The sequence below is a fragment of the Mesorhizobium sp. WSM4845 genome (genome assembly GCF_055811455.1).
Genome location: NZ_JBVVQA010000020.1, coordinates 1 through 115,343 on the forward strand (window position 1 = coordinate 1; position 115,343 = coordinate 115,343).

Below are 115,343 nucleotides of genomic sequence, written 5' to 3' on the forward strand. Positions count from 1 at the left end.
CCGGCTGCGCGATTATTTCAACGATGAACTGTTTACGATGAGCGGCCGCGAACGTGTTCTAACCCCACGTGCGGAAACACTCGCCCCCGCTGTTCGCGGCGCACTCTTGCACATCCAGTGCTCGATTATTTCTTGGGATCCGTTTAATCCGGCTCAATCCGATCGCCGCTTCCGGATCATAGTTTCCGATTTCGCCACACTCGTGTTTTTTGAAAAGGTCGTGGAGCGTGTTGCACGCGAAGCACCCGCCGTCAGCTTCGAATTGCTGCCGCTCGACGACGATCTCGATGAGCTTCTCCGGCGCGGTGACGTCGATTTTCTGATTCTTCCGGAATTGTTCATGTCGAGCGCGCATCCAAGAGCGGCGCTGTTCGACGAGACATTCGTGTGCGTAGGCTGCCCCACGAACAAGCAGCTGCCACAGCAGCTTACATTCGAGAGGTACGTGTCGATGAAGCACATTGCGTTCAGGGTCGGCCGTGCGCACATGCCATCCATCGAGGAACGGTTTTTGCTTGAACATGGTCTCAAGAGACGTGTCGAGATTATCGTGCAGGCCTTTAGCATTATCCCGCCGATGGTCTCAGGCACAGATCGTATAGCGACCATGCCCTTCCGGCTGGTTCAGCATTTCAAAAAGACTTTCCCTCTGCGGATCGTCGAACTTCCCCTGCCACTACCCACGTTCACTGAGGCCGTCCAATGGCCCACCCTTCACAACAGTGATCCGGCAAGCACCTGGATGCGGCAGATAATGTTGGAGGAGGCATCCCGCATGTGAAGCCGCGGGCGCTCCTAGTCTAGATTTACTCAGCGCCTCATAGGGTGCGAACCGGCGTGCAAAATTGGGTCTGACTCAAATTCGATGATTTTGCATGACAGTGTGGTGCTGATTTTCCGACGCTGGTAGCCGGCAACACCAAAAACATGAAGTGGAAGAAGTACTTCTACCGCAGGCTGTGCGAGTCTGAAGGTCTACCCCTATGCCGCGCCCAATTGCCGGGAATGCAATGATTTCAAAAGCTGCTTCGGCCCGGAGGCATGGAAAGCCGCCTTACACGGATCAAGCACGGGATCGCGGTCGACGGCGAGGCGATCCGCTTCGGTCCGGCGCTCTTAGCTTCTCTCGTCGGCACCATCATTCAAAACGCCGCCGCTGGTCGAAATCGACCGGACAACAACGTGCGCGGAGACGATGGCTGCAACCGCCAAAAAATCGTGAGCAGGATCGCACCGCGCGGCTGATGCGATTGCATCTTTCGCCGTGCTGCACTGGCCTGTGTCAGGTGCTCTAGGGTTCGCAAATCGGTCCGAGCAAGAACACTGTCAGGGCAGCGAGGAACGAGGCAACGGCGCTGTAGGCAAAGGCACTAGCAACGCCGGTATTGTCCACCAGCAGTCCGCCGAAAATCGCGCCGGTGGCGATGGCACTTGGAACGTTGCGGCCATCAGCCCACCGGCGTTTTCGGCCTGCTCGGGAGCGGCGCGCAGCACCATGCATTTTCTGCAGTCCCACCGGCACCGCGCCGAAGGCAAGCCCCATACGGTACCGCAACCGCCGAGGCCCAGGCCGATGCTCCCAACGTCAGCAGCGAGACAGCGGCCATCGCTATGAGCAGGGGCGGCAGGGCCGCGACTGCCTTGAGGCTGTGCTCGGCCAATATCCGCCGGCCAAATTGCCGAAGAAGCCGCCGATGACAATGGCGAGCAACACGAGCGAGATCGTCTCGATGTTGAGCGCGGGAACATTCTCAAGGAAGTCGCGGATATAGATGGAGCCGGCGAAGTGCCCGGAAGCGACCAGCAGGACGACCAAAATCGCGACTTTGATCATCGGATTCTTGGCCACATCCAGCAGACTGCGGAAGCTGGCCGCTCCAATCGGAGGCAGCCTCGGAAAAGCCGTGAGTTGCACTACCAGTGTAACGCGCCGAAGACTGCAGCGATCATGAAGGCGCTTTGCCACCCCCAGACGTCGCCGACATAGGCGCCGATTGGACCGACGGTACGCCGGTGAGGATAATCGACATGGCGCGCCGCAGGAGGTGACCTGGGACGAGCCGCATCGCCAACGCTGCCGACATCGACCAGAAGCCTCCGAGCGCTATTACGAGCACGACGCGGGCGGTCAGAAGAACCGGCAGTGACCCCGCGACGGCACCAGGACCGTGCGCTGGCAATTGTGCCCTTCGGCATCGGGTTGCTGCAACCGATCTCGCACTTATGGGTCCTGCAAGGAGCGTGCTCGAGAATGTGGACCTCTACTCCGACTTGCTGACACTGACGGAGGGTGTCGGGGTCAACGTGGTCGGCCACATGCCCGGCGCCATGGCGGAGTGGTTCGGTGCTGAGCAAAGTCGCGGACGGCAAGGCGGACGCTCCCAGGGATTAACGCGGCTGGCGCAGGCAATGCGGGATTCCGTTGGCAGAAGGAGCTCAAACAGCTAATTCGCTCAAGCTTGCCACCACCGCAGCAGACGAATGGCATGCCGGTCGGCAGGGCCGTGCAGGCCCTGGTGTTCGAACCCTCCATTCACATCGCTAAGCAAAAGCATTCGCGTGCTTGCCAGCTCAACAGCACAGTCTCGGCGCTTTATCGGCCATGACGATCAGATTCGTTCGTCAGATCAGGGCAGCTTCAAGGGCCGTAACCGCACACACCCGCATTATCCGGCTCCCTCAGCGATGCTGCCGGCGATTGCAGCGCTAGAGCGCGGTAACTCAAGTTCGTTACAGCCCGCCGCTCAGCCCTCGAATTGACTTGCACCTGTCTTGGTCAACAGCAACCCATCGCACCAAACGTGGTCTACGCATCCCCACTCACAGGCGGCAGCCGCATCCGGAAAAAAACCACGTCCATTGAGATTTGCACTCGTGTTGCAGAGCAGCGAAATGCCCGTGAGTTTCTCATATTCTATCAGAAGTTCTGCAATTGGGTGTTCAGAAGTTCTCGAAACTGTCTGAAGTCGCGCAGTCCCGTCGAGATGGACGACCGCCGGGATTTTTTCTTTCCACTCCGAACGGGTTCGGTGATCGAACAGCATGTAAGGATCCGGCGTGCCGGGGTCAAACATGTCAGGTGCACGATCCTCCAAGCATATTGGCGCTACCGGTCGGAAGTGCTCTCGAACTTTGATTTTGTTGAGATGGTCCTTCATTTCCGGCGAAGTTGCGGCCGCCAGGATGCTTCTGGCTCCCAAAGCACGTGGACCAAGCTCTGCGCGACCTGCAAGGAACACCACAGGCTTGTTGTCGGCGAGCACGCTGGCAAGTTCTTTCAGGCTGCAAGCAGCAGATTGCCAACCAGGCGGAACCTTGCCATGGCTCACATTTGGCCCGCTGTAAACTGACCAGTCGAGATGCACGAAACCCTTGTCGGCGGCCAGCGCGCAGCAAGCGGCACCGATCGCCGATCCGCTGTCGTTTGGAAACGGAGGCACCCAGACTGCGTCGAACAAACCGCTCGCCCGAAGAGCGCTGTTCCATTTGATGTTCAGCCCGCATCCGCCGGCTATGCACAGGTTTCTGGTTTTGGGGACTGAGTACCCACGCAGCGCCCTTGTCATCCCCTGGACGAGAAGACGCTCCACGAAGGCATGGAACGAAGCAAGTATGTCCTCGGGCGTTTCGGGGATTAACCGCGACGCGCTTGCATCGAAGAAGTCGTGCACAGCCGTGAGTAACGCGTCTTCGCTGTGGCTGTTGTTCCCGTAGCCAAAAGCAAGGTCCGTATCCCAGGCAAAATGGTCGTCGTAAAGCTCCTGAAACACATTCACGATGTGTTCATGGACCACTCCGAGCGCAATATAGGCCATCAACTTGCCGGCGATACCGAGATTCCAGCCAGTCCGCAGTTCTTGCCTGTAAGGACCGAAATGTTGGCCCGCGGCCGCATAGGCATGGCCTATCATCGGAAACAGGCACCCAACAAATCGGACTCCACTTGGCTCGACGTAGTAAAGCCGCGGAAAGATGCAGCCGTCCCATACCAGACAAAATGCCGGTTCCTCTGCTTTGGCGAATGAGCTGGTGCAGTATGCGGAAGCTACGTGCCCAACAACATGCGGGTAGCTTTCATAAGAACATACCCCATTGTCGAGCATGAGACCGGAACCTTGATAGGCTGTCAGAGGATTTTCGGCGTACCGCTCCACATATGGCGCGCCGTTGAGAGTGATAGGGGAGCCGTTACTCAGAACTTGGAATTCTGACTGGATTTCACCGTCCCATCCGTCAATAACGAACCGGTCGATATCGCGCGGAGCAAGCCCGTTTTCCGCCAAAACGGCGGCGACCGTCTCAAGCCGCTCGATATGTTGGTATCGTGGGTTATTGTCGAGCTTCTCCTGCTCGATGCAAAAGACTAATCTGCCGTCTTCCACGACAGCGATTCCCCCGTCGTGCGTCAGTTTGATACCGCAAATACGCATAGTAGATCCTTGTCGAGGTGACCGTAGAGCAACCGCAGAAAACGACTGGAAAACATGGTCGTGGGTTTTGATGTCGCGCTATGCAGGATCATAAGAAACCGGTAAATTAGATTGTTTGGATGTGAGGCATCCGCGCGATGAATGATAAGGACTGCCGCGTGATCTAGAACAAAATGGCTGACACGCAAAAATCACCAGAATTGCGAGGCAGCGCTGTGCGGCACAGTGAGAAGGGCTGCCCACCGCAAGCCGTTGGGCAAGGATGTCCATGGTCACACGTCACCAGCGCCCCGGGAGGTGCCGCGCTCCCTCGGCACCGAGCGCGCGTGCTGAGCACGAAGGTGGTCGCGCTAGAAGAGAGCCTTCCCTGATCAAGCTACTCTTTAGGTCTCAATCGACAAGATTTTCGATGGCGAGGGCAGCGCCCAAAGGGCCTATTCGGCTTTTTGAATCGCGCCGTCATGTTGGAGGAACAACCTCCGACAACCGATGGATCCCGCCTGCAGATCAGCAGCGGAACAGAGCGGCTAAGCGCGTGTGAGGTTAGCGCTGTCTCGGCTCACAGATGCAGTGTCGGCTCGGCAAAGAAGACGAGCTGGGCCCTATTGACGGATGATCGCCTTGGGGGGCGGAGAGATGACCGGCTTGCACAGATTTGAGAGGGCGGTCGTTGTTCAGGTTGGCCGCCACAGTTCTGAGCGTATCGCATTCGATGTCAACCAGGCGGCCGCTATCCTGATCCGTGCCCTTCATCATCGGACCGAGAAACGGAGGGTAGCGATGGACGCTTGTCTGCAAGTATTGCGTGGTGAGGCCCATCCACCAGCTGCCCGAAGGGCTTTTGTGGCAGCCGCGCTTGAAGCAAAGATCCTGCGCAGCGATTGAATGCTGTTAGCGCATCAAGGCTTTGATGCTTCGAGTGGAAGTCGTCTGGCCTGCACACTCTTCCGGAGAAATGTAGGCGTTGGCGGCCCCGGACGCCTACCTCCCTCGCCGATAAGACGTTCTGCCAATTCGAACACGTTGACGAGGACGTGATTGGCGTCGAGGCCTGTTGATCCATCGGTGATCAGTACGCCGCGCGCATTGTTCCCGATCGGATTATGGAGAACATCTCGGCTAGTCATCGAAAGGGTCGGTGCGTACATTTTTCCCTCGGCAATATGAAGTCGCGCGGCTTACGATCCGACACCTGATCCTAGACGGTCCAAGACGCCGGCGAGCTGGCCCTTCGCCGCAGCGGAAAGCGGCTTGATTGGCCGTGGGGGCTCGGCGGAACAGATTTCGAGGAGCTCGGCGATTGCGTAGACGACGCGAAGGCTCGAGAACGTCTTGAAAAGCTCCCACACCGGGGCCAGGGTGGCGTCGATCCGGTGTGCTTCTGCGTGGTCGCCGTGCTGAGCGGCTCTGACCATCCTCAGGCAGGGGTCGGGCAAGATGCCACCGAGGACGCTGTACCATGTATCGGCGCCGGCGATCAGGGCCTCGGTGGCGTTCCAGTCGCCGCTGTAGCCGATCGAGAATCCTTTCGGCACAATTTTTTTCTGCTGCGCAAGTTGGCCTTTGATAACATCGCCCCGGTCGGCTGAGTTTTTAATAGCGAGGATCTCAGGCAGCTGTCCCAGACGCTCGATGAGCGCTGGCGTGAAGCGAAAATGCGTGTTTGCAGGATTGTCGTAGATCACGATCGGCAGGCCGCTTTCGCGCGCCACTGTCGAAAAATGCTCGAAAACCTCGTCGTCAGTGAGCGGGGTGTAGGAAACAGCCGCGAGCAACCCCGCGGCTGCGCCAAGGGCCTTGGCATCGCTTGCATAGTGTACCGCTTCATCGGTGCGCAAAGCGCCCACGCCCACAACGAGCGGGACTCGTCCACGCGTCGCGTCCAACGCCTGGCAAATCGCCCGGCGGCGTTCCGCGCGCGACAGATACATGTAGGTGCCGGTGCTACCGAGCAGGCCGATGGAATCCACCTTTGCTGCGCAAAGCCGCGCTATCAGCTTTCGAAGCGCTAGGACATCGACGCCGCCGTCACTGTCGCTTGGCGTTATTGGGAAGGCCGAAAGGCCGCTCAGGAAAGCCATGCTGAAGCTCCCGTTGTTACATTGGGTGAAGCGTTGGGCATCAGACCCCGTCCAGCGCCTGCTCTAGATCCGCGATCAAATCGGCGGCGTCTTCGAGCCCTACCGACAGACGCATGAGGTCGTCGCCGACTCCGTCAGGCAAATGCGCGTCCTTGCGGATTGACTTGCGCGAGCGGGTCAGGCTTTCCGGATGATAGATGAGACTGTCAGCGTCGCCGAGGCTGACCGCCCTGATGATCAGCTTGAGCCGGTCCATCATACGGCGCGCGCCCTCGAACCCCGTTTGGAGGCCGAGAGCCAACATGCCCGAGCCTTGCGACATCTGTCTGCGCGCGATCTCATGGTCGGGATGAGAGCCGAGAAATGGATAGCTAACCCAAGCCACAGCCGGGTGCGCCTCGAGCGCCTGAGCGACCGCAAGCCCAGAGACACTGTGACGCTCCATACGCAACGTGAGTGTCTTCAACCCGCGCAAAATCAGGAACGCCGACATGGGCGAGAGCGCTGCCCCGGTGAGATAGCGCAGGCCAGTTTCGCGCAGCAGGTGCAGTGTTTTCGCATCGCCCAGTATCACACCGCCCAGAGCATCGCCATGGCCATTGATGTACTTGGTCAGCGAATGGATCACGATGTCGGCTCCGAGTTCCAGCGGACGCTGGAGGGCGGGCGAGGCGAAGGTGCTGTCGACGGCGACCTTCACGCCGCGAGAATGGGCGTGTTCGGCAATGGCAGCGATGTCGAGGATACGGCTCAGCGGGTTGATTGGCGTCTCGAAGAACACGAGCCGGGTCCTGTCAGTGATGGCGCCATTGAGATTGCTCGGATTCGACAGGTCGACGGCAACGACCTTGATGCCAAACTGCGGCAGCCCCTGCTCGACCATGGCGAGCGTATTCGAATAGAGTGTCTTGTGGACAATGAGTTCGTCACCTTGCGAAAGCAGCGAAAGGATCAGCGTGCCGAAGGCGGCGATCCCCGAGGCGAGTACCAGCCCAGCTTCGGCTCCTTCGAGATTGGCGAGCCGCTTTTCAAGGATCTCGGTGGTCGGGTTGTATTCGCGTGCGTAGAGCCTTCCGCCAAGCGCTGCGACGGCTTCGTTTGCTGCCACGCTTTCAAATCCATAGGTCGATGTAAGAAACACCGGCGTCTGAACGGAATTGGAAAAGCCGGCCGGATCGTAGCCATGATGGATGGCCCGGGTGGCGAATGCGAGACCGACGTCGTTCCGGGACGGCGTTGATGTTGCCTCGGCTTCAAGCTGATCTTCGGCGCTGGTCATCGGCTTTAGCCCTCTTGATTTCGGGGACAATGCCGTCACACTAACTCAGATGGAACGTCCAGTTGGCGATGAAAGAAATGGTCCAGCCTTCTCCTGAAGCGTCGACAGCTCGCTCGCAAGGTCTCGGCGCGCGCCAGATCTGCGAAGCTCTTCGCGAGCAGATCCTAGGTGGGATCTATGAAACGGGCAGCCAGCTGCCGTCGTCACGCGGCCTCGCAAATGAACTCGGTGTGTCGCGAACCACGGTCACCGTGGCGTATGATCAGCTGGTCGCCGAAGGTTTCATCGAGGTCATTCCAGGCGCAAGACCTCGCGTAGCATCTTCGCTAGTCCGAAGTAAAGAGACCAGCGCGGTGCCGAAACGGACTGGCCCGATCCACCTTTCCTGTTACGGCGAGCGACTGCGCGCCAGTCCGCCACGGCGCGATTACCTCCCCAACCGCCTCAAGGTCGATTTCCGTTATGGCGACCTCGCCCCATCTGATTTCCCGGCGCTGACGTGGAAGCGTGCGATGAACGCGGCGATGTCACAAAGCCCCGGAAGGCTGGCCTATCACGATCCACGCGGCTCGCATCGCTTGCGCCAGGCGCTGCAGGGATATTTGTGGCGTGCCCGAGCGCTTAGCTGCCAGGTCGAGCAGATCCTCGTCGTCAGCGGATCACAGCAGTGCCTCGATATGTGCGCGCGCCTGCTGCTCGATCCTTCTGACAGCTTCGTGATCGAGGATCCCTGCTATAGAATGGCGCGCCAAGTCTTTGCCAGCACAGGAGCCACGCCCGTCGCTGTCGCCGTCGATAGCGAGGGCATGAAGACCGAGCTGCTGCAGGAGATCCCAGCGCGGCTGGCCTATGTCACCCCGTCGCACCAGTTCCCGCTCGGCGCCGTCTTGTCGATTTCGCGGCGGTATCAGCTCCTCGAATGGGCTCGGCGCAATGACGCCTATATTATCGAGGACGATTACGATGGCGAGTACCGGTACGACATTCGACCGGTGCCCCCGCTGCATAAGCTGGAAGACCGCAGTTCCGTAATCTATGTTGGCACGATCTCCAAGACACTGTCGCCGATGCTGCGCATCGGCTACCTGGTGGTTCCGGCCGAGTTGCAAGACGTCTTTGCGATGGCCAAGCAGCTTCTCGACAGGCATTCTCCGGTCGCGGAACAGGAGGCCCTGGCCTCACTCATCGAGAGCGGTGGTTATGAAAGCCATGTGCGCCGCGTCCGCCGTCTTAACGGCGAGCGGCGAGAGGCACTGCTTGCTGTCCTTCGGCGCGCGTTCGCAGACAGCATTGCCATCGAGGGGGCCGATGCAGGGCTGCATGTCGTCGTCTGGTTCAAGGATCTTTCTCGGTCGCTGGAGGACGTCCTGGTTGAAGAGGCGCGGCGGGTCGGGGTTGGCATCCATCCGATTTCATCGCTGTACATCCGAGATGAAGCCCGCGCTGACCGGATTGGACTGGTGATGGGCTATTCCGCCCTGAGCATTCGGCAGATCGAGAATGGCGTTCGGCTCCTTACTGGAGCTATCCAACGGGTAAGAAGCTTTGCCGAAGATTCGGCAAGATGCTCAACACCCGCCCTGACAGCGAGCGGGCCTGGCTCGTGACCCCAGAGTTGCGCCGGCATTGATCGCAGACTGAATCAGCAAGACCTGCCGGGACTGGCTCTGTCGGCCAGTCCGGGTCCCGGGCAGGACTCTGACCCTGGGACCTGGGGAAAGGAATTCTTGAGGAGACTCTCAAATCCGGTGGAAGCAAAGCGCCGTCGCGGCCGGCTTAAAGGAGGAAGCGTTGTTGGATTTTCCGCTGATCGACGAAGAAATAGCAGAGATCGGCACCTGACTTTCGCGCAATCAGCATTCTTGTTGATGCAGACGACAGTGCGCGAGGCGTCATGGCTCGGGACGTGTTGGGAGAGGCTTGCGATTTCGCCCGAGCGGGGGACCCGCCTGGGGAGAAGCGCACTTGGCCAATTGGGCGGAGGCATACGTCCGGTTCGGCGCGAAACCATACCGGACGGCGTGCTCGGCGCAGGCATTGAAAAACGGGTGGAGAAGGATGGCCGCATCCCACCAATAAATCCTGTCGTTGACCTCTACAATGCAATGAGCCTGCGTTCCTCAATACCCATTGGCGGCGAAAATTTCGATGCATATGTCGGCAAACCGCGGCTGGCGATTGCCGTAGGAACGGAGTCCTTCCACACTGTTTTGAATTGGGAAGCGGTCGTCGAAAGCGCTTCCAAAGGGGAGGTCATCTGGCGCGACGATTTGGGAGCTACATGTCGCCGCTGGAATTGGCGGCGGGGCACGCGCACCCGGTTGGAGGCGGTGGGCGGCCGCCATGTGGTTTATTTTGGAAAGCTTGGCAGCGATGCCGGTAGAGGCGCTCGAGCAGGCGGCTAAGATGCTCGTGAGCGGTCTGAGAGAGCTGACACCAGGGCGTGCCCAGCGTAGCCACGTTCCAAAGATTGCGCACCTCTTCGGGTTGCTGCTTTGATCAATCTCGACGTCAGACGCTCCCGGGCGAGCTTCAATCCTGGCACTCCGAGCCAGCATAACATCTCGTCGCGAAAGCCGGATTGCTTCGGATCGAAGCGGTTGCGAGACATCTGCCATGTTTGGGGAGACTCGCTCTCCGCCGAGGGGGATGCGGATGACGATTCATTTCCGCCTACCTCATCGACGTGTGTGACGACCAAGGCAGTTGTGCCCGATCCGCCGTTGGCCGCGTACGCCTGCCGTGCGGCAGTGCTCGAACGCCGAAATGACCTTGAGCTGCCGAGGCTGAGCTGGCCTGCATGCGCGACCTGAAAGGCAGGCCGGGCAGCACGGAGCATATCGGCGATCTCGCTCGAGTCGCCGCACGCCCACCCGTCGGGCGAGCTCTCCGCCTCCTCGAAAAGGCTAAGTTCTCGAGCTGACTGGCCTGCAGCATATCTGCGGGTCGACCCCCAGCAGGACCCGGGTAACTCCGACTTCGGCGCCGGCCTCCAGGCGTGGCGAAGCTGTGACGCAGCGTGTGCCGGCCGGGCCCCTTTACGGGGTTGGCGCTTTTGCAGTCTCGGCGACAATCCGATGGATCTGCAGCGTCGGGTAATCGCGTGCTCTCCCCGGGAACAGCCAGCCACCGCAGCGACGCCCTGCTGCCGCCCGACCTACATGCGTAGCGCAGTCGGCTAAGCCGGCCGGCCGACAGCATGGCATCACGGCACCGTGCGCCGTGCCACGCTCGATCGGCAGCAGCATGCGCTCGTTGTGACCGTGGGCCATAATGCACTGGCCGCTCCTCCTCCCTTGAACGAGCCGCACGAGATGCGCCATCTCCGGGTAGGTGTCTTCAACAGCACCCTATCAGGGCCGCCAGAAAGGCTTCCCCTGATTCTATCTTTATCGCCCGGCAACTCGATCGGTAGCGGTACGCTGGCGACGGCGGAGCCACGGACGGTTGGGCGAAGCCAAGAGATGTCGGGGGCGCAGAAGCCGGAGGCCTCATTGTTGGACCGCCAAATTGTTAGCCCGATGATCCCCGCCATGCCACTTCACCAACTGGACGGCTTCAATTGCAACGAACTGGCTGTTTCCAGAGGGCCAGATTGCAAGTATCTGACCTGCAACGCACACAGGAGTTCCCCCGATGTACACCCCCTCCAGCCTTCCGAGATGATGATATCGATTTCGCAGCTAGCCACATCAGTTTGGCTCCGGATCGGTTCAGCATCTTTCCGGGTTGGCGCCTACTCTGCGGAAGCAGCTGGATAGCCTCGATCGATCTTCGGTCATTTCGCCTAGCAGATCAATGTTCTCAAGAGGCGCGGTAGTATGCGTTGCGTGAAAGTCGGCTCACAATGAAGCACAATCGTGTGAATAAAGAGCGGGTCAGTTCGATTGACTCGCCTCCATATGCCGATCATCTCGGGCTCGTAAATCAACAAACGGCAGAAGCCAGTCAGCCGAGAATGGCGGCCGCCTTCATGAAGGAAAGCCACTGCGTGCGCCAGGCGCCACTTCGGTTTGCACTCGACCACATGGCGACGCCCGGGCTTGACGTCAGGACGTTCTTCGCGCTCGCCCGCGATCTCGGTCTGACCGACGTGCAAATCCGGAATAATCCCTGCAGTAAGGCTGTTGTGCGCGGCAAGCCGCCGGCGGATGTTCGGTCTGCCGCTGCCGAAGCGGGCGTCACGATCATCTCAGTCAACGCCCTACAGCGGTTCAACGAATGGACTCCCGCCCGCAAGGCCGAGGCCAGCAAGCTCGCCGATTATGCGGCCGCCTGTGGCGCCCAGGCGCTTATGCTGGTGCCGGTGAACGACGGTTCGTGGTCCGCCAATGGCGAGCGCAATGGCAATCTCCGCGTCGCCTTGAAGGCGCTCAAGCCGATACTTCAGTCGCGGGGTCTGATTGGGCTCATCGAACCGCTTGGCTTCCAGACCTCCTCGCTTCGGTCGAAGAACGAAGCGGCTAACGCTATTGCCTGGGTTGATGGCCAGTCCGTCTTCCGGCTTGTGCACGATACATTCCACCACACACTCGCCGGCGAGACGTCCTTCTTCTGCGATCTGACCGGTCTCGTGCACATTTCAGGCATAAACGATCCAACCTTGTGGGTTCACCCGGATCGCCTCCTGGGAGGTTCCGACAATTGCAGCCAGATCCGGGCGCTACTTGATGGCGGCTATACGGGTCCCTTTTCTCTTGAGCTCGTCGAGGAAGTCCACGCATTGAATGACTCTGCAGGCGCATTTGCCGCCAGCATCGATCTCATCCGACACGGGCTACTGGCGCGAGTGCCGGTCTAAGGCGCGTAGGGAAATTGAGCGGAGAAGTCATTCGAGATCGCTCCTGTGTCCCGCTTATGCAGATGCTTGCCGGATCACCATTGTCAAGATTGGCCATTGGACCGCCTTGGGCGGCCGCGGCAGTTCGATGGGCCCGCAAGGCGAAGGTTGGATCTGATGCTGAGGGCGGCGGACTATCGGAATTTTCGGACGAAGAGCAACTGACGGCGGACAAAGGGCGAGTGCGCGAAGCCAACCGCAGGTGGTCCTGAGGTGATCTTTTTCTAGGACCGCGGTCGCGCCGCTGCTGCTTCACCTCGGCGGCCTCTCCGGGATCACCGACGACCGCTTCCTCCGACCAGAAGTGCCGATGCCAGACCCGTAGCTATGCGCTCTCGGATAGCGCGTGGGACAAGAATTCTGGCGCTCCGATCTGCGATTCAGCGTTATTAAAACCCCAGCTTCCTCTTCAGTTCCGCGTTCTCTTTGCGCAGGCGTTCCGCGAGCAGGCTCTTCAGTCGTTTGTTTTCTTCCTCAAGCGTGACGAGGTCCTTCAGATCGTCACCAACCGATGCAGGCAGCGCAGCTTTCTTCCATTGGTAGTAGGTCTGTTCCGAAATGCCGGCCTGCTTTACGGCGCTCTTCAGGGTGGCGCCGCCGCTGATAGACTTCTGTATCAGGGCGAGCATCTGGGCGCGCTCCTCTTCAGAGTAGATCTTACGTCCGGTCCGCACGGTCGCTGCTGGTGCTTCCTCCGCCTGAGACGCCGCATTGGGCGCTTTCTTCCGAGCAGGCGGCCTAGGCTCAGCCTTCGCTCTCGGCGACCGTTGGGCTTTCTTCTTTTGAGGTCCCTCTACCTTGGCTGCCGGTTGCGTTGCAGTTGTTACTGATTCTGCGTCCAGGGGATTTGCCATGAGATACTCCGCTCGCGGTTTGTGCATGTGTTCAGCATCAAGCGCTACAACACTTGAGTCAACAGGGCGACCATTTGGCAACTCCATCTCCTCGAGTTCCCTTGTTGTCTCGGCCATTGCTGCGGTAAGATCGACATCGCTCCAGATCGAACGACTCCGTTTTTGAGAACTGCGCTTCTGTCTGATCTCCACCGTGAATGCTCGGGGCTGACGCCTCATAGGTCTTTCCTTGTTGAACACGAATTATGCAGGAAGTCGCGGCAGACGACGAATGAAGGTCTGGCCGCTTCTTCTGTAGCCGAGCTATATGCATCGGACCACCCGAGCAAGCCCTGCTGGCGACGCACACCCCGGAACAGACCAGTTCCTATGAGCCCCTAAGAGCAAGTAGGCAATGCCATCTCGGGACCGAGGAGGTGGTGGATTCCCGCAGCATGCAAAAGCTGTGTTTTCGATGGTAGAGCGACGGCTGGCATACGACTGAAAGGAACTGCTCAAGAGCTGCGATCCAGTCTGCGCTGGCAGTGCAGGACGGCATACCTCCGAAGGACGGTGCTACCGAGCGCTAGCCCGCTGATTACCGACATCGGTTGGCGCCGAAGAACGGACAGCTGCGCAGAATTGGCGAGCGGGGAGAGGCGAGGGCACGAGCCGAGTCGAACTCGCATCGAGCGTCGTCCGGCAGCGGCAGAGCATGACAGGAAGTACGGAGCCTGACCGAAGCTACTCGTCGCCGCAGTCGTTGCTGGGGCGACCCTTCTTCCACGAGTACCGCGGCGGCGGAACGTCGTCCCGGTACTGACCGAGTGGATTTTGCGGAGCCACGCAGCGGCGTCGTGCGCAATCGGGAAAGCCAATACGGGCTTGCCCCGGGCAGGACGTTTTCGTGGCCCGCGGAGTGCATAAAGTCGCCGAGCCTTACAGGGCCGCTATACCTCTTGGGAGCGAGTTTGCCACGCTCACGATATGTCCGGAAAAGTTGTTTCCCCTTTCACGCCGAGCTTCAAGCCGCTTCACTTGTGTTCGCCTCCTCCTGAAGGCCGGCCAACCCGCTTTTCGCGTTCGATCGATGGCGCGTTCTCAAGACCGATCATGGCCTTGATGTCGACGGTCAGGTTTGGGAATGCTGAAGGACGATCGCCTGGTTGCCTCTCCGGCAGCCAGGCGATCACGGGGGGGCTTCGCTGAGCCATCAGCAAGCATTGCTGCAAAACGGCGCCAAAACTGCCCCCGACCGGCCTCGGCGTCGCCCGACCATTAGTGAGCGGGCCGACTCTGGGCAACGCACCGCTCCTGTTCGGAACACCGCATGAAGCGAAAGAGCCATTTTGGTGGGCCCGTTATGCTTCGTCCAGCAAACGATCGGCGCACGCGAGCAGCTTGTGAGGGATGCAGCCGAATTCAGCGCTGCTCCCACAACTGGCGAAGCTCCTTTGTAAGAGCTTCACGCTTAGCTTCATCTAACGTGATTGAATTGAGGAGATCCCCCAGCACGGCTTCGGCCTCGATCTGAATGAGCAGAGCGTACACTTCATTTGAAATGCGCACACCGTCCCGAGTGGAGTGGACCGCGCGGGCATTTATGAAAGGAATGTCGGCCATGGCGATAGATCACATCATTTCAGATGTTTTCCGGCAGATAGATGTCAAACGGCAGAAATGTCTGCCCCGGCGTCTCCGCCGTGCCGGTCTTGATGGCGCGATCCATCAGCAGCATCAGCTCCTGGCAAAGTCGGCGCAGTGGCGTGGCGACCGCCATCGTGATGATGTCATCAGCGAGGGCCTCCCGTGACTCCGGCGTGATTTCATTCACGATCACCACGAGATCCTGACCTTTGCCCTCTTCCCGGAGCGCTGAGATAGCGCCCTCCATGCCACCGCCGGCCATGTAGAAGCCGACGAGCTCAGGTTCCCGCTGCATAAGGTCCAGCAGCGCCTCGTAAGTGATCTGTCGTTTCTCAAGGTTCACGAGCGTATCGAGCACCTCGAATGCTGGCTCGTTCTCACGGAAAAAAGAACGAAAGCCGCTTTCCCGCAGCTCGTGACCCTGGAAACGGTGGCTGCCGACAAACACCGCCACCTTGCCAGGCCGTTTAGCGGCCTTGGAGAACATCCAAGCTGCCGTCCGCCCGACCCTGCGGTTGTTGAGACCGATGTAACCCTCGCGCACGCCAGCGGCGAAGTCAGAAAGGAGCGAGAAGACCGGGATGCCTTTCGCCTTGAGCTCCTCGACTGCTGCCGTGATCTTCGGGTGATCTGGCGCCACCATGGCGATCGCGTGGCATCGGCTACCAAGATCCTTAAGCAGTGCCGTCAGATCCCCAGGCAAATGTGACGGCGCGAATTCGATGAGCGGAATGCCGTGGAAGCAGTGGGCCGAACTGACCGACGCTTCGACCTCGCGCGCGAACTCCTGGTAGAAATGCTGGGCCGGTTTCCTCAAGATGAAGCCCAGCCGGTAGCGGGGCAGGTCCTTTCCCATGCGCTGTTTGATAAGTCCCGCAGCATGATAGCCGATCGCGTGGGCCGCGTGGTGGACGCGACGCGCGGTCTCCTCCCGCACCGGAAGGCGAGCGTTCAGGACCCGATCGACCGTTGCCACGCTCACCCCCGCTTCGCGGGCGAGATCGGCAATTGTAGGGCGCTTTGCCGTCGCTCCGATTTTGATCGGCTGGCGCTCCGTCATCCGGTGCATGCCGACGACGGATTGGGGCGGCAAAGTGATTTTGGCATCCACCCCGATCGACGGCCTATACATTGATCAGCGCTCCAGGCGCACCCGGGCGCGTCTCGGTCCGCGGTCCGTTTCCATAGGGCGTCCATATTTCTTGTCCTCACCGCATTTGATGCTTCTGATCTGTGGCACGCGAAGCGCTGTTTAGACCCAGCGAGCCGATTGTTTGGTGGCTGATGAGCCGGCGACTTGGCTGGTCGCGCTGCAGCAATCTTGCTGGCGCGGGCGGCCGGTTTAATCTCTCGGCAAGCTCCCGTAGAAGGCAGCTTTCATGCGCGTTTCGTCCAGCTCGCCTTCCCAGCGGGCGACAACCAGCGAGGCCACCGCATTGCCGATTACGTTCGTCAGCGCTCGGCATTCGGACATGAAGCGGTCCACGCCAAGGATGAGTGCCATCCCAGCAACGGGAACGCTTGGTATTACGGAGAGCGTAGCAGCCAAGGTGATAAAGCCGGCCCCTGTTATACCTGCGGCACCTTTCGAGGAAAGCATCGCGACAAGCAATAGGAAGATCTGATCGGGAATCGACAAGTGCGTGTTCGTCGCCTGGGCGATGAAGAGGGCGGCGAGCGTCATGTAGATATTGGTGCCGTCCAGATTGAAGGAATATCCAGTCGGGATGACGAGACCCACGACGGAACGCTTCGCGCCGGCGTTCTCCATCTTCGCGATGAGCGAGGGCAGCGCGGCCTCCGAGGAGGACGTTGCCAGGACCAGCAGCAGCTCTTCCTTGATGTAGCGCACGAGAGAAAAGATCGAGAAGCCGTTGTATCGGCAGACCGCGCCAAGAATCCCGAATACGAAGAGGAAGGCGGTGAAATAGAACGTCGCGACCAGCATCGCGAGGTTGGCCACCGAACCGATGCCATATTTGCCAATGGTGAAGGCCATGGCGCCGAAAGCGCCGACGGGCGCGGCCCTCATCAGAATGCCGACCAGCTTGAACACCGGCGCGAGGAGCGCCTGAAGCAAAGAAAGCACAGGCTTGCCCGTGTCGCCGACCATCGCCAGAGCGATGCCGAACAGCACCGAGAAGAACAGGACCTGCATGATGTCGCCTTCGGCGAAGGCACTAACGATCGTCGAGGGAATGATGTTCATCAGGAAGCCGGTCACCGACTGCTCGTGGACCTTGGCGGCATAGCCCTTCACGGCCTGGGCATCGAGCGACGCCGGATCGATGTTCAGGCCGGCACCCGGCTGAACGACATTTGCGACAATGAGACCAACAATCAATGCGAGGCTCGAGAAGGTGAGGAAATAGATCATTGCCTTGCCGGCGACCCGGCCGACCTTCTTGAGGTCATTCATGCCGGCAATGCCGGTCGTCACAGTTAGGAAGATCACCGGCGCAATAATCATCTTGACGAGCTTGATGAAGGCATCGCCGAGCGGCTTCAGGCTCTCGCCGACGTCCGGGTAGAAATGGCCAACTGCGACACCGAGGGCGATGGCGGTAAGCACCTGAATGTAGAGCTGGGCGTAGAAGGCCTTGCGGGGCGCAGGACCCGCGCTTCGGATTGGTGGAGCCAACAGCTTTTCTCTCCCTGACCGGATCGGGGCGGGCCTCCTCCCTCCCGCGCTTCTCCCATCGCGGCGCTCCGGTCACGCGCTGCTGGCATGTCGAACAGCAAGGGGCGTGCCAAGTGGAGACCCGCGCCCGAATACGCGTATTCCTCCGCTCGGTGAGGCAGACTCAGTAGGGTGGGCTGTGCGGGTTTCCGCACTGTTTCCGTCATCTCTGGCGAAATCCCGCACTAACGCCCAGCTTTGCACCCATTGCTTTAGCCCGACAGCCACCAGCCGGTAACTCTGGCATCCGCTGTGTCCGCTCGCTTCTTTGTCGCATTTGCGACCCGGCCGGGCACGGAAGTGGAGGATTCCCTACACGAGCTGGCTCTTACCGCGCTCCCTCTGCAGCCGTGGCGTCCCGACGGGTCGTCGAAAAGACCGAATGATTCACCGGACCTGGCGCGCATCGGTGCGACTCAGAAGATGCTTCATAGCGCGAACACTTAAGCCGCTCGACGACACTTCGGGCCGTAGTGTCCGACGCAGCCGCCCTAACGCCGACAGCATCCCGGAGGCGTCGACCTCCGTACGCTCACCGCGCCGGGCATCCGTGAACACGCCGGGGTAACTCTGCCGTTCGAGATCGATCCGTCGGCAAATCTCAGTTGATGGAATTCTATCATGTCCTCCTGCTTTCCTTTCAGAAATGCGAGGAAAGCTCGGTTGACTAGCCATCCTCATTCCCGCTCTGTAGGGCAACGTGTGGTTGCGCTCCGGAAGCCTGAACCGCGCCTCAGTTCAGTAAGGATAGCCAAGCCATGCATCAAGCCTTGCCTCCGGCGTCTTTCGGGCTTGCCCCTCGTCAGGGCCTGACCGACGCCCAAAACCGTGACCCACACTTGATCTTATGCAAGGCAGTATGTCGCCTGCGGAACTCTGGCGTCCTCCCGCCGACACATCACGACTACCCGCATCAACGTCTCAAGCGTTCCGGTAAGCGGCTCCCACCCGCAAGCAAGTGCGCCAATCATGCTGCGGCTCGCCGTGCGAAGACATTCTTGTTGGTGCCGGCCATCGGTGGCTCGGGCCCTGATGCCATCTGATGATGCGTTTACGCGGGGGGACATCGCAGATCCAGATGGCGCGGCGTTGCTGTCGCGGCCCAAGATCGAGGATGACATGTCAGATCAGGACAATGGTCGCCAATCTGAAGACAGTGCTGAGCAGACTTCGTCAAGCTGCACATCATTGCACGACACCAAAAGGGATGACTCGGAACCCGCCATTCTGCCGTCGCGCGCGAGCGCGCTTGCCGGCATCTACGAAATTTCGAAAGCGCTCACCGCCCCCTCCGGGCTCGAGGTCAGACTGGCCAACGTTGTAGACCTGCTGCGATCGTTTCTGCAGATGAGGCACGGCATCATCTCTCTTTTCGACGGTGATGGCGAACTGGAAATCATCGCAGGCGCCGGCCGGACCGAGAGCTGCAGTGAGCGCTGCCGGACGTACGTTCCGCGGAATGCAATCGACCAGGTTTTGGCGACGGACAAGCCCCTGGCCACCGAGAACATCGCGGTTCATCCGGCTTTCACCGCCGCCGACATGGACGTGCTCGCGGCTTCCGACGACATACCAGTGTCCTTCATCGGCGTTCCCATTCGCGTCGATGCAAATGTCGTGGGCACGCTGACCATCGACCACGTACTGCGCCATGGCTCAAGAGTTTGGCTCGATTACAGCCTCTGTCTGCTCCCGCTAATCGCCAACCTGGTAGGGCAGGCAGTGAAGTCGCATCGCTCTTTCGAGGGCGACCGCGAGCAACCAATGGCAAAGCAGGACTCCCTGCCAAAGCAGAAGCGCCTAGCCCCGCAGCGTAACACTCACGTGGAGGGGATGATTGGCGACAGTTTGGCGTTGCGCGGTCTGCTTGAGAAGGTCGCGCTCGTAGCCAAGGCCAAGATTGCGGTTCTGTTGCGAGGCGAATCCGGTACCGGGAAGGAGCTGGTCGCCAAGGCTATCCACGAGTTGTCCCCGCGCGCCAAGCGGCCCTTCATCAAGCTCAATTGCGCGGCGCTACCCGAGACTGTGCTGGAATCCGAATTGTTCGGCCATGAGAAGGGTGCATTCACAAGCGCGTTCAACTCGCGCAAGGGGCGCTTTGAGCTGGCCGACAAGGGGACATTGTTCCTAGACGAGATCGGCGAGATTTCGGCCTCGTTCCAGGCAAAGCTCTTGCGCGTGCTGCAGGAGCAGGAATTTGAGCGGGTCGGGGGCAACCAGACCATTAAAGTCGACGTCCGCATCATTGCCGCCACGAACAAGAACCTGGAAGAGGCAGTTGCCAGAAACGAGTTCCGTGCCGACCTCTACTACCGCATCAGTGTTGTTCCCTTGCTGGTGCCGGCGCTTCGCGAAAGGCGCAGCGATATTCCGCTCCTCGCAGCTGAGTTTCTCAAGAATTTCAACGATGAGAATGGCCTTATGTTGACCTTCGATCCGAGCGCGATCGAAGTACTGATAAACTGTGACTTTCCCGGCAACATTCGCGAATTGGAAAACTGCGTGTATCGGACCGCAGTTCTGGCGGCGGGGCCATCAATCGGGAAAGATGACTTTGCATGCTGCCAAGACAAATGCTTCGCCGAGGCGCTGCATAATTGCAGACTTGGCAAAGTCGCGCTGCAACCCTCGCCGATCGGGCCGCTGCCGCTGAGTCCGGCCATACCGCCGGCTGCTGCCGGTAGATCTGCCGCCGTCGCACCGCCGTCGGACACCGTAGGGCAGCCGCCGCTGGACCCAGCCGGGGTAGTCCACTCTGCGAGAATGGCCGATGCCGAACGTGTCATCCAGGCGATGGAGAGATGTGGCTGGGTCCAGGCAAAGGCGGCACGCCTGCTCGGACTGACGCCGCGCCAAATCGGCTACGTGTTGAGGAAATACGGCATCGAGATCAAACGTCTTTGAACAAATCACCGAGCCGAGTAGCTGGGACAATCAAGTATTCGTGCCTTGGCGCCCTTGAGGAGTGATGCGGGGCTCCTGCAATTCCGATCCGATCGCACAGACCGCGCTGCCCCCGCGGTCGTCGCCCCACCGTGCACCCGGGTCTCACGGCAGCGCTATCGTCGGTGGTCCAGGCCCTGTCTTGATCACCAGCTCGTGCCGGACGCACTGAGACTGAAACGGAGAAAAATTGATGTCTGATGCAAAACTGCAAACTGTGCTTTCTTCCCTTTCGCAAGTAGCGGGACAGTTAGATGTTCTGCTGTCCGACAAACCGGCGCCGGATCCTTGTTGCGTCAAGCTAAACACGAACGAGAACCCGTTTCCGTTGCCGAAAGCCATAATGCAAAGTGCGATGGCGGCTCTTGAACGGCAATATTTATATCCAGAAGACGACAACGTCAGCTTGCGGCAAGCAGCGTCGGAAGCCTACGGCGTCTCGAAGGATCAGGTGATCGCCGGAAACGGATCGTCTGAACTGCTCGGGCTTATCTACAGAGCTTTCCTGGTTCCAGGAGACAGAATGGCGATGATGTCGCCGGGGTTTTCGTTCAACCGCAAACTTGCCCGTTTGCAGGGCGCTCAATTTCTCGAAATCGGATGGTGCGCAGATCATTCCTTGCCCGTCGAAGACTTGCTTTTGGGACCGGCAAAAGATGCCAAGTTCATTCTGCTGGCCAACCCAAACAATCCGACCGGAACGTTTGTTCCAGTGGCCGATGTTGAACGCCTGGTATCGCAATCAGACCGTCTGATTGTCTTGGATGAGGCCTATGTCGATTTTGCACCGGACAATGGTCTGCATCTCCTCGATCGCTATCCAAACCTCCTGATCTTGAGAACATTCTCGAAAAGCTATGCCACCGCCGGCATTCGCGTCGGTTTTGGACTTGGCCACCCCGAAGTCATTGGCAGGCTGCGGGATCTCCAGAACGTCTTCAACATGAATGTGATCGGTCAGGCGGTTGGCATCAGTGTGCTTGGGCACCGCGCCGCCTATGCCGAGAACCACAAGCACATCAAGCATGAAAGACAGCGGGTGACGGTGGCACTGTCGAAAATCGGATTTTCCGTAATACCTTCTCACGCAAATTTCCTGCTAGCGCGTGTGCCACCGGGGCAGGAAGGCTCATGGTGGCAAGCAGCCTTGGAAAGGCAAAAGATACTCGTCGCCTTCTTTCCGGATGCAGGGCTGGAAAATTACATCCGCATCAGCATCGGTACGAAAACCGAGATGGATGAATTCCTTGACGCCGCCAGAGAGATAGCAGGAAGGGCGGAGGAAACGATCCCGCTGTGCCGGCGGTCAGCGGCTGCTGCCTTAACCAGTGGATAGTTCCCCGGCCATTAAGCGCACCGATAATTTGAATTTGCTTGCATCATTGCGAGCCACGAACTGTTGCAAAGAGTTGGAGAAAATCGCGTGAAGAATGCCTTCCCACAGGGCCTGACCTTCGGCATATTCGACCACCTGGACGAGGACGGCTGCGAGATTGCCCGGCAATACGCCGATCGCCTGAGTTTGGCAGAGGCCTGCGATCACCTTGGTTTCTACGCGTATCATCTGGCAGAGCACCACTGCACTCCGCACGGGAGGGGCCCATCGCCGAATCTGTTCTTATCTAGCGTCGTCCAGCGCACCCGGCATCTTCGCGTCGGCCCGATGGTAATGCTCCTTGCCCTTTATCATCCGCTGCGTGCGTTCGAGGAGATCTGCATGCTGGACCAATTGAGTGGTGGCAGGGTCGAACTGGGTATAGGGCGCGGCTCTCTCCCAGTCGAACTGGGTTACTTCGGGATTGCTGCGGAGGCGGCGCCAGGTCACTATGCGGAAGCCAGCGAAATCCTTATCAAGGCGATGAAGGGCGACACGCTGTCCTATCGCGGCCGCCATTTTGAGCTGAATGACGTCCCTTTGACGCTGAGATCTTATCAGCGCCCCCATCCACCGACATGGATCGCCACCAATAGACCCGAGTCGGCCAGCTGGGCCGCTTCAAGTGGCGCCAATATCGCGTGCCTTGGACCTGCCTCTTCTGTTCGCAGAATTACAGATGCATTCCGAGCCTGCCGGGAGCGCAGTGCCGACGCGGACGAGCGAGGGCCATTTCTTGGAATGCTCCGCATGGTCGTGATCGCGCGATCGGAAACAGATGCATATGCGCTCGCGGCACCCGCTTACGAACGATGGCTCAAGAGCTTCAGGTTCCTCTACGACCTCAATGCGCTCCAGACGCCCCCAAATCTGCCGCTGAGCTTGGATGCAGCAATCGAAAGCGAATTGTGCGTGGTGGGAACGGCATCTTCCGCGCGACAAGCTCTTCTTGATCAGCTCGAAGAGGCCGGTGCTAATTATCTACTTTGCCAACTAGCATTTGGGAATCTGTCCTTAGACGCTTCGCTATACACCGCAAGGACGATCCAATCTGAAATCATGGCTCAAGTTACCTGACGTGGAATGCGCGCTCCGCCTTCGGAGTTGAATTTCTCCGGCGCATCATCACTTTCCCGATCCCGCGCATGATGCCGATATAGTGCTTGCTGTGTGAGTGGAGGGGCGCGCACGCTTGTGGAGGCCCTAGATACTTGGAGCGACCGGCCTGCCGATTAAGAAATCGCCCCGATTTCGTTTCGCGAGAGAGGCGAACTTGTGCGTACCAGGGCAAAACGTCGGCTGTGAACAATCTTGATCGCTAAGCGGCAAGCTGCTTCGGCCGGTTCAGGAACGCGGCGATCAAGAGCCACAAAAACGCCTTCAGCCACCTGAGCAGGAGGGAGAAGTTGTAACCGGCTGCGGCCAGGATGGCGTTGATCGCATCGCCTTGGGTGTGAGCGAGGTAATTGCGGCCCATTCTGTGTTCGTTCTTGATGTGGCCGATCACCGGCTCGACGGCCGATCGCCGCCGCATCTGGCGCTTGATGGCCGGTGTCACGCGGCGCTTTTGACCAGCGGTGAAGACCCTGAACTTATGACTTTGCGGCGCATTGTGGCCGCGGTAGCCGGCATCTGCGAGGATGCGCTGCGTTTCGGATCCGATGATCCGTTGCATGTCCGGGATGATCGTTGCCAGGGTATGGCCGTCATAGGGGTTGCCGGGGAGCGCCATGGCGTGCAGGGCGAACTGGCCGCCCTTTGAACGCTTCAGCGTCGTCGCCACGGACACCTTCACCCCGAACTCGTAGGGCGCGTGCGCCTTGCCCTTGCCGATGCATTCCACCTCGTGCGCATGCAGGCTGTAGATCTTGCGGCCGCGCTGGCGCTGACGCTGTTCGAGAACGGTGGAGGCCTGGTAGAGCGACCATTTGAAAAGCGCGTCCAGCTCCGCGTCGCCGGCGATCTGACGGGAGATGTCGCGGACGGTGCGCCCCAGATACGTCCTGAGCCTGCGCAGCGCCTTGTTGGCCCGCTTGAATTGCTTGGCGTGGGCGTAGCGCTGATACATGATCAGCGCCTGTTTGCCGACCCGGACATAGGACTGACGCAGGTCGAGCCGCGTCTTCTTCGCCAGCCGCACCAGCCGCTCGCGGGCGCGATGGATGAGCTTGGCGTCGGTCGGGAACATCACGTTCTTGGGTTGAACCGTCGTGTCGACAATGACCCGGCGCGTATCCTGCGGCTTCATCGCCCCAGTCTTGACCGCAATGCTGAGGCTTTCCTGCAGCAGCACCATGATCCGCTCCTCGCCCATGCGGCTGCGCCAGCGCGTCATCGAGGAGCGGTCGAACGGCAGGTCGTGGCGGAAGAACTCCTCGCCGCACAGATACTGGAAATACGGGTTCTCGATCCAGCGTGCGCACAGCGCCTCGTCTGACAGGTTGAAGGTGTGCTTGAGGACGGCGAGCCCCGCCATCAGACGGGTCGGCAGCGGCGGCATGCCGGGACCGTCCGAATAGACCGCACCGAAGCGCGCCTCCAGCACCGGCCAGTCGATGGTGCGGGCCAGCCGCACCAACTCATGGTTCATGTTGAGGATCTGATCAAGGCGAGCGCGGAACAGATCCTGTTCTCCAGTCTCGCGCCGCTCGCGTGGTCTGCCCATCGCCTGGCTCCCGATTCACTGCGATGAAAGCAGTGAATCACGCTTCGCCAGGCGGCGAAATCGCAAACTGGAATTGCAAGAAAACTATCCACAAACTGGCCGTTACCTGCAATTCGGAAGCCTGAAAAGTAGACTATTCCTATGCGATATCAGCGGCTTCCGTATTCTTCACGGCCGACCAAAACCCCGGTTTCTGAGGCATAGAGAGGATTACTATAGCTCATTATTTAAGGCACTATGAGTTATAGAAAGGTACGCTATAACTCATGGTATGGAATTGGGAGCAGGCTGACTGGCCGCATTTTACCTACGATAAGGAAGAATTGGAACCGCTGGAAAGCGAATTCCTGCTCCGATCGGGTGAGTTCCTGGGTGTCTTTCGGCACGTCGGTTCTGACGATCGCGACCAGATACGCATCGATCTTATCAGTGAAGAGGCCTTGAAGACATCCGCGATTGAAGGGGAATACCTCAACCGCGAGAGTCTGCAATCATCCCTGCGCCAGCAACTTGGGCGGGGCAGCGAGAACAGGCGCATTCCGCCTGCCGAGCGCGGCATCGCGGAAATGATGGCCGACGTGTATTTACATTTTGGCCATGCCCTCTCGCATCGCACTCTCTACGCTTGGCACAAGATGGTGATGTCGGGGGAACGGCGTATTGAGACCATTGGCAAATACCGCCAGCATGCCAACGTCATGCAGATCGTTTCCAATCGGCTGGATAAGCCCAAAGTGCATTTCGAGGCACCTCCCTCAGCGCGGGTCAAAGCCGAAATGGATGGTTTCACCGCTTGGTTCAACGATACCGCGCCTAAAGGTAAGACGCCGCTCCCGGCGTTGACGCGAGCCGGTATCGCGCACTTTTATTTCGAGAGCATCCACCCATTTGAGGATGGCAACGGCCGCCTTGGCCGTGCCCTCTGCGAAAAGGCGCTTGCTCAAAGCCTGGGTGAACCAAGTCTCATCGCTTTGGCATACACGATCGAACGCCACCGCAAGGCCTACTACGACAACCTGCAGGCCAGCAATAAGAGCAACGCGGTAACAAATTGGCTGCTCTACTTTGCCAACACGATCCTTGAAGCGCAACGCGTAACGCTGGTCCGCGTCGAATTCTCCGTAGCTAAAGCCAAGTTTTACGAACGCTACCGAAACCAGTTCAACGAGCGGCAGGAAAAGGTCATCGCCCGAATGTTCCGCGAAGGCATCGACGGGTTCAAAGGAGGGCTCAGCGCCGAGAATTATATCGCCATCACTCAAGCATCGCGCGCGACGGCGACAAGAGATCTGCAAGACCTCGTTTCCAAGGGCGCGATGACAAGAACTGGCGAACGGCGACACACGCGTTACGCCCTGAACATTCTGGATGACCGCAGGTAAACCGCAGCACGGATTTATTGCCACCTTACTCGCGCAGCGACACGTGCGAAGTTTTGAGCAAAAAGGTCTATGAATTCAGGATCGCGCTGGGCAAAGCCTGGGCACCAAGTCCGACTTAAACGGGTCCGTTTGCATTTCGCTGAGATTTCAGGGCAACGGTTGCGGTCCCAGCGTGTTTTGTCTTCAAGTGTCGGCAATGTTCATGGCCGAAGCGATACGGCCAACGCATCGGCGGTGCCGCTCCGCCTTTCTCAAAATCACCTTCGGTCTGGCCCACCTGGTTTGTTACATGGGTAAAGCAAATCACGTCCTTGCGACGCGCCGATGCAAAGGAATAGAGGGCGGCTGCTACAATTGCCGAAGTGCAAGCCGGACTTCAGCTGGGTGGCTTAGCCGTGGTCAAAACCATCACCTCGCCGTGCGGTCGCGCCTCATGACCTGGAGGATGGAGGAAAGGCCGGCTCACGAATGATTAGATCGTTCGAGATCGGGTCCAGTCAGTGCCGAGCGTGTTCGCACTGGCTGTGATCGGCCAGCACCTCAATCACCCGGCATTCGCCGACCTTCCCGTGCCGGCAGCCTTCGACCATGAGTTGAAGTTCGGCCTTCAATGCCGTGAGGCTGCGTATCCGCTGAACGACGTCGGCCAGCCGCGCCTGGGCTATGGTGTCGGCCGTGGCGCAGGGCTGGCTGGGATTATCCTGCAACGTCAGCAGGGTGCGGATGGCTTCGATGCCGAACCCCAACTCGCGTGAATGGCGAATAAACGCCAGCCGGCGCAAATCGCTGGTTTCATAGTGCCGTCGATTGCCCTCGCTGCGGTTCGGCACGGGCAGCAGGCCGATCTGCTCATAGTAGCGGATGGTCGGCACTTTCACGCCGCTCTGTCGTGCTGCTTCGCCAATCGGGACACTGCGCATGATTTTTCGCTTGCTCCTCTAGTCGCTAGAGAATGTAGCGTGCCGCTGGAATGGTTCAAGGAGTGAGACGATGGCTGCAACCGCCGCACAAACTCGTTATCGCGTTGAAGGCATGGATTGTGCCGGCTGCGCGACGAAAATCGATAGCGCGGTGCGCCGCATGCTTGGAGTCCGGGATGTGAACGTCTCGGTCACTGCCGCCACCATGACCGTCAGGCACACTGCCGAAAGCGACCTCGCCGCGATCGAAAAGAAGGTGACGGGCCTCGGCTATTCTGTGGCTCTGAGCGAAGCCGGACAGATTGCCAAGTCGGTCGGGCACGGCACCAAAGGCGGCCATGACCACGCTGGCCGCGACCATGCCGGCACAGCCAAAGATGACCACGACGATGTGGAGGGCTTGCATGGCCACGACCACACGCCGGCCACGGGTCCGTGGTGGAACAGCGCCAAAGGCCGGCTGAGTATCGCCAACGGCGCTGCGTTGGCCGCAGCTTTTGCGATTCACTATGTCTGGCCGGCCACCGGCGTCTGGCTTTTCATTGTCGCCATGCTGATCGGACTGGTGCCGATTGCACGGCGAGCTGTGATGGCCGCGCTCGCCGGCATTCCCTTCACCATCGAAATGCTGATGACCATCGCGGCGATCGGCGCCGTCATCATCGGTGCCGGCGAGGAAGCCGCCACCGTGGTCTTCCTGTTCCTCGTCGGTGAGTTGCTGGAAGGCGTGGCCGCCGGCAAGGCGCGCTCCAGCATCCAGGCGCTGACCACGCTGGTGCCCAAGACGGCATTCCTGGAGGAGAATGGCGCCGCGCGCGAAGTTCCGGCCGAAGCCCTTGGGGTTGGCGCCGTCATTCTGGTGCGGCCGGGCGATCGCATTCCAGCCGACGGCAAGATCATCGAGGGCGAAAGCGCCATCGATGAATCGCCGGTGTCGGGGGAAAGCGTGCCGGTGCGCAAGGGCGTCGACGCGGACTTATTCGCCGGCACCATCAATGGCGACGGCGTGTTGCGCATCACCGTCACGGCTGCGGCGTCCGACAACACCATCGCCCGCATCGTCAAGCTGGTCGAGGAGGCCCAGGAAAGCAAGGCGCCGACGGAACGCTTCATCGACCATTTCTCACGCTGGTATACGCCCGCCGTCGTCGCCGTGGGGGCTCTGGTGGCCGTCGTCCCGCCGCTGGCCTTCGGCGACGACTGGAACGAATGGATCTACAAAGGCCTGGCGCTGCTGCTCATCGGCTGCCCCTGCGCCCTCGTCATATCGGTGCCGGCGGCAATCGCCGCCTCGCTCTCGGCCGGCGCCAGGCGTGGTCTTTTGATGAAAGGCGGCGCGGTGCTGGAAGGCTTGGGCAAGATCACCGCCGTGGCTTTGGACAAGACCGGGACGCTGACTCAAGGCAAGCCCGTGGTGACGGATGTCGTAGCCATCGAGATCAGCGAAAAAGAGCTGCTGTCGCTGGCCGCTGCACTCGAAACCGGATCGAGCCATCCGCTTGCCCTGGCTATCCTGCGAAAGGCCAAGGCCGATCGCGTGCCGGTGCCGCCGGCGGCGGAGGCCAAGGCGCTCGGCGGCAAGGGCGTCGTCGGTCGCATTGGCGGTAAGAACGTCTTCCTGGGCTCGCCGATCGCTGGAGGCGAGAAGGTCGCGCTGCCGGCCGAGCAGGCGGTCTGCATCGCCGAACTCAACGACCAGGGCAAGTCGGTGTCGGTGCTGCTGATCAACGACGTGCTGGCCGGTTTCATCGCCATGCGCGACGAGCCTCGGCCGGACGCGCAGGCCGGCCTCAAGGCGCTGACCGATGTCGGCATCAGGACTGTCATGCTGACTGGCGACAACCAGCGCACGGCGGCGGCAATCGGCAAGCAACTCGGTATCGAGGTGCGCTCGGAACTGCTGCCCCAAGACAAGCAACGCATTGTCGGCGAGTTGAAAGGGCAGGGGCTGACGGTCGCCAAGGTCGGCGACGGCATCAACGATGCGCCGGCGCTCGCCGCGGCCGACATCGGCATTGCCATGGGCGGCGGCACCGATGTCGCCTTGGAGACGGCAGATGCGGCGGTGCTGCATGGCCGCGTCGGCGATGTCGCGGCGATGATAAAACTGTCTCAGGCGACCATGGCCAACATCAAGCAGAACATCACCATGGCGTTGGGGCTGAAGGCGGTGTTCCTGGTGACGACCGTAGTCGGCATCACCGGCCTGTGGCCCGCCATTCTCGCCGACACAGGCGCGACGGTGCTGGTGACAGCCAACGCCATGCGGCTGTTGCGCTGGAAAGGTTGGGTGTAGATTGCGGCCTTCTATGTCGTTTGGGACGGCTCGATGAGCAACAACCATTCGCATCGAAGCGGCGCGTATTATTCGCCCGCGCCGTTTATCGGGGCATTTCTGGCGATTGCCCTTTTGGGTGAGCCCCTGACTGCCCGGCTGGTGCTGCCGGCGTGCTGATGGGGGTAGGTCTCTTGCTGCATCTCGCCGCGAGCCGTACCGGCGCTTCATGGCCATCCCCGGCTTCCGCTCGCGCGACGTCGCGGCCTACTTCGGGCTGACTTCGTGGCGCTGGCTGTCGGGCACTTCGATTGACGTTCAAGGCCGGACATCGAAGGCCGGCGACGTGGACGAGCTGCGCCCGCTCTACGAGGCGGAGTCCGGTTTGATGACGCGCTTCAAGGGCAAGGACAAGGTCAAGAGGTGAGGCCGAGAGATCGCAAAACGCTTTGCGGTGGCGCGCTGGCGGTGATCATGAACGCGATGTGGAGCGACGGTACGTTCTACGTCGGCGATCGGACGGCGGGCGAGCCCGACGCCGCGCAACGCGCGTATCAAGGACCGCAAGCTGCTGGGCGCACATGATGAGCAGTGCGGCGGCAGCTGAAACGCATGGCGCCGGCACGCTGACGGACGCCGTCTGAACCAGGAGATCCGCTCCGGCGGATGAGGACCGATTGCCTGCGAAAAACGCAGCGGGAAGGATGTCGACCGACGCCAGCTTCAGCGAGTGCTCAAAGCGCTAGAACCCCGCGACGTTCTGTATGCCGTCGTCGGTGATCGGGTGGCGCGGGATTCCATCGACATGCTGCACATCGTCTGGACGGTCTCATCAACTGGCGCAGAACTCCATCTGCTGGACGAGCCCTTTGTCGACACCACATCCGAGATGTCGGATCTCATCGTCTTTCTGTGGGGATGGGCGACCAAATGCCTGAGCGTACGATCCTGGAAAACACCTGGAATGGCCGCGCTCGTTCTATGCCAGAGGCGTTCAAGTTCGGCCGGAAGCCGAAGCTCTCTCAGCAGCAGAGGCGGGAAGCACTGGCGAGTTTGGCAGCCGGGGAGGCGATGCGTTCAGGCGCGCGGCGCTATAACGTCAGCAAGAGTACGATTTCCAGACTGCAGTCACAGACCCTCGGATAGAGTGCTGAACAAACTGGACCGTCGGCAGGACGACGGTGCGAGGATTTGGATTGCGTCTGAGGGATTCTCGCGTATCCTGCCTGTGCGCATCTGAGCATAAGGTGGCGCCTGGCGCATTCATCAGCCACCTCTTGAAGAACCAGCGTCGGTCTGGCGACCGAAAATGCTGAGGTAAGAGACCGCTATTCCCATAAGGAAACATTGTCATGGATTCCGATGCCGTTATTGCGTCCCTGCCTGTCACCGGGACCGACGGTACCGTGCTTATCGATACCGCTCACGCCGCTTTTGAAAGGATTATCGAGCGGATGGAACCGGCCAATGAGGATCTGACTCGAAGCTATTGGGATGCCGAGAGTTATATCGACAATGAAATCACCTCATCCATGCTGCCGATCTCACTGGATTACGCCGCGTACCTCGTTGATGTATTTCTGATGCCTCATGTCGCTCAACTGGCAGGCGCCGAGGTTGCCAAGTCACGAACTTGAACCTTTCCAGTGGCAACTGGGTTTACCTGCTGCCTGGGGGACTTCGCGATCAATGCCGTGACCATGGCCGCCTCCTCTTCAAGGGTGGCGGTTAGGCGGTTGATCTGAGAAGCCGTTGCGGCGAGTTCGGGGCCGTAGCCAGTGACGAGATGCTCCCGGTTCTGGCTGAGGGACCGTGGTCGTCTTCGCGCGAAGACGCAGCCCTGCTTCGAGGGCCGCCTGCTCCAAGCTCGATCTACCTTAAAGGATAGCTCCGATGCGGTCAGGAAATGCTTTTCAACGGTGAGGATGACACTCGCGTCCTTGGTCAACTTGCACTGCGCGTGATCTCCGGACCAAGCTTCAGGTCAATCGAGTAGCGCTTGGGGCTGATCGTCTCTTTCGCCTGCTCGAAAAGGGCGAGAGATTCTGCTGTCAGCTTGCCGGTACCCCAGAATTCGAATCGCAGGGGCAGGCTCTGCCAGTCGGGATGTTTCCGGGCGGCCGCGTAGCATGTGGGCACGCTGGAGCCACCGCTTGAACAGATCGTCCGGAATATAGGCGTAAGGGTTGTACCTTTGCACTCGATCATGCAGCTGGACGGAAATGAGGTGGGACCTGACACGCGACTAAGCGCCTCGGACCTGGCCGCGATGGACGATGCGGCGCTAATCGAGACGTTGCGGAGTGATCAGGATCGGCGGGAAGGGCTGCTCGATTCTTGGCGGCAGTTTGCGGCGGCGCAGCCGAAACGCGCGGTTAACTCGGTCAAATTTGCGGTCGCTGAAGATCCCGGCCCGGCCGATATCTGGGGGCCCGGCTGGTATGGGGTGCGCGATGCCGAAGGTGAAGGCTCCGGGGCAACCATCGACGAGACGATAGGCGCTGTTCACGCAGCTGCCGGACGAGCTGTTCGCGAAGGACGAATTATTACGCGGCGCCGCCGACCTGCTTGAGGCGAGGAGCCGCGTGCTGGCGGGAAGCGACGAACCGGCCGTCTTGTGGGCGTTGTTCGACCGCGCGCTGCCAGCAGCGAGCAAGGAGACGCTCGACCACGAGCAGGACTACGTTCGTCACGTCCGGCGCTTCGCAGCCTTCCTCCGACGCTCTCCCGATACTGCGACGCCGAGGACATCCGTCGCTTTCAGTTGTATCAGCATGAGAACGGCGTCGGGCCTGCGACCATCAACGGCGCGGTCTCAGCGTTGCGGTTCCTGTTCCTGGTGACGCTGAAGCGGCGGGATCTGGCACGTGTGCTGGTGATCATGCGCTATCCACACAAGGTGCCGGACGTGCTGAGCGTCGAGGAAGCGGCGCGGCTGCTCGAGGCAGCACCTAGTATCAAGTACAAGGCCGCGCTCGGTGTCGCCTATCGCGCGGGCCTGCGCTATCGGAGGTCGCGCACCTCAAGATCGATGATATCGACAGCACACGCATGCTGATCCGGCTCGAACAGGACAAAGGACGCAAGGATCGCAACCCCATGCTTTCGCCGCAACTCTTGGAACCGCTGCGGCTGTGGTGGCGCCAGAAGCGAGACACTGGCGAACTACGCACCCGAGTGGCGCCTATTCTCTTCCCGAGCGCTTAATGATTATTCTTTGGCCGGACTGCGGGCCGAGCGGGTCGGATGCATGAGGTAGGTTGGCGTCATAGTAGAAATGCCGACGGCGATTAAGGCAGAGATTAATCGCCGGCCTTTTCTATGCAATCGGCGAAGAGCCCTGGTTGCCGTTCAGCCAGGTCGAAATATCCCTCCAGCAGTTGCCCAGGTGTCGTCCTCAGAGACTCGCGCGCAACGGCGACTCTCTCCAGCAGTGGAACGAGGGGTGATCCCACCAAGGATTTGATTGTTCGGCCATCAAGCGCCAACCGAACATGAGTGGGAACTAAAGCGAACAGAATCAGCGTGTGAACCTGTCGGACAAACATGGCCCTGGCGAACGCTTCCAAAGCATCGGATCTGTCGAATTCCCGCAGTGAGTGGTGGTTGGGATGCAAATTGTCCCAACGGTGCCACCACCGGCTTTCCCGCGGAAATCCTGCTGTGGCGAATGTCCCCAGCGGGTTAGCCTCGGTCTTGCGACGTGATGGATAGGCCACCGCTTCGGGAGCGCGTGTGCGCCTGGCCCCAACCGTTTTCGCGCGGATAAAAAGCCGCGACGTTTCCGCGTATATCTCATCGCCTCGAGCATCAAACTCCCGGCGGTGTCCGCCCCATTTCAAATACTCGGACAGGCGATATCCGGCGACTTTGTCGTCGACGATAACTTCGTCGGCTTCAGGGACAAAAAGGCGCGATACCGCTTCGTCGGCGCTTGCGCAGCACGCGTGGTAGCCGGGATAATCTGCAAGAAAAGATTTTGTCGTTCGAGCGATGCCTTCGATCAGATCTTGCGGCGCCGATCGTGCCGAAGCCGCCATAGAGGCGATGAAACCCCTATCGTAGATAGTGTCGGCGTCGGCTTGAAGGATCAAGAGCTCATTATTAGGAATACTAAGTTCATCGGCGAAGGTCTCCGCCATCGACACTCCCAGGTGACGGGGCGGTACGTAACCGCGCTCGAGCGTCTGCCCCAACAGCACTGTTCCCAGACTGGCATTCTTGATGGCCTCCATCACGTCGAGAGTGCCGTCAGTCGAGCCGTTGTCGACCAGGATCAACACTGTATCGGAAGGGGTGGCACCCCTGCTGAAACCGAGCGAAATGCAGGTCTCAAGAAGCGAGGCCTTTTCATTTAGGCAGGGAACAACGACGGCTGTGTACACGGAAGCCTCGTGAAGGAAGGAAGTTGGCCAAGCGCTGTTGGAACCGGTGCGATCGCCGTAGCACCTGCGTTGCCATGCGGAGCGACGCCCGACAATGCGCGGAACAGGGGACATGGCTGATGAGGGCGCGGCCTGCCGTGTATTGCGAGACCGATGTCAACGAGAAATTCCCCACGTGACGCCGCATGGAGATTTGCTCCGACCAATCGTCCAGGTGCATTTCGCCGACACGCCGCGCTATGCGGGCACAGCACTGCGGATAGCCAAGCCATTGTCCCAGCCAGACCGTGTGATCACCGGCGGTCTGGTCAATGGCAAGAAGCCGCCGAACGAGCACAGAACGTTTTGAGAAGACGACAAAATTGTCCCGATCGCGGCAAAAATAGAGCCCTCTGAGCCTCGCCCATCGTCCGATCTCAGCATCGCGGACCTCGCCCTGCACTTCGGTCCGAAAGGCGGGTCGCACATTCAGCGTCACTTGGCACAGATCCACCATCGATGACGGCTTTAGCCACTTTGGCCGTACCATCACGCCGCGCGTCGCCAAACCATAAGAAGCTGCGTCGCCCCTGGTCGCGCGTCTTCTTTGAATCCTGCTTCCTCCGCTGCCCGTCGCGAGGCAAGATTTGACTTGCGCATGTGGGCATAGATCACGTCGTATCGGCTCGCCTCGCATGCCTTGCGGTAAGCAATTCTACCGATGCGGCGACCCTGACTTGGTTTATTGAGATAGATCTGAATAGACGCGTGGCGGCCCACCGGAGGCGCATCGATCACATTGATGAAGACAACGCCTGCCCGTTTGCCATTAGTTTCAATTTTCCAGGCCTCACCGCCGGGCCCGCCGCCACGTTCAGTTGTCCCTTTGGTGGGCGTTAGGACGACAAGATCAGGTTGAACAAACTCGAGGCTCGGTTTTGCCCGCACGGCTTTGGGTTTCGGCGTTGGCCTCTTGGGGCTGCGGCGAGACGCAGCTGTTGGGGAAGGCTTAGCGCTCATAGATGCGCTCCAACGCGGGCACGATCCGATCTGTGGCCTCTCGCCAGTATTCGGCCGGGAAAAACCCTGGTGAATAAGCGACCACGATATCGACAAGCTGGAAGCCAAGACCGGACCGGTTAAGGGCCGCGGTCATGTCGTCGATCTTTCCCAAGATATGGTCCAAAGGCGGATCGAAGGGCTTCTCACTGCTCTGCCAATCCGTATCCCCGTCATAGCGATTGTTAAAGAAGTCCAAATCGATATGAAGGACCGTTGGCCGGGCTGGCAGGTCTTCGAGCCAATCATCGATGTCGGGGGTCGAACGATACAGTCCAGGCCCGGTCTGCCTTGAAGTTGGCGTCAGCTGCACTGCGGGCCGGAATTGGCTTGGGTCCAGCAAATCGTCCGCCTGTCTGGTCAGTCCAATTGCGAAATCCTGGGTCTTGGTGACCTTTGGCGGCTGACACAGGTGCCGCACCTCAGCCTTCGGAAAACCGTGCAGAAAAGGCGTTAGGAAACTGCCCATCCCGATGGCTCCGCTTTCTATGGCCGCGCGCACAGACACGGGATTGCCAAGATCGCAAAACTCCCCGGTGATGGGGTCTTTCCACCTCCCGTTTTCCTCGAATAAGCGAGGGCTCGCCAGATCCCGGTGGTCGTCGACGTGTAGGATCAGCACATGCTCGTCTGGGCGGACGCCGGCGGCATGCACCCATTCACTCCAGCTTTGAAGGGTCCAGGAATCGTATAAAACGCTCAGCACGTGTCGCTTGCGGGCGCGGGCTAAGGCCATCGTCGGTAGGGTGACGTTGTCACTCCACCATGCCAACCCCTCTTGCAGCCGTGGATCGACATGCCTTTCGAGACCATCCGGCCAGGATAGGTTCAAATGCCATCCTGCCGCTCCCAGAACGGCATCTGCATCCTTGTCACAGAAATAGTCGCGAAGAACCGCGTGTCGGCTGGACTTGGATGCCGGCAGGCGATCGACCGGGAGCATCAATGTTCTCACGCCGCTTCGAGCACCGACCCCGAGGCTTTCTTGAGGACCTCGGTCAAAGAGCGGCCTGTCTGGGTAAGCGGGCAGCTCAAAAGCGTCGCAAAGGCCTCTGCAAGATGCTCGTCGGTGTCCCTGACCTGGTTGACCGCGCGATTGTGGAGGCGCGATGGCCCATTGTGCCGCACGAACTGCCAAAATCGGCGCAGTTCGACGAACACAAAGACTGCATGCAGCAGTCCGGAAGGTGGCCGCAAATCTTCCCGCCAGGGGGACACCACGCGCATGTCGGTCGGTTCGACGGTGGGCGAGATGCGTTCGAGCAGGTAGAGCTTCTGGTGGCGATGCTCGTGGATCAAGGAATCGGCCAGATCATAGGGATCAATCAACCGGTCGCCTTGCCATACAGACACATAAAGTGCTCCAGGTACGGTGTTGTCGCTGAAAGACACGATCTTCTCAGGGTGGGCCAAGGGGTCGCGAACGAATTGGACGGCGCGGCAGGCCATGCGTATCTCGTTTGCCAAAGCTGGGCGCCACGTTTCGACAATCCGCAACGCCTCCTCGACGACCGACCGTGCCTGCGTAGCAAAAGCCTCTGTTTCGAAATAGATAGCATCGCCGAACGGTTTGCGCAGCCAGGGATCCTCGCTGGCCACGGCCAAGGACGTCATGTCGCCTTCAAACCGGCCTAGCAAGTCGTCAAGATAAGCTGGGTCGGCCGACAACGGTTGTCCGTCGACCGTATGCACCAGCCGTCCCAAATTCTGCGAGGCAAGCGTCCTTTGCCAGGCAACCGCTCCTGGCTGCTGGCAAAGCTCGGCCATTCGCTCCGGCTCGGATTCGCCGAGATCGGCGACCTTTTGAAATTCTTCGGCAGGCAAAAAGCTGGCGGCTTCCAGAAACTCACTTCTCAGAGCATTGCGCGATGCTTCGCACAGGAATGTCATCTCCGCAGCGCCAAGCTCCGCCGCTTCGTAGTGTTCAAACCGGAAGACGTCCGGTAGCGTCTCGGCCGGTCGCGCGCCGCCCTCCAACAGACCTTGGAGTCGCCCCTTGATATGGGCGACGAGAGCGGTCATTTCCCCGCAATAGACGGTTGGGTTGTCGAAGCCGTTCGCGCCGTAGCGGTGCGGTAGCGAGCCGCCACCGCAAATGTCGACGATCGCACATTCTTGACAAGTCACGCTGAGACCCGGCTTGCTGAGCAACTGTCTGTGCACCGCCAAATGATCGGATGAAGCAATTGATGAAATCTCAGTGTCGGCAACAGTCCCGCCGATTTTCGTCGCACCGTCCTTTGTGACCTTCAACACATCCAGGTCGTGGTAACTGCCATCGGTCTCGATGCCGATGAGGCTTACGTCGCCAAGGCCAAAAGCGTCGGTAGTGGACGGCAGACCCGCGACCGCGTCAAGCAGCGCCTCGAACGTTCGCACGGACAGGTGCGGGTAGTGATCAAGCCAGACATCAAAGGCATGGCAAAGCCAGGCTTCATACAAATCAGGTCGTTCGCCGCGGCCAGCTGGCTGACGCAAATGGTGTGCATCCGGCAACAGAAAATCCAGCTTGGGAACCGCATGCGAGGCGAAAAACGCGAGCAGGTCTTCCGCGGGCGTTGTGGGATCAACGACGGCGATGACGCCTGCAAAGATCTTTGGATGGCTTTTGAGACGCACCAGCGCATCTTGGACACGCTCGAAACTTGAACGGCCCCTCTTTGAATTCCGGTGCTTGTCATTGGCGTATTTGGGCCCGTCCAGACTGATCGAAATGCTGATATCGGCGGCCTCAAACGCCTCAAGTGCCGCTTCGGTCAATAAGAGGCCGTTCGTCTGCAGTCCGATATCGACCGTCGATGCAGTCGCGGCGCGAATCTGGCCCGCGAAGGCTACGAGTGTCTCGAGGCCGGCAAGCAAAGGCTCGCCGCCGTGGAAGATGACCGTGCAATGCTTTATCGATTCTTCAGCCAAGTAAGACGCCAGCCTTTCTACAAAAGCGCCACGATCACCTGCCGAAAGCAATTTTGGCATCGAGCGCCAAGATTGGTCGGCATGGTGATAGACGTAGCAATAGTCGCAGTCGAGGTTGCAGCGCGAGGCGACCTTGACCAGGAACGACGTAATCCGGGGAGGTGCCTCGCTAACTGTCATGACCGGCTGTGGCGGTGATGCATCCTGTCATAGCTTGTGATGACGTCGCTTGGTTCGGCCTGGGACAAGACGCGTCCCTGCAGTCGCTGCAGGGCGGGGTTGGCCAGACGGCCCTTCAAAAGCGCCGTGCGCACGTCACGATTCGGCACGGCTGAAGGGGTGGTTGCCTGTTGCTGGTTTGGATTTGGCATTTGTAGCTCCAGTTTTTGACGACCCGATTATAGCATGCGGAAGCGCAGACGCTACTAGATTTCAATTTGGCTGCTGAGGCCAAGTGGCTCGAGTGCGGACGCCAATAAATGTATTAAAATAGATCATCTAAATAAAAAGTTGAATAATGTTAGCGATTTAGCGGTGCAGGATGACGATAATCGTCGTTATGACGCGAGTCATATGTCTTATGCTGTAAATATACTTAAAAATGTTTACATGTCCTTTATTCTACAGAAGATATACATATCTTATTCGGATTCATAGAACATAAATCTTTCTTATCATGCGGCGATCTTACCTGACTCGCATGAGTTTTTTCCGAAGCATTAGAGACATCGTCGAAATTTTTTGTACAACTCCTGTGTGTTCAATATTGGCGGTCAACCTAGGTATACCCAGGATGGATTCGGTGTCTGCACCACTCGACGGTCCCGTTCCTGTGAGCGTCAGAGAGCTGAGTATTCAGCTTAAGATCGCAAAATCGGGCTGCGAGTGGGGAGACGGGCAACGCTGCACGGGAGCGGTCTTTTTGATAGGCGCCGGATGTTCGCGATCTGCGGGCATACCAATGGCCAGCGAAATAGCGAAGGATTTGACGCGCGAGTTGGCAAAACTTCAGAGGGCGCCTGAAACGGAGACGCTGGACCCGGCACGCGCACTGATCTGGCTCGATGAGCGGGAATATCTTACGGATATAGCGAGGCTGTTACCCAACTTTGATGTGGGAGACCCCGATTGGGGACGGCTATATGGCTATCTGTTCGAGCAATTTTTTCGATCAGATAACAAACAGCGTGCAATCATCAAAGCAGCGATCGATCGCAGTGATGGCAAGGTGAATTGGGCCCACATTTGCCTTGGTGAGTTGGTACGTTGCCACTATGCCCACACGGTCCTGACCACCAACTTTGATCAGCTCGTGCTCCAGGGTATTATCTTGGCGGGGATGATACCTGTTGTGGCTGATGGTCTGTCGGCGCTGAGCCGGGTTGCCTCACTCCCAGACCATCCCCAGGTCGTCCACCTGCACGGATCGATGTATACCTATGAGCTTAGAAATAGTGTGGGGGATACGTTCGCCACTCAGGACGCCCTGTCCATGCAGGGTACAATGTTTGGCCTGAAAGACGCTGAGCTGTTGGTTGTGGTTGGTTATTCAGGCAGCGAGGAGGGGGGTGTTGTCACCCTCCTGGAACGAGCCTGTGCAGCGATACCCAATCTGATGGTGTTTTGGGTCCTGTTTGAGGATTCAATTGACTCCTTGAATCCCCGCGTCAGGAAAATGTTGGCAGGCCGAAACAAGTTCGCGATTCTGAATCAGGACGCTGACAAGTTCTTTGCACAGCTGGTCCGTGGTCTCGGATTTGGCGCACCTGGTTGGATGACCGACCCACTAGCTGTGCTCGACAGCCGAAAAAAACTTATCGCGGATCCGACAGATCCGGTCATAGCACGTCTCAAACGCGACTTCGGCCTTGGGATCGGACGTCTGCGCAGTTCGTCAGCACCAAGCGCTGAGGACATGATCCTCGAACAGGCAACGATTGACAGCCTCGGCGGACGGGACACTAGCGTTGTACTGGGTGTGACAGAAGCCATGGCATCGAGCGACCCCGATGCTGCCAGATTACGTGCGATCAGTCTTGGCCGCCTAGGCAGCACCGCAAAGGCATCTGACCTGCTGGCAGCGAGTGTGAAGGCCTGGGCGGCATTCTTTGAAGCTGGCGGCGCCGATGACGGCAAGGCACGTACAATTTTGGCACAAACCCTCTTTGATCTTGCAGAAGCGCCTGGGAACCAAAATGGTGTCCAGTCGAAAGAAGCCTTCCGCCGAGCCATGGAAACATTTCGCGCTGCGACGGAGGAGATCAATCCAACGCTTTCGCGATCGGACTGGATCGAATCTGCCTTGGGGTTTGCAGAGTCGGTTGCTGAGCAGGGAGACGAAGGTGCCGCGGTGAATGACCTCACCGCTGCTATCGAAATTCTGGACAGGGCCCTCACGGTTTTGACCGGAGGCTCGCAATCGCGTCGAAAATTGGCGGCCGAAGAGAGGCTGGGGATTCTGCTGTGCATGCGCGCCAGGCAAAGCAAGTCAGAGGTCGATTATCACAGAGCGATAGATATCCTTGAGGACGTTTCGCAGCGGGCAGTCGCTCCTGAATCGTGGTCCGCAGGCATCGTGAGGAATCTGGCCGTGGCTTTCCGTGGGTTGGCCGAATTGATTCAACACGACGCGCCGGACGAGGCGAGAGCCAGTTACCATCGTGCCGCAGATCTATATCAGGAGTCTGCCAGACTTTATCTCGGTGGCCTTCGGGATATAGACGAAAGCGAGGCACTTCAGGCTGCTATGTGGGCTTACGAAGAGGCGGAGAAACTCTACTTAGTTCTCAAAGACGCCGATGCCGCGATGCTGATTGAAGGAGAATTGCGTCGCATCCGCGCCGAGCTCGAAAAATAACCGCGTCAGGTCAGCAGTGCCGACTGTCCTATGATTAAACGGGAAAAGTCGATTATCCTTCATAACCGCGCTTGGTGCGCTGACCTTCAACAATGGTCCACGCGTCGCAACCGGTCGCTTCGAACAGCGGTATGCGCTGATTGTTGCCGCTCTTGTTCCGTGGGTCTTTACGGTCCCGGATGAGAAGCATCCGCGTGCGGACTTCCAAATCGGACCAACGTGCCTTGCAGATTTCCACCTGTCGCATCGCAGTTGCTACGGCGAAACGAATGATCTGGCTAACCGGTGCCATCTGATGAGGGTTTGCACCGAAGTGAGCGACCAGTCTAGAGCTCACCCGGGGCGGGCCTGTCGCGCTGATGGCGTTTACCAACGAGACCAAGCCTCTTTAGGTCGACACGCGCTAGATCAACCGGTTCTACCTTGACGGGCACGCAATGCGCCGCAGCGGCTGAGCCAGAATGAGTTTTACAAAGCCAATGTCGATACCGAGGGTCATCGGTCCAGCACCTTGGGCGGCCCGCTCGCGGCCAAAACGAATGAGCCGTTCGCGATCGAGGGCCACGATGTTGCACTTCCCCAGATACTCTGGAGCATATCGAGGGCTGCGGCCTTGGAGCGGCGATGGGACTTGCCTACATCGTATATGTCGTCGATATGAAGGTCGATGGGTTCGCCGAAGGTTTTCAGGCGCGCTATACGGGACTTGGTCGGCGTCTCACCGCGATTGTCTGGCGCTCAGTTTCGGTTGCCCAGCGCAGTGCGTCGTCCCGGCGTCATCGAGGCCGACGTCTACCTAAACTTCAATTGCGTAATCCTTGACGTGGCAAAGGTGAGAATTGGCAAAGGAACGGCAATGGGCCCTGCCGTGCAGATCTATACAGCCGATCATCAACATGATCCCGAGCAGCGACAATCTGGGATGCAGTTCGGGCGTCCTGTTCGGATGGGCAGTCGTGCCTGGATCGGTGATGGAACTGAGGACAATGCAGGCGGTTCGAGGCTAAACCTGGAGCTCCACGTTGCCTGGTGAACTGTGCCGATTGGGCATCGATGCCCATTTCGCAAAGGCCGGAAAGGGGTTCCGCAAAATTCCCGGACAGTGCTTCGTCTCGGGCAGTCTGGCGGCGACGGTCGCGGATGGTTGCTTTCGCCGTTTTGAGACCGGTTTAGGGGCGCGGCCTTTTGCTCTCCGCATTCTGTCGCACTGTAGCACGATCCGGTGTACGGTGCGTTTGCACGATCCGTTCGAGAATGGCGTCCGCGACGGTGAAGGTGCGATGAGGTCGTGCCATCTGGCCACCGGAACCTGGGCGGTGCGGCGATTTCGTTCCTCGACGATTTCGAACAGATGCGAGCGCTGTTGCTCGGTAAGGGTTCCGAAGCCATCGAGGACGAGCAGTTGCGAGCGGGTGATCCTGATCGAAGGCGGGGGAAGCGTCCACCGGGATGGGCGAGCGCAATCCTCGAACAGGGCGGCACGCGCACATAGAGCACCGAAACGATCGAGCCCTGCTGCTTGCCGGCCGAAGGCGCCGGCCAGCCACGACTTGCCGGTTCCGGTCTGGCGGGCGATGATCAGGTTCCCATGGCCGTCCGGGATTTAGCGCAATCGCTATCGGCGCTTTCGCCGGTGCCCCTGGACGGTCAGATACGGCTCGCAAGGAGCATCAGGTACGAGAGGCGGCTTGTCCGGTCGGATCGGCTTCCTCTTCGGGAATGTCGTCGAATGACGAGTAGTTCAGATTGTAGAGTTTGGAATAGAGCCCACCCATAGCCATCAGTTTGTCGTGGTTGCCGGTGTCAACAACCTGGCCATTCTGAAGTACGATGATGCGATCGGCATCACGGATTGTGGCGAGCCGGTGAGCGATGACAAGGCCAGTGCGGCCTTCCAGGAGTTTTCTCAGAGCCTTCTGGATCAGCATTTCAGTGTAGCTGTCGATGTTGGCGGTGGCCTCGTCAAGAACAAGGATTTTGGCGTCGGCAACGAGAGCGCGGGCGAAACTGACAAGCTGGCGCTGGCCGAGAGAAAGGTTGCCGCCGCGTTCGCCGAGTTGAGTTTCATACCCGTCAGCAAGGCTCATGATGAAGTCGTGGGCGCCGACCACCTTGGCGGCCTCGATCACTTTGTCCCGCGTGGCTTCCGTCTTGTGGTAGCGGATGTTCTCGAAGATCGTCCCGGTGAACAGAAATGGCTCCTGCAGCACCATGGCGATCTGGAGCCCGAGCGATTCCTGGGTAAGATCGCGCACATCATGTCCCCCGACCAGGACTTGACCTTGCTGAACATCATAGAAGCGGTGGACGAGGGCCATCGCGCTCGATTTACCAGAGCCGGTCGGCCCGACCAAGGCGACCGTCTCGCCGGGATTGACCCGGAAGGAGACTTTTTTCAGGACCGGATGGTTGGGCTCGTAGCCGAACGTGACGTTCCTGAACTCGACCGAGCCGTCCATTTCGGGCGAAAGGATCCTGGCATCCGGTTTGTCCTGGATCTCGATCCTGACGTCGAGCACATCGGTCAGGCGCTTGCCGGAGGCCATTGCGCGCTGCATCACGGAATATTGCAGAGTAAGTGAGCGAATTGGGTCAAAGAAGCGTTGGATGTAGAATATATAGGCAACCAATACGCCCACATCGACGCGGTCATTCATGATCATGGAGCCGCCGACCACAATGACGACAGCCATGGCGAGGCCGGTTAGGCCATCGACGATCGGGACCATGACCTGCGCATACCTGGCAGCGGTCAGGTGAGTCGTGAGGTCGGCATGTGCCTTGTCGTCATACAATACGAAGTTGACGTACTGGCGGTCCATGGACTGGACGGTTCGGACGCCTTGAATCGCTTCGGCCAATGCGCCGTTGACGACTGAATTGGTCTCTTGTGCAGCCATGAAGGCCTCGCGGGCACGCGGCAGCCACACGATGCGGATAATCAACAGGGCCGGCAAGACCGAGAGCGTCAGAAAGCCGAGGCTGAAGTTGACCGACAGCATTACGAAGATGATGCCGAAGAGAAGTGCAATGTCGCCTACGGAGTAGATCGAGTTTTCGAGAAATTCGTGGATAGAGTTGACGTCGCCCTGAAGGCGGGACATCAGGCGTCCTACCTCGGTCTTGTCCATGAAGGAGAGCGATACCTTCTGCAGATGGGCAAACATGGCGCGTCGGATGTCGAAGAGGACGTTCTCGGCCATTTTCCCTACCACGGTTTCTTGCGCGTAGGCGGCGCCGAAATTAACCAGAATGGCAAGCGCAAACGCGACGGCAGCCTCAAGCAGGGCGGAGGCATCAGCGCCTGCCGGAGATATGGCGTGGTCGATCGCGTAGCGGATGATCAGCGGGATGAGAAGCTGCGTGCCAGTGAAAATCAGCAATGCGGCAAGCGAGACGACCGCCATGGCTCGGTAGGGACGAACGAAGGCCCATATGCGGCGAATGATGTTCTTGTCGAAAGCCCGGCCAAAGATCTCCTCCTCGATGCGATGGGACCCGACGACCGCGCGCGGAGGGCGTCTACCGCTATCATTCGGTTCGATTTCGAGTTCGTTGGCGTGCCGCTTGGCCATCAGGGCGCGCCTCCAAACGTGGTCGCAATGTCATCTCCCGGGCGCAACTGAAGATCATAAAGGGCCTTATAGCGTCCTCGCTTGGCCAAAAGCTCTTGATGGGTGCCGCGTTCCACGATCTCGCCGTTGTCGACAAACAGAATCCGGTCGGCGTGCTTGAGTGAACTCAGCCGGTGGGCGATGATGATCGTCACTCTATCCTTGGCGAAACGCCGTATCGCCGCGCGGATGCGCTGCTCTGTGGCGGCGTCGATCGCGGCCGTTGAGTCGTCGAAAACGACGATTGATGGGCGCAACATCATCGTGCGAGCTATGGTGAGACGCTGACGCTGGCCGCCAGAGAGAGAGGCGCCGCGTTCGCCGACGACTGTCTTGTAGCCAGCGGGGAGGCCAAGAATGTAATTGTGCAACTGGGCGGATTCGCTAGCGCGCTCGATCGGCTGTTCCTTCGCCCAGGGGTCGCCATAAGCGATGTTGTTCTCGATTGTGGTTGTGAACAGGAATGCATCCTGCTGTACGACCGCGACCGCCTTGCGAAGCGATGCGAGGGTGACCCCGCGGATGTCCTGCCCGTCAAGCATTATGGTGCCACCAGTGACGTCGTAAAAGCGGGGGATCAGGTGAGCCATTGTCGACTTGCCAGAACCCGGCGGACCCACGATCGCGATCGTCTCGCCCCTACGGGCGCAGAAGGTAATATTCTTTAGAATGACGCGGTTTCCGGTGCCGGGATATGCAAACGAGACATTGTCGAAGCGCAGAGTTCCTTCACCGATCTCGAGCGGTCTTGCACCGGAAGCATCCCCGATCGTGATGTCCTGGTCGAGCAGACTGAAGAGGCGCGAACCGCAAGTGTAAGCGCGGGCAAAGCCGTTGACCATGAGTCCGATCTGGCGGACGGGCATTTGCAGGATCGTCATGAACGTCAGGAACGTCGTGAGCGTTCCAACGCTGATCTGGCCGGCGATGAGTTTGTCGCAACCGACCCAGAGGACCAACCCCATGGCGACAAAGAAGGCGAGGGTCATTGCCGACGTGTTGGGCACGTACACGTCAACCTGCTCGTGCGCGAGTTCGAGCGCGCTTTTCGAGGCGATGTCGAACTTCGCCATCTCATGAGCCTGTGCCGAAAACGCCCGGACCACGCGGATGCCCGCGAGATTTTCCTCCATCACGCGGCCCAGGACGGAAAGCCGCTCCTGCAGGTCGAGCCAGATGGCGCGTAGCTTAAGCTGGGTGACCGACGATCGCCAGGCTACGAAAGGCACGAAGCTCAGCGCGATCAAACCGAGCACCGGGTCGGTTGAGATCATCATGCAGGCGCCTATCCCGATCAGCATGGTGAGCAGAAAGAACCTAACCAGGGCGGTGGAAAAATACATCCGCACGCCGTCGAGATCGAGGATGCCGAGGGTGATCAGGTCGCCTGAATGCACCCGGTCGTGAAAGGAAAAGCTCAGGCGCTGGACCTTGTCGTAACAAGCAAGCCGCAGTTCGTACGCGACGTGGTGCCCGACGGCTTCGGCAAAGTAGTTTTGCGCCATCGTAAAGAGGCCGCGTAGCGTACTCGCGCCGAGCAGCAGGAGAGCAGGAGTCCAGAGGGCTTGTTCTGCAGCCGTCACCGTGACACCGCCCCCGATGGCTACCTGGGTCTGGTCGACAGCCCGGCCGAGAAGCTGGGGAATGAGCAACTGCAGGATTACGGCTACCATCGTCGAACCGATAGCTAACGCGACCTGCCACGGGTGCCTCAAATTCATGCGCGTAATGCGCAGTAGCGTGCTCAAGCCCCGGCCCCACCCGGCCGCTTTTACATGCGCGGACGATTTTAGAGAGGTCGTGCCAACAGCATCACTGCCCACCGAGTGCCCCCGATTGAATTTTGCGCCTTCGGAAGCGAGCCGGTCGACTCACATCAAAGACGTTAAGTTGATCCTGGCCACCATCGGCTCAAGATGCTGATCCGGCGAGTTGCGCCACGGCTTCGCTCGCTGGCATGTCGATCACCGTGATTCCGCTTGCCGCAAGGAAACGGGCTTCGTTTCTGGTCAGCGTTTGCCCGTCCATTATCGCGTAACGGGGGCCTTCTGAGCGCTTCATGATCTGCCTGGCGTAAGTGCGCAGCATCTGATCATTGAAGCGGCAGCCGACGAAAAAAAACCCCCGGTCGACGCGTCGTTCCTTGACCACATCAGGGATAGGCGTCTGGATATCGATTTCAGTCAGGGCTTCGACATAGTCGGAATCGGCGATGAGGAAATTTGCGGCCGGCCTAATACTGCCATGTGGCGCATAGAGAACCGTCTTTGTCGCTGCTCCAGCCTCGAGTTCCCTTCCCGACAAGTCGTAAGTTCTGGTCCAAATGTCGCCAACTTCGTTCGCCCGCGTGACGCCTTGTATCTCGACGACGTCGGTTCGGCCGATCTCTGCCAGCGCCGCGCGCATGGCGCCTTCGTACCAGCTGTCGATGATGAGGGAGAGCGGGAGTTTTGCGAGCCAGGCGTGGAGGATGCTCGGCGCCGCCGGCCCGGCAAATATATCAGTCATCCAAGCTTGAAGTGTGCGGCGATGCCGGCGCTGTTCGATGAACTGCGCGACCGACCACATATTGGTGCGGATCTTTGAGGGGGCTGGCGCCCGCGTGTTGAGTGCCTCGGCAACGGCTTCGGGGGTACACGGTACAGACGGCTCAGCAGAGCTGAGCCGGAGGAGACCCGGACCGAGATACGGGATCACCTGATCGGAGACTAACGCTCGTCTGGCCAGCTCAAGCAGCTTTCGGGCAAAACTGTCCCGGACCACGACTAGGTGGCCCGAGGTCGGGATCGTGTTCATGCTCGTTTCCTCTTGACGCCTCTCATTGACGGGCGGCATCAATCCCCGTCGGAAAGCTTCCTTGCCTCGACGGTGATCGGCAGACGCGTATGCGGCGGAAGATCGGGAAGGAGGAGCCGCCAGCCGTTCCTGAGCGTTACGATCCCGCCCCACAGGTCCTGGTTCTCGAACTTGATAATCGGCTCCTCGAGATCCTTTTTGGGGACATACGCCGACAACCCGGCCTCGGTCCTGCGGATCATTACCTTCATGCGGCCGTTCCTTTATTGGCGTTTTCTTCGGCACTGCAGGGAGCGTCGGCGTTGTCGAGGCTCGTCAATTCACGCGCTCGCATGCCGACGACCGTCCCACGGTCGATCCATTCGACCGCGTAGATGAAGAACTGCTGTAGAAACGTGCCAATGTCGCGCACATAACCCTCTTCGCCCTTGCGCACGAGATTTTCGCCGATCTCCCTGCCAGGATAGGTGCCGTCATTCTTAATGTGGCGAGTGGCACGGACCCGCTCTCCCGGCTGAAATTGGGGAGGTCTGCGGATTTCCACCTCCTGTTCGCGTGCGAGCCGCATGGCGGTTCCTTGGTTCTCTGAGGCTAGTGTCATTGATGAGGCGCGCAGGCATTCCCCGGGGCAGCCAGTTGTGTGGGTACCCAGTGGACTCAGGCAGGAACGCAGGTCTTCGGCACAGGACACACCGAAGCACATTGCTGCGTGTCGAAAGCTCCCTCGCATTCGGTGCACTTCTGCAGCTCGACCACGTAGCTCTCGCCTTTGAACTTGATCGCACCCGACGGGCATTCGAATTCGCAGGCGCCGCATTGTGTGCATTGGGATGCGATAATCTTGAAAGCCATTTTGATTCCTGATTCGAGTAAATGAGATAGGTTCAGGCCGTCGCGGCGAGTGCCTGGACGCCGGACTCGGCGGCGTAAATCGAGCTGATTGCCGTTTCGATGTAGTCATGGCCGTAAGCGTCGGTTGCTCGGATACCGGCGGCCGCGAGCTGATCCTTGGGGCAATCTCCAATTTTGACGCAAAGCACTATGTCTACGCCTTCAAGCGCAGCGATGACCCCGTCGAGAGTGGCCTTCTCGCCCCAACCCCCGAGGCAATACTGCTCAACCTTGCGGTGCCCGATAAAGTTGATCCCTATCGGCGACGCTTCATACACCTGGAATTCCTTGGCATGGCCGAAGTGTTCGTTGACGCGGCCGCCGCCCTTAGTCGCCACCGCAACGAGGAGGGACTTGCCGGAGCTCGTTGTCTTGACCATTCCGATCGCTTCGCTCCTGGCTGCCAGGCGATCACGGCGCTCGTCCGTGACCAGCTCCCGATAGGCTTCGCGCTTGCCGGCATCGTAGGTGAGCTCGCCAGGAATCTGGTCGAGTGTGAATTCCTGGCCACGATCCTCGCCCAGCAGGCCGACGGCATCTGCCCGGCACTGCCGGCAGTGGCGCATCAACTTGGCGCCGCCTTCAAGACGATCCTGAAGAGCCTTCATTTCCATTGCATTTGGGCCGCGCTGCCCGGTCAGTCCGTAGTGCGTTCCGTGCGCGGGGTCCGAAATCAGGGGCATGACGTTGTGCAGGAACGCGCCGCGCTGCTTGACCCACTTATTCACCTCAATCAGGTGCTGGTCGTTCACTCCAGGGATCATCACCGAATTGATTTTGGTGAGGATGCCGCGCGCGCTCAGCATCTCTAACCCCAGCATCTGCCGCTCGTGCAGAATTCTGGCGGCTTGGATGCCGACGTAGCGGCGATGGTCGTGAAAGATCCAGGGATAGATCTTTGCGCCGACTTCCGGATCGACCATGTTGATCGTGATCGTCACGTGATCGACATTCATGTCGGCAAGCTCGTCGACGTGGTCCGGCAGCGCGAGCCCGTTCGTAGAGACGCAGAGCTTGACGTCGGGGACTTCCCTGACGACGCGTTCGAACGTTGCCTTCGTCTTCTCCCAGTCGTAGCAGGCGTCGCCCGGTCCGGCGATGCCAAGCACGGAAAGCTGCGGCACTTCGTTGGCGACCGCGATAACCTTGCGTACCGCCTGATCGGGCGTCAGCTTTTCCGACACAACCCCGGGCCGGCTTTCGTTGGCGCAGTCGTATTTGCGATTGCAGTAGTTGCACTGGACATTGCAGGCGGGCGCCACCGCGACGTGCATGCGCGCAAAATAGTGATGCGCCTCTTCTGAAAAGCACGGGTGATCCTTGATCTTGTCCCAGATGGCCGGATCCACATCGTCCGGCCTTGTCGACGACCCGCAGGAGGAAGATGCGCAGCCACCCGACTTCGCGCTCACCAGCAACTGGTCGGAGAACCTCGCGCCGGTCAGGCTCTCAACTGAAATCACCGGTGCGGCCATTGAAGGGCTCCGTTACGGGTTAACGTCGCGGTTCGAAGCGCAAGAGCAATGCCAACTGAAAAGGTGGCGCTAGTTCACGAATTGGCTTTGCGCGTCGGATATCATGGAGTTGCTCCGACATAGCTTTGTCGGACTTCTAACAGGACTATGTTAGAAGGTGAGGAAGACGACCCGGCCGGACATCAGTTCAAGATAGAAATCCCGCGTCGACCGCTCGGCCGTGATCGCCCTCGGCACAACTCCCGACCGGTCTTCCGACGAGGATGTCGGTCTCGGCGACGGCGAGCTCGTCCGCGGTGAAGTTGCCACTGCTCATTTGGGTCTGCATGGTTCCGATTCAGGAGAGTGGGGTGACTCCTTTCTGCGATCGGCAAGACGTCGGCAAGGGCGGGTGATGAAGGCGTGTGACAGCATCACACACTCGCGCAGCTTTGGCCCGGGCCCGACACATTTCACGTAGCCGGCGCAGTGTTCTCGTTCTCCACGTCATGAGAACGCTAGAATTTCTTCACCTCGATCCCGTGTCGGCGCAAAGCATATCCGACCTGTCGCGGCGTAACGCCGAGGACACGGGCGGCCTTGGCCTGAACCCAGCCGACCTTCTCCATCGCGCCGATCAGCCGGTCGCGTTCCGTCAGGCGCGGGCCTATTGCAGGGAGAGCGGGATCGTTTGCAGGGTCGGCAGTATGGGGTCGCACGCTATCCTGCGGGGCGCCGAAGCGCCCGGCCGGCATCGGCAATCCGGCGGGCATTATATTGCTTCGAAAGCGCTGGTTGCCGGTATTGCCGCTGTGCGAATGATCAGCTCTTTTCCAGAGGAGCCAAGATAGGCATTGGTTATTGTTGCAGGCAAAATCTGATGGAGCGATTGTCCTTGAACGCGCTAGCGTGGCCGTCCTTTGCACGCAGTTCTCCAATTCGCGGACATTACCAGGGAAGTAGCATTGCGAGATAAACTCGAGCGCCGACGGCGCGAAGGCGAGTTCGAGATGGTTGTCCTTGTTGAATCGTTCGAGGAAGGCGTTCGCAAGGCGAGGGATATCCCCCGGTCGCTCTCGGAGCGGAGGCAGGATGATTGGCACCACATTGATGCGATAATAAAGGTCGGCCCTGAACTCCCCGCTTACGACAGCCGACTCGAGATCCCTGTTGGTGGCGCATATAAGTCGCACGTCGACCTGCAGCGTCTTGGTGCCGCCAACACGCTCCAGTTCGCCTTCCTGCAAGACACGTAACAGCTTGGCTTGGAATGCAGGTGAAATCTCGCCGATTTCGTCGAGCAGCAGCGTCCCCCCGTTTGCCAATTCAAAACGGCCTGCGCGCTGGGAAATTGCCCCTGTGAAGGCGCCTTTCTCATGTCCGAACAGCTCCGACTCCAGAACGCTTTCCGACAGTGCGGCGCAGTTCAACTTGACGAAAGACTTCCTCCGCCGGCGCGAGAGCCTATGTATGGCTTGCGCGAAAAACTCCTTGCCGGTGCCGCTCTCGCCCCTCAGAAGCACGGTGGAATTCGTCCTTGCTACAATGGAGACGGTTTCGAGCACCTGCTTGAGTGCGGGGCTCTCCCCGATGATCCCATCCATCTTGGCGGGTGCATGCGGGACGGGGTCGGTCCGGTCCTCATCGGACGAATTCTCCGCTGTCCAGCTCTCATCGACGCGCCGCTCACGATCCCTAGTCAAGCCGCGATGGAGGCGAATAGTGCGGCCTACGAGGTTGGCCACCATCGTCAGGAAGCAGATGTCCTCATCGTAGCGGGACCCGTTTGCGCTGTCTCTTACAATCGACAACGTCCCAAGGATCCTGTCCTCAGCCTTAACCGGGACGCCGATAAAGGCCATTGGGAGGGAACTGACACCAGGACGTGTTTGAAGCTCGGCCTGAAACAACTCGGACGTGCTGAGATCCGCGATGACGAGCCGCGTGCCCGTAGCGACGATTTGATCTATTGCCGCCTTTGGTATGATGGGGTGAGTGCCTGATGGGCCGCTGCCGGCACTCACGGCGATCTCCGGCTCACCTTCAGAGTCCAGGACAAAGATTGCTCCATGACGCATTTGCACAAACGACGGGAGAGTGTTTGCGACATTGGCCAGCGTAACCTCCAGCCGGGCGGGAGCCGTCAGCGCCTTCGACACCTCGTAGATTCCTCTGAGCCAGTCATCTGCTTCGAACATCCCATTACTGGCGGGTTTGCGGAAGGTGTCTCGAGATCCTACTCCGTTGACCCGATCATCCGGCCGTATGTGAGCCATGGAAACACCTCAGCGGTTGTGGTCCAGGGTGCTCCTCCCAAGCGCCATTTCATCAGTTCAGGAAGTTCACTCGCTCCGCAGTTTGGCGAGATGGTGCCGGCAAGATTGCGCTTTGTCGCGAGTTCGGGAGTACACAGGTGCACACCCGCCGAAACGGTGCCAAAGCCGATCATCCGAACTTGAAGAGGACGCCGAAGCCACCACGCGGATAATTCCATTCGATCTCGCCGCTGGCCTCGCACAAAACGCGGCAGGTGCCGCACTCCATGCAGCCATCGGCGGTGATGTCAACTTGACCTTTGTCGTTCAACTCATAGCATTTCGCTGGACAGACGCGTGTCAGCGCGAGCAGATTCGCGCTTGGTTGCTTGTGCGGTCGCACCTTTATATGCGGACGGCCGGAGTCCACCAGATAGCGGTTCTGGTAAAGCTTGTCTTCGACACGTAATTCTGTCCCTGGGTTCGTCATGTCGTCAGTGCCTCATCGCCACGCCAATGCCAGCCGGATCGCGTCGCTGACCAGCCCCAACCGCGAGCGCGCCTTGATAAAGGCTGCCGTGGTCGCCTTTTCCTTTTCGATCTTTGGCGTGCCGTCGACACGCATGAAATTTTGCGCGGCTTGCGACATCAACCGCGGGTAGGTCGTGAAGAAATTGCAGGCGTTAGTGTGGAGTAAAGCTGGCATGTCTTTGTATTTCCGCAGGTCTTTGACTACGAAGGATTCATCCAGCATCGTCTTGTAAAGGGCGAGGTTCCGTTTGGTCATTGGATCGTTGCGTCTCTTCACCTGGATGATAGCCTCAGCCGCAATGCGACCGGAGGTCATGGCGAGGTTCGAACCCTCGCGGTGAACGGCGTTGTTTAATTGCGCGGCATCGCCGACAATGACCCAACCGTCGCCAAAGAGCTGCGGAATAGCCTTGTAGCCACCTTCGGGAATGAGATGCGCCGCGTATTCTTTCACCTCCGAACCGGCGATCAGCGGCCGGATCGAAGGATGGTTTTTTAGCGCGTCGAGAAGGGCGTATGGGCTCTCCATCTTCGCGGCGAAATCCGAGACGAGGCAGCCGATGCCCAGTGAGATCGATTCCTTGTTGGTGTAGAGGAACCCGAGCCCGGCCATGCCGCGGGATATCGTGCCGACTGCCTCGATCACGCAGCCTTCACTCCCTTTGACCCCGAACCGCTGCTCAATGACCTCTTCGGGCAGGAAATGCATCTCCTTTACTGCGAGCGCCACCGCTTCCGGCTTCAGCATCTTGCGAAGACCGCCCCGCGTGCCAAGCAGCCCGCAGACACCTTCTGCAAGAACAACTACGTCCGCGTAGATCGCTCCGCCGGCCCGATCCGTGCGGACGCCGATCACCTTGCCCTTGGCGTCACGGACGAGTTCCGTCACCGTCGTCTCGCACAGAACCGTCGCGCCGGCCTCGCGCACCCTGCGCGAAAACCATTTATCGAACTGGGCACGAATGATCGTGTAGCGGTTGGGCTTCACCTCGTTGAAGTCGTCTGACCGATAGTGAATCCCGGTGTGGGAGGTGTCGTCCATCACCCAGAGCCGCTGTTCAACCAGATGCCGCTCGAGCGGTGCATCATCCCGGAAATCCGGGACGATCTTCTCCAGCATGTTCGCGTACATGATGGCGCCCTGGACGTTCTTGGAGCCCGGATATTCACCTCGCTCCAACTGGAGTACCTTCAAGCCGTCGCTTGCCATGGTGTAAGCAGCTGCGTTCCCGGACATGCCGGCCCCGATGACAATGGCGTCGAACTCTTCGTTGATCATTGCCATCTCCCTTAGCTCGCAAGCTTGTCGCGACTGTGCGGTGACAGCCGCCGGGTGAAGGCCTCGGTCAGCGCGGGCAGGAAACGGACCGCATCGGTGACGATCCCGAGGTGAGCGAAATCGAAAATCGGCGCGTTCGGGTCGGTGTTGATGGCCACGATGAGATCGGCTCCCTCAACTCCAACGCGGTGCTGGATGGCGCCGGAAATACCAGCCGCTATGTAAAGCTTCGGCCGGATTGTCTTGCCTGTTTGGCCGATCTGCCGATCGGCCGACATCCAGCCCTTTTGGACCAGCGGCCGCGAACAGCCGAATTCGGCGCCTATCACTCGCGCGAGACTCTTCACAAGCTGCAGGTTCTCCGCTCCGCCGAGACCGAGCCCTCCCGCAACCACCACATCCGCATAGGCGAGATTGGCGTTGCCCGACTGGCTGTCCGGAAGGAATCCAAGCACCTTGGTGACGATTTCATCCTCGGCTAGCGACAGCTTGTGCGGGATGACACGCCCGATCGCTCTGTCGGCCCGCTGGGGCATGGGCATGACCCTCGGTCGCACCGTCGCCATCTGCGGCCTGAAATTGAGCGTGTAGATCGTGCATAGCAACGAACCGCCAAAAGTCGGGCGAGTCGCGGCGAGCGAACCGTCAGCATCCACGTCAAGTTCGGTGCAGTCGGCCGTTAGCCCTGTCAGCAAGGTGGTTGCGACGGAACCGGCGAGATCCCTGCCGAGCGTGGTTGCACCGAGAAGCAGGATCTCGGGTTTGTAAGTAGCAACCAGATCTGTCATCGCCTTGGTGAAAGGCTCATTCCGATAGTCGGCGAGCACCGGCGCCTCAACGAAGTAGACGAGGTCGGCGCCATAGGCGAAGGCCTCGGCGACTGCGTTCTGCGTGGCTTCTCCCGGGGGTCCGAGCACAGCGCCCGCGAGCTGGACGCCAAGTTTGTCCGCCAGCTTGCGGCCCTCGCCAAGCAGTTCGAAAGATACCGGGTGGACCTGGCCACGTTCGAGCTCGATGAAAACCCAGACGTGCCGATAGTCCCTGAAACGCTCAGGAAGCTCCTTCTTCATCCCGGCACGGCCGGGGGGCTGGCGAGGGGTGTCTGAGTTCGTGCTCGACATATGGTCTGCTCCTTGCCGTCACGCGCCCTCGAAGGCGAGTTCCGGTTCCAGCGCCGGCTGGCGGGTGAAGATTGCACCAATCAGTTCGTCTGCGGTATCGCGCAGCGTCTTTTCGGCGGTCTCAATTTGCTCCGCCTTTTCCGAACGGGCGCTAGGGGCAAAAACGCGTTTGACGACCGTCGGCGAGCCACGCAAGCCGCATTTGGTGAGATCTTCAATGCCGGCCTCGGCCGCACTCCATTTCACAATCTGGCTGCGCGCGGCGCAAAGCGCATCTTCGATCGATCCCCGGCGCATCTCGTTTGTGCCTTCCAGCATGGTGATGAGGCAAGGCAGCCTGCTCTTCAGCTTCTGGGTGCCGCCCTCGCAACGGCGCTCGACCGTGATCTCGCCTGCAGCAAGATCAATGGAGGCGATTTTCGCGACATAGGTGAGTTGAAGGAGATCGAGACGCTTGGCGATGCCGGGCCCGACTTGGGCGGTGTCGCCGTCGATCGTCTGTTTGCCCGTGAAGACCACGTCCGGTGTGCCGAACGTCTCGCCGATCTTCGCGATTGCCTGGGAAAGAGCAAAGGAGGTGGCCAGTGTGTCAGAACCGGCAAAATAGCGGTCGGTCAAAAGCACCGCGCGATCGGCGCCGTAGCCGAGCGCTTTGCGCAGGGAGTCCTCGGCCATAGGTGGACCCATAGTGAGCACGGTGACCTCCCCGCCATAAGCGTCGCGCAGCCTGAGTGCTTCTTCGAGGGCGAACAAGTCGTAAGGGTTGATGATGGTCGGCACACCTTGGCGCATAATGGTGTTCGTCACCGGATGGACTCGTATCTGTGCCGAGTCCGGCACCTGCTTGATGCTGACGACGATATGCATTGGCGTTCTCTACGCTGTTATCCCGATGCGGGCTGGCGGTGCGAGTTCTTGTTTGCATCATTCGTGCCAAGTGTTTGGCGGGCGTCGGTGCCTTGTAAATTCCATTCGTCATTTCTGAAGCCCGCCGGTTTTGACGTCCAAATTGTCGGCTTGTCGACATTGTCGGTGTCGCAACCAGGCAGCGCTATTCGCCGAACCGCTTCAGGACCGAGTCGAACGGAACGAATGTGCGGCCTGGCGTGTGAGGTTTGTCCGGATCGTGGTCTTTGAGCACCTTGAAAACCCGGTGCATGAGCGGCGAGGAAATCGCGAACTCCTCGTAGGCGCGTTGCAGCATGGCGCGCACGCGCGCGGCAATCACCTGGTCGGGCAGACCGGAGAAATCTTCCTCGACAAGGTATTGGCCCACACGCTTGAGGATATGCAGCCTTGAGACATTGAGCACCTTCGGATCATACGTGACCCCAAGGACAGCGAAGAACTCCTCGGCGGATGAGAGGCCTTTCAGGCGCGTGAGGATGTTGGTGACGTCAATGGGACTGCTGTCAGCGGAACAATTCATTGCATTCTCCTTGTCGGAAACGGTGGTTTGGTGCGTTCCTCGCACATTCGACATGCAGCCCCGAAAGCCGCGGTTGATGAACGAATGCGGCTCAGCCAGCGCGGCAATCGCCTCGTCGACACAACTGGCCTCGTTGCCTGGCGCTCGGCCCGACCGAGGTCTGGCGCGAGCACCAGTGACAAGAGGAGCCGGATTGCGCGCCTTGAGAGCCGCAGATGCCGCTCTCGACCGACGCATTGAGATCCTGTGAGGTCATCCAGCACCATGCCGTGAGCCGCACCGGGAAACTCCGTACGACCACGGCGCAAATTGCGTCGATCTCATCAGTTCCCATGACCGCGTGCCCGATCTCGATCCCAGGCAAGCCGGCTGCCGCAAGCAGGCGGTCGCAAGTTTTGCGCCACCGTCGAGGCAATGCCGGGTGCCTGCTCGCGCTCGCGCAGGGTGGCATCCTTGAGAAGACCTGGCTGCTCACAAATTAATTTGGAACGCATTGGAGATCCTCGGCGCTGCGTCCATTCGACCCGGAACTGTGGGCGTGGCGCAGCGTCTCCACGATCGAAGGCAAGACCTCGAGCACCCGGTCCACGTCTTCTTGTCCGTTGTCACGCGCGAAAGAGAAGCGGACCGCCCCATGTGGCATTTTCATTGCCTTCAGCACATGGCTTGGCTCCGAACGGCCCGATGTGCAGGCGGACCCCGAGGAACAGACGACACCCTCGCGGTCTAGGAGATGCAGGATTCCATGGCCGCCCTCAATATGCTCGAAGGCGATGTTTGCGGTGTTCGGCAAACGCTCCAGGGGATCGCCATTGACGAAGCTGTTTGGGACACGTTGGAGGAGCCCGTTCTCGAGCCGGTCGCGGAGCCATCTTATCCGGGTGGTCTCGTCATCCATGAATTTCAAGGCAAGTTCGGCGGCCATGCCGAGCCCGACTATGCCGGGCGTGTTTTCGGTGCCCGCGCGGCGATCGCTTTCTTGGTGACCCCCCTTGATCAGGGAAAGGAACGGCACGCCGCGCTTGACGAAAAGTGCGCCGGCCCCTTTTGGCCCATGAAATTTATGGCTGGAGAGCGACAGCATGTCGATAGCGGTTGATTTCAGGTCGATCGGCAGCTTGCCAACGGCCTGCACGGCATCGGTGTGGAAAAGGGCGCCGACTTCCTTGGCCAATTCGGCGAGCTTAGCGACGGGGAAGATCGTACCAGTCTCATTGTTGGCCCACATAATTGAGACGACCGCCACGTTTGGGGTAAGCGCAGCCCGGTAAGCGTCGACGTTCAGCCGGCCATGGCGGTCCACCGGGATCCTGTGCACCTTAGCGCGGCGCGTCTCCTCAAGATGAGCGCACAGGCTCAGCACAGCCGGATGTTCCACAGCGGACGTCACGATCTCAGTTCGGTCAGGCATCACCTTGAGCGCCGAAAGAATGGCCGCATTGTCACTTTCCGTTCCACCGGAGGTGAAGGTTATCTCATCGTCGAAGGCCGTGCCGATCAGCGCCTGCAACTGACGCCGCGCCTTTGCCAATGCAGCGCCGGCAAAGGCGCCAAAACGGTGCGCCGACGAAGGGTTGCCGAATTGATCGGTAAGGAACGGCAACATCGCTTCAACGACCGCGGAATCGACCCGGGTCGTTGCGTTGTTGTCGAGATAGACAACTGTCATGGGTGGTCTCCAATCGAGCGGAATGACGTTAAGCGCGACCTGCTCTCATCGAGCCTGCGCCGTTGAGAGTGCGACGATCCAGAGTCAGCGCAAGTCCTCCACAGGTTGACGCAGGCCCGGGACCAGGGCCACCGCCAAGCTCACCAAAGGCGCCCTCTCTCTTTCTTCGACTATCAGCCGAATGACTTGCCGCAGGAGCACTTTTCTCGCGCGTTAGGATTGTCGAAAACAAAGCCGGAGGATTCGAGCTCCGTGACGAAGTCGACGGCCATGCCGGCGACATGCGGTTGCGAGTCGGCGTCCACAAACACTTTGATCCCATCTGTCTCGACAATGGCGTCGCCCTCGCGCGGGACGCTCTCCAGGCCCAATGAGTATTTGAAGCCGGAGCAGCCGCCGGCCTCAACCATGATGCGAAAGCCGTCTGCGGGCTCGCTAGCGGTGGACAGAGCGGTCTTGACTGCGGCAACGGCCTTGTCGGTGAGCGTGATCATGGCTCGCTTCTCCTCGATGCGGACGAATTGCGGATTACCGTGCATGGACCGTGCCAATGGGAAAAGCCGTTTTCGAACAGCGTGACATCCCCAACACGCCCACGGCTCCGCCTTCGGAATTGCCGCGTAAGCGTCGAGCATCGACGCGTATTGTCGGATTTGTCGGTTCCGCCACACTTGGATAGGCCCTAGTTCCTCCTCGAACTGCATGCAGGCGAGGTTTCCGGGATGCTTCCAGGAATTGGTACGCCTTTTGAGACTCCTCTTGGCGAGGGCTAAGGCTCTTGACCGACAATGTGCGCAAAGCAGGGGTATGAGACATGCACCAGCACGAGAAACCTTCGCCAGAGACAGTCCGGCGAGCACGCGAAGACTGTCCCACCATCCGCGGCCGCGATCTCGCCGGCAAACTGGGCATTTCGGAAGCGGAACTCTACGCGGCACATTGCGGTTTTGGCGCGCTGCGCATCGAGCCCCGCGTCAATGATGTGCTTACCGGCCTCGAGGCCGTCGGCGAGGTGATGGCGCTGACCCGCAATAACAGTGCCATGCATGAAAAGATAGGCATCTACGACAAGGTGTTCACCGGCAACCATCGCGCCATGGTGCTCGGCAATGACATTGATTTGCGCATCTTCCCGAAGGTGTGGACGCATGGCTTTGCCGTGGAGACACGCGAAGCCGAGGAAATTCGCCGCGGGCTGCTGTTCTTCGACGCGGCAGGCGAGGCAGTGCACAAGGTGCATCTGAGACCGTCCTCAAACCTCCATGCATATCGAAAACTGATAGACGAGCTCCAATCCTCCAACCAGGAGCCGATCATGTCGCTTGAAACGAGGTCGGCCGAAAACGACGCGAAGATTCCGGACCAAGCCGCTACGGTCGATGACCTACGCGAGCACTGGAGTCAGCTGACCGACGTGCACCAGTTCTTCGGCATGCTGAAGGCGCTCAACCTCAGCCGCCGCCAGGCGGTGCGCATGGTCGGGGAGGACTACGCCTGGCTGCTCGACCATGCTGCGCTTGGCTCCATGTTTCGTTATGCGGCCGAAGACGAGATGCCCATCATGTGCTTCGTCGGCAATCGTGGCTGCATCCAGATCCATTCCGGCCCAATCAAGACGGTCAAGCAGATCGGGCCTTGGATCAATGTGCTCGACAAGACCTTCCGCCTGCATCTCAGAACCCACCACATCCGCGAGGTTTGGGCTGTCCGCAAGCCGACCAGGGACGGCCACCTCACATCACTTGAAGCTTATGGCGCCGACGGCAAGATGATCATCCAGTTCTTCGGGATGCGGGAGGAAGGCGAATCCGAGCGCGACGACTGGCGGTCACTGGCCGAGAACCTGCCGCGCATTCCCCGTTCAACCGCTGCTTGAGGCAACGCCGATGCATATTGATTTCCGTTCTCGCGCGGTGTGCGGGCCGTTACTTTGGACTTTGTGACCATCGCTCTGTCCGCGGAGGCCAACCAGGGCCGGGCATGACGCCTGACGCGTTCGCGATAGAGATCATCGCTCCTATGTGCGCAGGTACCTGAGGGGAAGCTTGTTAAAATTCGCTGATACGTAGCCGGATAGACAACGTTCGGCGGCAAGGCAGTTCCTCATCGAAACTGCGCCCTTCCGCGTAGTATTTTCACTGGTGGACCTATTTTCAGCAAATGCTGAAAACCGGCATCCTAATGAAATTCTGTAGACGGCCTTTCACCAAATATGCTACATCCAACGTATGCTGAAACCGCGATATTTCGATGAACGAGGTAGAAGAGCAGGCCGAGCGGGCCTTGACGAAGTTGCTCGGGTCTGTTCCCCCGATCAAGGTCGACCGGCATGAAGCTTCGCCTTCCGGCCGAGATCTTGGGATCGATATTATTGCACACATTCAGGCGTTCGGCCTGAGACGCACATTGCTGGCTGAGGTCAAATCAATAGGGCAGCCCCGTCAGGCTCGCGACGCTATTTTCCAGCTACAGCATTCAGCCGCGCGGCTTAACGAAAAGCAAGCCGTTCTGATTTTTATCGCCCCATTCCTAACGCCGCAGACGCGGGACATCTGCACCGAAGCCGGCATTAATTTTCTGGATTTCGAGGGAAATTGCCGCCTGGCTTTTGACGGGATCTTTGTCGAACGCATCGTGCCAACAAAGCCCGCTACGGAACGGCGTGAAGTCAAATCGATCTTCAAGCCCAAGTCGGCCCAGGTGCTACGAACAATGTTACGCGATCCCCGGCGTTTTTGGCGCGTAGCGGACCTTGCGGAAAGCGCTCAGGTCAGTCTTGGCCATGTAAGCAATGTACGGGCTGCGCTGATCGCGCGGGAATGGGCACACATCAGCGAGGACGGTGTGTCCTTGGCCGATCCGGATGCTTTGCTCGATGCCTGGCGAGACGCTTATGAACCACCGGGGGGACGGCGCCTGGGATTTTATACGACTCTGCATGGCAAAGCCTTCGATGAAGCAGTCCAAAGCAGGCTCGAATTCGATTCACCGCAGGGCCAGATCGCGCTCGCGTCATTCTCGGCTGCGCAGTGGATGGCGCCATATGTCCGTATCAGCTCCCATTTTTTCTATGCCAGCCCGGCTGGCGCAAACCACCTTCAGACTAGATTGAATCTCACCTCTGCCGCGCGCGGTGAGAACGTCTTTGTGACGGTTCTCAAGGATCCCGGCCCTCTAGTCGATGCGATCGAACCTTTGCCTGGCATTTACACCACCAGCCCCGTACAAACGTATCTCGACCTCTGGGTCGCGGGAGAGCGTGGCAGGGAAGCTGCCGAACATCTACGAAAAGAAAAACTCAGATGGCACGAATAGCCGCTCCAGAGGCCCAGTCAGCCGCACAATATGATAACCGCACTACGCAGGCGGTCAAATCCGTGTTGCTCGAAATTGGCCAGATTCTGGGAAGCTTCAAAGGCAAGTTCGCCGTCATCGGTGGCGCGGTACCGTGGCTTTTGCTCGAGAACGAGGAGATGCCCCACGTGGGTACGCTCGACGTCGATCTGGGGCTCGATGCCGAGGCGCTGGGCGACGGCGAGTACGCCAAACTGGTCGAGTCCCTCATCGAGAACGGTTACAAGCAAAGCGAGGACCTTCGTGCCTTTCAACTCGTTCGCAGCGTACCTGCCAAGGATGGCGGCGAAGCCATCAACGTGGTGGTAGATTTCCTGCGACCGATCGACGCCAAGATTGTGAAAAACAGGCCGCCGATCATCGAGAAATTCGCTGTGCAGCGCGCCGACGGCGCAGAGCTTGCTCTTCGATTCTATGAGTACGTCGCAATCGATGGCGACATGCCGGCGGGCGGCACAAACCAGGTCAATATTGCTGTTGCATCGATTCCGGCCCTGCTGGCGATGAAAGGTTTTGCGATTCAGAACCGACTCAAGCGCAAAGATGCCTATGCATATACTACTGCGTTCGAAATTACCCCGGAGGCATCGACGCCTTGGCCAAAGACTGCGCTTCTCTCTTGGAGGAAAAGGAAGGGGCGACAGGCTTCGGCTACATAGCTGGGAAATTCGAGAACGCAGATAGCTTCGGTCCGACCAGCGTGCGCCAATTCGTTGAAGAGACCGCTCTGCTCGGCGATCGAACCGCAGACCAATGGCAGCAGGACGCATTTGGTCAGGTTGACGCCCTACTTCGCGCGCTCAAACTGCGTACCTAATCAATACCAGGCCGGTCACTCACAATCACCCCGCATCGCTGCAAGGATCGCACGAGCGTCCAGCGCGGAACGCCGATCGCCCTCGCGAGGCTGAACCCGGTCTCGCCAGCATCTCGCGTGCCCGCACCAGGTCGGCCTCCGACATCAGCGGGGGACGGCCGATTCGTTTTCCCCGTGCTCTGGCAGCCGCAATCCCCTCGCGCGTTCGCTTCGATAGCGTGTCACGTCGAACTGGGCGAGCCCGCTCATGATAATGTAGATCAGCGTCCCGTGAGGTGTGGGTGTGTCGAGATGCGGATGGCGATGTGAAAATGAGCGCCCCGATCGCGCAATAGGTCTAGCGCGTTACTCGCGTCCTTCGCCGAGCGGTAAGCCCGGTCCAGATCCCACACCACCAACATATCCCCTGGCTGCAGGATGGCGATGACGTTTTCGTAGTCAGGGCGGCGCTTTGCTCACCGCCGACACAGTTTCGATATGAAGTTCATCTGAGATGGCCTTCAGACCGTCGATCTGGCGATCTGGCCCTCCCGCGCCGCGCTCTCAGCCTCCTCTGCCTGCGCCGCTTCAGCTGAGGCGGGGTAAGGCCACCCAGCACCCAATGCAGCGTGTTATCCTTCTGAGGATGAACGAACTGGTTAGACGACTGCCGCATCTGAACCACTGACGATAGGTCCGTCCTGAGCGTGAAGGCTTGCTGACAGTCGTCTTTAGCGACAGGCAGGGCTGCGGTGACGGAAGAGGTCGCTCATCGGTGAGGCGGATCATCGGGCCGCGCAGGAACGCTCCGAACGCCAGGTGTCGGCCGGATCGGCCAAAGCGTGGAGCAGCGCTGGGAGATCCTGTGTCTCCTGACGGCGCATTAGGACCTTGCCTGCCTGCGATGCCACGGGAAGCCGCTAGTCCTCCAACGCCTGCTCGTAGCGCCAGAGTTCCGAGCCATTTGGAGCAAGCAAGGCGATATCTCCCGGTCGCAAGGGCCGTATCGCCGCGCCCTCGCACGTCCACGGCCCTGACAAGTCGCCGGCAGAGTCAGCGACCCTCTGGGCCAGTTCGCGGAGCCTGGCCGCCGACATCGCCTGCACGTCCAAGGTCAGCTTGCACGTGCGCCTTCGTTGTTCGAACGGCTGCTTCCGGCCAACCAAGTCCCTGCAATTCGGTGCCTGGCAAAAGCTCGCACATCGCAGTGCGTGCCACACTGCTACTGCACAGGCTACAAAATGGGTTGTCTTCGCGGCACGGCCGATCGCGGCCCTGATATCCGGCTCGCCAGCCGCTCGACGGCGAAGCAATCGTCTCGCGCCAGTGATCGGGATAGGGAGGCTTCTTCCATGTGCGCGCAGGTTCACGATGTCGTCGGTCCTCGAGCCTCCCTCGGATTGGTCTCAGCAATCCGACGTATCGAGCAAGTGTCGATGACGACGCAAAGCCGCTCGCTCGCTACGGCGCTTGTGGAGGGCGCGCGGCGAGCGGCTTTTCTGCCGCGGAGCTGCTCTGGGGTGGAAGTTGACCTCGATCGATACTTGGCCTCGATCCACTAGGCTCCCCGTTCGATCTTCGTGCGCCATCCTGTCGTGTCTGGAACGGACAAGAATGTCTGAGGCCTGCCAAATGGTAGCCTCATACGGACCGCCGCAACGCAGAATGAGCGGGGCGCCAGTGGTGCGCTTGCTCGGCACGCAACTTGCTCGATTTTATCATCGGAGGCGTGTCGGCGGTGCGTCGCGGAGCCCAGCGGTGACGAACAGCCTTGCGATCTCAGCCGAGCGCGTAAACGCCTGAACGCAGGAGAACCAAATGGCGACCAACCCGGTTCCAGATCATGTCCCGCCGGAAATGGTGGGCGACTTCAGCCTCTTTTCGTCACCAGGTATGTCTCCGGCGCCCAACGGCGACCCGCACGCAGCAGTCGCTTGCGTGCATGCCGGACCGCGAATCTTTTATTCCCCCTGGAACACGCGTACGGGGCAGGGTGCTTGGGTCATCACTCGCGCCGCAGATCAGCGCCGGGTGCTGCAGGAGACCGAAAACTTTTCCAGTCATCGCAACGTCTTCGCATCTGCACTGGGCGAAGACTGGCCGACGATCCCGCTCGAACTCGATCCCCCTTCCCATGCAGTCTTTCGCTCATTGCTCAATCCGCTCTTTTCGCCGAAGCGTGTAACGGAACTGGAGCCCGCCATCCGCGAGCGAGCGATAGCGCTTATCACGAGGATCGCCTCGTCGGGAACAAGCTGCGATGTGATGAAGGATTTCGCCTTTCCTTTCGCGGTCAGCATCTTCCTTCGCTTCATCGGACTGCCGGAGCACCGTCTTGAGACGTTTGTTGCCTGGGCGAAAGATCTGCTCCACGGCGATGATGTCAGACGGCCGGCGGCGGCTCGGACGATTGTAGCGTTCATAGACGAGCTGGCGGCGATGCGCCGCAAAAAGCCTGTCGACGATTTCATGAGCTTCATTGTGCAGGCGCAGGTCGAGGGCCGCGGGCTGACAGACCAGGAGGTCCGTGGCATTGGCGTGCTCGTTTTGGTGGCGGGGCTCGACACGGTCGCTACAGCCATAGGCTTTGACTTGGCCTATCTAGCGCGAAACCTGGAAGATCAGGAGTCGCTCCGAAAAGAACCGGACCGGATCGTGCGCGCAGCCGAAGAACTGCTGCGCGCCTTTCCGACCGTCCATTTGATTCGCGTCGCACGGAAAGATATCGACTTCGAAGGCGCGCCGATCCGCAAGGGGGACTTTGTTTCCTGTGCCACCATGATTGCAAATCGTGACCCGGCGGAATTCGAATCTCCCAACACGGTCGATCTGACTCGAGAAGGCATCCGCCACGCCTCCTTTGGCTATGGTCCCCACCGTTGCCTTGGCTCACATCTCGCCCGGCGGGAAATTGTCATTGGCCTGGAGGAGTGGCTGGCGCGCCTGCCGCCCTTTCGGATCAAGGAGGGAACAGCACCTATCACCCATGGCGGCCAACTGTTCGGGATTGAAAATCTGATCCTGGAGTGGGGCTAAACCTAGCCCGGCCTGAAGCCGGGGCACAGACGTTGGAGGTCGCCTTGCGCATCATCGTTCACCAAGCCAGATGTCAGGGTCATGCGCAATGCGCGGCGCGAGCGCCGGCAGTCTTCAAGTTGGATGAGGCGGGTTACATCCTCCCCGGTAACATCGAGGTTGCGGACGGGGAGCAAGTGCTTGCGTCGGATGGGGTGCGATCCTGCCCCGAACTTGCGCTGGAAATCGACGATCCACCCGCTGCGCGAATCGTTTCGGAGGCCACCCTCAAACCGAAGACAGAGGTCCCGGAACACGTCAGAACCGCCGAATTTGCGACAGACCAGACGGGCCAAGCAAAAATTGTCGAACTGCTCGACCGCGAGGCGATCCGCGACTGCATCTATCGGTATTGCCGCGGGACAGACCGCGCCGATGAGGCGGTGCTGCGCAGCGCGTACTGGCCCGACGCGCATGACAGCCACGGGGCGTATCGCGGCTCGGCCGAGGGCTTCATTCGGTATGCGCTCGATGTCTTCAAGACCGGACCGCGCAACATCCATCAGATCACGAACATCCTGATCGAATTCATCAACGCGGCGGAGGCCACGGTCGAGAGCTATTTCACCGCGCTGCAACGCGGACCCGACAAAGACGGAGAAGTGCGTCAGATCTTTCTATGCGGGCGCTACTGCGATCTGTTTCAAAAGCGGGAAGGGGAGTGGCGGATTGCCGAACGGACCGTTGTCTATGACTGGCTGGAGGAGCAGATCCCATCCTTGGTCCTGGAGGCAGAACGCTTCGGCACGCGACAGCCGATTGGAGCACCGTATCCGGACGATCCGGTCTATGCGCTCGGGAAGCGTCGCATTGCTTCCCATGACAATGCCTTCACAACCTCGGAACCGCATCAGTATGACTACGGACTGTGAAACTTCCAACGCCACCGCGACACCTGCAAGGCAAAGATGGGCCGGCAGGAACCCCGGCGTGAGAGCGGCAACGCTCTGGTCTGAAACCGTGAGCGCACCGAAGACGCCGGTGGTATCGATTTGCTGGAGCTTGGCAGAGCCCATCGATCCTGAACCGGTCCAATCGCGTTACGGACCCAGTTGAGAGATTTCGACCAGGGACAATGCTGCCAGACCGAACTGGGGGAGACCGGATTATCCCCCATCAACAACGCTATGGGTCATGATCTAGCGCGGTGACTTCGAAGGGCCAGCTCGAGGCCCGGTCATGCGGTCGACCCGCGGCCCCGCGCCGGCGCATGCCCGTAGTCGGACCATGTGCTCTCGGCAGGGCCGCGGCATCGCGAAAACAAACCAGGAGAACGGGACCATGTCCGCCCAGAAAGACGCATGTGTCGGCGCCGGCCAATGCCCCACCATCGAGCCGGAGAGGGGGTTCGACGAGCATGTTCTTGCCTGCGTTCTCTCGTGTGCGCTCAAGGAGGTCGAGGCTGGCGAAGCGACTGCGACGGAGTCGACAGGCCTTTCCTTCGCCGAGCTGCGCCAGGTCCTGCCCCGGGGTTTGTCCGCAACCGCACTGGCAGCATTAGCCTTGGAAGACGTCAGCGATCCTGAGCCGGGCATGGAGGAAGAACTTCTGCGCGGCCTGCTGCTGGCGCATGCCCGGCCGAGCGACCCGGCGAGCGCGCGCTTCGCCAAGATCGTCGCCCGGCGTGCCATGCGCGATGACCATCTGTGGCAGGATCTTGGTCTTCTCAATCGCGCCGAGCTCAACCGCCTGCTTGCCACGCATTTTCCGAAGCTCGCGGCCGGCAACACCCGAAACATGAAATGGAAGAAGTACTTTTACCGCAAACTCTGTGAGGCCGAAGGGTTTTCGCTATGTACTGCGCCCAATTGCCGGGAATGCAGCGATTTCGACAGTTGCTTCGGCCCGGAGGAGGACGAACGCGAAGAACGCATCACATTCGATTTAGGGGCCACTCTTGGTCACGAGGCCTTGAGGCCTTGATCGCCGTCGCGCCACAAGCGCTTTTCCCGACGCCGCTGTATGGAGGAGGGGATGTTCATCGCCTCGCGATATTTGGCGACCGTGCGGCGAGCGAGATCTATGCCGCATTCCTTGAGCCGGTCAGCGATGTCGTCGTCAGAGAGCATGTTATCAAGCGATTCTTCGGCGACCATCGCTCTGATCCGATGGCGGACAGCTTCAGCCGAGTGCGCGTCACCTCCTTCGCAGGAGGCGATCGCGACAGTGAAGAAATATTTGAGCTCGAACACACCGCGTGGGGTAACCATGTACTTGTTCGACGTCACCCGGCTGACTGTCGACTCGTGCATGTTGATCGCCTCAGCGACCGTCCTGAGATTGAGCGGCCGCAGGTGGGCGACGCCATATTCCAGAAAGGCATCCTGCTGGCGCACGATTTCCGTGGCGACCTTAAGGATCGTCTTGGCGCGCTGATCGAGGCTGCGGATCAACCAGTTCGCGTTTTGCAAGCATTCATTGAGAAATGTCATGTCCTTCGATTTCTTGGCGGCTCGGCAGGAAACCTCCGCTACATAGCTTTGGTTGATCAGCACCTTGGGCAGCGTGTTCGGATCAAGTTCGATCTGCCATCCACCTCCGGGCGAGCGCAGGACCCATACGTCCGGTATGACGCACTCCGGCGTTCCAGACTGGAATGTGTTTCCAGGCTTGGGATCAAGCGCGCGGATTTCCTGCAGCATGTCGAGAAGATCTTCTTCATCGACGCCGCAGCGCTGCTTCAATGTCTGAAAATCGCGTCGCGCAAGCAGCTCAAGGTTGGCAACCAAAACCGCCATCGCCGGGTCGAAGCGGTTTTTCTCGCGCAACTGTATCTCGAGACATTCGCTGAGCGATCGTGCGAAGATTCCCGAAGGATCGAGGCGCTGCAAGATGCCCAGCACCCGTTCCACTTGAGCCAGCCCGACGTCCAGGGTCTCAGCCAGATCCGAAGGACTCACCCGAAGATAGCCAGTGTCATCCAGATGACCGGCGAGCTGATGAGCTATCAGCCGCTCGTGCGGTGTGAAGGCGGTTAGGGAGATCTGACGAGCGACATGGTCGTGCAACGTTTCGGCTAGGGCGACAAACTCCTCGTATGCAGGACGTTCGCCCGGCGTGGCGTTTGTCGCGTTCGGCTGGGATTTCCCTTGCCTGGGCAGGTCCGGGGACCCTGCCCAGGTCGGTCCTTCAACCTCGCCGGACAGCCCTTCGTCTTTTGGAGCATGCTCCAGAAGCGGATTTTTCTCGAGCTCCTGGTCCACGAACTGATGCAGTTCGGCATGCGTCAGTTGCAGCAGGCGAATCGACTCGATGAGTTGAGGCGATGCTGCAAGAGACTGTTTCTGAAGAAGGCTGAAGGACGATTTCATGGTCGGTTCGGTATTCCTGTCAAAGAAGCTCTTGGCCGTGGCTAATTGGATCTCTCACAGGTCGACGCTGCAAAGCCGCGTCACGTTTGAACGACCTCAAGGCCCGCGGGCTTCAGAGCTTCGCCCTTTGTGTCGCACAGTGTCGTCTAAAACGCAGTTGCATGGGCGATCTGCACCAGGTCACGCAGCGTCTTTCAACGATTGGAGGACGTTCTGCGGGGATGAGACGCCATAGGGGTCGGTCTCGCAGTTATCGGAGAAACCTTCCTCCTCGAACCACTGCTCCACCACGCCATTGTTGAGCAGAGCCGCGTAGCGCCAGGAGCGCATTCCGAAGCCCAGATTGTCCTTGGCAACCAGCATGCCCATTTTGCGCGTGAACTCGCCAGACCCATCCGGAATCAGTTCGACCTTCTGCAGCCCCAAGGACTTTCCCCATGCATTCATGACAAAGGCATCGTTCACCGAGAGGCAGTAGACCGCGTCGACTCCTTGTTTCTTGAAATCCTCGTAGAGATCTTCGAAATTGGGCAGTTGGTAGGTCGAGCATGTCGGGGTGAAAGCGCCAGGCAGCGAGAACAGGATGACACGCTTGCCGGCAAAGTAGTCGTCGGATGTTTTTTCTTCCCAACGGTACGGATTTGGCCCCTGGACTGAATCATCGCGAACACGCGTGAGAAACGTGACGAATGGGACCTTCTTTCGACCGGTCATCAACTTGCTCCTTTTGAAGAAACTGGCGCACTGGATTTTACTGAGGCTATCGGATTGCCGCGCTGGGGTGCTGCCGGGGCGCGAGACGATGCCTACGCGGCTTCCCACTCTTTCCCCCGTCGGGCGTATGGGAAACGGCCCGGCTCCAGATGCTTGGATCTCCAAACCGGGCGATGCGCAGTCTTCAGCGAGGACAACCAATGCCGCCCTTGCCGATCGGTTTGAGCTTCGCGTGCCAGCCATGGTTCGGTATCCGTTTTCATCGTGTTCGATGGACTCTGAGCATGAGGAGCAAGAGGCATGCCATTGCAATTGAAGCTGCTCTGCACCAACGCTTCGCTCTCGGGACGACGTCTTTCGCCAAGCCGGATGCGTGCCATAGCCGTCACGTGTGTAGCCCGGATATTTACGCGCCGGCCTGCAAACGACGCACAACACAGCGCAAGCCCATGCCGAGGGCACCGCAGCGAGGGCAAAGTGCGCCCCAGGGTGTTTTTGTGTGCGCAGAGGCATGACTGACGCGGACACACGCCTGTGGCAGCAATCCATGGCGGCCACTGTTCGGCAATCGGGTCAGAGTCGATGAAAATCGAATTCGGCTCGGCAACGATGATGACATGCTCGGCGTCCCAACGGTGTCGCCGGGCGCGGCCCTCAAACCTTCTGTGTCGGAAACCGGACTAGAATTGTCGCAAGGCGACCGAAAGGTCGCCAAGCCGCCGCTGGTTAGCGGGAAGGGGCGGAACGCAAACGGAGCGCCAACCGGGCACGCAAATTGCGAGGATCTTGTCGGTGGGACCTCGAGCGAGAGCCTCGGCTGCGCCTGTGGCTCGGCATTTGCCGATGATTGGCGGGTCTCGCTGGCTCGCGCCGAAGTGTGCTGCACGTACGCCTCCTGACTTTCAAACGGTCATTGAAGAGCAGATTACGCCCTATCTCCACAGCTCGTCGACGCCTCCCGTGGGGCGAGTTCATGAAGCTGTCGGCCATGGTAATTGCGACGGTGAAGCCGTTGCGCTGACATCTTGCAATATCAGGACGTCGATATAGGTGCGGCCCTTTCAGGCGTCCCCCGCCAAGTCACCTTGGGGATTCCCCTTGAGCACCACGCTTCCATCTCGGCGTAGCCCATACCGTCTCAGGTGGGACCGGCCCCGGTGAGCCGATGGCCTCAATTGCGGCCAGGTGTGCTTGCCTCGGTCGCACCGAGGCGCAAGCGCTTCCCCTGCTCTTCAGGTCCAGGAGGCGCCGAAACCCGATCCGCTGCAGTTCGGCGAATCTTGAAGGACGGTGGCTAGGGCCAGCCGTTCATAAAACGGCTGAAGCTGGCCGCGATCACTGAGGCCCCCGCAGCGTGCTGGTCGGATAGTCCGTGTTCAGTGATCTCTCGGACCACTCATCCGTGCAAAACGTCGGCTTCGTGACACTTGGGCCGGTTGTCGAGTCCGCGCCACAGGCTAGGCGACCCAGGTCCGTGATTCCGGGCAGGCTATAGGCTCGATCCGCCATTGGCACGAGCTTTGCGCCCGGGGCGAGAGGACGGCAGCAGCCGACAGGCACTCATATCGCGGGTCCCGCGATGGACACAACCAACGAAGGAACCCACCATGGCACTGCCGCACCGCATCTTGGAGAGCGGGTCACGAGATGGGTGGCCTGCGGCTCGGCTGATCGGCATCGACCTTGCTCGCGGCTTGGCCGTCTTCGGCATGTATGCCGTCCATGTCGGTCCCGGCAGGGGCGACGGACTGGCCGGGCGTATGATGGAATTGCCCTTTGGGCGCTCGTCCGTCCTGTTTGCCGTATTAACGGGTTTTTCGCTCATCCTGATTGCCGGCCGCAACCCGCCGAAATCGGCGCTAGCCGGTAGACAGGCCATTGCCAAGGTTGCAATTCGCGGCCTTATCCTGCTCGCCCTTGGCGAAATCCTCACCTATGTCCACGCGCCCGTCTCGGTCATTCTGGCATACTACGGCGTCTGCTTCCTGTTGGTCCTGCCGCTATGTCGGCTCAGCGCACAGCGGCTCGGGTTGCTCGCGGCGGTGACAGCATTGGTTCTCCCGCAGGTGCGTTTCCTCCTTCTCAAAATGTTTGGCTCCGGGAGCTCAGACCCTGAGGTGTTCACCCTCCTGGTCAGCGGCACCTATCCCGCCTTGACCTGGGTTCCTTTGCTGATCGCAGGCATGGCCATTGCGCGCTTTGACCATCGCACGCGCGCAATGCATTTGCGCCTTGGTGTAGCCGGCGTCGCGCTGGCCGTGTTGGGCTTTGGAGGATCCTGGCTCGCGCTGCATTTGATGCCTGGGGTAAGCGCAGAGCTGGCCAATTTGCAAGAACTTGAGCTGACTCCTCAGCCCTGGTGGTGGCTGGACTTGGACGATCTCACAACGAGTTGGCTATGGATTGCCTCGCCTCATAGCGAGACGACGTTCTGGATTTTTGGCAGCGCCGGTTGCGCAATGATCGTCGTGGCGGCTTGCTCGCTTGCCATCGATGCGCTCCCGTTCGTGCGAAAGCTGGTCTCGCCAATAATCGCGGTCGGCTCGATGCCTTTGACGGCCTATCTTCTGCATATTCTGGGAATATATATGCTCGGAAGACCTCACTCGCTGTCCGCGCTGTTTGGCTTCATCGTGGCTGTAAGCGCTTTCGCGGTGCTTTGGCTGCGCTTATTCCAGCGAGGACCGATGGAAGCGCTTATGGGTTGGATCGCAGATCGAGCGACGCGACGTCCGCTGAGCACCACGTCGCCCCGACTTTCGGATCGACAGTGACACTCGCCAAAGAAAGCGAACCTGACCGATGGGCCGACATAGCTGATAACAGAATATCGCGGCTGCTCGGTACCATCATGGGGGCAATCGCCAAGCCTTGCAACCATTGCCCCGCGCGCGGTTTTGACGAAACGAAATTCGAGTATGCTGGCGCTTGTGCGCGATGTGTTTGATGCATCTCCGCAAAGTCCCTAATTTCGGACCGAAGGACCCCTGTCGATTTCCACGGAGGTTGCTCCAGCGAATAGGCCCGTTCCGGCGCTGGAGCGAACTCGCATTGCGATCAGGCGGCACCATGCGCGCAAGTGCTTGCCAAAGCTGTCGCTGTCGGTTGACCATACCGTGTCGCTGGCTTGGTAGAGCTTGCTGATTGGACCACCGATGACCGTACATCGCATTCGCTTGCCGTAGACAGCAAGCTGGTCAGGTCGCTCTCAAAGAGAGGATTAACGAGCTGACAGTGAGTTTGACGCTTCGTAAGTTCGTTTGGCGAGCGACATTCTGCGTGCGCCTTCTCTTTGGCCGGCACTCGCGCAGCCTATCGTGGGTTGGAATTGACATTCGGATCATGCAGGCGTGCTGCCGGGAATGCCGTCCTCTCAGCGACTGTTGCGCACGATGAGGTGGCGCGCACAAGTCGACCTACGGGCCGGCCCGGCGTTTCGCGCGGAGTTCCAAATCGAGACCGGGACGGTCGGCGCCTCAAGAACGGTGCCCGGTCGCCCCGCTGCCAAGCGCGACCGCGCTCGCACCGCTGCCAAGCGCGACCGCGCTCGCCCGGGCTGCGTAACCTGACCAACTGCGCCCGGGCGAACGCTGATGCACTTCCCGGAGTCGCGAACGGTTAAGGCCGGCGCCCGGCACTGGTCAAGGCCCTGTCGGCAGTAGCCGCGATCCATGCGGCTTAGGCGAGACCAGGCCTGACCGACAAAGTGGTCGTGGGAAGGATCGCGCCACGCGGCTGGTACGGCTGCATCGCAGGCGCTGAGCTGAAGGTCTCGCCCGTCAGAGGTTAGGTTGCGCGTTTCGGGCCGAACAGGAACACTGTGAGGGCGGCAAGCAACGTGGCAACCGCGCTGTAGGCGAACACACTGGCGACGCCGGCATTATTCACAAGCACTCCGCCGAAGATCGCGCCGGCTGCGATGGCAATTTGGAACGTTGAGGTCATCAGCACACCGGCGCTTTCGGCCTGCTCGGGAACGGCGCGCAGCACCATCCAAGTCTGTACCCCCACCGGCACCGCACCGAAGCCAAAGCTCCATACAGCAACCGCAATGGCCGAGGCGAAGGCCGATGCTCCAGGCATCAGCAACGAGACAGCGGCTATCGCCATGAGCAGGGGCGGCAGCGCCGCGACAGCCTTGAGGCTGTGTTTGGCCAGGAATGCGCCGGCAAAATTGCCGAAGAATCCGCATACTCCCGAAACGAGCAACAGCAGCGAGATCGTCTCGATATGGAGCGCTGGAATCTTCTCGAGATAAGCCCGGACATAGGTGAAGCTGGCGAAGTGCCCAGAAGCGACCAGCAGCACCACCAAAAGTGCGACCTTGATGGTTGGCTTCTTGACCACATTCAGCAGACCGCGGAATCCAGCCATTTCAACCGGCGGCAACGTCGGAAGGGTTACGAGTTGCACCAGCAATGTAACGGCATTGACGGCAGCGGCGATCATGAAGGTGGCTCGCCATCCCCAGATGTCGCCGACATAGGCGCCGATTGGAGGTGCGCAAACGATAGCGACCGAAACGCCGGTGAGGATGATTGACAGGGCGCGCGGCACGAGGTGATTTGGAACCAGCCGCACCGCCAGCGATGCCGAAATCGACCAGAAGCCCCCAAGTGCAACGCCGAGCACGACGCGTGCCGCCAGGAAAACCGGCAGCGACCAGGCGACACCCGCCAGAAGGTTGGACAGGATCTGAAGCAGCATCATCGCCCACAGGACGACTCTGCGGTCGAGGCGCTTTGTTATGAAGGCGATCGTCGGCGCCGAAATCGCCGCGGCAATGGCAGTCGCTGTCATCGTCTGTCCAGCCGCACCCTCTGTGATATGCAGATCATGGGCGAGCGGCGTCAGCACGCTGGCAGGCAAAAGCTCTGCCGCCACAAGCCCGAAGGTCCCCAGGCCAAGCGATATGACCGCGCCCCATGCGGGACGAGACCGTCGATCCGGCTTTTCTGGGCCGTGCAGAAAAGTCTCCATGAAGCCTGTCGCGGATTCGGTCATGAATAAGCTCGCCACCTTGGGTGCAACTGCAACATGGGTTGGCTGCATTGACCCGCATTCATGCCAGGAGCACGCCGTTGCCGGCGGCGTCGCACGAAGGGAATGTTCATCGCTGCCCGACATGTTTTGACAGCGCCGCGTGCAATATCAGTGCCGGTTTGTCCCAGACGGACCAGGATGTGATCGTCGGCAGGCGTCGCATCAGTCATGTTCCATGCCGACTTCGCGGGCCAGTCTCGAACCAGCCATGCGCAACCAGCTACCGAGCACGGACGTCCGATGTCCCGCAGCGGGGCACGCAGCCGGTCGCTTTGCCGCCGCCTGTATGCAGCCAAAAGTCGGCTCTAGCTCGAAGGCCCAGCTTCCTCCCTAGCTGTCTCGAAGCTGACGCCTTTTGTCGGGCATTGTCGGGTCCGCTACAGGGCTTGTTCCGACAATCACTTGTTTGGCAGCAAATACTTGTGGGAGCTCAGGCTACCTCGCGGGATATAAACGAAAAAATCCCTGTTGGTTATAAGCCAGTCTACTTGGCACGAGTCTTGAGACCCTTTCGGTGTGAGGCGGCAAAAGCTGCCCATCGGCATTCAAATTGCGGCCAGCCGCGACGGATGGAACGAAGGAAGGAAATCTATAATGTCAGGTCTGCGTCAGATCGCCTTTTACGGAAAGGGCGGCATCGGCAAGTCCACCACCTCCCAAAACACGCTCGCCGCCCTGGTCGACCTCGGGCAGAGAATCCTCATCGTCGGCTGCGACCCCAAGGCCGACTCCACCCGCCTGATCCTGAACTCGAAGGCTCAGGATACTGTGCTGCATCTGGCGGCACAGGAAGGTTCGGTGGAAGATCTCGAGCTGCAGGACGTGCTCAAGATTGGCTACAGAGGCATCAAGTGCGTGGAGTCCGGCGGCCCGGAGCCGGGTGTTGGCTGCGCCGGCCGAGGCGTCATCACATCGATCAACTTCCTCGAGGAAAACGGCGCCTATGACGATGTCGACTATGTCTCCTACGACGTGCTCGGCGACGTGGTTTGCGGCGGTTTCGCGATGCCGATCCGCGAAGGCAAGGCGCAGGAAATCTACATCGTCATGTCCGGGGAGATGATGGCGCTCTATGCCGCCAACAACATCGCCAAGGGCATCCTGAAATATGCCCATTCGGGGGGCGTGCGGCTCGGAGGCCTGATCTGCAACGAACGTCAAACCGACCGTGAGCTCGACCTCGCTGAAGCCCTGGCTTCCAGGCTCAATTCCAAGCTCATCCACTTCGTGCCGCGCGACAACATCGTCCAGCACGCCGAGCTCAGGAAGATGTCAGTTATCCAGTATGCGCCGGATTCCAAGCAGGCCGGAGAGTACCGCGCGCTGGCCGAGAAGATCCATGCCAATTCTGGCCAGGGCACCATCCCGACGCCGATCACCATGGAGGAGCTCGAGGACATGCTGCTCGACTTCGGCATCATGAAAACCGACGAGCAGATGCTTGCCGAGCTTCAGGCCAAGGAAGCGGCCAAGACGGCCGCCCAGTAACGACCGATATTGGTCGCCTCTCGAGTTGGGGCGCTTTGCAAAGAACGGGCGCCTCATCGGTGGGGCGTCATCAGACACCTTGAAAGGGGTCCCATGAGCCTGGAATACGAGAATGATGGTGCTCTCCATGCGAAGCTTATCGAGGAGGTGCTATCGCAATATCCCGACAAAGCGGCGAAGCGCCGCAAAAAACACCTCAGCGTCGCAAAGAGCGGGGATGAGGCTGGCGGGGAAAGTGAGATCCTTTCCGAATGCGACGTCAAATCGAACATCAAGTCCATCCCCGGGGTGATGACAATACGCGGCTGCGCCTATGCCGGCTCAAAGGGCGTGGTCTGGGGCCCCGTCAAGGATATGGTCCATATCTCGCACGGCCCCGTCGGTTGCGGCCAATATTCCTGGTCACAGCGACGCAATTACTATGTGGGCACAACGGGCATCGACACGTTCGGGACAATGCAGTTCACCTCCGATTTCCAGGAGAAAGACATTGTCTTCGGGGGTGACAAGAAACTGGAACAGATCATCGACGAGATCGAGCGACTGTTTCCGCTGAACAACGGCATCACGGTGCAGTCCGAATGCCCGATCGGTCTCATTGGCGATGACACCGAGGCAGTTTCTCGTAAGAAGGCCAAGGAATACGAAAAGACTATCGTGCCGGTGCGCTGCGAGGGTTTCCGCGGCGTCTCGCAATCACTCGGCCACCACATCGCCAATGACTCGATCCGCGACTGGGTCTTCGACAAGAAGGACATCGAGTTCGAGGCCGCAGCTTACGACATCAATGTGATCGGCGACTACAATATTGGCGGCGACGCCTGGGCCTCGCGCATCTTGCTTGAGGAGATAGGATTGCGCGTGGTCGGCAACTGGTCGGGCGACGCAACACTCGCCGAGATTGAACGCGCGCCAAAGGCCAAGCTCAATCTCATCCACTGCTATCGCTCGATGAACTACATCTGCCGGCATATGGAGGAAAAGTATGGCGTCGCCTGGATGGAGTACAATTTCTTCGGACCGTCCCAGATCGAGACCTCCCTGCGCAACATAGCCAAGCATTTCGGGCCGGAAATCGAGGAGAAAACCGAGACGGTGATCGCCAAGTACAGACCTCTTGTTGACGCCGTAATCTCCAAGTACCGGCCGCGTCTCGAAGGCAATACCGTCATGCTCTACGTCGGCGGCCTGCGGCCCCGCCACGTCATCACAGCTTACGAGGACCTCGGCATGGTCATCGTCGGCACCGGCTACGAGTTCGGCCATAACGATGACTATCAGCGCACCGGTCATTACGTAAAGAACGGAACGCTGATCTACGATGACGTTACCGGCTACGAGTTGGAGAAATTCATCGAGGGAGTTCGCCCCAACCTCGTGGGCTCCGGCATCAAGGAAAAATACCCGGTGCAGAAGATGGGCATTCCGTTCCGTCAGATGCACTCCTGGGACTATTCGGGACCTTATCACGGCTATGACGGCTTTGCCATTTTCGCACGCGACGTGGATCTTGCCATCAACAATCCGGTCTGGGATCTCTACCAGGCCCCTTGGAAAGAAAGCCCGCCCAGTGGGCGGGCGATAGCTGCCGAATAGACGCCCTGTCCTGGCCTAGTCTCCCCAGAGAGACCACGAACCCCGCGGGCTTGTGAGCCCCGGGAAACCGGAAACGTCTCGACCTATCTGAGCTGCCGAATGGCGCGGCCAGATTACAAAGAGGAATACCAATGCCGCAGTCGGCCGAAAAGATTCTCGACCACGCTCCTCTGTTCCGCGAGCCGGAATACAGGCAGATGCTCGCCGAGAAGAAGCTGAATTTCGAATGTCCGCACCCGGATCAGATCGTTACCGATCATGGCGAATTCACCAAGACCTGGGAATACCGCGAAAAGAACCTCGCCCGAGAAGCGCTTGTGATAAATCCCGCCAAGGCTTGTCAGCCCCTCGGCGCGGTATTCGCGGCCGCGGGCTTCGAGCGGACCATGTCCTTCGTCCATGGCAGCCAGGGCTGCGTAGCCTATTACCGCTCGCACCTGTCGCGCCATTTCAAGGAGCCTGCTTCGGCGGTTTCCTCCTCGATGACCGAGGACGCGGCAGTATTCGGCGGCCTGAAGAACCTGGTCGACGGGCTCGCCAACACCTACCAGCTTTACGACCCGAAGATGATCGCAGTTTCGACGACCTGTATGGCGGAGGTCATTGGCGACGACTTGCACAGTTTCATCGAGAACGCCAAAGACGAAAATTCGGTCCCGCGCGACTTTGACGTGCCCTTTGCCCACACGCCCGCCTTCGTCGGTAGCCATGTCGACGGCTATGATGGCATGCTGAAGGGCATTCTGGAGCACTTCTGGAAAGGCCAGGAGCGCACGGAAGCCAAGGGAACCGTCAACGTCATTCCGGGCTTCGACGGCTTCTGCGTTGGCAACAACCGGGAACTCAAACGCCTGCTCGATGTGATGGGTGTGTCCTACACCTTCATCCAGGACGCGTCTGACCAGTTCGACACCCCATCGGACGGGGAATACCGGATGTATGACGGCGGCACGAAGATCGAAGAGGTGAAGGGGGCACTCGACGCCGAGGCGACGGTTTCACTGCAGTACTACAACACCCGAAAAACCCTCGACTACTGCGGGCAAGTCGGGCAGGCCACGGCTTCATTCCATTATCCGCTCGGCGTCCAGGCGACTGACGAATTCCTGATGAAGATCTCGGCGCTTTCCGGGAAGGAAATCCCCGAGGCAATCCGGCTGGAGCGCGGCCGACTGATTGATGCCATGGCGGACAGCCAGTCCTGGCTGCACGGCAAGAAATACGCGATCTACGGCGACCCGGACTTCGTGTACGCCATGGCCCGCTTCGTCATGGAAACGGGCGGCGAGCCGACACATTGCCTCGCCACCAACGGCACCTCGGCGTGGGAAGCCGAGTTGAAGGAACTGCTTGCATCCTCGCCCTTCGGCAAGGACGCTCAGGTCTGGGCGGGCAAAGACCTTTGGGCTATGCGGTCGCTGCTCTTCACCGAGCCAGTGGACCTGCTGATCGGCAATTCCTATGGCAAGTATCTGGAGCGCGACACCGGCACGCCGCTGGTCCGGCTGACGTTTCCGATCTTCGACCGACACCACCACCATCGCTTTGCTCTCATGGGCTACCAAGGCGGGTTACGCGTGCTGACGACGATCCTCGACAAGATCTTCGACAAGCTCGATCGCGAGACGAGCCAGACGGGCGTGACGGACTATTCCTATGACCTCACCCGCTAGAAGACACGGCCGGCTTTTCGCCCAGGCGGTTCATTGCCGAATGGGCTTTGGGGACTGACGCAATGGCATCGCTCAGTGCCAAGATCCAGGACGTTTTCGAAGAGCCCGCCTGCGACAAGAACCGCGGCAAGGATGCCAAGGCGCGCAAGGAGGGCTGCGCAAGGCCGCTGACGCCGGGAGCGGCAGCGGGCGGTTGCGCCTTTGACGGGGCCAAGATCGTCCTGCAGCCGATCACTGACGTTGCGCACCTGGTCCATGCGCCGCTCGCCTGCGAGGGCAATTCCTGGGACAACCGCGGTGCAGCTTCGTCTGGGCCAACCTTGTGGCGCACAAGCTTCACGACCGACCTTACCGAACTCGATGTGGTGATGGGGCAGGGCGAGCGGAAGCTCTTCAAGGCGATCCGCGAAATCAAGGAAGCGTATGCGCCGCCGGCAGTCTTTGTCTATTCGACCTGCGTGACGGCGCTCATCGGCGATGATATCGAGGCAGTCTGCAAACGCGCCGCCGAAAAATTCGGCTTGGCCGTGGTCCCGGTCAATGCCCCGGGCCTAGCCGGCTCCAAGAACCTCGGCAACAAGCTCGCCGCCGAGGCGTTGCTCGACCATGTCATCGGCACGGTGGAACCCGACGACGCCGGGCCGTACGACATCAACATCCTTGGTGAATTCAACCTTTCCGGCGAATTCTGGCTGATAAAGCCGCTCCTCGATCGGCTCGGGATCCGGGTTCGCGCCTGCATTCCGGGCGACGCTCGCTATCTCGACATTGCCTCTGCGCACCGCGCCCGGGCGGCTATGGTGGTGTGCTCGACGGCCCTCATCAACCTAGCCCGCAAGATGGACGAGCGCTGGGACATCCCTTTCTTCGAAGGCTCCTTCTACGGGATTTCAGACACTTCGGAAGCACTTCGCAAAATTGCTAAGCTGCTGGTGAGGAAGGGCGCCGATCCGGAGATCCTCGACCGCACAGAGACGCTGATCGCTGAGCAGGAGGCGATTGCATGGGAGAAGCTCGAGGCCTACCGGCGGGGGCTGCAAGGCAAGCGCGTGCTGCTCAACACGGGTGGTGTGAAGTCCTGGTCGGTCGTCCATGCGCTGATGGAGATCGGCATGGAGATCGTGGGCACCTCGGTCAAGAAATCCACGGTCAAAGACAAGGAGCGCATCAAACAGATCCTAAAGGACGACAACCACATGTTCGAGCAGATGGCAGCGCGCGACCTTTACGCCATGCTCTCAGAAGGCAAGGCCGATATCATGCTATCGGGCGGGCGCACGCAATTCGTCGCGCTCAAGGCCAAGACGCCCTGGCTCGACATCAACCAGGAGCGCCAACACCCATACGCCGGTTATGACGGCATGGTGGAACTCGTTCGCCAGATCGACCTCGCCATTCACAACCCGATCTGGTCCCAGGTGCGGGAGCGGGCCCCGTGGGATTGCCAGCCTGGTGTGAAGGACGAACAGGCGAGCACGAAGAACGAGACGGCGACAGTGCTCGCTTCCCAGGAATTCGCCGGCACGACGCCGACGATTTCGGCGAGTGTCGAGGAAATCCGATGACCCGAATCCTTGCCCAGACCAAATCAGCCTCGGTCAATCCACTGAAATCGTCACAGCCGCTGGGTGCCGCCTTGGCCTTTCTAGGGATCGACGGCGCAGTGCCGCTGTTCCACGGCACCCAGGGCTGCACCAGCTTCGCGCTCGTGCTGTTCGTGCGGCATTTCAAGGAAACGATTCCCCTACAGACCACCGCAATGGATGAAGTGACAACCATCCTCGGCGGGTCAGACAATCTGGAAGAGGCGATCCTCAACCTCAAGACTCGCACGAAGCCAAAGCTGATCGGGGTCTGCACGACGGCGCTGGTGGAAACCCGTGGCGAAGATTCCGCAGGCGACATCGCCGACATCAGGCTGAAACGGGCGGAAGAACTCGCGGGTACTGAGATCGTGCTGGCCAACACGCCGGATTTCAGCGGCGCCCTCGAAGAGGGCTGGGCCAAGGCTGTCACCGCGATGATCGAAGGCATTACGCGGCCTGGCGAGCGGGCGCGCCAGTCAAAGAAGATCGCAATCCTGCCCGGCTGGAACCTCACTGTGGCTGACATCGAGCATTTGCGCGAGATGGTTGAAAGCTTTGGTCTGCAGCCGGTGATTTTGCCGGACCTCTCAGGCTCGCTCGACGGTACTGTACCAGACCACTGGGTTCCGACCACCTATGGCGGGACGAGCGTCGAGGACATCCGTGAGCTCGGCGCGGCCGAGCACTGCATCGCCATCGGCGAGCATATGCGCCGGCCGGCCGAGGTGCTGCACAAGGTGACCGGTGTCCCTTACGTGCTGTTCGAGTCACTGACCGGATTGAAGCGCGCCGATCAGTTCGTTTCCCTGCTGTCCACGATTTCTGGCGAGCCTGTGCCGGCCAGTGTGCGCCGCCGGCGGGCGCAATTGCAGGATGCGCTGCTCGACGGACATTTCCATTTCGGAGGCAAGAAAATTGCGATCGCTGCTGAACCAGACCAACTCTACCAATACGCAACCTTCTTCGTGGACATGGGCTCCGAAATCGCGGCGGCGGTCACGACGACCGATATGTCGGAAATTCTGGAAAAGGTACCGGCGGAGTCGATTCAGAACGGCGATCTCGGCGATTTGGAAACGCTTGCCGGCGGCGCTGATCTTCTGGTCACCCATTCACACGGACGCCAGGCGTCGCAGCGCCTTGGCATTCCGCTCATGCGCGTCGGCTTCCCCGTCTTCGACCGGCTCGGCAGCCAGCACACGCTCTCAATCCTCTATCAAGGGACCCGTGATCTGGTTTTCGAGGTTGCCAACATGTTCCAAGCCGACCGGCATGCGCCGACGCCTGAGGAACTTGATCCATTCCGCAAGCGGGAAACGCCAGGTGGGCCCCGTTCGTCGCCTCTCACTCGTCACTGACGAGGTTCAAGGTCCGATGCGTGAACGACAAGCAGGCGCTTTGCGCGTGGCAATCGCAACCCAGGACATGAAGGAGCTCAATGCACATTTCGGGTCCGCCAAGCGCTTTGTCATCTACGATGTGACGCGCGAGGAATGGAACCTCCTGGAAGCCCTTGCCTTCGACGACGTCTCCGACGAAAGGGGGAAACATCGGACCGAGGGGGATGACCGCATCGCACCGAAGGTGGAAGCGCTGAAGGGCTGCCACCTCCTGTTTTGTCTGGCGATCGGCGGACCTTCGGCAGCCAAGCTTGTCTCGGCAAAAATCCATCCAATCAAGGTGCCGCAGCCACAACCCATCCAAGAGGTGCTGTTGCGCACGCAGACGATGCTGAGGACATGTCCTCCGCCCTGGCTGCGCAAGGTGCTGGCCGAAGCTGGTGTCGCCGGAGAGAAACCGTCCTTCGAGGACGAGGACTGAAACGAGGAAGAGCGAAATGTTTGAAGTCGCGGTTAGCCCTGCTGTCAACGAGGACGAGGCGGCCCTTGCCAGCCCGTTCGTCAAATGCCTCGTGCGGTTGATCCGTGCTCAAGATTCCCATGGGTCATGGGACGGCAAAGCGGACGCCGAGTTGCTGGCCGACTTCATCGTCAGCAAAGAACAGCGCCGTACGATACCAATAATCGGCGATCCCGATCCGGACGTGCTGTGGAGGCTCGACAAGTTTTACACTGCCGTCGCCCTTGCGATCGAAGAGCGCTCCGGCCTGATGGCATCGCCGATGATCGAAATGAGCCATGAGGACTTCGGGCGCGTGCTTTTCACCGCCGGGCGTCTGGTCGTTCTGTCCAAGACCCTGCGCGACGTGCATCGGTTCGGCTTCGAGACCCTCCGCAAGCTCGCCGAGGCCGGCACGAAACTGGTCGGCGACGCAATCGCAGCCATCGAAACCTATCCCGAGGTAGCACGCGCGTGATGGAAGCAGGCGTCGCTGGCCACCTTACGCCGCCGACCCGGTCCGGGCCGATGGGGCTCTTGGGATAGTGCCGATGAAGCCGCTGGTGCTGATCTGTTCGGACGATGCGGAGTTCTATCTGATGTATAGCCACGTTCTGGAGGCGGACGGCTTCGCCAGTGAGCCGGCAGGCTGCGTGAAGGATGCATTTGCATTGGCCGACCAGCGGGACTTCAAGGCTGTGGTGCTGGACTGCGGGCCAGCGAGCATAACCGGGTCTGCAATCTGCGCCCGGCTCAAGGGGGAGCCGCGGACCGCCGACCTGCCCATCATCGCCCTGATCGCGCCGGGCGCGGCGAACCAGCACCTCGATCTCCTGAAGGCTGGCATTGACGAGAGCTTTGTGCGGCCGATCGCCCCGGCCAAGCTGCTCGACTGTCTACGCGCGAGGCTGGCGCTGACCAAGCGGGGTGTAAATGGTCTTGAAAATGGCGGTTGGCTCTCCTGTGGCGGCCTCGAGATAAAGCTCGACGCCCACCGGGTTCGCGGTAACGGCCACGACATCCACCTCGGACCCATCGAGTTCAACGTGCTGCGGCTTATGATTGAAGCTCCCGGGAAGGTCTTCAGCCGGGACGAACTTATCGGCGCGGCCTGGCCGCCCAACATCCATGTCGGTGCACGCACCGTCGATGTGCATATCAGTCGCATCAGAAAAGCCCTGAAAACGGCTTCGCCCGGCAGCGTCATTCGCACCGTCAGGTCGGCTGGCTATTCGCTCGAGAAGCCGGACGACTGAATTAAGTGGTGGGTGTGGTGCCACTCCCCTCCCGCGCGCGGTGAGCCGGTCCTGCGGCCTGAAACGCCCTAAACGAATACTCAGGAGAAGCAGGCAAATGGCTTTTAAAAGCGTACTCTGTGCGACCGGCGCTGACAATTCCGATCAGGACGTCAGAACTGCCGCCGGCTTGTGTGCCGAAGTCGGCGCGCACCTTTCCGTACTGATCATACCGCCTCCGATGCTCCTTATGTCGTGTCCGTCGATCGGAGATGGTGTCCCCGAGTGGCCTGGAGGACGTGGACAGGCAATTGCCAGATTGAACGATCGGTTTCGGCAAATCGATCGATTTACACAGGACGTGGCCAGAATGGAAAAACGCTCCAAAGATATCCAGAAACTGCTGAGAGCTATGTCGCTCGCCTATGACGTTGACACTAACTATTGCGGTCCGGCAAGCCTCGGCGAAGTGGCACGACAGCGGGCGCTCTGCGCCGACCTCACGATCATCGGACCGTGTCTCCTCAATGACGAGAATCTCGGACCTCCCGTTGTCAACGGCTGCTTGTTCGATACGGGAAGGCCGGTGCTCGTTGTGCCGAAGGGCGCTGAGGCGACCCTGTGGCCACGGCGCGTCCTGGTCGGTTGGGATTCGCGAGTCGAGGCGTCCCGTGCGGTTCGGGAAGCGCTGGGTGTCTTATGCGCTGCTGAGCAAGTTCGTGTCGCCCTGGTCGATCCGAAGCCGAACTATAGCGGGAACGGCGCGGAGCCTGGAGCCGACATCGCCGCCTATCTCACTCGGCACGGTGCTCGGGTGTCGGTTGACCTACTGCCAAGTGCCGGCAAACCGGCGGCCACGGTGCTTGCGCAGCACGCAATCGAGACGTCTGCCGACATGATAGTCATGGGCGCTTATGGCAGCCGTCGGCTGCGTGAGCGGCTCTTTGGCGGCGTGACCAGATGGATCTTTGAGAAGCCGACATTGCCGCTGTTTTTGGCTCGCTGACTGGTTGCGGAACCGCACCGATGCTGTTCGAAGCTCTACGGTGATGCGTGGATTCATACCGTAGATGCGCTCCATCGAAACAATCGAGTTTACGGAGAGTAACGAACATGAAAAAGCTTTGCTCAGGAGGCGACGCCCACCGGAAATCTCTCCGGTCATGCGCAAGGCGGAAGTTGGAACGGAGTCCTCCCAATTCTGATGCCCAGGGTACACCACGCAATTTAATCGCTCGCTTTCCTGGCGCAATCCTGCGGACACGAGCCTGACGATTGTACTCGCGAACGCGAGACGCTTTCCGTCCTTTGTCGAGGCTGCCTTCAGGCGTGTCGAGAGGGAGATCGTCTGGAAGGGGAGGCGTTGACGAGGTAGGCCGCGAACGCAGGAGTAAACAGGCGCTGATCCGGATAGAAGCGGCTATTTCGGTCCAGGGCTGAGGTGGGCCTGCCGTTTGGCGGGGCCTGCTAAGGCGGCCACCAAGCACGGTTGGAAGCCAAAGACGACTTTTGATGAGCTCGTCTAATGGTCGAGATCGATTGTCACGCTTCGGAATCACGCTCGTTTAAAGGGAAAGATAATGATCTCGCTGGAGGGCAAACGCGTCTGGTCTCCGGCCACGGCCGGCATGGTTGGGGTGCGCAGTGGTGCGCCGCTGTCCGGCGCGCCCGAGGCAAAGGCCCTACGTGGCCACCTCGCCGGATAGCCGGACACTACGCTGGCGTCGTCAACGGAGTTCGGGCCAAAACCGTCTCTGTAGAACCCCACCGTATGAAAGGTGAAGGTATCTCGTTCGATATCGACGAGAACGATGATGTGCGGCTTCCACCCGAACCTCGGGTCGAAGCCGTTCATCCGATCCTGGAGCCGTGAGTCAACGCCCGCGGTCAGATAATCCTTGCTGCTTCCAGCGTAGAGAACATCTGCGCCGGATCCGCAGAGCTTGTCATTGTCCCTCCCGAAAATGCGCGGTTCGCCGCGGCCATTGTCACCGGAGAGTTCGTCCCATGCCTTCTCGCCGCAGGATCCGTGATCGCTTTCCCAGGTCAAAGATTGGTCGTCGCCTCCGCAATCGGCGATCCGGTCGATGCCATTAGAACCCAAGCTAACATCATGACGCTCATTGCCGAAGGTTTCGGAAGCTGGTTGACCGCTAAGAAACCGTTTCAGCTGTAGGATGAATTTTTTGATCTCAATTCTCCCAGATGCAGCCCACCACGCGACGAAGCGCCTCCATATATCGCTCGTCGAGATCGCTCTAATCGATTGCCATTATGCTCTCATTTGCACGATGAATGTTCCCACGTGCATTTCGCCTTTCCGCCGAGCTGTGCGCATGGCACTGCGGCGGCCCCACTGGGTGGCCAATCATCTGAACATTCGAGATGCCAAACCGCCGACCGTGGGGTGGTCACGTATCTCGGCCACATCGTCGAGCAGGGCACCACAGACCAGATATTGTCGCCGCCCTACCACCCCTATACCGATGCACTTTTATCGGCCATCCCGATCGCCGACACCTGTGTCGTCTAGAAACACATTGTGCTCGAAAGCGACATTTTCCTCGGCGATGGATCCGCCGAGCGGCTGCCCCTTCCAGACGCGCTGTCCGCGCAAGCATCTGGTTCCCAGAGAAATTTGTGAGCGCGAGGTTCCGTCCATCCGAAAGCTGCCCGGTAGCCATAATATCAAGTGCCCACCTACCGGACGACGCGGTCTTCGCAGTGATGGAGCCGGTCATCAAACTTAAGCTTTAGCCCGAAGAGGAGGCGGGGGTGAGAGAGGCGGGATCGGGATAGGATCAATTCGCGGTCGTGTGTGCGCCAGCTGCTGTGCGGCCGTGTCGACGTCTCTAAGGTGGACACGCTTGTCGTTGGCGGCGGCCAAGGGGGAGTGGCTATGAGCGAGCACCTGAGCAAGTGCGGGGTGCCTCATCTAATTCTTGAACGCGGCCGGATTGCCGAACGCTGGGCGCTTGGAGCTTGGAGCTTGGAGCTTGGAGCTTGGAGCGGTGGGACCTCCCTCGTTGCCAATGGCCGGGCCTGGCATGACCGGTTCCCGGACATGGAGTTTCCGGGGACCGGTCCCGATGACTTTGCGTCCAAAGGAGGAGGTCGCCGACTATTTTGTCGCTTATGCAAAGCAAATCAATGCGCGATCCGCTGCGGCGTGGAGGTCAAGCTCGGGCAAAGAAATGTCAGGCGGCCCGGATTCCGCGTCGAGACGCCGGACGGCGTGATCGAAGCCAACAGCATCACCGCCGCGACCGGACCTTTCCAGATCCCCGTCACGATCGCCCGCCGCGGGCCTATTGCGGGCGCGCCTTCTAATGGTGGCTGGGCGCCCTCGGCAAGTGGGACGCCGAGACCCCGAGACCCGGCACCGGACACGTCACGGTTGCGGTGAGCGGCGCGCGCGGCGGCGAGACGATCGACTCCGGTCGTCTGGCCGCGCAGGGGCTTACGCTCCTCGGTACGACAAGCAAGTACCAGGACGGCGTGATGAGCTTCGCGCCCGACCTGGCGAACAACATTGCCCGCGGCGACGCAAGCTTGATGTCGCTGCTGGATGAAGCCGACGCCTATGTCGCTCGCCACCGTCTCGACCTCTCGGAAGAGCCCGCGGACCGTCGCATCGACTAGGATCCGGAATGCGTGACCAATCCGATCCGCGAGCTCGACCTGGCCGAGGCCGGGATAGCGGCGATCGTCTGGGCGACAGGTTTGCTGTCGACTACAGCTGGCTGAAGGTCGACGCCTTCGACGAGAAGGGCCGGCCAAGGCACCACCGTGGCGTCTCGAGCGAGCCCGGCTCAATTTCCTGGGTTTACCTTGGCAGTCGCAAAGAGGGTCCAGCTTCTTCTGGGGCGTCTGACATGATGCCAAACACGTGGCCGACTGTATTTCGACGCAGTGAAAACTATCTGGCCTACCATGCTGCCGCGAAGGGCCAGCCCGTGGATGCCAGACCTGACCCTGCCCGGCCTGCGGTGTGGAAGGGTTACTGCCGCGAGCATCCATCTGCCCGCATCGTCGGTTATCCGACAATGTCCGGTTCCGGACGAGCTGGAATTCGAGAACTCATTGCTTGGGCAGACTTCTTTTCCGGCACGCTTCATGCATGGGAGTTTTCGAACGCATTTGTGAGATGTCATCCCATGCTAGCCCCTCGAAGAACGAGCCGCGCCCGTTTGAAAAAGCCAAATCCTGTGGTGGAGGCGGCCGCTAGAAGCCGCCGTAACATCCGGAAAAGCTGCGCGACAGCATCACACGCGTCCTTCTCGCCCTTGGCGTGGGTTTGGCGCCCGCTGTCGATGTCGCCGACCTTGAGCCCAACGAGGACAGGCTTTTGCCTTCCTCGCAGTCGCGACCGCGCACGGCAAGGCCATTGTCCTGGTGAGCGACGATGGCAGCCGGCATTTCGCCCAGCAACCGGGCGCGCATCTTCGAGCCATTCTTCACCACGCGCCGCGATTCAGGCGGCACCGGAATGGGCCCCGGCATCGTGCTGGCACTGCTGAAAGCGCATGATGGCACGATTCGCCTGGTTGACTCCGAGCGCGGCACGCGCTTCGAGATCATCCTGCCGGCTGCATGATCGACACGGGCGGTTCTAACCGGAAAGGCGAAAAGAAAGTGCGCTACGACATCGTCATCATCGGCGGAGCCATCGTCGGCTCCTCGATCGCCTATTATCTGCGCGAGGAAGGGTTTTCGGGCTCGATCGCGCTGGTCGAGCGCGACCCGCAGTTCGCCCATGCGGCGACGACGCTGTCCTGCGCTTCGATCCGCCTGCAGTTTTCGATTCCCGAAAACATCCGCCTGTCGCAGTTCACGCTGAAACTGTTCCGGCGGCTTACGGAAGAATTCGGGGCCGACGCCGATATCGGCTTTCGCGAAGGCGGCTATCTCATCCTTGCCGGCGAGAACGGGCTGCCGATCCTCAAGGCCAACCACCAGACGCAGATGGCCGAGGGCGCCGACATCGTGCTTGAGGATGCGGAGGCGCTCGTCCGCCGGTTTCCGTGGCTGTCGGCCGAGGGCATCACCGCCGGCGCCTATGGCCGCACGGGCGAGGGCTGGTTCGACGCGCATGCCATGCTGATGCTGTTCCGCAAGGCGCTGCGCGAGAAAAAGATCGATTTCATCTCCGCCGATGTGATCGGCATCGAGCGGCAGGGCGACCGTGTCACCAGCGTCGGCCTCGACAATGGCGAGCGGCTCGACGCCGGCATCGTTGTCAACGCCGCCGGGCCGAATGCCGGTAAGGTTTCTGCAATGGCCGGACTGGCGCTGCCGGTGGAGCCGCGCAAGCGCAATGTCTTCATCTTCGAGGCGCGCGAGAAACATGACGACATGCCGATGCTGGTCGATCCCTCAGGAATCTATGTCCGACCCGAAGGCTCGGTCTACATCACCGGCGGGGCCGAACCCGAAGAGGGCGACGGCCCCGCCGACCCCAACGATTTCGAGCCCGACTGGCCGCTGTTCGAAGAGGTGATCTGGCCGGTGCTGGCGACCCGCATTCCCGCCTTCGAGGCGATCAAGCCGACGCGCGCCTGGGCCGGCCACTACGACTACAACACGCTCGACCAGAACGCGGTGATCGGCCCGCATCCGCAGGTCGGGAATTTCCTCTTCGCCAACGGTTTTTCCGGCCACGGCCTGCAGCAGGCGCCGGCGGTCGGCAAGGCGCTGGCCGAGCTGATCGTGCATGGCGGTTATCGCACGGTGGACTGCTCGGCGTTCGGGTACAGCCGTGTCGCCGAAGGGCGGGCGTTCAGGGAATTGAATGTGATCTAACGCTGGCGGGACAGCCCCCTTTGTCCTGCCGGCCATCTCTCCCGGGGGGAGATGGCAGCTTCACTGGCGGCTCCAAACTTCTAGCCTTGGAGATTGGCGAAAGCAGCGATGACGGCCAATCTCCCCCCTTGCGGCCAGGGCTATCGCACTTGAGTCATGAGTAGAGATAAGCATCGTTCCAGCCTGCACGCATCATTTTGCCGCGCATGGTGTCCTTTTTGCTGTCGGCTCGAAAGGTATTGAGGCAGAAGCGCCGAAGCAGAGCGAGGTTTTCGGGGCCGTTATCCTTTCTGGTCCGGTAGTCGTCCTCGCGGAAGATCATGTCGAGCTGCCAGCGCAGGCCATTCTCGACAGCCCCAATGACGGCGCACGACGGCGAGCAGGTCGTTGGCGGACATCGGCGAGAGCACATAGAGGCAGCGCTCTTCCTGCCGTTTGCGGTCGATCACACGCGTGCGCTTGACTTCGCCGATGGCCGCGAGGCCGGCAAAGCCGTGCTTGCGGCCAAGTCCTGGCGCACGCACGACACGCGCCGTCCGCCGCTCCAGGTGTCCGTGGCTCACCTCCTCGGTAACGGCCAGCGCCGCCTGGGGCGTTGGCCGTCCTGTGTCAGCCGCTTTCCACCTGCTCCTCGTTGCTGACATCCATGCCAACCCCGAGCGCACGTTTGCCCATCGGATCGATCTCGGACGCGGCCTTTTGCGCCGGGCTGTGATCACGATCCGCAATGGCCACTCTCGCCCCCTCGCGAGCGAATATGAGCGCAATCTCTTTGCCGATGCCGCTCGCGGCTCCGGTGATCATCGCCACCTTGTCGAGAACCCGGCCAACCCCGCTAACGTGCTTGTAAGATGAAATTTCATTCTGCGAACACATGGGTTCTTCCTTTCCGATAGTGAGGCTCGGCTGCCGCGAGGTAGTCGTGGACGACCTCCCCGAGCGCGAGCGTGAGATCGGCGACGATGTGAACCGCCGAAACGACTTCCAGCACCGGCAGTTCGGCGACTGGGGCCAGGGCGTGGGACCAAAGGTTCAGGGCTGCCGGACCAGTCCACCCACCTCTGAGCTCGACGTCCTCCAAGTGATATTCCACGAGCTCACAGATGCGCGGCGTGCCGTCGACATGCGGAATGATTTTGAGGAGGAAGTTCGGTTCGCCCAGCGAGGCCTTTACGCTCGCGAGGTCCCCGGCTCAGTGCTTGTAGCCCATGGTACCAGTCGCGACGCGGACCGGGCCGTAGTCGAGCGTGCCCACCAGAGTGTCGGTTTCGGTCCGAAGAGTCGGACTTGCGAGCTTCTTGGGAAAGCCCCACAGCTCGCGCCCGCCGGCAATCGGCGGATGGTCGTTGAGAAACATGCAATGGGTGTAGCTGCCCTTGCGTCCGCGGAACGTGACCGGGATGACTTGCCCGCTTTCCGTATAGTCGCCGAAGCCGGTCGAGTCCGGCATGCGAATGAACTCGAATTTCACGAGAGCTTCGCGCACCCGAAGCGGCTCCGGCACGAGGTCGCGCAGTTTCTGCGGATCGATGCGATAGGTGATGATCAGATACTCCCGATTTCGGAAGCGATATGGGCCGGCCGGGTAGGCCGGGCTGGTCAGGGGCATAGCGAAAGCTCTCCCACGGACGGTATCTTGGTGCATGTTTGAAATTCCTTTGTGCTGGATCAAGTGGGCTTAGATCGGTCTGCACGATGGCGGCGAGGCTCTCTGAGGTGCTGTCGTAGCCTCGTAAGGGATGCATGGCGTAATCGCGCGTAGCCATTTTGCGCCGGGCAATTGCATTGGGGCGCGATCATTGGCGATGGTCGGACGCGGTTCCATGGCTAAGGTTGTGGTCGAGACGCAAGATTCGAGGTAAAGTGATTTTGTTCCTCATTTGAAGGCGCTGCTTTCCGTCTGCCCTCGTGATAGGAGGAGGTGGAGTGGCGGCCAGCTCCGATTTCTCCTTATGACGGGGTTTGCGGATCGATGCGCATGCGCCATGCCAAATGAGAAATCGTTCGAGGCCCCGCAGGACAGACGGCCTCGGCGAGCCAGTCGAGAGAGAAGGTCTTCGCCTCACGCGGATCAGATACGAATTCCCGAGCACTGCGGTGATGTAGCAGGAAGGCCTGCGACGCCACCAAACCTCTGTCGCGAAAATATGGAGGTGACGCGGTATCCGCCGTCTAGCGAAACAGCATACGCAGCATCCGGCAGCACGCACTCGACGGCCGGGCCTCACGCCGGCTTCAGGAGAAAAGATCAGCTATGAGCCGGCGGGCAATCGCTGCACGCGGCGGTCAGGTCGTGTAGATCTTCCGCGCACACAGCCGGCGCCGAAATGATGCTAGATGATGAGCCGGCTCCAACATTACCGCAGGGGAGACAGCCAAGTCTGTCCTCAAGCGTCTGACGATGAGTGATCCAGTCCATAAGCTGACAGCGACAAAAAAACATGTCTGGTCCAAACACCGGCCGCCTTGGGCGAGAGGTTCTCGAAGCCTACTCATGCAGTTGCTGCGGCTAAGCGCGCTGGCACGGCCTTTGCTGGAGATACGGCAATATTGAGTGGGGGCTGACCGCATGAGAACGCGCGAGACGATTGATGGTCTGCTACGCCATCTCGGCGGCGCGCCCGCTCAACGGTCACGGCTACACCTTTGGCAATGGCTGACGCGCGACATTGCGGTTGCGCCGCCCTGCCGCGCCGATGTGCCCAAAGTTTGTTCATAGTTCGCTCGGCAGATTGAGGAAGCCGGCCGTTGACTGCTGCCCAGGCGGAGATGGCTGGGTTCATTCGAAACGTCTTGACCGTCGGTATCATGAGCCAAAGACACCATGCTGGACGTTATGAATGGCCAGACGAGTGGGAGTCATAACAAATGATTTTACCGGAACTGCGCTCTGCTATCCCAGCCGGCAGAGTTTTGGAGATAACGACGACCACAGGATGCATCGTGGGATGTTCATATTGTCCGCAGGACAAGTTCGCTGACCGGCAAAGAAAAGTATCTGATACGAAGCATCTTAGTCTTGGAGATTTCAAGCGCTGTCTGGCGCGCGTACCAACCTCCGTCGACATTAGTTTTGCCGGGTATTCTGAGCCATGGCTCAATCCGGATTGCACCGAAATGGTCGAGCACGCTTCCGCCAAAGGCCACGGCATCAGGATTTTCACGACGCTTGTGGGAATGAAGGGGCGGGATCTACAACGCTTGCAGGCGCTGCGGTTGGGGGTATTCGTGGTTCATGTTTTTGATGATGGCGCCCACATGAATAGCCGCCTTGTCGGAGACAAGTATCGCGATTTGGTTGGTCAACTCGTCGACGCCGACATCCCATCAATTCGATTCGTAGTTTTGGGCGAGCCCCATCCCGATGTCGCCGACATTATCCCTGCCGAAGCCCTAGTTCGCGCGCGACCGGTGAGCAGCAGGGGTGGAAGCGTAAATCCCAAGATTGTAGAACCACGGCAGCCAGTCGTCGGAGCGCTGATATGCGTGGACGAACGACAGTATCGGAATGTTCTCCTTCCAAACGGCGAGGTTACTCTCTGCTCCATGGATTTTGAGCGGCGTCACGTACTGGGCAACCTTCTATGCGACGAATACGGCGATCTCTTTAAAAGCCCAGTTTTTTGCGAAATAGTCGATCGCATGAACGGGGCGGATGGTTTTCTGCTCTGTAGGATGTGTGAATTTGCCGATCCAATCGACCGGGTCCTGACTGGGTGCCGGCCGACCGCCTGAGAGAGGCGGGCCGGCGAATGCTGCTTTGGACTGCAAATGCCCGGCAAAATCATTGCGTTTTCGCGCCACGCGAGCGTGATCCCGTACGCGCGGGAGTCGGCCTCGATCATTTACGAGGCGAGCTCATCGAAAGTAGTCGTCGGCTCCAATCGAGCTTGATGGCCGCCTTGGAGGCATCACCGATCAGCAGGTCAACCTCGATTGGCACGAAAGAACGTTTGTCTATTTGGATCAGCGCCTGGTTATTCCCGCGTTCGCTCCTTCCCGACCCGCCTGAAGGCAGCCTCGACAAAGCTGCGGACCGAATGCGTCTCGCTGGTCGCGAGCACCGTCAGGCTCGTGGTGCTGCAGGATGGGGCACACGGCCTCGACATAGCTGTGTGACCATCTTTAGCTGGATTCTGCGTCTCAAAATCCGGATCTCGCCTCCATCTTCCGCAAGACGGGAGAGACCTCCTGGGCCCCCGGCTTCTGAAGGCGTCTTTTCAGATTCCCGCCGCGAGAAGTGGCAAGAGCGTTTTTCCGCGCCACAGTCCATGAACCTGGGTTGCTGGCCGTCCTAAGAGAAAATTCCGATGCGGAGCTGCCCTATTAACTACCGGCTCTGCCAAGAGGACGGCGACGCGGCAAATCGGCCGCCGGCGCAAGGTTTTCCCCTCATTGTCGGATACCCGACAGGATCACAAACCCGCTAGCTGTTACTTTCATGAAAGTTCCTTCTGGCACGTTTGATGCAGAGGATCTTCCGAACACATCAGCGGATGCCCTCCTATGAGCAGGCCTAGGGAAAAATGCTGTCGCCGCATTTCGAGGCCGCCCTGGCTGATCCCCAAGTCGGTCAAAGGTCGGCGCATCATGGTGGAGGCGGGCGACTTCGCCGATTAAAACACGGAATAAGGTTGGAAAGCAGCTCGCCGACCGAGACGCGATCATCGAAGCGGCGGAGATATGTCGATACCGCCCACGCCCACAAGTCGGGGACATGAGTGTCGATCTCATCACTTGGCCGGTATCCATGGGCTTCATACCCGACCATACGAAAGCGGGGACAAAATCTTACCAAATCCAGTGGCACCGAAGTCTAGAATGCCCGCGTGGGGACTGAAGCCGATGGCCAGAGCCGATATACCTCGCGAACATCGCCTAATTGGGAAGCACCTAGAGGAGCAAAACAAGTGGAGCTCTCTTGCATTGGAGTGGGAGCGGGGCTGTCTAATTTGAGCCTTGCGTGCCAGATGCACGAGCAAATTGGGCAAGGGGCACTGTTCTTGGATCGGCAAGTCGACTTCCGCTGGCACCCAGGCAGCGCATTCGATTCCTCGGAGCTCCAGGTCAGCCACTTCAAGGATTTGGTCACGCTGGTAAACCCGCGATCAGCCTACACTTTCGTGAACTACCTGCATGAGAACGGGCGTCTGTACCACTTCCTGAATGCACAGTTCGAAGCCGTGCTCAGAGCTGAGTTCGAGCAATACCTGAACTGGGCCTTCTACAGGAACCCGCTTGTCCGCGGCGGCGAGACGGTGCGCGAAATCCGCTTTGACGGCGAGTTTCGGGTGCACACCGATAACGCGGTTATCGGCGCCAGAAACGTCGTGCTCGGCATTGGCAAGCAGGCGCATATTCCGCCTCAGTTTCAGGGCTGGACTGGACGCAACCTGTTCCACTCATCTGAATTGCTGCACATTAATCCTGAGGTGCACAAAAAGCATGTCTGCGTGATCGGCGGGGGACAGTCCGGAGCCGAGGTGGTTTTGCACCTTGTTGGTCTGGCAAGAGAACGGCGACCTGCCTCGATCACTTGGGCCTCGCAACGCGAAAACTACCTGCCCATCGACAACAGCCCGTTCACAAACGAGTTGTTCATGCCCTGCTTTTCGGATCGTTTCGCGGCAATGAGCGAGTCGCAGCGCAAGCTGTTCCTGCGGCGCTTCGTGCTTGCTTCGGACGGCATTTCGGAAAGCACGTTGCGCGCGATCTATCAGGCGCTATACCGCCACGCGTTTCTAGAGCCAAACCGATGCGATATTAGACTGCGGCCGGGCTGCACTGTCTCGCACTGCATCAACGCCGGCGCAGGCCACAGCCTCACCCTGCGGCACGGCATGGAGGAGGTCGAAGAAGTCACGGCCGACATCGTCATCCTGGCCACCGGTTACGAGAACGCGGTGCCAGGCTTCTTGGAACCGATGGCGGACCGGCTGGAAAAGATCGACAACGAATTGGTTATTCGCGAAGATTTTTCGGTGTGCTGGGACGGACCGCGTGACATACGCATCTTCGTACAGAACGCGAGCCTAGGACGGCGTGGGCTGGCTGATCCGAATCTAAGCCTGCTGGCCTGGCGAGCGCGTCGCATCCTGGACAGCCTTCTGGGGCGCGCGCCGCGCGCCAACCCCGAGCATCCCGGTTTCATCAGCCCTACCTCTGTCGAGAGATGGTCCGACACCGTCGCAGAAGAAATGGGCAGCGGGATATGACCGGCCGACTACTGGTCATCGGCGGTGGCATCCAAGGAATGATTCCGCCTGCGCTGCAGCGGAGGCCTGAGAGCGAGACGCACTTAGCGTCGTCCCATATGCCGTGGAGACTGTTTCCGTCGACCCACAACCTGACCAGCGCCCGATTGCCCTAACCGGAATGTTCGACCAACCACTCTTTCCAACAGGAGGCTTTTCGCATGTGGACTGATGTACAAAGAGAAAAGTGGCACAAGACGGATATGTAAGGCTCGAAAGATTCTTCGATCCCGCAGCTCTGGAACGTATCTCCAGCTTTGTTGAAGATGTATCACGCTAGGATGTCAGCGATGATAAATGGCTCATGTGGTTCGAGAAAGCGCCGGACAATCGAAAGATCACCTCTAAGGTCGAGAATTTTCTCGAATTCCATGATCCATTGCGTCATTTGCTACTACAAGATCAGCGCATAAAGTCTGCGGTTGAGAAATTGCTTGGCGAAGGCTCGCGCAGGCTCAAGGAGTTGCTGATCTTCCACTATCCCGACAGCGGCGGCTATCGCCCGCATCAGGACATTTATCACATTCCACACAGAGTGCCCGACCGGATGGTCCATGCGGTCGTTGCCATCGGCATTGACGGCTCCGACCCGGACAACGGCGGACTTTTCTTCCGCCCCGGCAACCACAAGAACGGAGTATTTCCCATGGATGCCGTCGGGGTGATGGATCCTGAAGTCGCCAAAATGTTTTCCTGGGAACCGGTATTATGGAAGGCTGGCGACATCTTCATCTTCGATGATCACGCACCGCATTACTCAAAACCGAACAAGAGCAATCGTTCCAGGCGGACGCTCTACTTGGTGTTCCAGCGTGCTTCAACCGGTGGACCGACCCGCGCTGAATACAACGTGCTTAAGCGCGCCCTTAATCCGCCAGAGGGCAAAGTGGCCGATCTCGACAATCTCAAGCCGCCAAACGGCATTTTCTATCGCGATTGAGCTCACGCAGTCAGGCGAGCATGCACACGAAACTGATCGACCGCTCAAAAATGCGGAGAGTATGGCGCTCTGATTTGTGGGCTACTGAGCATCGCCGCACCCCCGTTACGCGCTTCGGCACGTCGATCACGGAGGTGGTCGCCGGGCGGTCTTCTCTGACGCCTAAAGCCCTACTGGCGCGCCCGTCTCCGCCCGCCTGGGGGCCAGAGCCGGACATTCTGGCGGGGGCCGCCAACGGGTCCGGGCTGCCGCCTCTCTTCGCAACTTGCAGCAGAGGCTGTTGTGTTGGCAGCCGAAGATACAACTGCTTCAACAGCTGAGGTTCGTCATGCGCAAATCCACGTTTTCTCGAACGGAGCTGTCGCGGGCGTTCGGTATCGACATGGCCACGCTTGGAACGGGAAGCACTGGCACGGGGTTTTCATTCGGAAAGGTTGGACCGGGCGTCACATCCGAGCCCCATCGGCACGACGAAATAGAGGCCTTCGTGGTCCTGTCTGGCGCTGGCAAGGTCAGGACCGACCTCGGGGAAATCCCGGTCGAGGCCGGCGATGTCGTTCTGTTCCACCCTTTTGAAGCGCATGTGCTGCGCAATGATGGGGACGAAGACCTAAATTTCCTCGATGTCTACTGGCGTGACGGCAAGGCGGCCCTCGATGCCGCTGCAAAGATCGCGGCTCCCCGCCGGCCGATCTTCGTCTTCTCCACGCCGCCGACGCCTAATAGCGATCTGCATCTAGGGCATCTTTCTGGCCCCTATTTCGGCGCCGATGTCTACACGCGTTTCCTACGCATGAAAGGGGCCGAAGCCTATCACCTGACGGGAAGCGACGATTACCAGAGCTACGTAGCCACGCGTGCCGATGCCGATGAATCGACGCCTGCAAAGGTGGCGCGCCACTATGCGAACGAGATCCGCACCACGCTTGCACTTCTTGACTGCGAGGTCCACAGCTTCCTACCCACGTTGGGCGATGACGCTTATGCAGAGTTTCAGGCCGCGTGCTTCCGTAGTCTTTTGAGCAGCTCGGCGGTAGATCTGCGCCAGAGCCCTGCGCTTTTCGATGCAGTGACAGGCGACTACCTTTACGAAACGGATGTAAGCGGCCTCTGCCCCGATTGCGGCGGCTCCACTAGCGGCAACATCTGTGAGGAATGCGGCTCGCCGAACCTATGCCACGACCTGCGTGCAGCCCGGTCCCGTCAATCAGCCGAGGCGCCGGTGGTCGGCTCCGTGCTCCGTGCCGAACTTGCGCTGGAACGATGCTACGACAATATCGACCGGCATTTGAGGGCGTCGGGAGCCCCCGTTCGGATCATGGATCTCTTCGCGCGTCTACTCCAACGCGGCGACTTTTCTGTGCCCATTACCCACCCCTCGGACTGGGGCCTGCCGGCCGAAGGGCCCCCAGGGCAGGTAATCTGGGTTTGGCCAGAGATGGCCTTCGGTTTTCTTTACAAGATCCAGGCACTAGCTCGCTTACTTGGTCGCGACTGGAATGCGGCGATGCCCAGCAATGACTGGCAGATTGTCCATTTCTTCGGCTTCGACAATTCCTTCTACCACGCGCTACTCTACCCCGCTCTCTATGCCGAGGTGTTCTCCCACTGGACGCCGCGCATTCGCTATCATGTGAACGAGTTCTACCTGCTCGACGGGCAGAAGTTCTCGACCAGCCGCGGCCACGCGGTCTGGGGCGAGGAGGTTCTAGGCCCAAAGACAGTCGACGTTGTGCGTCTTCATTTGGGCCTGACACGCCCGGAAGGTGAGCGGACGAACTTCACGCTGGACGCGCTACGCCGTACCGAGAACGAGGTGTTCCAGGGGACATGGCTGAATTGGCTTGATGCGCTGCACCGGGAAATCAAGCAAGACTTTGGTGGCTGTGTGCCCGAAGCAGGCGACTGGGCTCCCGCCGATCGTGCTTTCTTCGCTCGGATAGAGATCCATCGCGCGGCGATGGAACGCGCCTATTCGGACGATGGCTTCTCGGTCAGGCGCGCGGCCGCGCAGGCCTGCGATTTCGTGCGCGATTGCGTGATCTACCGTCAGGCGCAAGACTATGCAGCGGCACGACGTCTCTATCCCGGCCGCATCCGGACTTCGCTCGCGCTTCAGACTACGGCCGCTGCGATCCTGGCGCAGACACTCGCACCGCTGATGCCCCGATTTGCCCGCACGCTGGCGCGAGGCATCGATGGCGTCTCAACCGAAACATGGCCCACGTCCGTCCGGCGCCTTGCGCCGGGGACGATCTTTGATCTCGGACCCGTGCTAGGGTTCTACGCCAAGTCCGACAATTCTATTCTCAAGCACTAGGAAACGATATGAGACACCTGGCATCCGGGTTGTTAGCTATGTCTACGAGGCTAGCAAACCACCATACGCGGCGGCGGCCACGCTTCTGGACAGCTTTGACCTAGGCGACGAGGTTCACGCCCGCTCTGGTCTATTACTAGGCTAAGCGCGGCTCTTTGGAAACGTCGGAAAATCCATGGTGCGTTTCCGGTTGAGCCTGATCCTTGTCGTTGGCCGGCCTCCATGCGTGCGAGAGCCGTTGCCGGTTCAAGGAACGGAAAAGTCAGCTACGTGAGCGAGATTTGCTTGCTTTGCTCAGCTGAAGCTTGAACCGGAGGCTATATGAGTCCGCAACCCGGACAAGCTGATTCAGCGAACTGGCTGGACGCCTAGGCGCAGCTGAGACAGTCTCGTTGGACGGAGACGCAGGTCCTGCGCATTGCGAGCCGCTAGATTGGACGAGATCACGTCGCCACTTGGAGGAAAGCTCGCCGCAAAGCACCCGTCTTTCGCATGAGGAAGCGATTGATTGCTCCCCCGCAAGGGAAACTCCGGCTGAGGGTGGCAGCGGAAACTCGCAGACCTTCGACGCCTTTAATCGCTGTCATCAAACCGGCTCATTGCATGTCCGACCACCGGCACCTGCGTCTTGCGAGCCGCGCACTTTTCGATTCCTAGTCACAACGGTCGAAAGCTTGAAAGCTCAGCTTTGCAAGCATTTCTGCGAAGGCAGTCTTGTCATGGATAGGATTGGCTTTGACTTAGCGCAGCACCATTCAGGGAAGGCATACTCCAGTGTGGCCTCGCCACGTTCAGTTTCGTAGGCACGTCCTAAGCCGGTCCTCCCAACCAAAGGCCGAACGCGCAAGCAAGCCTACACCCGACCAATGCTCGATCCTCTGGATCGGCGCCAGGGCAGTTGGCCGATGGATAAGGCGCCAGGCGTCTCCTGGGGGGCATCAGATTGCGCAGCGACCAGGCTGTGATTGGCCCTTCAATTGCGGGTGGCGGTCGATCCCGGTGTCGAGTTGTCATCGCGGGGGCATGGCCATTTCCGAGTCGAATGCCGCCCGTGGTATGCAGTGATGCGGCCCCGATGGGCAGAAGCGATAAGCCAGACACATGCTGATCCAGGCCTCCGAATCGAAAGATGTACGTCGTGCCCCGCGTTCTGCGCGATTTTGCGTTCCGCATGGGGCCGGGTGAGATCCACGACCTCCTCGACGGCAACAGCAGGGAAGGTAGGCCTGGGCCGCATCATCATCGTCGGGCTTACCCTCGCGGCGACGGCGGCATCCGCTTCACCCACGAGCGGAGCAGATGCTAAGCCGCCCACCGCGGTGGTGGACCTGCAATGCTTCCTAGGTCTGTGGCGAAAAAATCGGATCGCGAATGCTGGTTCTAGCGAACAGCATAAGCAGTCCGGCTCGCACCCGATGCGCTGGGCTTATCAAACTCGGGTCTACGAGAAAGATCAGCCATGGGCCGGGGGAGGCATTCGCTGCACGCGGGAACCCAGCCGTCCGCGAACTTTCGAGTGGCGCCGAGGTGCTGTTGCTCGATGAGCCGGTGCCTAATCTCACTGCAGGCAAGACGGCCAAGCTCTTCGCTGTCCTAAGCGACGCATGAGCGATGCGTGTCCAAAACCCGACAGCGGCAGAAAACATGTCAGGTTCAAGACAACGCCGTGTTGGTGCCCGTACGTTTTTCCCAGCATAACGATGCACTTAATGCGGGCTAGGCGCGCTGGCACGGCCTTTGCTGGTTGAGCTGCGGCAATAGTGGGTGAGGGCTGACCGCATGCGAACGCGCAAGTCGAGTGATGGTCTCCCTAACCGGTGTATTGCTTTTTTGAGAGAAGAACCAGCACGCGCATAAACGCCAGGAAGGTGTGGAATAGCTATGGAGAACAACATGGTGTTGCGTATGGAATTGCCGGCTCCTCCGATCAAAGTGGACGACTGGGTGTGTGGCGAGCCCCTCGCGAACTTTCAGCCCGGCAAGGTGTACCTTGTTGAATTTTGGGCGACTTGGTGCGGACCCTGTGTGGCTGCCATGCCGCATCTGGCGGAACTGAAAGAGAAATATAAAGACCGCGGGTTTGAGGTCGTCGGAGTCGCAGCTAGCGAACAGGCTCCAACCGCGGACGATGCGCGGACCAAGTTGGATGCGTGGCTGACCGAGAGGTTCCCGAATCTGAGTTATCGGATCGCATTCGATTACACAGGCGAAATGAACAGACTTTGGATGGAAGCCAGTTCTTCTCTCGGGATTCCCACCTCTTTCGTGGTCGACCGCGACGGCCACATCGCTTTCATCGGACACCCGTCGCAACTCGATGACGTCTTGCCGAAAGTTCTGAACGGCAGCTGGCGCAGCAGCGATGAAGCCAAAGCGGTCGATATTGGCCGGATCGCTAGTAACCAACGCACAGCGCGCAAAATATCGGTGACCAAGCCGATATACGCCAAACTTCAGCCGGCGATGCAGGCCGAGGATTGGACGGCAGCACTCTCGGCCATGGAAGAAGGCCTCGCATTGATGCCCGACTATATCGGGTTCCGGGAAACTCATGTGGATCTACTGCTTCATAAGCTGCGCGACATGAAGACCGCCTTGCCAGCCATGCGACAGTTAGTCGAGGACGCGATCGACAAAAAGTTCGAGGCCGTGTCTTGGATGGTTATGGCCCTGAAGCAACTCTTCGATCCCGCGACAGACAACTCCCATCTTCCCTCTGATGAGCGCTTCGCGATGGGCAAAGAGCTGTCCGAACAGATCTTGGCACTGAGCCCCCCACAGAGCGACGGCCCCCTTAAATTCATTTGGTATGTTCCGCTCGCTCAGTACTATTTTGAGTGTGGCAACAACGTTCGCGCCATCGAGTTGATCGAGGTCGCACTGAAATCGCTGGATTATCCGGAGCCAATGCCTGACCACATCGAACAGTACTACCTTACCCCATTGCTCCAAGCCCTAGCCAACTACACAGGTGAGAACGCCTGTTACGCGCAGGTTTGCGTGGTTCCGCAAAACAAGGCTCCTGAAAATCAAAGCGCAACCGCCTGATGAGCAAAGATGGCAAAGAAATCACATGTGAAATGGAACCCCTGGTCAATTCGCCAGCTCTGCGGCCTGCCCGCTGTAAGTATGTCCATGCAGCACAGGGTGGATCGTTCGCTGCAGGTCAGGGCTCGGTCCTTAGCGACCTTCAACCGGATCGCCGCGGGCGCGATACTCGACGCGAATTTGGCCCCGTCGTGGAAGACGTCACGGTCAAGGACTTGCTCAAGGTCGGCCAATAGGACGGCATTTACGTGGAAACTGCCCGGCCAAGCCGGACGTCGGCTGCGCAAGCGGACCAGACGTCCGCGTACCCGAAAGCGGAAATCGTCTTTCAATGACGGGCACTTAAATTGAGGAAAACGAAATCTCTCACGCACCGCTTGGCCCTGCCGTCAACGAGGACCAGGCGGCCGTGGCCACCCCGTTCGTTGAATGTCTTGTGCGGCTGGTTCGGCTCACGAGTCTTCCGGGCCCCACGAAGGCAAATCGGATCCCGATCTGCTGGCCGACTTCATAAACCCCAAATAACTGCGCCGGAAAATCCAATCATTGGCGATCGGCATCCGGACGCGCTTATGGAGGCTCGACATGTTTTACTTCGCAGCGGCGCTCGCGATCGAGGAGCGGTCCGGCGTGATGGCATCACCAACCACAGATCAAACTATGGAGCCACGGCGTGTGCTTTTTACGGTCGGCAGTTGGTCGTTCGGTCGAGACGTCCACCGTTTCGGCTTCGAGACTTTCCGGAAACTCTCAGATGCCGGTACGAAACTGGTCGACGATGCGACTGCAGCTATAGCCGACGTGGCGCGGGCGTGAAGAAACTGATTTTCGAGGGAGGATCATGTCAAACCTGGATGGGATGGTGAAGAAAGTCCGAAAGCTGCAGCTGCGCGCGGCAATTGCTAAAACGAACTTGCGCGACCTTGCTGAGGGTCTCCCGGTCAAATGGACTGACATAGAGGAGGTCGCCGAGAAAACGCATGCCGTTTATGCCGAGTTGGATGGTGCCAAGAGAGAGCTCGCTACAATGAAGAAATTAGGATGACGAGCACATTCATCACCCGCGACGGCTCCGCATGGGTGCCGGAATATCTGACCGCTATAGATGCCAAGATCTGTATCGGTTGCGGCCGCTGTTTCAAGGTCTGCTCGCGCGAGGTCATGCATCTTTACGGCGTCGATGACGCTGGTCAAATCCTCGGCGCCTGCGACGGCGATGACGACGACTTCGATGGCGACCTCAATCGCATGATCATGGTCGTCGACCATGCCGGCCGATGCATTGGTTGTGGAGCCTGTGGCCGCGTGTGCCCGAAGAACTGCCAGACCCATGTCGCGGCCGACCAGATCGGAGCATGAGCAGCAAGATTTGACGAGACAAAACCAGGAGAACGGAGTTGCCCTTCATGATCTTTTGCCGGCTCTTGGGGCTGGTCCTTTGCGGCAACGCTATGATCGTTTACTTAGCTTCGCATTCGATCCTTCTAGCAGTCGTCGCGACGCTGGCCTGCTCGCTGCTGCTTCAGGTGGTTTATTTCGGCAGCGTGCTCTTTTTTACCTGGCGTCCAGCTGTGCTGTGCAGGGCAGACGAAAAGGCTAAGCTTTCACAACACAGTTGGAACCCAGCCGCCACAAGGTGACGAGTTGAGGAGTGACTGTTTCAGATGTGCTTCAGCGCATCCAAGTGCGCGGCGCATCGCTGCTCCATTGATGCGCAGTGACCAGATCAGAACTCAGATTCATCAGAACTCCGTGTCACGCCACATTGTACCAAACCAGTGACGTCGAGCTGACCGTGCAAGAATCGAGTGCGCCTGAAGTGCGCGGAGGCGCAGCCTGAACCGTCCAATGGCGGGAATGTTTGATTTGGCTAGCCACATAGGAGACGTTTGCAACGATGATGAAGCTCTTCTGCGACGTCTCAGAACCAGCTGTCTCACAAGAACGCCCATGACCGAGGGAGCTGGTTCAGGCTGAATCACCTTTTGCTGGAAAAAGCATGCTGGAAAAGTTCGAACGCTATCCGCTCACCTTTGGGCCAACGCCCATTGAGAAGCTCGACCGCCTCGGCAAACATCTGGGCGGCAAGGTGGAAATCTACGCTAAGCGCGAGGACTGCAACTCTGGTCTCGCCTTCGGCGGAAACAAGCTGCGCAAGCTCGAATACATCATTCCCGATGCGATCGCGTCAGATGCCGATACGCTTGTCACCGTGGGTGGCGTGCAGTCCAACCACACCCGGATGGTCGCAGCGGTCGCCGCCAAGATCGGCATGAAATGCCTTCTGGTTCAGGAGAGCTGGGTTCCACATGAGGATGCCGTCTACGACCGAGTCGGCAATATTCTCTTGAGCCGCATCATGGGAGCGGAGCTGCGCCTGGTCGACGACGGCTTTGACATCGGTATCCGCCAGAGTTGGGAAAAAGCGCTCTATGATGTGAAGGCAAGGGGCGGCAGACCTTATGCGATACCAGCCGGCGCCTCTGTCCACAAATACGGTGGCCTTGGCTATGTGGGGTCGCCGAGGAGGTGCGCGCCCAGCAGAAGCAGCTTGGGTTTACCTTCGACTACATTGTCGTTTGCACCGTGACCGGTTCAACGCATGCCGGCATGCTCGTCGGGTTTGCCGAGGACGGTCGACAGCGCAACGTGATCGGTATCGATGCCTCTGCCACCCCCGCAAAGACCAAGGCGCAGGTGCTTCGTATTGCCCAACACACGGCCGCGCTCGTCGAGCTCGGAACGGAAGTCGTCGAAGTGGTGTTGCTTAGGGACTACGCGTACCCGCGTTATGGCATTCCATCCGAGGAAACGAAGGAGGCGATCCGTTTGTGCGCGCGGCTTGAGGGCGTGATTGCGGATCCCGTTTACGAGGGCAAATCAATGCAAGGGATGATAGACCTCGTCCAGAAAGGCTTCTTTCCACAGGGATCGAAGATCCTCTACACGCATCTGGGCGGCGCGCCCGCGATCAACGGTTACGGCTATACCTTTCGCAATGGCTGACGCGCGACAGCTCGCGTTGCGCCGCCGGCGATACGCGAAAGTTCGTTCGAGGCCACTTAGCCGGCTCTCTGGCCCAGAGGGGTGCGAGCATTCTGAGGCGACCAGGCGGCTAGCCCGTGAATGCGGAGGCAGCTCGCCGCTCGCGCCGCCGAGAAAGTAAGCGACGGAACCTGCTTGACGTCCCCTTCTCGGCCGTGTGACTGCATCAGTGCTGAGTCGACATTCCGCGAACCCGACGCCTTCAAGCCGCCGGACAAGCTTGCGCCCGATGAAAGGATCGGCGCCGCGCGGACGGGAACTCGCGCAGCGCGCTTAGCATATCGTGCAACTCCCTCAGCGCAACTGCTGCGCTCAACTGCAGCTGGCAGATCCTCTTCTACAGCCTCTCAAGCCCGACTTGAGCGGCTCATCTCGCCCGTGCCACGTCGGGCGGTTCCGATCGGCGCGATCGCATCGCCGAGCCTGCAGATCTTACAAGCAGGTCGAGCGTCGAGTTTGCAGGGGCGCCTTTAGTTTCAGTCCAATTGACGGGAAGGTACGCTCGCCGAGAAAGTCGACATCTTCCTTGCCGCTTTGGTGACTTCACGAGGAGTAGCGCTTCGTCACTTGACGGCGGCACATGATTCAAGGGACCGCTTGGGATACACCGAGAACCCGTTTTTACGTTGGAGGCTTGTCCGCGAAAAGCACTCGCCGGCCCGTTTTTTAAAGGCGTGGAGGCCATCTGCAAAGGAATCTCGGTCCTCTGTGCGTGTCATCGCATGAGGCGCTCCTGTGGCCCCACTCCGACTGTGCTTTCGCCACGGAGAAGGCATGCGTGCGCGCCGCTCTTCGCGGAAACTGGCTCACATGCCGATAGCTGCGGCCTATCTGGAATGGTTGAAGTGCATGTTTTCTGTTGGCTTGGCTGAGGAAATTGGCGACGTCTTGGTTGGTACCTTGAGCCCGCGTTGGCGGCCTCGCCGATGATTAGCTCGGTGAGCGCCAGATGAGCCAATGGCTAAGTCAAAATCGCGCGCCGAGCCTGAATGGCAACTTTCAGCGTAAGGCGCGGCGGGTCCATCCAAGGCTGCCACCCTACCGGTCCTGGTAGTTTTTGAGAATCCGATTTCTGCATAGTTGTAGGCGGTCCTCGCGGGGTATACGCGACCGGGTGACACGATCTCGAAGCGAGACGCCGTGATCACAACCGCCTTCGGATGGCTTGTTTAACAACATGATGCTGGACATGAGCGCGATCGTTCTGAAATTCGGAGGCTCTTCCTTCCTGGATCCTGGAGACTACCGCCGGGTTGCCAGGCACATAGCCGATCGACTGGCGGCTGGCGAAAACAAAATAGTTGCCGTGGTCAGCGCGATGTCGGGAGCAACCGCCAACCTGAAAGCGGTGATGCTCGAGGTCAACAAGCAAGCATCGCCGTCGAACTTCGATGCGGCACTTGCAACCGGGGAGATGCTCAGTGCCTGCCTTCTGGAGGCGGGCATCAGCCGGCTAGGGATTTCCGTATTGTCTTTGAACGGCTATTCCCTTGGAATGCGCACGAATTCGGACTTCGGTCGAGCGTCATTAGAACGCTTAGATCCCCAGCCAATTAAGGCCGCATTGCAGAAACATGACGTGATCGTTGCCGCTGGCGCCCAGGCAATTGATCAGTCCGGCAGGTTAACGTTTCTGGGCAGAAACAGCTCTGATCTGACAGCTATTGTCATTGCTTCCATGCTAGGAGAGCACGCTTGCGAAATCTACTCGGATGTTCCGGGCGTCTTCACGGCAGACCCGTATCTTGTTCCAGGGGCACAATTGATTCCAGAGATTGCCTATGCGACGATCGCACAGATGTCGCGATATGGTGCAAAAGTACTGCACCACAGGGCAGTGGAATACGCCGAAAAGCACTCGGTCACTATTGTTTGTAAATCTCTCACCGACAACGGAGCCGTCATGGGCACCATCGTAACAGGCCATGGGAACGCCCCCTCCGTCATAGTGGCTCGCGATGCTGCGGTGATATCGTGCGCCAGCCTTGCAGAACGCGATGACCTTTGCGCGCTTCTTGATCATCACGACATCAGCGCGATCTGTATAGAAGACAACTGCCGTGCCGGCATATGCATCACAAGCGACATTGATTTTGCCGTGCGGCTTGTAGCGCTGACGGGCACTCGCTCGGCTTCCATTCGATCAACAACCGCGGTCACGGAGCTTGGTTCGTCAATGTTGCGCGTGCACTTGGAGGGCGATTATGAGCGCGCCATTTTCCTGGCGCGCCAGCTCCACGAACGGATGTATCCTGGAGCGGTGGGCGAACCTTTTGGGTCGGGAGTGACTAAACAGCGTTCCGCCTATAGCTCGCTGCTCGTTCGTGCAAACAATGCTCCTAGGAATCCGCAATAATGCCTCGGACCTTTAATTCTGGGGCTCTTTCACAGGCCTATTTCCCCCTTGCCTAGCAGGCTGCGGATGCTGTTGCGCTTACCTTGTCAAGCGAAGTGAGGGTTTGACCCCTTGGGCGAAACGAAGAACTGACCCCCTCATTGTTTTGCGGTTTCGTTGGTGTCGAGCGTTGGCCGGAACGACGCTTTTCGCGAAGCCGGAAGGATCGCGGTTGGCACCACGGGATCGCCAAACACGCTGCCCCATTCGCCACCGAGCGGTTGGAGGTGATCAGGATCGATCCTCGCTCATAACGCCGCGACACCAGCTAGAAGAACAGATGCGCGGCATTGGCTTCGAACGGGAGATAGCCGAGCTCGTCGATGATCAACAGTTTCGGCCGCGACAGGGTGGTCAGCTGCTTTTCGAGTGAACCGTCGTCATGGGCCTTGTCAGCATCGCCACGAGCGTGGCCGCCGTGACGAACTGGACGCTATGGTTCTGCCGGATCGCCTCGCCCGAGAGCCACCGCCAGATGTGTCTTGCCCGTACCCGGAGGTCCAAGGAACAGGACCGTGTCGCCATGGGCAATCCAGCGGCAGGTCGCCAGCTCCCGGATTTGGCGCTGATCCAGCGACGGCTGCGCGTCGAAGTCAAAGTCACGAGTTCGTGCACAAACGGGAACTGCGCGATCTTGCCTGACATGGAGATGCGCCGCTCGTCGCGTCGCGCGATCTCGCGCGTCACCAGGAAGGCCAAAGCCTCGCGCAAGGTCATTTGCGAACGCGCCGCTTCGTCCAGCAGCGTGACGAGCTGATCCCGGATCGCGGTCAGCTTCAGCCGGTCGAGCATTTCGACCAGCATCTCGTGATCGACCTCCGTCATCACCAGCTCCCTCCCACCAGTGCCTCATATTCGGCCTGTGGCCGCAATAGAGCGGAAGGCGCAACGATATCCGCCGGCGCCGATCGTACCGGCGCAGCAGCGCCGACTACGCCGGCAAGATGCGCGCGCTCGACAATCCGTTGGCGACGTCCGCGGCACAAGGCATGATCCGCCACCACTTCGCCCGCATGACGCACGATAACGCGGCCGCCCAGCACCACGACTTTGACGCTCTCTCCGATCAGCCGCCAGGGGACTGAGTAACTGTTCGTGTCCAGGTCGATTGCGCAGTCTGCCTGGACCTTGCGCACGAGGCCCCGCAGCTGCCCAAACGGCGCCCGTCCGCCCAGAGCTAAGCGCCATGGCTTCTTCGGCAAAGCGCTCCGCAGGAGCCATGCCGGTCGTGCCATGCACACGCTGACCGGCAATCTCGCGCGTCCACCGGTCCAGATGCACCTCGAACGCCGCCCAGTTCTCGAACTGGCGGCCGGCAATCGCATTGCGCTTGACGTAGCCGACCCTGCGTTCGTCCTTCCCCTTCGTACGCACCCGGTAGGGCGCACAAGCCCGTGGCGTAAATCCCCACTAGCGGGCAAAGGCGTGCAGCCGCACATTGAATCGCACCTCCCGCGTCGCCGCATCGTGATGTTCGACCAGCGCCTTCGGATTATCGAACAGCACTTCCGTTGGAACCCCGCCGAAGCCAAGGAAGGCTCCTTCCATCCCCTCGAACCAGTCCGCCTTGCGCTCCCGAAGCGAGGGACGGATATGCAGTCGACGCGAGTAACCCAGCGTTGCCACAAACAGGTGCACCCGAACACGCTCGCCGCCGATCCACGCCCGCGTGTCGCCAAAGTCGATCTGCATCTGATGTCCCGGCGCCGTCTCAAACCGAACCGTCGCGCGCTTCTGCACCCTCAACTCCCGACGCCAACCCTGCACCCAAAGCTCCACCGACCGAAGCCCTATAACGATCCCATGTTCGCTCTCCAGTTCCTGGGGCACCACATCGGCGTTGCCGCCGTAGCGGAAGAAGCGCTCCCGCAGCTAATCGTCTAGCCCGTCAAACGCGGTCCGCCGCACAGGCTTGCGAAACGGAAAAGTCCCGCCCTCGCGCAGATACCGACGCACCGTGTTGCGCGCGCATTCCGAATTCCTTCGCAAGTCGCGTCGCTCCCCAGCCAAGCTCATGCAGCCACAGCATCGCTGCCACCTCTTCAGGCTGGAGCGAGGGGGTCAGTTCTTCATTTCGTCAGGGGGTAAGTTTCTCAATTCGACCGACTACTTGAATATCTCAAAGTGAGGGTGCATCGGCCCGAATATGAAGGCTTCAACAAACACAAAGTAACCGCCGGTCCACCCGAGGCAGCGTCCGCACGCTGGTCGGGCATCCATCGCGGTCCTTGAGGGCAAATCCACGCGAACCGGCTGGAGCATGGCGCGGCGGGGAGCAGACGTGCTATTACAAAGTCGGCCACGACCATGGGCCACCATTGCCACGCTGCTGACCACCGCCAAGATGAATCGGGTCGATCCGCACCCCTTGCTTACCCGGAGCCCTCGAGCGCATCTCATGGAACTGCCGTCGCTGAACGGGCTCAGCGCCGGCTTGCAGTTGGAGGCTCTGAATACGCGCCGCAGCCCGATGATGCGGCCGGACCTAATCCCATACCACAAAAGAAACATTCCACATGCTGCCATTGTGGCACGCCGCGGCGCCGACCACCCTCGCCTTACGACGTCGAGCGCGCTGCTTCCACTTGGCCAAGCCAAAACGCTGCCTAGCGCTAAATGCGATGAGAGAGCCGGGGTCAACGCAAGATGTGAGGAAGCGCCTGAGATGCAAGACCGTCGGCTGCTAGTGTAAAAGCAGCCGTCGAATGCTTCGCCAGCCGCGGCCATCGCGGCCTCCTTCTCGGCGGAGAGGGATATCCATATTGGTACTCCGAGAAAGGCGGCACATTTGCGGTCTCGGTCTCCTAGCGCTGAAGAACGAGCGCGCCCTTTGATCCGGAAGATCAAGGATGTCCTAACAAGATTTGAGAAACTATAAGGGTGCGATGGATGGGCCGCCGGGCAGACCGAAGGTGACTGCAGGGGGGCGTCCGGTTCACGATTCAATAATTCCAAGGCTTACGGCTTTTATCGCTGCAAGCGTTCTGCTGGAGGCATCCAGTTTATGCTTAAGGTTTTTCAAGTGGAAGTTTACTGTATTAGGAGATATTCCCAAAATTTTTCCTATCTCCCACGACGACTTTCCTCTTGATATCCATAGGATGCACTCCCTTTCTCTCAATGAAAGAACGGGCTCTGCCTTGGTCTGGTGCAAACTTGCGAACATCTCTCCGAGTCGATGAAAATGAACCGCAGCAAGCTGCAAGTATTGTATTGAAATATTATGAAAGTCACTGCCGCCTCGCTGAGCAAAGCTCATGAAAGCCAATCTCCCGTTCGGGCCGTGCAATGGAACGCTAATGCCGGACCTTATACCGAACGTTGCAGCCTCATCGAATACGCGGCGTTCTTCTTCGGTCGTGCTTGTGTCCTCGTAAACATCACTCCAGCGAAAGGCGCACGACCGCTTTCGACTCGTTTTTATTATCGGGTCTATCCTGTCATATCCCATTTCAATGTAGCGCTCCTGCCATTCATCAGGATAATTCAGCATGACTGTCGGGCCCCGGCGCAGCGGCTTTGAAAATTTTCGCTCGGGGGTTACAGAGCCATAGGCGATCCACGGGCAATCAAAATGTAGCGCAAACGCAGATAGCACTTCGAACGACTGCTTGGATTGAGCGATTCCGTCAGTCTGCTCGACAAATCGGCAGAACTTGATTGCAAGTGTATCCCCGGCTGCCTTCGGCGGACGCGCCGATAAAGCAAACCGGTCCGAGGTCTCGCTAGCCGGGCCGTGACGTTCAGAGACGGCGGTCATTGGCGGGCGTTCCATTTGTCTCCTCCCCAGCCATTTGCACGTGATGTCCTCACCGATGCACCTGCTGCGCTGGCGCTCGTGAACGTCGTTGCCAAGCACTGTCTCCGTCTGATCGTGCGCTCCAGCGCAAGAGCTCGCGGTACAAGACGGCGCGCCTCGCCGAGCTGTCCGTGAAGCGGGCGGGCCTTAAAGCTGGCTAAGCGGTCAAGCGGTCAAAAAGGCACCAAGACCATCTGGTGACAGCCCGTTCCTTTTGTCGTCAGGCCGCGTTCGGGTTGGGACCGTTGTGCGCGCCAATATTCCTGGATCCCTCGTCGTCAACAGTGGAAAATGGTGTGATGGACCAGCGAATTAACTCCACAGCACGCTGGAGTAGCGCAGCAGTCTCGGCAGGGCTATCTGATGCTGCGACCAAATGTCCAATTTTGTCCAAGTAATCACCTTTCCGGACGATTGGAGTCTTCGGCTCGATATACAATGTGACCTCAGCGATGTGCGAGATTGAAGTCGCCTGAGTGTCGCCATCGATCCAGTCGAATATTCCATCGCGATCGGGAATCAGTATTTTCGCAGCTGCAGCCTGCGTATGTTTTCTGCTCAAATCCCAATCGTCGCCAATGACAAGTTTAATGTGCTCAGTGACGAGGTCGACACCGTAAGCGAGCTGAGCCAATTCAGGAACGGGCGCGCCCGCAAGACGCGGGTTTACTTCGATGACAACCGGGCCAACGTTCGTCCACCGGAATTCTATGTTTGTTGGCCCCCAGCCGAGGCCGAGAGCTCGCAAACAACTAAGCGATATATCGACTATACGTGTATGCTCGTCTTCGGTTAGAAGGGCCGGACAGTCCAGCTGGTTACAAACAAAGTACGGTGGTGGGCCGTACAGAGCTGTGCCGATAGCAACGACTTCGGTGCCCATTATCTGAGCAAAATAGAGGGGGCCTTCGGCGAATTCTTCGACCAATATCCTCGGCGAAGACTGCCAAAAGTGTTTCCCGCCCAACAGATAACTTGTATGTTCGGCCAACTCGTCGTGATCGCGGCATAATCGGACACCGCTACTACCGCTGCCCGCGGCCGGTTTAAGAACCACTGGCAGGCCGATCTCCGCGGCAGAGGTCTCTACCCCGATCGCATCGGTGGCCAAGCGGTAAGCAGGCATTGGAATGTGGGATTCGGCGAGAAGCTGACGTTGAACGAATTTGTCGCAGCATTGTTCGATTGATGCGGGGTCCGGTCCAGGTAAATCGAAATGCCGGCAGAGCTGACCGACTGTCGCATAAAGCGACTCGTCAAAGCCCGGAAAGCCGGTAATTCCGGAAATTTCGTATGTTGCACGTAGCCGGGAACATTCGCTGATCAGCGCATCGAGATTGCCTGTATCCACCTTGATTGCGTCGCTATCTTCCGCGGCAAGGTAACTGTACTGAGTTGGATCGACCGACAGCGTAATTGGATGAAGACCAAGCCGCTGGGCTGCCTTCAGGTATAGCGGGCCACTTCTATGGCCTTCAAGCAGGAGGAGTGCTCTTCGTAAAGACACCATCATCAGTTACCCTCGTTGCGCACTGTACGGCGATTGAGCATAAATTGGCACACCCACTGTTCAGCCGTACATGAGTGCAGATCTCACTGCATAGATAGCATCGCCAGCTGCTTGCGGTTGTGAAGATATTTTAAATCTGTGTTGCTTTGAGCTAAGCCCATTTCACTCAGCTTTTCTGTTGCCGCTACAAGCAGGGGATGGGCTGTCCGGCCGACTTGGGAGCGTCTGGGCGGGGCCTCTGGTCATCCTTCATCATTTCTAGCCCGTCACGACGGACCGTAACCGGGTTAACCGCGGTCTAGACTAGCTGTGAGCTTTCAGGAGGTTGTCCATTCGGCCCCGACCGAGAAAGCTAAGGTTGTCGAAGCTCAGTGATTCTCGGAGGACCGAATGAACGTCCACAAGAATGTCCGTCTGACGCCTTTGCGTCGAGAGGAGATGGCCCGCGACGTTGTTGAAGGCCGTCTTTTCAAAGCCCATGCGGCGCGGACATACGGCGTGACGGAGAAGGTAGTGACGCCCTGGGTGGAGCGCTTTCGGGCCGAGGGACGCGCCGGCATGGCCGACCGTTCCTCGCGGCCGAAGACGAGCCCGAGGCGAACCGAAGCCGCCGTGGCGGATGCGATCGCGGCACTGCGCCGGCAGCGCCTGACCGGCAAGCACATCGCAAGAGAAACCGGCGTGTCGAAGGCGACGGTGAGCCGGGTGCTTGCACGCGCCGGCCTGTCGCGGCTGAAAGACCTTGAACCGACCGAGCCGGTTCGCCGCTATGAGCGCGAGCACCCCGGCGAGCTTATCCATCTCGACATCAACAAGCTCGGCCGGATCGGCTCTGTGGGGCACCGCATCACCGGGGGATATCCTGGCGCGGTCAACCGTCATCTCGGCATCGGCCGGGAGTTCGTCCATGTCTGCATCGACGATGCCGCGCGCGTCGCTTTCGTCCAAGTCATGCCAGACCAGCGCAAGGAGAGCGCTGTCGCCTTCCTGGAAGCTGCCATGGCTTATTACGCCAGCCTCGACATCAAGGTGCAGCGCGTGATGACCGACAACGGTTCCTGCTACCGGTCAGAAGCTTTCCGCGCAGCCTGCAAGCGTCTGGGTCTGCGTCAGCCCTTTCCATTGGTCTTGGGCGTGTATGGCCTAGTCGGGAGGAGAATGAGCGGCTGGTCGCTGCGACGTTTGAGCCTGGGGCCAGTGGTTCGGAGATCGCGCGATCGGCGAGCCTTCATGTGAGCCAGCTTTTCCGGTGGCGCAAGGAGCTCTGCCAGATCTCCGCGCGGTCCGTGCCGCAGCTTGTTCCCGTGGAGGTCGTCGAGGCGCAGCCACCGCCGATCTCCCGACCGCGCAAGAAGAGCAGCACGGTGACGATCGAGCTGGCGGCGCCCGTCGGCTGCGGATTAGAGTAATATCGATACCGAAGAGCTCGGCCGGATCCTGGATGTGCTGGAGCGGCGATGATCCCGGTCCCGAGCGGCGTGAAGGTGTGGCTCGCGACTGGTTATATGCACATGCGCAAGGGCCTCCCCGGCCTCGCATTGATGGTGCAGAAGACGTTGAAGCGCGATCCGCACTGCGGCCACTGTTCTGCTTCCGCGGGCGTCGAGGAGGGCTGATCAAGGTGATCTGGCATGACGGCCAAGGTGCCAGCCTGTTTACGAAGAAGCTGGAGCGCGGGGTGCCTCGCGCGATCAGCGGCAGGAACATCCCTCGCAGCACCTGAAGACCTTTAGCGGCATTCTGCGGGCGGACGCCTATAGCGGCTACAATCCGTTCTTCTCTTCAAGGCAGATCGTGGCCGCCCTGGTCCGCTGACCCAGGCGCTGTGCTGGGCGCATGCGCGTCGCAAGTTCTTCGTGCTCGCCGACATCGCTACCAATGCCAAGCGCGGCAAGGATGCCGCACCAATCTCCCCGATCGCGTTCGAGGCGGTCAAACGAATGGACCTGCTGTTTGATATCGAGGGCGACATCAAGGGTCTTGCCGCCGACGAACGCCTGCAACGACGCCAGCAGGAAAGCCGGCCAATCGCAGAGGCGCTGGAGGAATGGATGCGGCGCGAGCGGGCAAAACTGTCCCGAAGCTCTCGGTTGCTGAGCCAATCGCCTATATGCTGAAGCGCTTGGAAGGGTTCACGACCTTCCTCGGCGACGGCCGGATTTGTCTGACCAACAACGCAGCCGAGCGGGCGCTGCGTGGCTTTGCTCTCGGCAGGAAAGCTTGGCTGTTTGCAGGCTCCGAGCGCGGTGCTGATCGGGCCGCCTTCATGGCCACGCTGATCAACACCGCCAAGCTCAACGACGTCGATCCGCAGGCGTGGCTTACCGACGTTCTGTCCCGCATCGCCGACACGCCGTTCACACGGCTCGATGGCCTGCTGCCAGGAACTGGCGGCCCGCTCGGGCGCTCATGGCGTCGGCCGCGTAAACAGCGCGCGAAACAGTTCCTACGAGCGCCGAAGACCCTCGTCCGTCAACATCAAGGATTTTGCCTTGGTGACCGGGTCGGCGATCAATCCCTTCCGGTGAAGTCGATCCGTAACGTCCCAGTCAAAGCCCTTCCAGGCGCACCGCTCATTTGCAGGGTCAGCCAAAGCAGTGCCAGGACCGCATCATCGATCTGGTCGGTGTCGATCTCCATCGCTGCAGCTTAACACAGACCGCACCCCGCCGCCGCCCAGACCGGATGGATACCTACATCGCGCCGGGCAAGCCGATGCACACGGCTACGTCGAGTCATTCAATGGAGATGCGCGATGAGCTCCTGAACGAGAGCCTGTTCTTCGGCCTGGATCAGGCCCCAACTGCCATGGCCGGATGGAATGGAGGACTTCAACACCGCATTCCTCGCTTCGCAAACGAGGTTTGTTCTTCTACTTTGCTTGGGGCTTCCGATTGATCCACGCTATGCATTCGAGCCATTCGAAAGCAACCTCAGC

Annotated in this window: 85 protein-coding genes and 21 pseudogenes (1 of these 106 running past the window's edge); 59 read left to right on the forward strand and 47 right to left on the reverse strand. The window is 59.6% G+C overall.

Translation table 11 applies throughout. From position 1 onward, the window contains the following. The 3 genes and pseudogenes from AC0L2C_RS21600 to AC0L2C_RS21610 form a co-directional block, all read left to right on the forward strand. On the forward strand, positions 1 to 781 hold a 781-nt coding region (locus AC0L2C_RS21600; protein WP_473524381.1), incomplete at its 5' end, for a LysR substrate-binding domain-containing protein. Positions 782 to 894: 113 nt separating this feature from the next. Then, positions 895 to 1,039 (forward strand): annotated as a pseudogene (locus AC0L2C_RS21605) (nitrogen fixation protein NifQ); the annotation flags it as partial. A gap of 2 nt (positions 1,040 to 1,041) precedes the next feature. After that, positions 1,042 to 1,245, forward strand: a complete 204-nt coding sequence (locus AC0L2C_RS21610; RefSeq protein WP_473524382.1) for a hypothetical protein — start codon at positions 1,042 to 1,044, stop codon at positions 1,243 to 1,245. Between the two features lie 46 nt (positions 1,246 to 1,291). On the opposite strand, the pseudogene AC0L2C_RS21615 reads toward AC0L2C_RS21610, so the two are convergent. Continuing rightward, positions 1,292 to 2,153: pseudogene (locus AC0L2C_RS21615) on the reverse strand (MFS transporter); the annotation flags it as partial. A gap of 591 nt (positions 2,154 to 2,744) precedes the next feature. Beyond that, entirely contained in the window at positions 2,745 to 4,430 is a 1,686-nt protein-coding gene (gene nodU, locus AC0L2C_RS21620) for a nodulation protein NodU (protein ID WP_473480653.1), read from the reverse strand. 636 nt (positions 4,431 to 5,066) lie between these two features. Here nodU and AC0L2C_RS21625 point away from each other — a divergent pair. Beyond that, positions 5,067 to 5,315: a DUF982 domain-containing protein gene (locus AC0L2C_RS21625; protein ID WP_473524383.1), complete on the forward strand. Its 249-nt coding sequence runs from the start codon at positions 5,067 to 5,069 to the stop codon at positions 5,313 to 5,315. Positions 5,316 to 5,608: 293 nt separating this feature from the next. Here AC0L2C_RS21625 and AC0L2C_RS21630 read toward each other — a convergent pair whose 3' ends face one another. Together AC0L2C_RS21630 and AC0L2C_RS21635 are read right to left on the reverse strand one after the other, a co-directional pair. After that, entirely contained in the window at positions 5,609 to 6,511 is a 903-nt protein-coding gene (locus AC0L2C_RS21630; protein ID WP_473524384.1) for a dihydrodipicolinate synthase family protein, read from the reverse strand. A gap of 40 nt (positions 6,512 to 6,551) precedes the next feature. Beyond that, the gene (locus AC0L2C_RS21635) at positions 6,552 to 7,790 is read right to left on the reverse strand and encodes a trans-sulfuration enzyme family protein (RefSeq protein ID WP_473524385.1); all 1,239 of its coding nucleotides are present in this window, start codon (positions 7,788 to 7,790) and stop codon (positions 6,552 to 6,554) included. A gap of 68 nt (positions 7,791 to 7,858) precedes the next feature. Between AC0L2C_RS21635 and pdxR the strand changes: the two genes are divergently transcribed. The 3 genes and pseudogenes from pdxR to AC0L2C_RS21650 all read left to right on the forward strand — a co-directional run bounded on the left by pdxR (position 7,859) and on the right by AC0L2C_RS21650 (position 12,591). Then, positions 7,859 to 9,397 (forward strand): MocR-like pyridoxine biosynthesis transcription factor PdxR, encoded by a 1,539-nt coding sequence (pdxR, locus tag AC0L2C_RS21640; RefSeq protein ID WP_473524455.1) that lies wholly within the window; start codon positions 7,859 to 7,861, stop codon positions 9,395 to 9,397. 184 nt (positions 9,398 to 9,581) lie between these two features. Next, positions 9,582 to 10,289 (forward strand): annotated as a pseudogene (locus AC0L2C_RS21645) (B3/B4 domain-containing protein). A 1,459-nt stretch (positions 10,290 to 11,748) separates the two neighbouring features. Then, positions 11,749 to 12,591 (forward strand): TIM barrel protein, encoded by an 843-nt coding sequence (locus AC0L2C_RS21650; RefSeq protein WP_473524456.1) that lies wholly within the window; start codon positions 11,749 to 11,751, stop codon positions 12,589 to 12,591. 428 nt (positions 12,592 to 13,019) lie between these two features. Here AC0L2C_RS21650 and AC0L2C_RS21655 read toward each other — a convergent pair whose 3' ends face one another. From AC0L2C_RS21655 to AC0L2C_RS21675, 5 genes are all read right to left on the reverse strand, one after another. Then, the gene (locus tag AC0L2C_RS21655) at positions 13,020 to 13,703 is read right to left on the reverse strand and encodes a transposase (protein WP_473524386.1); all 684 of its coding nucleotides are present in this window, start codon (positions 13,701 to 13,703) and stop codon (positions 13,020 to 13,022) included. Between the two features lie 794 nt (positions 13,704 to 14,497). Beyond that, positions 14,498 to 14,656, reverse strand: a complete 159-nt coding sequence (locus AC0L2C_RS21660) for a hypothetical protein (RefSeq protein ID WP_473524387.1) — start codon at positions 14,654 to 14,656, stop codon at positions 14,498 to 14,500. 229 nt (positions 14,657 to 14,885) lie between these two features. Next, positions 14,886 to 15,086 carry a hypothetical protein gene (locus AC0L2C_RS21665; RefSeq protein WP_473524388.1) on the reverse strand — a complete coding sequence of 67 codons (201 nt, stop codon included), beginning with the start codon at positions 15,084 to 15,086 and terminating at the stop codon, positions 14,886 to 14,888. Between the two features lie 19 nt (positions 15,087 to 15,105). Continuing rightward, positions 15,106 to 16,170, reverse strand: coding sequence for a LacI family DNA-binding transcriptional regulator (locus tag AC0L2C_RS21670; RefSeq protein ID WP_473524457.1), 1,065 nt, complete (start codon positions 16,168 to 16,170; stop codon positions 15,106 to 15,108). Positions 16,171 to 16,452: 282 nt separating this feature from the next. Then, on the reverse strand, positions 16,453 to 17,751 hold the full coding sequence (locus tag AC0L2C_RS21675; protein ID WP_473524389.1) for a dicarboxylate/amino acid:cation symporter: 1,299 nt from the start codon (positions 17,749 to 17,751) through the stop codon (positions 16,453 to 16,455). Between the two features lie 1,158 nt (positions 17,752 to 18,909). Between AC0L2C_RS21675 and nifA (AC0L2C_RS21680) the strand changes: the two genes are divergently transcribed. The 3 genes from nifA (AC0L2C_RS21680) to AC0L2C_RS21690 all read left to right on the forward strand — a co-directional run bounded on the left by nifA (AC0L2C_RS21680) (position 18,910) and on the right by AC0L2C_RS21690 (position 23,185). Next, the gene (gene nifA, locus AC0L2C_RS21680) at positions 18,910 to 20,694 is read left to right on the forward strand and encodes a nif-specific transcriptional activator NifA (protein WP_473524458.1); all 1,785 of its coding nucleotides are present in this window, start codon (positions 18,910 to 18,912) and stop codon (positions 20,692 to 20,694) included. 232 nt (positions 20,695 to 20,926) lie between these two features. Then, entirely contained in the window at positions 20,927 to 22,069 is a 1,143-nt protein-coding gene (gene hisC, locus AC0L2C_RS21685; RefSeq protein ID WP_473524390.1) for a histidinol-phosphate transaminase, read from the forward strand. A gap of 87 nt (positions 22,070 to 22,156) precedes the next feature. Continuing rightward, entirely contained in the window at positions 22,157 to 23,185 is a 1,029-nt protein-coding gene (locus AC0L2C_RS21690; protein ID WP_473524391.1) for an LLM class flavin-dependent oxidoreductase, read from the forward strand. 241 nt (positions 23,186 to 23,426) lie between these two features. Here AC0L2C_RS21690 and AC0L2C_RS21695 read toward each other — a convergent pair whose 3' ends face one another. Further along, positions 23,427 to 24,773 (reverse strand): IS5 family transposase, encoded by a 1,347-nt coding sequence (locus AC0L2C_RS21695; RefSeq protein WP_473524392.1) that lies wholly within the window; start codon positions 24,771 to 24,773, stop codon positions 23,427 to 23,429. Positions 24,774 to 25,039: 266 nt separating this feature from the next. Here AC0L2C_RS21695 and AC0L2C_RS21700 point away from each other — a divergent pair, with 266 nt between their 5' ends. After that, a complete protein-coding gene (locus AC0L2C_RS21700) occupies positions 25,040 to 26,155 on the forward strand; it encodes a Fic family protein (RefSeq protein WP_473524393.1) in 1,116 nt (371 codons plus the stop codon). A 497-nt stretch (positions 26,156 to 26,652) separates the two neighbouring features. Here the strand turns inward: AC0L2C_RS21700 and AC0L2C_RS21705 are convergent, their stop codons facing one another. Continuing rightward, positions 26,653 to 27,075 (reverse strand): MerR family transcriptional regulator, encoded by a 423-nt coding sequence (locus AC0L2C_RS21705; protein ID WP_473524394.1) that lies wholly within the window; start codon positions 27,073 to 27,075, stop codon positions 26,653 to 26,655. A 70-nt stretch (positions 27,076 to 27,145) separates the two neighbouring features. On the opposite strand from AC0L2C_RS21705, the gene AC0L2C_RS21710 reads away from it, so the two are divergent. The 7 genes and pseudogenes from AC0L2C_RS21710 (at position 27,146) to AC0L2C_RS21740 (ending at position 32,408) form a co-directional block, all read left to right on the forward strand. After that, the gene (locus tag AC0L2C_RS21710; protein ID WP_473524395.1) at positions 27,146 to 29,371 is read left to right on the forward strand and encodes a heavy metal translocating P-type ATPase; all 2,226 of its coding nucleotides are present in this window, start codon (positions 27,146 to 27,148) and stop codon (positions 29,369 to 29,371) included. 54 nt (positions 29,372 to 29,425) lie between these two features. Continuing rightward, a pseudogene (locus AC0L2C_RS21715) lies at positions 29,426 to 29,559 on the forward strand (EamA family transporter); the annotation flags it as partial. Positions 29,560 to 29,561: 2 nt separating this feature from the next. Next, positions 29,562 to 29,957: pseudogene (locus AC0L2C_RS21720) on the forward strand (IS110 family transposase); the annotation flags it as partial. 69 nt (positions 29,958 to 30,026) lie between these two features. Next, positions 30,027 to 30,590 carry a recombinase family protein gene (locus tag AC0L2C_RS21725; protein ID WP_473524459.1) on the forward strand — a complete coding sequence of 188 codons (564 nt, stop codon included), beginning with the start codon at positions 30,027 to 30,029 and terminating at the stop codon, positions 30,588 to 30,590. A 112-nt stretch (positions 30,591 to 30,702) separates the two neighbouring features. Then, complete coding sequence (locus AC0L2C_RS21730; RefSeq protein ID WP_473524396.1) at positions 30,703 to 30,987, forward strand: hypothetical protein; 285 nt, start codon at positions 30,703 to 30,705, stop codon at positions 30,985 to 30,987. 632 nt (positions 30,988 to 31,619) lie between these two features. Then, positions 31,620 to 31,922: a hypothetical protein gene (locus AC0L2C_RS21735; protein WP_473524397.1), complete on the forward strand. Its 303-nt coding sequence runs from the start codon at positions 31,620 to 31,622 to the stop codon at positions 31,920 to 31,922. A gap of 192 nt (positions 31,923 to 32,114) precedes the next feature. Continuing rightward, positions 32,115 to 32,408, forward strand: coding sequence for a hypothetical protein (locus AC0L2C_RS21740; protein WP_473524398.1), 294 nt, complete (start codon positions 32,115 to 32,117; stop codon positions 32,406 to 32,408). 244 nt (positions 32,409 to 32,652) lie between these two features. Here AC0L2C_RS21740 and AC0L2C_RS21745 read toward each other — a convergent pair whose 3' ends face one another. Beyond that, positions 32,653 to 33,735 (reverse strand): glycosyltransferase, encoded by a 1,083-nt coding sequence (locus AC0L2C_RS21745; protein WP_473524399.1) that lies wholly within the window; start codon positions 33,733 to 33,735, stop codon positions 32,653 to 32,655. Positions 33,736 to 33,847: 112 nt separating this feature from the next. Here AC0L2C_RS21745 and AC0L2C_RS21750 point away from each other — a divergent pair, with 112 nt between their 5' ends. After that, positions 33,848 to 34,084 carry a hypothetical protein gene (locus AC0L2C_RS21750; RefSeq protein ID WP_473524400.1) on the forward strand — a complete coding sequence of 79 codons (237 nt, stop codon included), beginning with the start codon at positions 33,848 to 33,850 and terminating at the stop codon, positions 34,082 to 34,084. 179 nt (positions 34,085 to 34,263) lie between these two features. Here AC0L2C_RS21750 and AC0L2C_RS21755 read toward each other — a convergent pair whose 3' ends face one another. From AC0L2C_RS21755 to yhhA, 4 genes are read right to left on the reverse strand one after another with little or no spacing between them, the layout of a single operon-like run. Next, a complete protein-coding gene (locus AC0L2C_RS21755) occupies positions 34,264 to 34,734 on the reverse strand; it encodes a GNAT family N-acetyltransferase (protein WP_473524401.1) in 471 nt (156 codons plus the stop codon). Then, on the reverse strand, positions 34,724 to 35,716 hold the full coding sequence (locus AC0L2C_RS21760; RefSeq protein ID WP_473524402.1) for a hypothetical protein: 993 nt from the start codon (positions 35,714 to 35,716) through the stop codon (positions 34,724 to 34,726). The genes AC0L2C_RS21755 and AC0L2C_RS21760 overlap by 11 nt, the downstream gene beginning before the upstream one ends. A gap of 8 nt (positions 35,717 to 35,724) precedes the next feature. Further along, on the reverse strand, positions 35,725 to 37,866 hold the full coding sequence (gene yhhB / locus AC0L2C_RS21765) for a cyclophane-forming radical SAM/SPASM peptide maturase YhhB (protein WP_473524403.1): 2,142 nt from the start codon (positions 37,864 to 37,866) through the stop codon (positions 35,725 to 35,727). Continuing rightward, positions 37,863 to 38,057 (reverse strand): YhhA family cyclophane-containing RiPP, encoded by a 195-nt coding sequence (gene yhhA / locus AC0L2C_RS21770; protein WP_473524404.1) that lies wholly within the window; start codon positions 38,055 to 38,057, stop codon positions 37,863 to 37,865. Before yhhA ends, yhhB begins: the two co-directional genes overlap by 4 nt. Positions 38,058 to 38,647: 590 nt before the next feature. Between yhhA and AC0L2C_RS21775 the strand changes: the two genes are divergently transcribed. Then, a complete protein-coding gene (locus AC0L2C_RS21775) occupies positions 38,648 to 40,543 on the forward strand; it encodes an SIR2 family protein (protein WP_473524405.1) in 1,896 nt (631 codons plus the stop codon). Positions 40,544 to 40,595: 52 nt separating this feature from the next. Here the strand turns inward: AC0L2C_RS21775 and AC0L2C_RS21780 are convergent, their stop codons facing one another. Further along, positions 40,596 to 40,835 carry a tyrosine-type recombinase/integrase gene (locus AC0L2C_RS21780; RefSeq protein ID WP_473524406.1) on the reverse strand — a complete coding sequence of 80 codons (240 nt, stop codon included), beginning with the start codon at positions 40,833 to 40,835 and terminating at the stop codon, positions 40,596 to 40,598. 486 nt (positions 40,836 to 41,321) lie between these two features. Here AC0L2C_RS21780 and AC0L2C_RS21785 point away from each other — a divergent pair. After that, positions 41,322 to 41,519, forward strand: a pseudogene (locus tag AC0L2C_RS21785) (LbetaH domain-containing protein); the annotation flags it as partial. 694 nt (positions 41,520 to 42,213) lie between these two features. On the opposite strand, the gene AC0L2C_RS21790 reads toward AC0L2C_RS21785, so the two are convergent. The 16 genes from AC0L2C_RS21790 to AC0L2C_RS21865 form a co-directional block, all read right to left on the reverse strand. Further along, a complete protein-coding gene (locus tag AC0L2C_RS21790) occupies positions 42,214 to 44,118 on the reverse strand; it encodes an ABC transporter ATP-binding protein (protein ID WP_473524407.1) in 1,905 nt (634 codons plus the stop codon). Continuing rightward, positions 44,118 to 45,980 carry an ABC transporter ATP-binding protein gene (locus AC0L2C_RS21795; RefSeq protein WP_473524408.1) on the reverse strand — a complete coding sequence of 621 codons (1,863 nt, stop codon included), beginning with the start codon at positions 45,978 to 45,980 and terminating at the stop codon, positions 44,118 to 44,120. The genes AC0L2C_RS21790 and AC0L2C_RS21795 overlap by 1 nt, the downstream gene beginning before the upstream one ends. Positions 45,981 to 46,068: 88 nt before the next feature. Further along, a complete protein-coding gene (locus AC0L2C_RS21800; RefSeq protein WP_473524409.1) occupies positions 46,069 to 46,953 on the reverse strand; it encodes an SIR2 family NAD-dependent protein deacylase in 885 nt (294 codons plus the stop codon). Between the two features lie 38 nt (positions 46,954 to 46,991). Continuing rightward, entirely contained in the window at positions 46,992 to 47,204 is a 213-nt protein-coding gene (nifT, locus tag AC0L2C_RS21805) for a putative nitrogen fixation protein NifT (RefSeq protein WP_473480612.1), read from the reverse strand. Continuing rightward, positions 47,201 to 47,521, reverse strand: a complete 321-nt coding sequence (locus AC0L2C_RS21810; protein WP_473524410.1) for a nitrogen fixation protein NifZ — start codon at positions 47,519 to 47,521, stop codon at positions 47,201 to 47,203. The genes nifT and AC0L2C_RS21810 overlap by 4 nt, the downstream gene beginning before the upstream one ends. Before the next feature lie 89 nt (positions 47,522 to 47,610). Further along, positions 47,611 to 47,805 carry a 4Fe-4S dicluster domain-containing protein gene (locus tag AC0L2C_RS21815; protein WP_008878193.1) on the reverse strand — a complete coding sequence of 65 codons (195 nt, stop codon included), beginning with the start codon at positions 47,803 to 47,805 and terminating at the stop codon, positions 47,611 to 47,613. A gap of 32 nt (positions 47,806 to 47,837) precedes the next feature. Then, positions 47,838 to 49,319, reverse strand: coding sequence for a nitrogenase cofactor biosynthesis protein NifB (gene nifB, locus AC0L2C_RS21820; protein ID WP_473524411.1), 1,482 nt, complete (start codon positions 49,317 to 49,319; stop codon positions 47,838 to 47,840). A gap of 187 nt (positions 49,320 to 49,506) precedes the next feature. Beyond that, positions 49,507 to 49,635 carry a hypothetical protein gene (locus AC0L2C_RS21825; RefSeq protein WP_280952227.1) on the reverse strand — a complete coding sequence of 43 codons (129 nt, stop codon included), beginning with the start codon at positions 49,633 to 49,635 and terminating at the stop codon, positions 49,507 to 49,509. A 181-nt stretch (positions 49,636 to 49,816) separates the two neighbouring features. Next, positions 49,817 to 51,496 carry a nif-specific transcriptional activator NifA gene (nifA, locus tag AC0L2C_RS21830; RefSeq protein WP_473524412.1) on the reverse strand — a complete coding sequence of 560 codons (1,680 nt, stop codon included), beginning with the start codon at positions 51,494 to 51,496 and terminating at the stop codon, positions 49,817 to 49,819. Positions 51,497 to 51,743: 247 nt separating this feature from the next. Next, the gene (locus tag AC0L2C_RS21835; protein WP_473524413.1) at positions 51,744 to 52,043 is read right to left on the reverse strand and encodes a ferredoxin family protein; all 300 of its coding nucleotides are present in this window, start codon (positions 52,041 to 52,043) and stop codon (positions 51,744 to 51,746) included. A gap of 12 nt (positions 52,044 to 52,055) precedes the next feature. Further along, entirely contained in the window at positions 52,056 to 53,363 is a 1,308-nt protein-coding gene (locus AC0L2C_RS21840; protein WP_473524414.1) for an FAD-binding protein, read from the reverse strand. 11 nt (positions 53,364 to 53,374) lie between these two features. Then, the gene (locus AC0L2C_RS21845; RefSeq protein ID WP_473524415.1) at positions 53,375 to 54,484 is read right to left on the reverse strand and encodes an electron transfer flavoprotein subunit alpha/FixB family protein; all 1,110 of its coding nucleotides are present in this window, start codon (positions 54,482 to 54,484) and stop codon (positions 53,375 to 53,377) included. 18 nt (positions 54,485 to 54,502) lie between these two features. Continuing rightward, a complete protein-coding gene (locus AC0L2C_RS21850; protein ID WP_473524416.1) occupies positions 54,503 to 55,351 on the reverse strand; it encodes an electron transfer flavoprotein subunit beta/FixA family protein in 849 nt (282 codons plus the stop codon). 184 nt (positions 55,352 to 55,535) lie between these two features. Next, positions 55,536 to 55,913 (reverse strand): nitrogenase stabilizing/protective protein NifW, encoded by a 378-nt coding sequence (nifW, locus tag AC0L2C_RS21855; protein WP_473496213.1) that lies wholly within the window; start codon positions 55,911 to 55,913, stop codon positions 55,536 to 55,538. A 478-nt stretch (positions 55,914 to 56,391) separates the two neighbouring features. Next, positions 56,392 to 57,582, reverse strand: coding sequence for a cysteine desulfurase NifS (gene nifS, locus AC0L2C_RS21860; protein WP_473524417.1), 1,191 nt, complete (start codon positions 57,580 to 57,582; stop codon positions 56,392 to 56,394). A gap of 173 nt (positions 57,583 to 57,755) precedes the next feature. Further along, entirely contained in the window at positions 57,756 to 58,076 is a 321-nt protein-coding gene (locus AC0L2C_RS21865; RefSeq protein WP_473496115.1) for an iron-sulfur cluster assembly accessory protein, read from the reverse strand. 320 nt (positions 58,077 to 58,396) lie between these two features. On the opposite strand from AC0L2C_RS21865, the gene AC0L2C_RS21870 reads away from it, so the two are divergent. The 3 genes from AC0L2C_RS21870 to AC0L2C_RS21880 all read left to right on the forward strand — a co-directional run bounded on the left by AC0L2C_RS21870 (position 58,397) and on the right by AC0L2C_RS21880 (position 61,595). Beyond that, complete coding sequence (locus tag AC0L2C_RS21870; protein ID WP_473496116.1) at positions 58,397 to 59,458, forward strand: hemin-degrading factor; 1,062 nt, start codon at positions 58,397 to 58,399, stop codon at positions 59,456 to 59,458. A 374-nt stretch (positions 59,459 to 59,832) separates the two neighbouring features. After that, entirely contained in the window at positions 59,833 to 60,897 is a 1,065-nt protein-coding gene (locus AC0L2C_RS21875; protein ID WP_473524418.1) for a type IV toxin-antitoxin system AbiEi family antitoxin, read from the forward strand. Then, positions 60,885 to 61,595 (forward strand): hypothetical protein, encoded by a 711-nt coding sequence (locus AC0L2C_RS21880; RefSeq protein WP_473524419.1) that lies wholly within the window; start codon positions 60,885 to 60,887, stop codon positions 61,593 to 61,595. The genes AC0L2C_RS21875 and AC0L2C_RS21880 overlap by 13 nt, the downstream gene beginning before the upstream one ends. A 418-nt stretch (positions 61,596 to 62,013) precedes the next feature. Here the strand turns inward: AC0L2C_RS21880 and AC0L2C_RS21885 are convergent. Continuing rightward, positions 62,014 to 62,193, reverse strand: a pseudogene (locus tag AC0L2C_RS21885) (recombinase family protein); the annotation flags it as partial. 1,357 nt (positions 62,194 to 63,550) lie between these two features. On the opposite strand from AC0L2C_RS21885, the gene AC0L2C_RS21890 reads away from it, so the two are divergent. The 4 genes and pseudogenes from AC0L2C_RS21890 to AC0L2C_RS21905 all read left to right on the forward strand — a co-directional run bounded on the left by AC0L2C_RS21890 (position 63,551) and on the right by AC0L2C_RS21905 (position 66,730). Further along, complete coding sequence (locus tag AC0L2C_RS21890) at positions 63,551 to 64,768, forward strand: cytochrome P450 (RefSeq protein ID WP_473496119.1); 1,218 nt, start codon at positions 63,551 to 63,553, stop codon at positions 64,766 to 64,768. Next, positions 64,759 to 64,983, forward strand: a pseudogene (locus AC0L2C_RS21895) (ferredoxin); the annotation flags it as partial. The gene AC0L2C_RS21890 and the pseudogene AC0L2C_RS21895, both read left to right, overlap by 10 nt. A 126-nt stretch (positions 64,984 to 65,109) precedes the next feature. Further along, positions 65,110 to 65,679 (forward strand): nuclear transport factor 2 family protein, encoded by a 570-nt coding sequence (locus AC0L2C_RS21900; RefSeq protein ID WP_473524460.1) that lies wholly within the window; start codon positions 65,110 to 65,112, stop codon positions 65,677 to 65,679. Positions 65,680 to 66,088: 409 nt separating this feature from the next. Next, complete coding sequence (locus tag AC0L2C_RS21905) at positions 66,089 to 66,730, forward strand: nitrogen fixation protein NifQ (RefSeq protein ID WP_473524420.1); 642 nt, start codon at positions 66,089 to 66,091, stop codon at positions 66,728 to 66,730. On the opposite strand, the gene rpoN is transcribed toward AC0L2C_RS21905, so the two are convergent. Further along, on the reverse strand, positions 66,709 to 68,118 hold the full coding sequence (rpoN, locus tag AC0L2C_RS21910) for an RNA polymerase factor sigma-54 (RefSeq protein ID WP_473524421.1): 1,410 nt from the start codon (positions 68,116 to 68,118) through the stop codon (positions 66,709 to 66,711). The genes AC0L2C_RS21905 and rpoN overlap by 22 nt on opposite strands. 180 nt (positions 68,119 to 68,298) lie before the next feature. Continuing rightward, positions 68,299 to 68,832 carry a redoxin family protein gene (locus AC0L2C_RS21915; protein ID WP_473496122.1) on the reverse strand — a complete coding sequence of 178 codons (534 nt, stop codon included), beginning with the start codon at positions 68,830 to 68,832 and terminating at the stop codon, positions 68,299 to 68,301. 1,607 nt (positions 68,833 to 70,439) lie between these two features. Here AC0L2C_RS21915 and AC0L2C_RS21920 point away from each other — a divergent pair. Further along, a complete protein-coding gene (locus AC0L2C_RS21920; protein WP_473524422.1) occupies positions 70,440 to 71,606 on the forward strand; it encodes a DUF418 domain-containing protein in 1,167 nt (388 codons plus the stop codon). A 1,012-nt stretch (positions 71,607 to 72,618) separates the two neighbouring features. On the opposite strand, the gene AC0L2C_RS21925 is transcribed toward AC0L2C_RS21920, so the two are convergent. Beyond that, on the reverse strand, positions 72,619 to 73,836 hold the full coding sequence (locus tag AC0L2C_RS21925; RefSeq protein ID WP_473524423.1) for an MFS transporter: 1,218 nt from the start codon (positions 73,834 to 73,836) through the stop codon (positions 72,619 to 72,621). A gap of 633 nt (positions 73,837 to 74,469) precedes the next feature. Between AC0L2C_RS21925 and nifH the strand changes: the two genes are divergently transcribed. From nifH to AC0L2C_RS21970, 9 genes are all read left to right on the forward strand, one after another. Beyond that, on the forward strand, positions 74,470 to 75,363 hold the full coding sequence (gene nifH, locus AC0L2C_RS21930; protein ID WP_404926324.1) for a nitrogenase iron protein: 894 nt from the start codon (positions 74,470 to 74,472) through the stop codon (positions 75,361 to 75,363). A gap of 93 nt (positions 75,364 to 75,456) precedes the next feature. Then, positions 75,457 to 76,959, forward strand: coding sequence for a nitrogenase molybdenum-iron protein alpha chain (gene nifD, locus AC0L2C_RS21935; protein WP_473524424.1), 1,503 nt, complete (start codon positions 75,457 to 75,459; stop codon positions 76,957 to 76,959). A 131-nt stretch (positions 76,960 to 77,090) separates the two neighbouring features. Further along, a complete protein-coding gene (gene nifK / locus AC0L2C_RS21940; protein ID WP_473524425.1) occupies positions 77,091 to 78,632 on the forward strand; it encodes a nitrogenase molybdenum-iron protein subunit beta in 1,542 nt (513 codons plus the stop codon). A gap of 62 nt (positions 78,633 to 78,694) precedes the next feature. Then, positions 78,695 to 80,197, forward strand: a complete 1,503-nt coding sequence (gene nifE / locus AC0L2C_RS21945; RefSeq protein WP_473524426.1) for a nitrogenase iron-molybdenum cofactor biosynthesis protein NifE — start codon at positions 78,695 to 78,697, stop codon at positions 80,195 to 80,197. Beyond that, positions 80,194 to 81,576, forward strand: coding sequence for a nitrogenase iron-molybdenum cofactor biosynthesis protein NifN (nifN, locus tag AC0L2C_RS21950; protein WP_473524427.1), 1,383 nt, complete (start codon positions 80,194 to 80,196; stop codon positions 81,574 to 81,576). The genes nifE and nifN overlap by 4 nt, the downstream gene beginning before the upstream one ends. Further along, the gene (gene nifX, locus AC0L2C_RS21955) at positions 81,542 to 82,039 is read left to right on the forward strand and encodes a nitrogen fixation protein NifX (RefSeq protein ID WP_163603092.1); all 498 of its coding nucleotides are present in this window, start codon (positions 81,542 to 81,544) and stop codon (positions 82,037 to 82,039) included. Before nifN ends, nifX begins: the two co-directional genes overlap by 35 nt. Positions 82,040 to 82,055: 16 nt before the next feature. Beyond that, positions 82,056 to 82,535: a NifX-associated nitrogen fixation protein gene (locus AC0L2C_RS21960; protein WP_473524428.1), complete on the forward strand. Its 480-nt coding sequence runs from the start codon at positions 82,056 to 82,058 to the stop codon at positions 82,533 to 82,535. 73 nt (positions 82,536 to 82,608) lie between these two features. After that, positions 82,609 to 83,313, forward strand: a complete 705-nt coding sequence (locus AC0L2C_RS21965; protein ID WP_473524429.1) for a response regulator transcription factor — start codon at positions 82,609 to 82,611, stop codon at positions 83,311 to 83,313. A 97-nt stretch (positions 83,314 to 83,410) separates the two neighbouring features. Then, positions 83,411 to 84,298, forward strand: coding sequence for a universal stress protein (locus tag AC0L2C_RS21970; RefSeq protein ID WP_473524430.1), 888 nt, complete (start codon positions 83,411 to 83,413; stop codon positions 84,296 to 84,298). A 549-nt stretch (positions 84,299 to 84,847) separates the two neighbouring features. On the opposite strand, the gene AC0L2C_RS21975 is transcribed toward AC0L2C_RS21970, so the two are convergent. Next, a complete protein-coding gene (locus AC0L2C_RS21975) occupies positions 84,848 to 85,396 on the reverse strand; it encodes a hypothetical protein (protein ID WP_473524431.1) in 549 nt (182 codons plus the stop codon). A gap of 291 nt (positions 85,397 to 85,687) precedes the next feature. Here AC0L2C_RS21975 and AC0L2C_RS21980 point away from each other — a divergent pair. The 4 genes and pseudogenes from AC0L2C_RS21980 to AC0L2C_RS21995 all read left to right on the forward strand — a co-directional run. Beyond that, positions 85,688 to 86,049, forward strand: a pseudogene (locus tag AC0L2C_RS21980) (oligopeptide/dipeptide ABC transporter ATP-binding protein); the annotation flags it as partial. A gap of 142 nt (positions 86,050 to 86,191) precedes the next feature. Further along, positions 86,192 to 87,257, forward strand: a pseudogene (locus tag AC0L2C_RS21985) (NAD(P)/FAD-dependent oxidoreductase); the annotation flags it as partial. A 406-nt stretch (positions 87,258 to 87,663) separates the two neighbouring features. Continuing rightward, a pseudogene (locus tag AC0L2C_RS21990) lies at positions 87,664 to 87,889 on the forward strand (ATP-binding protein); the annotation flags it as partial. Positions 87,890 to 87,927: 38 nt separating this feature from the next. Continuing rightward, complete coding sequence (locus tag AC0L2C_RS21995) at positions 87,928 to 89,094, forward strand: NAD(P)/FAD-dependent oxidoreductase (protein ID WP_473524432.1); 1,167 nt, start codon at positions 87,928 to 87,930, stop codon at positions 89,092 to 89,094. 154 nt (positions 89,095 to 89,248) lie between these two features. Here the strand turns inward: AC0L2C_RS21995 and AC0L2C_RS22000 are convergent, their stop codons facing one another. From AC0L2C_RS22000 to AC0L2C_RS22010, 3 genes and pseudogenes are all read right to left on the reverse strand, one after another. Beyond that, a complete protein-coding gene (locus tag AC0L2C_RS22000) occupies positions 89,249 to 89,416 on the reverse strand; it encodes a transposase (protein WP_473524433.1) in 168 nt (55 codons plus the stop codon). Positions 89,417 to 89,703: 287 nt separating this feature from the next. Further along, positions 89,704 to 89,898 carry an SDR family NAD(P)-dependent oxidoreductase gene (locus AC0L2C_RS22005; protein ID WP_473524434.1) on the reverse strand — a complete coding sequence of 65 codons (195 nt, stop codon included), beginning with the start codon at positions 89,896 to 89,898 and terminating at the stop codon, positions 89,704 to 89,706. 55 nt (positions 89,899 to 89,953) lie between these two features. Next, positions 89,954 to 90,739 (reverse strand): annotated as a pseudogene (locus tag AC0L2C_RS22010) (acetoacetate decarboxylase). A 1,223-nt stretch (positions 90,740 to 91,962) separates the two neighbouring features. Between AC0L2C_RS22010 and AC0L2C_RS22015 the strand changes: the two are divergent. From AC0L2C_RS22015 to AC0L2C_RS22065, 11 genes and pseudogenes are all read left to right on the forward strand, one after another. After that, positions 91,963 to 92,829 (forward strand): radical SAM/SPASM domain-containing protein, encoded by an 867-nt coding sequence (locus tag AC0L2C_RS22015; RefSeq protein ID WP_473524435.1) that lies wholly within the window; start codon positions 91,963 to 91,965, stop codon positions 92,827 to 92,829. Between the two features lie 1,196 nt (positions 92,830 to 94,025). Beyond that, positions 94,026 to 95,309: a lysine N(6)-hydroxylase/L-ornithine N(5)-oxygenase family protein gene (locus tag AC0L2C_RS22020; RefSeq protein WP_473524461.1), complete on the forward strand. Its 1,284-nt coding sequence runs from the start codon at positions 94,026 to 94,028 to the stop codon at positions 95,307 to 95,309. Positions 95,310 to 95,652: 343 nt separating this feature from the next. After that, positions 95,653 to 96,288 carry a phytanoyl-CoA dioxygenase family protein gene (locus AC0L2C_RS22025; RefSeq protein ID WP_473524436.1) on the forward strand — a complete coding sequence of 212 codons (636 nt, stop codon included), beginning with the start codon at positions 95,653 to 95,655 and terminating at the stop codon, positions 96,286 to 96,288. A 328-nt stretch (positions 96,289 to 96,616) separates the two neighbouring features. Beyond that, a complete protein-coding gene (locus AC0L2C_RS22030; protein WP_473524437.1) occupies positions 96,617 to 98,608 on the forward strand; it encodes a class I tRNA ligase family protein in 1,992 nt (663 codons plus the stop codon). Positions 98,609 to 100,501: 1,893 nt separating this feature from the next. Next, entirely contained in the window at positions 100,502 to 101,656 is a 1,155-nt protein-coding gene (locus tag AC0L2C_RS22035) for a TlpA disulfide reductase family protein (RefSeq protein ID WP_473524462.1), read from the forward strand. 361 nt (positions 101,657 to 102,017) lie between these two features. Further along, positions 102,018 to 102,472 (forward strand): annotated as a pseudogene (locus tag AC0L2C_RS22040) (DUF269 domain-containing protein). Between the two features lie 25 nt (positions 102,473 to 102,497). Then, on the forward strand, positions 102,498 to 102,701 hold the full coding sequence (locus AC0L2C_RS22045) for a CCE_0567 family metalloprotein (protein WP_473524438.1): 204 nt from the start codon (positions 102,498 to 102,500) through the stop codon (positions 102,699 to 102,701). Continuing rightward, positions 102,698 to 103,015 (forward strand): ferredoxin III, nif-specific, encoded by a 318-nt coding sequence (gene fdxB, locus AC0L2C_RS22050; protein WP_473524439.1) that lies wholly within the window; start codon positions 102,698 to 102,700, stop codon positions 103,013 to 103,015. Before AC0L2C_RS22045 ends, fdxB begins: the two co-directional genes overlap by 4 nt. 47 nt (positions 103,016 to 103,062) lie before the next feature. Next, the gene (locus AC0L2C_RS22055) at positions 103,063 to 103,296 is read left to right on the forward strand and encodes an exopolysaccharide production repressor protein (protein WP_473524463.1); all 234 of its coding nucleotides are present in this window, start codon (positions 103,063 to 103,065) and stop codon (positions 103,294 to 103,296) included. 359 nt (positions 103,297 to 103,655) lie between these two features. Further along, positions 103,656 to 104,662: pseudogene (locus tag AC0L2C_RS22060) on the forward strand (1-aminocyclopropane-1-carboxylate deaminase). Between the two features lie 1,228 nt (positions 104,663 to 105,890). Next, on the forward strand, positions 105,891 to 107,057 hold the full coding sequence (locus AC0L2C_RS22065) for an aspartate kinase (RefSeq protein ID WP_473524464.1): 1,167 nt from the start codon (positions 105,891 to 105,893) through the stop codon (positions 107,055 to 107,057). 307 nt (positions 107,058 to 107,364) lie between these two features. On the opposite strand, the pseudogene AC0L2C_RS22070 reads toward AC0L2C_RS22065, so the two are convergent. From AC0L2C_RS22070 to AC0L2C_RS22085, 4 genes and pseudogenes are all read right to left on the reverse strand, one after another. Continuing rightward, a pseudogene (locus tag AC0L2C_RS22070) lies at positions 107,365 to 107,949 on the reverse strand (ATP-binding protein). Further along, positions 107,921 to 109,161, reverse strand: a pseudogene (gene istA, locus AC0L2C_RS22075) (IS21 family transposase). Before istA ends, AC0L2C_RS22070 begins: the two co-directional pseudogenes overlap by 29 nt. Before the next feature lie 870 nt (positions 109,162 to 110,031). After that, on the reverse strand, positions 110,032 to 110,871 hold the full coding sequence (locus tag AC0L2C_RS22080; protein ID WP_473524440.1) for a LuxR family transcriptional regulator: 840 nt from the start codon (positions 110,869 to 110,871) through the stop codon (positions 110,032 to 110,034). 244 nt (positions 110,872 to 111,115) lie between these two features. After that, on the reverse strand, positions 111,116 to 112,408 hold the full coding sequence (locus AC0L2C_RS22085; protein ID WP_473524441.1) for an ATP-grasp domain-containing protein: 1,293 nt from the start codon (positions 112,406 to 112,408) through the stop codon (positions 111,116 to 111,118). A 387-nt stretch (positions 112,409 to 112,795) separates the two neighbouring features. Here AC0L2C_RS22085 and AC0L2C_RS22090 point away from each other — a divergent pair. The 5 genes and pseudogenes from AC0L2C_RS22090 to AC0L2C_RS22110 form a co-directional block, all read left to right on the forward strand. Next, positions 112,796 to 113,515: pseudogene (locus AC0L2C_RS22090) on the forward strand (leucine zipper domain-containing protein); the annotation flags it as partial. A gap of 122 nt (positions 113,516 to 113,637) precedes the next feature. Then, entirely contained in the window at positions 113,638 to 113,814 is a 177-nt protein-coding gene (locus tag AC0L2C_RS22095; protein ID WP_473524442.1) for a hypothetical protein, read from the forward strand. Positions 113,815 to 113,946: 132 nt separating this feature from the next. Beyond that, positions 113,947 to 114,128 (forward strand): annotated as a pseudogene (gene tnpB / locus AC0L2C_RS22100) (IS66 family insertion sequence element accessory protein TnpB). Next, on the forward strand, positions 114,125 to 114,220 hold the full coding sequence (locus AC0L2C_RS22105) for a hypothetical protein (RefSeq protein ID WP_473524465.1): 96 nt from the start codon (positions 114,125 to 114,127) through the stop codon (positions 114,218 to 114,220). Before tnpB ends, AC0L2C_RS22105 begins: the two are co-directional and overlap by 4 nt. A 41-nt stretch (positions 114,221 to 114,261) precedes the next feature. After that, positions 114,262 to 114,737: pseudogene (locus AC0L2C_RS22110) on the forward strand (IS66 family transposase); the annotation flags it as partial. A gap of 114 nt (positions 114,738 to 114,851) precedes the next feature. On the opposite strand, the pseudogene AC0L2C_RS22115 reads toward AC0L2C_RS22110, so the two are convergent. Then, positions 114,852 to 115,045, reverse strand: a pseudogene (locus AC0L2C_RS22115) (DUF6429 family protein). Between the two features lie 54 nt (positions 115,046 to 115,099). Between AC0L2C_RS22115 and AC0L2C_RS22120 the strand changes: the two are divergent. Next, a pseudogene (locus AC0L2C_RS22120) lies at positions 115,100 to 115,225 on the forward strand (integrase core domain-containing protein); the annotation flags it as partial. Positions 115,226 to 115,309: 84 nt separating this feature from the next. Here AC0L2C_RS22120 and AC0L2C_RS22125 read toward each other — a convergent pair. Further along, positions 115,310 to 115,343 carry the 3' end of a hypothetical protein gene (locus AC0L2C_RS22125; RefSeq protein WP_473524443.1) on the reverse strand. Its footprint extends 659 nt past the window's final position, so the window shows 34 of its 693 coding nt (coding positions 660-693); the start codon falls outside the window, past its right edge — the gene reads right to left on this strand; it ends in the stop codon at positions 115,310 to 115,312.

What these genes read in the sequence shown, in the direction of transcription:
- AC0L2C_RS21610 (WP_473524382.1), top strand. Translation starts at nt 1,042, where the DNA reads ATGGAAAGCCGCCTTACACGGATCAAGCACGGGATCGCGGTCGACGGC.
- nodU (WP_473480653.1), bottom strand. Translation starts at nt 4,430, where the DNA reads ATGCGTATTTGCGGTATCAAACTGACGCACGACGGGGGAATCGCTGTC.
- AC0L2C_RS21625 (WP_473524383.1), top strand. Translation starts at nt 5,067, where the DNA reads ATGACCGGCTTGCACAGATTTGAGAGGGCGGTCGTTGTTCAGGTTGGC.
- AC0L2C_RS21630 (WP_473524384.1), bottom strand. Translation starts at nt 6,511, where the DNA reads ATGGCTTTCCTGAGCGGCCTTTCGGCCTTCCCAATAACGCCAAGCGAC.
- AC0L2C_RS21635 (WP_473524385.1), bottom strand. Translation starts at nt 7,790, where the DNA reads ATGACCAGCGCCGAAGATCAGCTTGAAGCCGAGGCAACATCAACGCCG.
- pdxR (WP_473524455.1), top strand. Translation starts at nt 7,859, where the DNA reads ATGAAAGAAATGGTCCAGCCTTCTCCTGAAGCGTCGACAGCTCGCTCG.
- AC0L2C_RS21650 (WP_473524456.1), top strand. Translation starts at nt 11,749, where the DNA reads ATGGCGGCCGCCTTCATGAAGGAAAGCCACTGCGTGCGCCAGGCGCCA.
- AC0L2C_RS21655 (WP_473524386.1), bottom strand. Translation starts at nt 13,703, where the DNA reads ATGAGGCGTCAGCCCCGAGCATTCACGGTGGAGATCAGACAGAAGCGC.
- AC0L2C_RS21665 (WP_473524388.1), bottom strand. Translation starts at nt 15,086, where the DNA reads ATGGCCGACATTCCTTTCATAAATGCCCGCGCGGTCCACTCCACTCGG.
- AC0L2C_RS21670 (WP_473524457.1), bottom strand. Translation starts at nt 16,170, where the DNA reads ATGACGGAGCGCCAGCCGATCAAAATCGGAGCGACGGCAAAGCGCCCT.
- nifA (WP_473524458.1), top strand. Translation starts at nt 18,910, where the DNA reads ATGTCAGATCAGGACAATGGTCGCCAATCTGAAGACAGTGCTGAGCAG.
- hisC (WP_473524390.1), top strand. Translation starts at nt 20,927, where the DNA reads ATGTCTGATGCAAAACTGCAAACTGTGCTTTCTTCCCTTTCGCAAGTA.
- AC0L2C_RS21695 (WP_473524392.1), bottom strand. Translation starts at nt 24,773, where the DNA reads ATGGGCAGACCACGCGAGCGGCGCGAGACTGGAGAACAGGATCTGTTC.
- AC0L2C_RS21700 (WP_473524393.1), top strand. Translation starts at nt 25,040, where the DNA reads ATGGTATGGAATTGGGAGCAGGCTGACTGGCCGCATTTTACCTACGAT.
- AC0L2C_RS21705 (WP_473524394.1), bottom strand. Translation starts at nt 27,075, where the DNA reads ATGCGCAGTGTCCCGATTGGCGAAGCAGCACGACAGAGCGGCGTGAAA.
- AC0L2C_RS21710 (WP_473524395.1), top strand. Translation starts at nt 27,146, where the DNA reads ATGGCTGCAACCGCCGCACAAACTCGTTATCGCGTTGAAGGCATGGAT.
- AC0L2C_RS21730 (WP_473524396.1), top strand. Translation starts at nt 30,703, where the DNA reads ATGGATTCCGATGCCGTTATTGCGTCCCTGCCTGTCACCGGGACCGAC.
- AC0L2C_RS21735 (WP_473524397.1), top strand. Translation starts at nt 31,620, where the DNA reads ATGGACGATGCGGCGCTAATCGAGACGTTGCGGAGTGATCAGGATCGG.
- AC0L2C_RS21750 (WP_473524400.1), top strand. Translation starts at nt 33,848, where the DNA reads ATGGCTGATGAGGGCGCGGCCTGCCGTGTATTGCGAGACCGATGTCAA.
- AC0L2C_RS21755 (WP_473524401.1), bottom strand. Translation starts at nt 34,734, where the DNA reads ATGAGCGCTAAGCCTTCCCCAACAGCTGCGTCTCGCCGCAGCCCCAAG.
- AC0L2C_RS21760 (WP_473524402.1), bottom strand. Translation starts at nt 35,716, where the DNA reads ATGCTCCCGGTCGATCGCCTGCCGGCATCCAAGTCCAGCCGACACGCG.
- yhhB (WP_473524403.1), bottom strand. Translation starts at nt 37,866, where the DNA reads ATGACAGTTAGCGAGGCACCTCCCCGGATTACGTCGTTCCTGGTCAAG.
- yhhA (WP_473524404.1), bottom strand. Translation starts at nt 38,057, where the DNA reads ATGCCAAATCCAAACCAGCAACAGGCAACCACCCCTTCAGCCGTGCCG.
- AC0L2C_RS21775 (WP_473524405.1), top strand. Translation starts at nt 38,648, where the DNA reads ATGGCCAGCGAAATAGCGAAGGATTTGACGCGCGAGTTGGCAAAACTT.
- AC0L2C_RS21780 (WP_473524406.1), bottom strand. Translation starts at nt 40,835, where the DNA reads ATGGCACCGGTTAGCCAGATCATTCGTTTCGCCGTAGCAACTGCGATG.
- AC0L2C_RS21790 (WP_473524407.1), bottom strand. Translation starts at nt 44,118, where the DNA reads ATGGCCAAGCGGCACGCCAACGAACTCGAAATCGAACCGAATGATAGC.
- AC0L2C_RS21800 (WP_473524409.1), bottom strand. Translation starts at nt 46,953, where the DNA reads ATGAACACGATCCCGACCTCGGGCCACCTAGTCGTGGTCCGGGACAGT.
- nifT (WP_473480612.1), bottom strand. Translation starts at nt 47,204, where the DNA reads ATGAAGGTAATGATCCGCAGGACCGAGGCCGGGTTGTCGGCGTATGTC.
- AC0L2C_RS21810 (WP_473524410.1), bottom strand. Translation starts at nt 47,521, where the DNA reads ATGCGGCTCGCACGCGAACAGGAGGTGGAAATCCGCAGACCTCCCCAA.
- AC0L2C_RS21815 (WP_008878193.1), bottom strand. Translation starts at nt 47,805, where the DNA reads ATGGCTTTCAAGATTATCGCATCCCAATGCACACAATGCGGCGCCTGC.
- nifB (WP_473524411.1), bottom strand. Translation starts at nt 49,319, where the DNA reads ATGGCCGCACCGGTGATTTCAGTTGAGAGCCTGACCGGCGCGAGGTTC.
- AC0L2C_RS21825 (WP_280952227.1), bottom strand. Translation starts at nt 49,635, where the DNA reads ATGAGCAGTGGCAACTTCACCGCGGACGAGCTCGCCGTCGCCGAGACC.
- nifA (WP_473524412.1), bottom strand. Translation starts at nt 51,496, where the DNA reads ATGTTCGAAGCAGATGACTGGCTCAGAGGAATCTACGAGGTGTCGAAG.
- AC0L2C_RS21835 (WP_473524413.1), bottom strand. Translation starts at nt 52,043, where the DNA reads ATGACGAACCCAGGGACAGAATTACGTGTCGAAGACAAGCTTTACCAG.
- AC0L2C_RS21840 (WP_473524414.1), bottom strand. Translation starts at nt 53,363, where the DNA reads ATGATCAACGAAGAGTTCGACGCCATTGTCATCGGGGCCGGCATGTCC.
- AC0L2C_RS21845 (WP_473524415.1), bottom strand. Translation starts at nt 54,484, where the DNA reads ATGTCGAGCACGAACTCAGACACCCCTCGCCAGCCCCCCGGCCGTGCC.
- AC0L2C_RS21850 (WP_473524416.1), bottom strand. Translation starts at nt 55,351, where the DNA reads ATGCATATCGTCGTCAGCATCAAGCAGGTGCCGGACTCGGCACAGATA.
- nifW (WP_473496213.1), bottom strand. Translation starts at nt 55,913, where the DNA reads ATGAATTGTTCCGCTGACAGCAGTCCCATTGACGTCACCAACATCCTC.
- nifS (WP_473524417.1), bottom strand. Translation starts at nt 57,582, where the DNA reads ATGACAGTTGTCTATCTCGACAACAACGCAACGACCCGGGTCGATTCC.
- AC0L2C_RS21865 (WP_473496115.1), bottom strand. Translation starts at nt 58,076, where the DNA reads ATGATCACGCTCACCGACAAGGCCGTTGCCGCAGTCAAGACCGCTCTG.
- AC0L2C_RS21870 (WP_473496116.1), top strand. Translation starts at nt 58,397, where the DNA reads ATGCACCAGCACGAGAAACCTTCGCCAGAGACAGTCCGGCGAGCACGC.
- AC0L2C_RS21875 (WP_473524418.1), top strand. Translation starts at nt 59,833, where the DNA reads ATGAACGAGGTAGAAGAGCAGGCCGAGCGGGCCTTGACGAAGTTGCTC.
- AC0L2C_RS21880 (WP_473524419.1), top strand. Translation starts at nt 60,885, where the DNA reads ATGGCACGAATAGCCGCTCCAGAGGCCCAGTCAGCCGCACAATATGAT.
- AC0L2C_RS21890 (WP_473496119.1), top strand. Translation starts at nt 63,551, where the DNA reads ATGGCGACCAACCCGGTTCCAGATCATGTCCCGCCGGAAATGGTGGGC.
- AC0L2C_RS21905 (WP_473524420.1), top strand. Translation starts at nt 66,089, where the DNA reads ATGTCCGCCCAGAAAGACGCATGTGTCGGCGCCGGCCAATGCCCCACC.
- rpoN (WP_473524421.1), bottom strand. Translation starts at nt 68,118, where the DNA reads ATGAAATCGTCCTTCAGCCTTCTTCAGAAACAGTCTCTTGCAGCATCG.
- AC0L2C_RS21915 (WP_473496122.1), bottom strand. Translation starts at nt 68,832, where the DNA reads ATGACCGGTCGAAAGAAGGTCCCATTCGTCACGTTTCTCACGCGTGTT.
- AC0L2C_RS21920 (WP_473524422.1), top strand. Translation starts at nt 70,440, where the DNA reads ATGGCACTGCCGCACCGCATCTTGGAGAGCGGGTCACGAGATGGGTGG.
- AC0L2C_RS21925 (WP_473524423.1), bottom strand. Translation starts at nt 73,836, where the DNA reads ATGACCGAATCCGCGACAGGCTTCATGGAGACTTTTCTGCACGGCCCA.
- nifH (WP_404926324.1), top strand. Translation starts at nt 74,470, where the DNA reads ATGTCAGGTCTGCGTCAGATCGCCTTTTACGGAAAGGGCGGCATCGGC.
- nifD (WP_473524424.1), top strand. Translation starts at nt 75,457, where the DNA reads ATGAGCCTGGAATACGAGAATGATGGTGCTCTCCATGCGAAGCTTATC.
- nifK (WP_473524425.1), top strand. Translation starts at nt 77,091, where the DNA reads ATGCCGCAGTCGGCCGAAAAGATTCTCGACCACGCTCCTCTGTTCCGC.
- nifE (WP_473524426.1), top strand. Translation starts at nt 78,695, where the DNA reads ATGGCATCGCTCAGTGCCAAGATCCAGGACGTTTTCGAAGAGCCCGCC.
- nifN (WP_473524427.1), top strand. Translation starts at nt 80,194, where the DNA reads ATGACCCGAATCCTTGCCCAGACCAAATCAGCCTCGGTCAATCCACTG.
- AC0L2C_RS21960 (WP_473524428.1), top strand. Translation starts at nt 82,056, where the DNA reads ATGTTTGAAGTCGCGGTTAGCCCTGCTGTCAACGAGGACGAGGCGGCC.
- AC0L2C_RS21965 (WP_473524429.1), top strand. Translation starts at nt 82,609, where the DNA reads ATGAAGCCGCTGGTGCTGATCTGTTCGGACGATGCGGAGTTCTATCTG.
- AC0L2C_RS21970 (WP_473524430.1), top strand. Translation starts at nt 83,411, where the DNA reads ATGGCTTTTAAAAGCGTACTCTGTGCGACCGGCGCTGACAATTCCGAT.
- AC0L2C_RS22000 (WP_473524433.1), bottom strand. Translation starts at nt 89,416, where the DNA reads ATGATCTTCCGCGAGGACGACTACCGGACCAGAAAGGATAACGGCCCC.
- AC0L2C_RS22005 (WP_473524434.1), bottom strand. Translation starts at nt 89,898, where the DNA reads ATGATCACCGGAGCCGCGAGCGGCATCGGCAAAGAGATTGCGCTCATA.
- AC0L2C_RS22015 (WP_473524435.1), top strand. Translation starts at nt 91,963, where the DNA reads ATGATTTTACCGGAACTGCGCTCTGCTATCCCAGCCGGCAGAGTTTTG.
- AC0L2C_RS22025 (WP_473524436.1), top strand. Translation starts at nt 95,653, where the DNA reads ATGTGGTTCGAGAAAGCGCCGGACAATCGAAAGATCACCTCTAAGGTC.
- AC0L2C_RS22030 (WP_473524437.1), top strand. Translation starts at nt 96,617, where the DNA reads ATGCGCAAATCCACGTTTTCTCGAACGGAGCTGTCGCGGGCGTTCGGT.
- AC0L2C_RS22035 (WP_473524462.1), top strand. Translation starts at nt 100,502, where the DNA reads ATGGTGTTGCGTATGGAATTGCCGGCTCCTCCGATCAAAGTGGACGAC.
- AC0L2C_RS22045 (WP_473524438.1), top strand. Translation starts at nt 102,498, where the DNA reads ATGTCAAACCTGGATGGGATGGTGAAGAAAGTCCGAAAGCTGCAGCTG.
- fdxB (WP_473524439.1), top strand. Translation starts at nt 102,698, where the DNA reads ATGACGAGCACATTCATCACCCGCGACGGCTCCGCATGGGTGCCGGAA.
- AC0L2C_RS22055 (WP_473524463.1), top strand. Translation starts at nt 103,063, where the DNA reads ATGATCTTTTGCCGGCTCTTGGGGCTGGTCCTTTGCGGCAACGCTATG.
- AC0L2C_RS22065 (WP_473524464.1), top strand. Translation starts at nt 105,891, where the DNA reads ATGAGCGCGATCGTTCTGAAATTCGGAGGCTCTTCCTTCCTGGATCCT.
- AC0L2C_RS22080 (WP_473524440.1), bottom strand. Translation starts at nt 110,871, where the DNA reads ATGGAACGCCCGCCAATGACCGCCGTCTCTGAACGTCACGGCCCGGCT.
- AC0L2C_RS22085 (WP_473524441.1), bottom strand. Translation starts at nt 112,408, where the DNA reads ATGATGGTGTCTTTACGAAGAGCACTCCTCCTGCTTGAAGGCCATAGA.